We start from the raw sequence: 113,466 nt of genomic DNA on the forward strand, positions 1-113,466 counted from the left end.
CGGACGGCGGCGCGCCCACGCCCAGGCTCAGCGGGGTGCCGCCGGCGGTGAGGAACCTGATCCGCTCGGTCAGGGTGTGGAACAGCTCCTCGAGGGCCTTGCGGTCCTGGGCGACCACGTCGAAGGAGACGAAGGCGGCCGCAGCGGGTTGCGGGGTGAGGATGCCGGCCTGGTGTTCGCCGTGGAACGGCACGGCCGCGTTCACCCCGCCCGCGTCGGCCGCCTCGGACCGGCCCGCGCCGATCAGGGTGAGGGCACCGCCGGCCAGTGCGGCCGAGGTCGCGCCGACTCCCAGCGCCGCGCCGAGGAAGCTGCGGCGCGCCGGTCCGGCCGGACAGCCCGTGGCCGCAGGCTCCTGCGGGGGCTGTGCAGCGGCCACGGACTGGTGGGGGAAGGGGCAGGAGCCGGTGGTCACGTTTTTCTCGTTCTGGGTAGTCATCAGGCGGACTTCCGGATCTCAAGAAGGTCGGGGATCGGGGCGAGGTCTTCGAGGAGCTGGCCGGTGGCGCCGTTGAGCCGCATCCGGGTCCGGGGGTCGAGCTGCTGCACGGGAGTCCAGCTGCCGTCCGCCCGGTGAGTAGCCGTCAGCAGGTCACTGAGGTGCTTGAGACCGGCGTTCACGGTGGTCAGCGTCCGGGGGCTGCGCTGCTCGATCAGCGGCGCCAGGACGCTCAGGAGTTCCTGGGTTCCGGCCAGGTTGGCCTGGGTGGTGGCCAGGTTGGTGCCGCTGCCCTGGTCGGTGTCGCCGGTGAGCTCGAACTGGAGGGTGTTCTCCAGGATTTCGTGGGTCCGCAGCGGCAGGTCGGCGGCGTCGAACTGCTGGGTCGGGAAGGCCTTGGCGAGCCCGTCCACGTCCGAGGCCAGTTGGTCGGCGACGGGGGTCAGGTCGGCGGCGCTCTGCTGGTGCCACAGGCCGTACTCCAGGCGGTGGAAGCCGCTGAAGTCCTGGTCGGTCACGCCGCCGGGCAGGCCGTCGGCCCGGCCGTTGATCTTCTGGTCGAAGTCCGCGAAGGTGCCGTAGGCGGCGCCCAGCGCGGAGTACTGGAGGTGCGCGGTCAGCCAGTCCGCCCGGGCGGCGTCCAGGTTGCCGTCGTGCAGATCCGCCTGGAGCTTGTGGGTCTGCGTCGACAGGGTGGCCAGACCCGCCTGGACGAACGTCCGGTAGGAGTCCAGCGGCGCCTTCAGGTCGTCCTCCGACACCGGGATGACGGCTTTCGCGTCCCGGGCGCCCGTGACGTGTACGGCGGCCGAGGTGACCGGCGTGCCGTCGGCGGGTACGCACCGCCAGGCGTAGTCGCCCTTGCCGATCGTCGCGGTCAGCGGCCGGGTCGTCCCGGGGGCGAGACCCTCGATCTCACCGTAGACCGCGTTCGTCGTCGGATCGATCAGGTACACCTCGGAGGTCCGGCCACCCGCGTTGTGCAGCTGGAACGTCTGCTGGCCGGGCTGCGGGGTGCTGAAACCCCTCCCGCACCGGTCCTTCGCGTCCGAGACGGTCACGGTCGCGGTGGCGGCCGGCTTTCCCCCGCCGGCCACGATCGCTGTGCAGGCGAGGAGGCCGGGAACGGCGACCAGTGCCACCGGGACCGCCCAGCCGGGTCGGCGCTGCGGCTTGCCGGGGGCGGCCTCCGCCGTGGCGGGGTCCGTGGTGGGTGGGGAGGCCGGGCTCGCGGACCCGCCGCTCCGGCTGATGAGGCTGAACAGCAACCGGCCGGGCCGGGGCATCCCGGGGCGGCGGAGGAAGAACGACATCACCACCGCCAGGTAGCCGAGGTAGCAGACGACCTGCAGCCAGGTCATCTGCGGCGAGAGGTTGAAGACGCCCTGGAGCAGGGTGCCGTACCAGGAACCGGCGTCCCGGCCGGCGCCCAGGTGCACGGCGAGAGCCGAGTTGCCGGGCAGTACGCCGCCCTCCTGCAGGTCGCGCAGCCCGTACGCGAGGACGCCTGCGGCGATGACGACGAGCAGCACGCCGGTGCGGGTGAAGAACGCGGCCAGGTTGATCTTCAGTACCCGGCGGTACAGGGCCCAGCACGCGACGGTCGAGAGCAGCAGGCCCGCTGCCGCGCCCACCGCCGGACCGGCCGTCTGGCCGGCGGCCTGCATGTTGCTCCAGAGGAAGAGCGCGCTCTCCAGGCCCTCGCGGCCGACGGCCAGGAAGGCGGTGGTGATCAGCGCGCCCGCGCTCAGCTCCATGGCGGTGGTGACCTGTGCCCGCAGGTCGCCGGAGAGGCCGCGGGCCGAGCGGCGCATCCAGAAGATCATCACGGTGACGAAGCCGACCGCCACCACGCTCAGCGTCCCGCCGAAGACCTCCTGGGCGGAGGTGGAGAGGTTGGCGGTGGTGAAGGTGAGGACCGCGCCGAAGCTCAGGGCCAGTGCGGCCGCGGCCAGTACGCCGATCCAGACCTGGCGCAGCTTGGCCTGCTGGCCCGAGCGCACCACGGTGGCGACCAGGATGGAGACGACGAGCCCCGCTTCGAGCCCCTCTCTCAGCCCGATCAGGAAACTCGGAAAAGCCGTGCTCCACATGGAAGTCCTCCTGGGTCTGCGCCGGGTGGCCGGCTGGGCTGGTGCGGACCGTCCCGGCTGTTCGGGTCGGGTAGGTCGGGCAGGTCGCGGCCGGGACACGAACACCTGTAGGGGCGCACGGGGAACAGGAGTTCGGCATCCTGCTCCACGACCTTCCTCGCCGGTTCGCCCCGGCACCATCTGGGAGAAAGCCCAGGGGGCCTACGACAGGGGGGAATTCAGAGATTGTCGGTAACCGGCGGGACGGCTGAGATGGAGACCGCACAGCGAGACAGCAGTGCGAATCCTGCGGCGGACAGACATCCGGTCCTGCCGCCCAGCCGTCCCGAACGCGGACTGCCTACCTGTGAGGGGTCAACAAGAGATGACTGTCCAGAGCGAGTTCAAGTACAAGACGTACGTCGAGAACATCCTGGCGCTCCCCTTCGAGAACCTCACCAGCCACGAGCTTCAGCAGGTCTGGTACCTCTCCTGGGTCGCCGCCGTCGAGTTCGGCGAGGCCCTGCGCCTGTCGCAGAAGATGTACCCGGACCACGCCGGCCTGCAGGAGATGATCCTCGGCGAGCTGGACACCACCAACCTGGCGCTGGAGGACTTCCAGGAGCCCAAGGACCACCACGAGTTCCTCTCCCACTTCCTCATCAAGCACGGCGTGATGGAGAAGATGGAGGCCGAGCTCGGCGAGCACGCGGCCACCTACCTGGCGGCCTGCCGCGCGCTGGACCCGCACACCCGTGCCATGACGGTCTTCAGCCGCGAGGAGGAGCTGGCGGGCATCTTCGCCCGGTTCCTGGACTCTGCCGAGGAGAACTGGGAGGCCCCCGGCCTCTACGCGTTCAAGCACTACCTGACCACGCACATCGTCCTGGACTCCAGCGAGGGCGGGCACCACGAGCTCACCAACGACTTCCCGATCGACGACGCCGTCTCGCCGTTCTACGAGGCCCGTTTCGAGAGCTTCCGGCTCGTCCCGTCGCTCGCCGCGAGTGGCGCGTACGACGCTGTCTGAGCTGGTCCCCGCCACCGTGTTCACCCGTCGGCCGATGGTCCGTCCAGCCTTCCCCCGGGGCTGGGACGGGCCGTCGGCCGACTACCCCCACCGTCCCCGAGGACCGCCGTCCTCCGCTTCGCCAGAGGTGTGACACATGTCGACCGTTATCAGGGAACTCGCCATCACCGCCGAGGAGTCCGGCCAGATCCGCACGCACCTGGACGCCATCATGGCGGACGACCGGATGCCCGACCCGAACTACTTCGTGGAGCACTCGCACGTCCTGGCCCAGGAGCTCCCCCGTCGCGTCCGCGAGGCGTTCTACACGTTCGGCCGTTGTGAGGTCACCTCGGCGCTGCACGTCACGGGGAACCCCGTGCTGCGGGACGGGCCCGGCCCGACGCCGGTGACCTACGTCGAGGAGGAACCGGGGTACCGGCTGAACGACGCCCAGATCCTGCACGGTCTCTACGGCAGCCTGCTGGGCGAGCCGGTCGGCTTCACCTCGCAGCGCAAGGGCAGCATCTTCAACACGATCACCCCGATGCCCTCGCTGTCCGGCGTGGCCAACTCCAGCTCCGGGTCCATGTTCGACTTCGGCTTCCACATCGAGGATGCCTTCCACCCGACCCGCGCGGAGTTCATCGGCCTCGCCTGCATGCGCAACGACGAGCGTGCCGCGACCACCATCTCGAACGTCGACGGTGTCGAGCTGACCGAGGAGGAGCTGGACGCCCTCTTCGAGCCGCAGTTCGTCATCGGGCACAACCCGATCCACTCGACCTCCGGGGTGATCTCGGAGGAGAAGCTGAGCGTCTTCTTCGGTCCGCGCGAGCGCCCGTACGTCCGGATCAACTTCGCGACCCTCAAGGTCGAGGACTACGACGGGGTGCCCCGGCGGGCGCTGGAGAAGGTGCGGCAGCACTTCGAGGACAACCGGGCCCAACTCGTGCTGCAGGCTGGGGACTTCGTCTACATCGACAACTTCCGTTGCGCGCACGCCCGGGACGCCTTCGACCCGCTGCCGCCGGGCAAGGCCCGCTGGCTCTCCCGGGTGGTCTTCGCCACCGACCTGCGCAAATCCCGTGAACTGCGGGGTAGCACCGTCACCCGCGCCATCGCGGCCTGAGCCGATGACCACCAGCTACCTGCAGTCCCCACCGGGGCGCGGCGTGGCCATCCCGCGCAGCCGTCCCGTCGTGATCTACGACTCGGGTGTCGGCGGCCTCACCGTGGCCCGGCATCTGGTCCAACTGATGCCCTCGGAAGACCTGTTGTTCGTCGCCGACAACGGGTGGTTCCCGTACGGGGACAAGAACGATCTGGCGCTGAGAGCCCGGATCTACGGGGTTCTGCACGCGATCACCGAGTCCGCCAACCCCCGCGCGATCGTCATCGCCTGCAACACGGCCTCCACGGCGGTGGCGTCGAGCCTCGACGACCTCGGCGCGGGGGTGCCGATCTTCCCCGTCATTCCGCCCGTCGAGCAGACGGCCCAGGCCGTCCGGGGCGGCACGGTCGCTCTGCTCGGCACCCCCAGCACGACCCGCCGCTCGCTGGTGCGGCGGCTGATCGAGCAGCAACAGGGGGTCGCCAACTTCGAGTTGATCGGCTCCATGGAGCTGGTCCACCTGGCGGAGAAGAAGCTGGCGGGCCAGCAGGTGTCGGCAGACGAGGTCACCGAGGCGCTCGACGCGGTCGTCCCGGCCTCGGTACGGGCCGGGGTGGACGGGGTGATCCTCGCCTGCACGCACTTCCCGTGGCTGCTGGAGGAGCTCCAGCCGGCCTTCCCGAACGCGCGGGTGTGGAGCGACCCGGCCCGGGACGTCGCGCGGAAGGTCATGTCGCAGGTGCCGGCGCGGGTCCGATCCCCGCGCGAAGACGTGACGCGGGTGCTGAATCTGACGAGCAGTCACAATCGGGACGAGCTCGGGCCGGTCTTCGCCCGCCACGGATTCTGGGCCGGTCCGTCGCTCGCCTTCGGCTCGAACGTCTACGCCACGTCCCTGCAAACCGGATGAGAAGAGGTCGGTCATGACCGCCGCCGCCACGAAACGCATCTTCGTCTGCAACAACAAACGTGTCACCCCGACCTCCTGCGGCCTCCGGCTGGACGCCTCGGGCGCGGCCGACCAGCTGACGGAACTCCTCGCGGAGCGGGCGGACACCGGTACCGAGTACCAGGTGATCAAGAGCAAGTGCCTGGGACGCTGCCAACTCGGGCCCGTGCTGGGGGTCTTCCCGGACAACGCCTGGTACACGTACGAGGACCGCGAGGACCTCGGCGAGATCGTGTCGGAGCACCTGGAGAACGGGCGTCCTGTCGAACGACTGGCCATCAGAAGGAACACCAGAAGCGCTGCGTGACAAGCCGTACGGCGGGCCTGCGGGCCAGCCGTACGGCAAGCGCATGACCGGCCGCACGACCAGGGCCGCCCGACCCGGCCGCCTGACCAACTGACGTCCCCCTCAAGGATGCGAGGCCGTAACGTGTCTGCGACACCCACGAGACCGCTGTCGGTCGCCGTGCTCGTCAAACAGGTCCCCCGCCCGGACGAGCTCCGGCTGGGTTCCGACAACCGTCTGTCGCGCTCCGGCGTCCAGCACGAGATGAACCCGTACTGCCGCCGGGCGGTGGCTGCCGGGGTCGCCGCGGCGGAGGCGAGCGGTGGCACCAGCACCGTCCTCACGCTGGGACCTCCGGCGGCCGAGGACTGCCTGCGCGAGGCGGTGGCCTGGGGCGCCGACCGTGGCGTCCTGATCACCGACCCGGTCTTCGCCGGCAGTGACACGCTCGCCACCGCACGGGCGTTGGCGGCGGCGCTGGACAGACTGGGCCCGTTCGACCTCGTCCTGTGCGGACGGAACTCGGTCGACGCGGACACCGCGCAGATGCCGGCCCAGCTCGCCGAACTGCTGGACTGGCCGATGGCCGGTGGCGTGCGCGAGCTGAGCTTCGAGGCGGACGCCGTCCGGGTCAGCTGTGAGCACGACGACGGCCGACTGGACGCCCGGGTGACCCTGCCCGCCGTGCTCACCTGCGCGGAGCGGCTCATCGACCCGGCGAAGGTCGGCGCCGAGGGCCGGGCCGCAGTCCCGGCGGACCGCATCCTCCGGCTCGCCGCAGCCGACCTGGGCCCCGGCCCCTGGGGCGAGCAGGCCAGCCCCACCACGGTGGGGGAGACCCGGCAGGTCGAGGCCGAGCGCTGGGGTCTGCGCTACGGCGGGGACGAGGACGAAGTCCGGCGGGCGGTCGCCCTGTTGGCCTGCCACGACGTCTTCGAACCGGCGCCCGCCGAGACGGCTGGTCCGGCCCGGTCCGGCGGTCACGGCACGGCCCCGAGCGGCCCGATCGTGGTGCTGGCCGAACCAGGCAGGCTCACCGCCACCCGGGACCTGCTGGGCGAGGCTGCCCGGCTGGCCGGCGGGCGCGGCGGAGTCGTCGTACTCAGCACCGAACCGCTGGACACCGCCGAGGCGGGCCGATGGGGCGCGGACCTGGTGGTACCGGTCTGCGGCGCCGAGGCGGAGGAGGACGTCGCCACCGCGCTCACCAACTGGTGCCTGGAGAACTCCCCCTGGGCGGTACTCGCCCCATCGACCATGTGGGGACGGGAGGTTGCCGCACGGGCCGCCGCCCGGCTGGGAGCCGGCCTGGCCGGGGACGCCATCGAACTGGAAGCCGACGAACGCGGGTTGGTCTGTTGGAAGCCGGCCTTCAGCGGCGCGCTGGTCGCCGCCGTGCGGTTCCGCTCGGCGGTCCAGCTGGCGACGGTCCGTGGCGGTGTGCTGCGGACGGCGCCCCCCAGAGACGCGGTGGCGCAGCTGGCCCCCGAGGTGACGGTGTCGCCGCGCGGGCGGGTCGTGATCGCGCTGCGTACGCGTGACGACGACGTGGACGCGCTGGCCGGGGCACAGACCGTGGTCGCCGTGGGCGCGGGTGTGGCCCCGGAGGACTATCCGCTGCTGCGCCCGCTGCTCGACCTGCTGGGAGCCGAGCTGGCCGCCACCCGCAAGGTGACGGACCGGGGTTGGCAGCCGAGAGCCCGTCAGATCGGCATCACCGGCCGCAGTGTGGCGCCGAGATTATTCATCGCCATCGGCACCAGCGGCCGCTTCAACCACCTGGCCGGCGCCCGTGGCGCGGACGTGATCCTGGCCGTCAACAACGATCCGGGCGCGCCGGTCTTCGAGGCGGCGGACGTCGGCCTGGTCGCCGACTGGCGGCAGGCCGTGCCCTGGCTGGTCCGCGCGGTGGCCGCACTGCGGCAGCCGGTGGCCGAGCCTGCGGCGGCCGTGGCGGCCGCCTGAACGACGCCGGTCGCGCCCCGACCGGTCACCCGGTGTCCGCCGGGCCTTGCACCGCCCGGAGACCCGAGGTCTCCGGGCGGTGCTCGTTGTACCCGGGCGAGCACTGCGCGTGAATCTCCTACTGCGCGTGCGCGTTCACGGCGTCCGGCCCGAGTGGCGGCCCCTAGCGTGGGAACGCGCTCTAAAGCCGTCCGTGCACGGTCGGGGCGCATACCCTTCTATCCGTCCAGTGGCCCCCGGCCGCTGTCACTTGGAGAGTTTTCAGATGACCTCGAAGTACTCCCGCGGCGTGCTCCTGTGCGTCATCGCGGCAGCGTCCTGGGGTGGCATGTTCCCCGTCATGACGGGGGCGCTCAAGCACATCGACCCGTTCACCTTCACCTGCATCCGGTACACCATCGCCGGGCTCTGCTTCCTGCCGCTGCTGCTCGCGCTGGAGGGCCGGGCCAGTCTGCGACTGGGCGGCGAACGGCTGTGGCTGGCCTGGTTCCTGGGCACCTCCGGGTTCGCGGGCTTCCAGTTCCTGGTCTTCCTGGGGCAGAAGCTGGTCGGGAAGGACGGCGCGCTGATCGCGTCGATCATGATGGTCCTGCAGCCACTGCTGGGCTTCCTGGCGAACTGGGTGGTCCGTAAGGTCGCGCCGCCCAAGGGTGCGCTGGTCTTCATCGCGATGTCGCTGGTCGGCGTCCTGTTCGTGATCACCAATGGTCACCTGAGCATCCTGATCCAGCGGCCGCAGCAGTACGGGGCCGACGGCCTGATCATCCTCGGCGCGCTCTGCTGGGTGATCTACACCATGGGTGGCTCGTTCTTCCCGCACTGGTCCCCGGTGAAGTACACCACCGTCACCACCGGCCTCGGCCTCACCAGCGCGTACGCCATCACCGCGATCCTGCTGGGCACCGGCCTGATCGCGGTCCCGACCGGGGACTCGCTCGTCGCCGTCATCCCGCACCTGGCCTACATGGGCCTGGCGGCCGGCTTCTGCGGCGTCCTGTTCTGGAACCTCGGGAACAAGGCCATCGGCCCGCTGAACGGCGTGCTCTTCATGGACGTCGTCCCGATCACCGCGTTCACCATCACGGCGTTCGGCGGCCACAAGCCGGGCGGGATGCAGATCGTCGGTGCCCTGATCAGCGCCACCGCCCTGGTCCTGAACAACATGTACCTGCGCCGTCGGCAGAGTTCGCTGACCGGCCCGGCGGCGGCCAAGCCGGCCGCGAGCCCGGCCGCCACAGTGTCGGCCAAGGCCGAAGCGGTGAGCCGATGACGAGCCGCCGCACGTCCATCCTGTCCCGGCCGGCCCACGGCTCCGGCCGGCCGGCCCATGGGGGCGCGCACAGATGACCGTCACCGTCTCGGCCGAGCCGTCCCGCATGACGAACCAGGAACCGGTCGTCGACATCCGAGAGTCGCTGGCGGTCTGCCGGCCGACGCTGGACTTCCTCGACGACCAGGACTGGACGGCACAGATCGGCGCCATCCAGGAGCTGTTCGCAGTATCGGCCGAGAAGGTCGGCGTCCGGCACTTCTCGTACCAGATCATCCGATGCCCCGTGATGGCCGTGGCCAGGCCGATCTCCCCGGTCATCACGACCTTTCCCGAGTCCTGGCAGCGCAGATACGCCGAGGAGGGGTACGCGGAGAACGACCCGGTGCTGGCCGAATGCCTGGTCGGCCCGGTGCCGTTCAGCTGGTCGCGGCTGAGCAGGTCGCCGGGGTTGGGCCAACGCCAGCGGCAGTTCCTCAAGGAGGCGCAGGCCGCCGGTCTCGGCCAGGGCATGACCATACCGATCCATGCGCAGGGCGAGGTGGCGGCCCTCAACCTGGTGCCCGACGAGCACCGGGTCAGCCTGATGCACAGCAACACCTATCTGCTGTACCTAATGGCGCACTACCTCCACCTGAAGGCGCGCCGTCCGCTGGTGGAGGTGGCGCTGGCCACCTCGGCCCGGCGGCGGTCGCTGCTCTCGCCCCGGGAGACCGAGGCCCTGGAGTGGACGGCCCGGGGGAAGACCACCAGGGAGATCTCCAGCGGGCTCGGTATCTCGGAGAAGGGGGTCGAGTTCCACCTGGAGGGCGCGAAGCGCAAGCTCCAGGCTTCCAACCGTACGCACGCGGTCGCCAAGGCCCTGGTCCTGCGACTGCTGTTCGCCGCCCCGTGAGCCCGGGGCCAGGCTCCGGGCCCGGCAGGAGAGGAAGGTCCGCATGCGGCATCCCACACTGCTCACACTGGCGCTCGCCGCCAGACGGAAGCCACTGCTCTCAGCGCAGCAGACCGAGGCCCTGGAGTGGTACGCCAGGGGCCGTAGCACATCGGAGACCGCCACCGCCATGGGTGTCCCGCAGCAGGACGTGACAGCCCTGCTGAACGGTGCCGCCCGCAGGTTGCAGGCGGCCGGCAGCGCCCAGGCCGTCGCGAAGGCGCTGGCACTGGAGCTGCTCTTCCGGGGCCGCTGATTGCGGCCCGCCCCGCTCTCCTGCGGGGCGGGCCGTACCCCTGCCGGCGGACGTTCGCAGAGCCCCCTGCCGGCGGACGTTCCTACAGGCCCAGGGACTTGGCGATGATGGTCCGCATGACCTCGCTGGTGCCGCCGTAGATCCGGAAGACCCGGTTGTCGGTGTAGAGGCGGGCGATCGGGTACTCCAGGATGTAGCCGTAACCGCCGTGCAGCTGAAGGCACTTGTCGATCACGACGGACGCGGATTCGGTGCAGAACAGCTTGACCGCCGCCGCGTCCGCCACCGTCAGCCCGCCGTGCTGGTAGAGCTCCAACGCCCGGTCCACCATGGACTGCTGAGCCACCACCTGGGTCTCGCAGTCGGCCAGCGTGAACTTGGTGTTCTGGAACTCGGCCACCGCCTGGCCGAAGACCTTGCGGTCCTTCACGTACTGCAGTGCGAACCGCACGGCGGCCGCCGCCGACGCGTACGCGCCCACCGCGATCGCCAGGCGCTCCTGCACCAGGTTGTGGGTGAGGTACGAGAAGCCCTTGCCCTCCTCGCCGAGCAGGTCCGCGACCGGTACCCGTACGTCGGTGAAGGAGAGTTCGGCCGTGTCGGAGGTGCGCAGGCCGATCTTCTGCAGCTTGCGGCCCACGGCGTAGCCCTCGGACTTCGTGTCCACGCAGAGGATCGACAACCCGGCCCGCCGGTCGGCCGGGTCGTACGGCGCGGTGCGGCAGATCACGAGCACCAGGTCGGCCAGCACGCCGCCGGTGATGAAGGTCTTCGCGCCGTTGAGGACGTAGTGGGTGCCGTCCTCGGAGAGTCTGGCGGTGGTGGTGATGCCCGCGAGGTCGGAGCCGGCACCGGGTTCGGTCATCGCGATCGCGGTCATGATGTCGCCCGAGACGAAGCCGGGCAGCCAGCGCTGCTTCTGCTCCGCGTCGGCGTACTCCAGGATGTACGGCAGGACCAGGCCGGTGTGCACGCCGGAGGAGCCGAAGGTGACGCCCGCGCGGGCGCACTCCTCGGCCACCACCGCCTGGTACTTGAAGCCGCTCTCGCCCGCGCCGCCGTACTCCTCGGGCACCTCGATGCCGTAGACGCCGAGCTCGCCGAGCTTCCGGTAGAAGTCGCGCGGCGGGTGGCCCTCGGTCTCCCAGGACTCGTAGACCGGGACGACCTCCCTGGCGATGAAGGCCCGGATGGTCTCCCGGAAGCTCTCGTGGTCCTCGTTGAACACGGTGCGGCGCACGGTGGCGCTCCCTTCGTGGTGCCCGGAACTTCGCGGTTCCCGTTGCTGCGGTTCCCGTTGATCGCCCGACAAGTTAATCGCCGGTAGCCTGCACTGTCCAGCATCCGAACCGGTCCTTTCTCCGGATGACCCAGTCTTGCGGCTTCCGCTAAGTGAATCCTTGCTACCCTGGCCGGGCTGATGGCCGGACCGCTGGTGGCATGGGGGTGGATGGTGTCGACCGAGCGGGGTACGGCGCGACGGCCGCCCGGGCGCAAGGCGCAGCTGCTCGGCGCGGCGGGTGAACTGTTCCACCGGCGCGGCTACCACCAGGTCTCGATGGCGGAGGTCGCCGCCGAGGTGGGGATCACCGCTCCGGCGCTCTACCGGCACTTCCGGGGGAAACCCGAACTCCTGCGCCGAGTGGTCGACCTGGAGCTGTCCGCGTTGCACGAGGCGGTCCTGGCCGGCGCGGACGGGCCGGCCGCGCTCTGCGCGGCACTCGCCGCCGCCGCTGTCGACCACCGCACCCTCGGCACACTCTGGCAGCGCGACGCCCGGCTGCTGCCCGCCGCTCAGCGCGCCGAACTGCGGCGGGCACTGCGCGCCGACGTCCAGCGGATGGCCCGGGTGGTGGGCGCGACCCGGCCCGAACTCGCCTACGGTGAAGCCGAATTCCTCAGCTGGTCGGTCCTGTCGGTGTACGGGAGTCTCTCCCACCACACCTTCGCCCCGCCTCGGCGGCGCTTCGAGCGACTGCTGCGACAGCTCGGCACCGACGTCCTGGCGCTCCCGTCGGCCGACCTCCCAGCCGACCTCGCAGCCGGTCTCCCGGCTGACCTCCCGGCCGACGGGCGGGATCTCCGGGGCGGCGACCCGACGACCGTCCAACTCGCGGCGGGGGCAACGGAGTCGCGTCGCGAGGAGCTGCTGACGGCAGCCGTCCGGCTGTTCCACGAGCGCGGTTTCGACAACGTGAGCACCGATCAGCTCGGCGCGGCCGTCGGGATCGCCGGACCCAGCGTGTACAAGCACTTCGACTCCAAGTCGGAGCTGCTCGCTGCCGCTCTCGTACGCAGCCGCGAGCGGCTGTGGCACGAGGTCGAGGGCGCGATCAGGGCCGGAACCACCCCCGCCGGGGCCCTGTCCGCCGGGCTGCGCGCCTACGTCGGCTTCGCCGGGCACAACGTCCACTACCTGGGCGCGATGCTCAGCGAGACCGACCGGCTGGCCGAGCCCGACCGCAAGGCGGCCCTCGACTTCCGCCGGGACTTCCTGCGGACCTGGGTCGGCCTGCTCCAGCAGCTCCGCCCCGAGTACGAGAACGCGGAGGCCCGGATCCGTGTGCACGCGATGTTCGCACTGGTCAACGACGGCGTGCGGAGCCGCCCGGGCGGGGCCGGGCCCGAGCTCACCGAGTGCCTGATCGCACTCGGCCGGGCAGTGCTCGGGACGGCGGACACCACGGACGCCGGAACGCCCCGAGGGGCGAGCCACAGCGGCTCGCCCCTCGGCTGACTGTTACGACTGCCTACGACCGCCTACGACTGTCGGTCCGGCGGCCGGCTGGTCCGGCCTAGTACAGGACGAAGGGGTAGTAGACCTTGTGCGAGAGGTTGCCGTTGCCCTGGACGGTGCCGACGCCACCGGAGTTGCCGGCGACCCCCACGTTGTTGTTCTGGTTGCTGCTCCCGGAGCCGGTGGCCGTCTGCTGGGTGCCGTTGGCGTTGCCGTGCACGCTGCCGACGATGTTGCCGGAGCCGGTGTTGCTGACCACGCTGCTGTTGGAGAGATGGTCGGAGCCCGCGCCGTTGTCGGCCTGGGCGGTACCGACGCCGGCCAGGAGGAAGGCTCCGAGAGCGGCGATGGCGGCGACTGCGCGAATACGGGACACGGTGGTCTCCTGCTTGCTCGGTACGAAAGTAGCGCGAGCGGGGTGGCCGCCCCGCGTTGCGCCGTTGGCTGGCGTCGCATCGCAAGCATTCCCCAGTCGGCCCATTGACTTCAATAGTTGGCGGCAGCGTTAGCCCGAAGGTGTCGCACGGAGGGGATAACCCCTCAACGACCGGCCCGGCCCGAAGATGCGTGAGAAGGCTGAAATCCCCCCGAATGGCGGCTATTTCTCCCACCTGCGTGGGCGCGGCGAGAGTCGGGCCGTCGTCAATCCCAGGTTGACCGGCCCTGCGGGGCGATATTCCTCCGACAAGCAGACAATCTCTTGGGCATTGCTTTGCTATTTCATTGCCAATCCTCGAATGTCACAAGTCTTGAACGTCAGGAGTCCCAGTCCCGTGACCAGTCCCGCCACCAGCTCCTCGCTCGGCCCTGGACCGTCCTGAACCGTCCTGAACGGTCCGGTACGAGTGGTCCGAACCGGACAGTCCGGTCCGCTCACCTGCGCAGTCCGGTACGTACATGTGCGTTCAAGCTTTCGATCAGGCAAGGTGGGGCAGGAGAGTACAGCGGTGGCCGGAAGCCACCAGGGGTGGCGAGGAGTGGTAGTGCCGAAGCGGGGCCGGGGCCGGCCGGGCAGCGCGAAGAGTGTCAGCCGCGCCCGGAAGGCCAGGGGTGGCGGGCCCGTCCGTCCCGGGCCCAAGCCGGTGGAGCCGCGCGACGCGCCGCCGACCGAGGGTCTGCTCGGCCCCGACACGCCACCGGTCGAACAGAGCACCGCCGTCCCGCTGGCCCTGCCGCCGGCCGAGACCGAGGGGCTGCTCCGGCCCGCAGAAGCCGAGACGACGGCGGAAACCCCCGTCGGGGCCGCCGCCAAGCCGTACGTCAGCGTCGCCGAGGACACCCTCAGCCCCGAGGACTGGCGCGCCGTCGGCTACAGCCTGCCCGTCGGGCTCGGCGTGCCCAACCTCAACCCGGGCGCCCCCGGCGCCGCTCCCTGGCCGGACCGGATGCGCACCCTGCTGCGCACCCCGATGGCCGAGCGCCCCGCGTACGAGCGGACCCAGCGCGAGCAGAAGCCGGACGCGGCGCTCCGGAGCGTCCCCCGCATCCTGGACCTGACGCTCCGGATCGGCGAACTGCTGCTGGCCAGCGGCGAGGCGGCCGAGGACGTCGAGGCCGCCATGCTGGGCATCGCCCACGCGTACGGGCTGGACCACTGCGAGCCGCAGGTCACCTTCACCCTGATCGGGATCTCCTACCAGCCCTCGCTGGTGGACCCGCCGGTCACCGCCGACCGGGTGGTGCGCCGCCGGACCTCCGACTACACCCGGCTGGCCGCCGTCTACCGGCTGGTCACCGACATCACCGCCGAGAAGCTCTCGGTCAACGACGCCTACCGCCGGCTCGCCGAGATCCGCCGCAACCGGCATCCGTACCCGACCTGGCTGCTGGCCCTGGCGACCGGGCTGCTGGCCGGCGCCGCCTCCTTCCTGGTCGGGGGCGAGGTCGACGCCAAGGCCTGGTTGGTCTTCGTGAACGCCTTCGTCGCCGCCATCCTCGGCGACCGGCTGGCCGCGCTGGTCGCCCGCCGGGGGCTGCCGGAGTTCTACCAGTTCGTGATCGCCGCGATGCCGGCCGCCACCTCCGGCGTGATCCTTTCGAACTTCCCCGACGCGGGCCTGCGCGGCTCGGTCGTCATCACCGGTGGGCTGTTCGCGCTGCTTCCCGGGCGGGCGATGGTCGCCGCCGTGCAGGACGGTCTCACCGGCTTCTACATCACCGCCGCCGCCCGGCTGCTGGAGGTGCTGTACCTGGTCGCGGGCATCGTGATCGGCGTGATGCTGGTGCTGTACGCCGGGCTGAACACCCACGCCAGGTTCAATCCGGGCGAGAGCCTGGCCGGGGTCGACAGCCACCCGCTGATCCGGCTGACCGCCGCGATGGTGCTGACCCTGGCGTTCGCGATGCTGCTGCAGACCGACCGCCGCAACCTGCTCTTCGTCACCCTCAACAGCTGTGCCGGCTGGGCCACGTACGGGGTGCTCACCCGCAACGCCGGGTACTCCCCGATCATCGCGACCGGTGTGGCGGCCGGGCTGGTCGGCCTGTTCGGGCAGCTGATGGCCCGTTACCGCTCCGCCTCCTCGCTGCCCTACGTCACGGCGGCCCTCGGTCCGCTGATGCCCGGTTCGGCGATCTACCTCGGCATGCTCGCCTTCACCCAGAACCAGCCCGACGTCGGCCTGGCCTCGGTCGGCCGGGCCGCCGCCCTCGCCCTCGCACTGGCGGTCGGGGTGAACCTCGGAGGGGAGATCGCGCGCCTCTTCATGAAACTCCCCGGCCGGACCACCGGGATCAGGGCACCGGGGCTGGGGACGCTGGGGGCGGACCAGCGCCTCGCCCCGTACCTGCTCGCGCCGCGCCGCGCCGCCAAACGCACCCGGGGGTTCTGAGCGGCGTTAGGCCGGTCGTCCCAGCCGATCCTCCCGGCCGGGCGGGACCCCGGAGCGACCCCGGAGCACGAGGGAACGAAGGTACGACGACCCATGATCAGTACGCTGCTCGACGGCTACCGCACGCACATCATCGCCGCGCACAAGCAGCCGCTCTTCCTGCTGTTGGTCGGGTTCATCCTCTCCTTCCTCCTCATCCGCTTCAGCGTGCGGATGATCCGCGCGAAGGTCCGCTGGTGGCCCGGCAACATCACCCCCGGCGGCCTGCACATCCACCACATGGTGTTCGGGCTCGGCTTCCTGCTGCTCGGCGGTATCGGGGTCTTCGCGACCAACGGCGGGCACCCCTGGATCGACTGGTTCGGGTTCAGCTTCGGCATCGGCTGCGGGCTGGTGCTGGACGAGTTCGCGCTGATCCTGCACCTGGACGACGTCTACTGGAGCGAGCAGGGCCGCAAGTCGGTGGACGCGGTGATCTTCGGGATCCTCTTCACCGCGCTGCTGCTCACCGGGTACGTGCCGCTCGGGGTCGTCCCCGGGCAGACTTCACCGGAGGGGTCCGGCCGCTGGGGGCTGGTCGCGGTGATCTCGGTCAACGCGCTGGCCTCGATCGTCGCCCTGTTCAAGGGCAAGGTCTGGACGGGACTGCTCGGCATCATGATCCCCGGCCTCTCCTGGATCGGTGCGGTCCGGCTGGCCCGGCCCAGCAGCCCCTGGGCGCGCTGGCGGTACGCGAGCAGGCCACGCCGCCGGGGGCGTGCGCTCCGGCGTGAGCGCCTGCTGCACCGGCGTGCGGACCGGGCCCGCACCTGGCTGTTCGACCTGATCGCCGGCGCACCCGACAAGGTGCCCGCCCATCACACCGCCACCCACCGCGTAGCCGAGCGGGTGGCCGCCCGGGCCAGTGCCCACCTGGACGCCCACGAGGCCAGGGCGCTCGCCCGCCGCTCCGCCCGGCTCGCCGACCGCCGCGCCGCCTCGGCCGCTCGTGCCTCGACCCCCGTCACCGGTCCGGGCGCCTCCGCCCCCGACCCCGGGCGCCAGGGCCAGGCCCAGCAGCGCCGCCGTACCGTACGGGCCGGCCGGAACCGAACCTACGCGGTACGTCCGTCCGGGACGGCAGGTACGTCCGGCCCAGGCAGCCCTGCCGTCACCGCCCGGCCCGCGACGGTGATCCGCCCCGAGTCGCACCCGGCGTACCGTCACCCACGCATCCCCCGCCCGCACGTACCGCCCAAGCGCTGAGCCCCGCGCCGCCGCTGCTGCCCGCCGCTGCCTGTTGGCGGGCTTGCCGACGGGCCTGACGGTGAGTCGGCAGGGCCGTTCGGGTCGGTGGATCCGACATCTCACCCGGCCGGAGGCACAGGGATGGCGCTGACAGGCCGTCGCGTTTGAGAATATTACGACGAGTGACTGATTTGTCACCTGATGGGATATTTTGACTGGTCATCAGACGTTGGCGAGAGGGAAGAACCGTGGCACGCAGACTCCTGCCGACACTCGTGCTGGCTCTCACCGGTGTGCTCGGGCTGCTCCCTGCAGCCGTGGCCGCCCCGCCCCGAGCCGCCCCACCTGCCGCACCCGCAGCCCTCGACGGGCTCGCCGCCCCCGCCGACGATCCGTACCCGTCGGCCGAGGACATCGCCCGCGCCCAGGCGGAGGCCGACGCCCGTGCCACCGACACCGCTGCCATCGAGGCCCGGCTCTCCGCCGCCCAGAGCGAGCTGGAGCAGTCCGGACGCGTCGCCGAGCAGGCGGTGGAGGCCTACAACGGAGCACAGACCCGGCTGGCCAAAGCCCGGGTCGAAGCCGACGCCTCGACCCGGCGGGCGCAGGCCGCCGAGGCCGCCCGCGCCGACGCGGCGGGGCGAGCGGCCGAACTCGTCGCCGAGACCTACCGGCAGGGCGCGAGCGCCGAACTCTCCGCGATCAACGCGCTGCTCGGCGCCGACGGCCCCCGGGCCCTCACCGAACGGGCCGCCGCCGTCAGCATGGCGGGAGCCCGGACCAAGGACATCCTGGACGCGGCGACCGCCACCTCAGCGGAGGCGTCCCGGGCCTCGGCCGCCGCACGGACCGCCGCGCAGGACGCCCGACGTGCCGCCGAAGCGGTGCTGGCGGCCAAGGAACGGGCCCAGGCCCGGCTGGCAACCCAGCAGAGCGAGGTCGCCGACATCGGCCGCCGCCGCGAACGGCTGCTCGCCGCGCTCGCCACGGCCCGCAACACCACCGTCGAACTGGAGCGCAAGCGCCGCGAGGCCCAGGAGGCGATCGCCGCCCGGGCGGCCGAGGAGGCGGCCCGAGCCGCTGCGGCAGCCGCCCAGGTCTCCGCCGCCACCCCCGGCGCCGACGGCTCGTCGGCGGACGGCGCCGGGTCGGCCAGGGGAGTGGACGCCGCACTGGACTTCGCCCGCTCCAAGATCGGCCTGCCCTACATCTGGGGCGGCGAGGGCCCGACGGGCTACGACTGCTCAGGGCTGACCATGATGGCCTGGCGCACGGCCGGCCGATCGCTCACCCACTTCGCCGCCGACCAGTACGCCGAGTCGACCCCCGTCTCGTACCGCTCGCTCCGCCCCGGTGACCTGGTGTTCTGGACCCACACCGGCCGCGCCGCCGACATCTACCACGTCGCCATCTACCTCGGTGACGACCAGATGATCGAGGCCCCCCGCCCGGGCACGGCCATCAAACAGGCCAGCCTCTGGATCATGGGCCGCCCCGACTTCTACGCCCGCCCGAAGCCTGACCGGGACGCGTAGGTTTCCAGTGTTCAGGGGCACTGCGCCAACTCGGGCTCGGGTTCGGGCCCGCGCTCGGATCCGGTACGCCAGCCGATCAGCGCCGCTACGGCTTCGCCGTCCTGCCTATGGTCGGGAGGATGAAGTCCTGGATCAGGCTCTTGGCGTCCCGCACGATGGGCCGGAAGACCCGGTAGCGGGACAGGTTGATCACCCGGGCGGCCATCGGCGTCGAACGGGTGACGAACTCGCGGGTCCGCTCGGTGTCCGGCGTGCGGTCGAAGACCCAGTAGAGCACCACGACCATGAGGTGCAGCCAGAGCAACTCGGGGAGCAGATCGGCGAGTTCCGCGTCCAGTTTGGGTGCGAGGTCCGAGCCGTTCAGCACCTCGTGGAACAGCTCGACGGCCGTCGCCCGGGCGGGGTGGGACTCGTTGGAGAACGGGCTGAGCGAACTCGTCGGGTCGGCGGCCGTGCGGAAGAACTGTGACGCGAAGCCGTGGTATTCGGCCGCGCAGTCCACCCAGGAGTCGAGGGCGATTCCGAGACGTTCCGCGAAGTCCTTTTTGCCCGCCATCCGACTTCTGGCATCGGCCGCATGCGCATGGGTCATCTGGTCGTAGAATCCTTGGATCAGGAATTCTTTCGACGCAAAATAATAATATGCGTTACCAACCGAGACTCCGGCCTCGGCGGCGATGGCGCGCATCGTGGTCTTGTCGTAGCCACGTTCCTTGAACAGGCGCATGGCCGTCTCAAGGATGAGCGCACGGGTCTGCTCGCTCTTGTCGGTCTTGGGGAGTGCCCGACCGCCGGGGAGCTCGGAGGCCCTGGCGGGCTCAGTTGCGTCGTCCACGCTGGCGAGCCTACCCGGGGGTGTGCGCCCTCCGGCAAGAATCTGAGCAGGGGGCCTCTGACCAGCCGATATCGTTGTACCGGATGTCCCCTGCGCACCCGGTCCAATATTTCGAACGTGTTCAAAACCCCCTGCGGGACGACTCTACGACTCAGGGCGGAACGGGTTCAAGTCGATATCGTGGGAGGCTCGTCACATGACCCGACAGATCGTCATCAGAACGGGTGCGGCAGCCGACGCGGAGACCGTCGCCGCTCTGTACGCCGAGAGCCGGCAGGCGGCGTACGCGGGCATCCTCCCGCCCGAGGTGCTCGGTGACGGCCTGGCGGAGGTGAGCGGCGAGATCTGGGCGATCCGGCTCACCGCCGACTACGGCGAGCCCGCCGACACCCCGGTCCTGCTGATCGCCGAGGCCGGCGGCGAACTGTACGGCTTCGCCTATCTCGTCCCCGAGCCGGACGGCCGGGTGCTGTTGGACAATCTGCACGTCCGCCCCGGCCACACCGGCGCGGGCCTCGGGCGCCGGCTGCTCCGGGAGGCCCTCGCCCTGGCCCGGAACCGGGAATCCGCGCTGTACCTGGAGGTGTTGGCGGGCAACACCCGGGCCGTCGCCTTCTACGAGCGCGAGGGTGGCGTCCGCACGGACGAGCGCGACTGCGAATTCGCGGCCGGCTTCACCCTCCCCGAGTACGAGTACACCTGGCTCCCGGACGCAGCGGCCTGACGAAGGCGCGGGTCAGGCTGGGCCGGTGGCCCGTGGTGCGCGAAGCAGGCGAAAGCCCGCCAGCGTGATCAGCAGGGCCAGCGCGGCCGCCCCGGCGGGCAGCCAGTAGCCGGTGCCCGGGGTGGCGTGCTGTGCCACGGCGCCGCCCAGGGCGGAGCCCGCCGAGATCCCGACCAGCAGGCCGGAGATCACGACCGCCATACCCTCGTTCAACTTCCCTGCGGGCAGCAGCTCCTGGATCAGCGTCAGCCCGGCCACCATGGTCGGCGCGGTCCCCGAGCCGGCGATCAGGATCGCCACCGCCAGTGCACCCAGCCCCGCGCCGGACACCCCGGCGGCCAGTGGGAGCAGCAGCAGCCCCGCCATCGCGGCCATCCCGGCCACCAGGCGGCCGGCGGGCGTGCGCTTGGGCCGGACCAGCCCGAAGGCCAGCCCGGACAGGCACGAACCTGCCGCCATCAGTGCCAACAGGCCGCCCGCCAACGGCCGTTGTCCGAGCGAGTCGGCGTACGCGATGGTGGTGACCTCCATCGACCCGAAGACCGCGCCGGTCGCCACGAAGGCCGGCACCAGCACCCGCAACCCGCTCGACCGCAGTGCGCCGCCACCGCCGGGGGCCGGCGGCTGCACCGGCGGTTCGGTGCGGCGCTGGGCCGCGAAGGCGAGGCCGCCCGTGCAGGAGAGCAGTACGGCGACCGTCAGCCCGGCTTCGGGGAAGAGCGAGGTGCAGAGCAGCATCGCCAGTACCGGCCCGGCCATGAAGCACAGTTCGTCCAACGCCTGCTCGAAGGAGTTCGCCAGCCGCCGTGCCTCGGGGTCGTCCCGGTACAGGTACGCCCAGCGGGCTCGCGCCATCCCGCCCAGGTTGGGCAGCACGGAGGAGGCGGCAAAGCAGACGAACAGCGTCCAGGCCGGGGCGTCGTAGCGGGCGCAGAGCGGCAGTGCCGCGAACGGGACGGCTGCCACCAGCACACTCGGTACGGCCACTCTGGACTGGCCGTACCGGTCGACCAGCCGTCCCAGCAGCGGCATTCCGAGCGCGCCGGTGATCACCCCGGTGGCCGTCACCGCCCCCGCCAGGGCGTACGAGTCCCGGCGGGTGGCGATCATCACGACGGTGCTCACCCCCACCATCGAGAACGAGAGCCGGCCGAGCAGCCCGGCCAGGGTGAAGGCGATCGCGCCGGGGGCGGCGAAGATCCGGCGGTACGAGGCGAACACGGGTGCTCCCGAGAGGTGATCAACGGATGCCCTCAGCCTCCTGGGGGCGGCCCGGGTCGGTCCAACACCTGTTTGGATCGATTGACGCAGCTGCGTTGAAAATCGGCTGACGACACCCCTGACCTGCGTTAATCTGCCCGGATGCCCCATGATCTGCATCCCCGCCTGCTGCGCGGCTTCGTGGCGACGGCCGAGACCCTGCACTTCGGCCGGGCCGCCGGGAACCTGCACGTGGCGCAGCAGGCGCTGAGCCGCGACATCCGGACGCTGGAGCGGGTGCTCGGCCGGACACTCTTCGCCCGCACCACCCGCAGTGTGGAACTGACCCCGGCCGGTGAGCGGTTGCTGCCGATGGCGCACCAACTGCTCGCGCTGCAGGACGAGATCCTGGCGGGCGGCGACAGCAGGGCGCTGCTGGTCGATCTGAACAGCGCGGTCACGGGCGACGACCTGACGGCCGACCGGTTGCTCGCCGCCGCCCGGGCGGCCGTGCCGGATGGTGAGCTGCTGGCCCGGTTCCACGGCGGACTCGCCGCAGCGGCAAAGGAGTTGCTCGTCCACCGGCTGGACGTCTCGTTCGGCCGGTACGCCGGTCTCCCGACTCAACTGCGGGCCCGGCTGGCCCACTCGCCGGTCAGGCTGGAGCGGATGGCCGTCCTGCTGCCGCTCACCCATCCGCTCGCCGCCCGGCCCGAGGTGCCGCTCGCAGCGCTGGCCGGGCATCCCGTGGACATCTGCGCGGGCAATCCGGCGACCACCGAGTGGGCCGACCTCGGCCGTCAACTCCTCGGAGCACACGGCCTGGTGGCGGCCACGCCGTACAGTCCGCCGGTCGGGGCGGACGAGCTGGCGCACTACATCGACCGACACGGCGAGGCGATGCTCACCACCACCGGCGGGCCCGAGATACCGGGAACGGTGACCCGTCCGCTGGTCGAACCGGTGCCGCTCAGCCTGGTGGGGTTGGTCCACCGACCGGAGATGAGGCACCCGGGCCTGGACGCTTTGCGCGCGGCGGCGGCGGACCTCGGCTCCCGGGAGGGCTGGCTGCGGCGCCCGCCCGGGAGTTGGCTCCCGCGCGAGGACGCGGAGCTGCTGCGGAGCTGACCTGTGGGGACACTTCGGTGCGGACGCGCGTGCGCCCCCGCCGTCGTCGATCGGCAGGGGCAGCGCGCGAGCAGCTGGTGCGTGTGGGGCGGAGGTTCGGGTCAGGCGGCCTTCACGGCGGAGATGTCGAAGCTGAGCTTGACCTTCTCGCCGATCAGCACGCCACCGGTCTCGAGCGCGGCGTTGTAGGTCAGACCCCAGGTGGTGCGGTCGATCGTCGTGGTGCCCTCGAAGCCGACCCGCTCGTTGCCGTACAGGTCGGTCGCGCTGCCGGTGAAGTCGAGATCCAGCACGACCGGGTGGGTGGCGTCCTTGATGGTCAGGTCGCCCGTCATCCGGTACGAGTCGCCGTCCACCTGCTCGGCGGAGGTGCTGCGGAAGGTGATCTCCGGGTACGTCTCGGCAGCCAGGAAGTCGCTGTTGCGCAGGTGCTCGTCGCGCTGGGCCTGGTTGGTGTTGACGCTGCCGACCTTGATGACCAGCTCGGCGGAGGAGTCGGCCGGGTTGGTGCCGTCCAGGTGCAGCTTGCCCTCGTACTCGGTGAACTCGCCGCGGACGTTGGTCACCATGGCGTGGCGGACGGCGAACCCGACCCGGCTGTGGGTGGCGTCGATCCCGTAGTCACCCGTAAGGTGCCCCAGGTCCGGGCCGGCGGGGGACGCGGTGTCGACAGCGGCTGCGGCGGCGTTGTTGCGGTTGAAAATGCCCATGGCTCCTCCTGGGGTAGTGAAGCCTTTGTCCAGGCTTCAACTTCTTGGTTCGAGCCTAGGGCATCTTCGTTCAATGTTCAACCATATCTAGGACTGGATTCCCGCCTCGGCTTCCGCCTTGATGTCGGCGATCAACTCGAAGGCCGTCCGGCCGTCCAGCGTCTCCCGGATGATGTCCGCGTGTCCGGCGTGCCGGGCCACCTCGGCGATCAGATGCGTCAGGATCCACCGCGCGGTGCGCCGGCTGTTCGGCGGGAACCAGGGCTGGTCCGGCAGCGCGGCGTCGACCTCCAGGTCGGGCAGGCCGCGGATGATCTCCTCGGTCTCGGCCGCGATCACCTCGTACGCCTTGAGCCAGCCGGCCAGGGACTCGCCCTCCAGGAGGCGGTGCTCGTCCGCCCAACTGGTCCCGGCCGGCCAGCCGAGCGGGCGGCCCATCAGGGTGCCGACGATCCAGAAGTGCTCGCACCGCGCCACATGCTTGACCAGACCGCTCAGCGAGAGGGCGCTGGCGCTGGGCTTCGACGCGGCCTCCTCCTCCGTCAGGCCGTGGGCCGCACGGCGGATGGCACCGCGCTGGGCGTCCAGGAAGGCCAGCAGGGCGTCGCGCTCGTCGGTCTCGGGGCGTACCAGGGTCACCATGTCGGGCACCTCTCTCATCGGGCGGCGTGCTTCCGCTTCGGTACGACCGACGCTATCCGCCAATCAGGCCAGATCCGGTCCTAATTCGGCCCCATTTGCCGGTCGGTCTAAGGTGAATCGAGTCCGCACGCGTTCCGAGAGGCTCCCGATGTATGCCCTGCACGCCCTCTGGCAAGCGGACGGCCGGCTGGCCCTGTGGGCCGAGGACGCGCAGGCGTTCGGCGCGCCGCGCGAACGCGCCGTCCGCGCCGCGCGGGAGGCCGGCCGCCCGGCGGCCGCCCATCCGTACGCCTGCCCGGCGGGCGTCGTCGCGCGGCTGCTGGCCGGGATCGGGCCCGGGCTCGGCTGGCTCGCCGAACAGGCCCCGGAGCGATGGACCACGCTGCTCCTCCCCAGCTTCGACAGCGCACCGACGCCCTCCCCGCAGCTGCCCGTCGGCGCGGTCAACCCAGGTGTGGGGCAGGCCCTTTGGCGGGTGCCCGTACTGCTCTTCGCGCCGGCAGAGGCGGCCCAACTGCTCGGCGAACTCTTCGACCCGCACTGGTCCGCCGCCGCAGTCGAACTCCCGGGCGGCAGCCCGGCCGAGATCGCGTACGGCGCCTCGCTGCGATGGCTCACCGCCGTCCACGACCTCGCCTGGCGACTGGTCGGACGGGGACGAGTCCTGCCCGCGCTGCGCGAGCAGGACGGCGAGCCGTACGCCCGCTGGCAACCCGCCCTGGACGGGCCCGCCCGCCGGGAGGCCGCCGCCCTCGTGGCCGGCTGCCCACCGGCCGCCCGCGCCGAGCACCGCCCCGGCTCGGAGGTCCGCACCGCCGCCGAGCTGGTCGCCGAACTGCTGGACGTACTCGTCGACCGCGAGACCCGCAGCGCCCTCGACGGCGAACCACCCGCACTCGCTGCCGTCACCCCCGCCGACACCTGGTACGCCGCACTCCTGGCCCCCGACGGCCACCTGCCGTCCCTACCGGCGCCGACCCTCGCCGAACTGCGGGAACAGCTCGCCGCCTGGTACGCGGGGGCAGCCGACCCCGACGGCCGACTCCGGCTCTGCTTCCGGCTCTCCGAACCGCTCGGCCCGGCCGACGACGACCCCGAGGGCACTCCCTCCGACGACGCCTGGCGGCTCGACTTCCTCATCCAGGCCGTCGATCAGCCCTCCCTCCTCCTCACCGCCGCAGACCTGTGGGACGGCGGACCAGCGCTCGCCGCGCTCAGCCGCAAAACCGAGGACCCGATCGAGGTCTACCTGGGCGAGCTGACCCGTGCCGCGCTCCGCCGTCCCGAACTCGCACCGGCCCTCCGCAACTCCCGCCCCACCGGGCTGGACCTGGACCGCGCCGGAGCCTTCGCCTTCCTCCAACAGGCGGCCCCGGTACTCGCCGACGCGGGATTCGGCGTGCTGCTCCCCGCCTGGTGGCAGCGCCGTCCGCGCCTCGGCCTGCTGCTCAGTACCACCCGCCCCCCCGCACCCGGCTCGGTCGAGCGGTCGGCCCAGGTGGACCGGGACGCGATCGTCGCCTTCCGCTGGCAGGCCGCACTGGGCGATCTCACCCTCACCCAGCAGGAGTTGACCGATCTCGGGGCCGCCCAGCAGGGGCTGGTACGGCTGCGTGGCCGATGGGTCGAGGTGGACGCCGCGCAGATCTCGGCGGCACTCGCCTTCCTCCGCCGCCAGGGCACCGGGACCATGCCGACGGCGGACGTGCTGCGCCTCGCCCTCGCCCCGGACGCCAAGGTCGCCGGGCTGCCGGTGACGGGTGTCCGGGCGGCCGGTCCGCTCGGTGACCTGCTCGCGGGGCGGACCGCCGAACGGACCCCGCCGCCGGACCTGCCGCCCGGCTTCGGGAGCACTCTGCGCCCTTACCAGGAAAGGGGGTTGGCCTGGCTGCACGCCCTCACCCGGCTCGGCCTGGGCGCCGTGCTGGCCGATGACATGGGCCTCGGCAAGACGGTCCAGACGCTCGCGCTGCTGGCCGCCGAGCACGCGGCTGAACACGCGGCTGAACACGCGGCTGAACACGCGGCCGAAGCCACGGCCGAGCGCGCCGCCGAGCGCACTGCCGGCCAGGCCGGCGGCGCCGGCGGCGGTATCGGGCCGACGCTGCTGGTCTGCCCGATGTCGCTGGTCGGCAACTGGCAGCGGGAGGCGGCGAAGTTCGCGCCGATGCTTCGCGTGCACGTCCACCACGGCGCGGACCGGCAGAGCATTCCGGACAGCGGTGTGGACCTGCTGATCACGACCTACGGGCTGGTGCAGCGTGATGTCGCCGAGCTGCGGCGGATCCCCTGGCGGCGGATCGTCGCCGACGAGGCCCAGTTCATCAAGAACACCGCCACCGCCCAGTCCCGGGCGATCCGTTCGCTCCCTGCGGCCCACCGGCTGGCCCTCACCGGTACTCCGGTCGAGAACCGGCTCTCCGAGCTGCACGCGATCCTGGACTTCACCAACCCCGGGCTGTTCGGCACGGCGGAGTCGTTCAAGGAGCGCTACGCGATCCCGGTCGAGCAGAGCGGCAACCAGGCCGTCGCCGCACAACTCCAGTGCCTCACCGGGCCGTTCGTCCTGCGCAGGCTGAAGACCGACCCGGCGATCGCCGCCGAGCTGCCCGCCAAGCAGGAGATCACGGTCTGGTGCAACCTCACCGCCGAGCAGGCCGGCCTCTACCAGGCGGTGGTGGCCGACCTGTTGCACCGCGTCCAGGGCATCCGTGGCGTCGAACGCAAGGGCACGGTGCTGGCCGCCATCGGCAAACTCAAACAGGCCTGCAACCATCCGGCCCAACTGCTCCACGACGGTTCCAAGTTGGCCGAGCGCTCGGGCAAGGTCGCCCGGCTGGAGGAGATCCTGGCAGAGGCGCTCGCGGAGGGGGACCGGACCCTGGTCTTCACCCAGTACGCGGAGTTCGGCAAGCTCCTCCAGCCGCATCTGGCCGAGCGGCTCGGTGAGGAGGTGCTCTACCTGCACGGGGGAGTGTCCAAGCGCCGCCGCGAGGAGCTGGTGGCCCGTTTCCAACGACCGGACGGCCCCCGGGTCTTCCTGCTCTCGCTCAAGGCGGGCGGCACCGGGCTCAACCTCACGGCCGCCAACCAGGTGATCCACCTAGACCGTTGGTGGAATCCGGCGGTCGAGGACCAGGCCACCGACCGGGCCTTCCGGATCGGCCAGCGCCGGGACGTCCAGGTACGGCGGTTCGTCTGCGTCGGCACCGTAGAGGAGCGGATCGCGGAGCTGATCGAGTCCAAGCGGGCCCTCGCGCAGGCCGTCGTCGGAGCGGGCGAGCAGTGGCTCACCGAACTCTCCACCGAGGGCCTGCGCGAACTGGTGGCACTCTCCGCCGACGCGGTCGGCGAGGAGCAGAGCCAGGGCCCTTACTCGCACCCGTACCTGGACGAAGGGGCACTCGATGACTGACCACGCGCCGACCGACCGGTTCGACCGGTTCGACCGGTCCGACCGGTCCAGGCCCGACGATGCGCTGCCGTCCGGCCGCTTGAATGCCTTCTGGGACGGTGATTTCACACTCGGCCCCGCTTCGAACGGCCCTGCTTCGGACAGTCCCGCGCCCGGCGGCTCGGCGATCGCCAGCCTCGGCGGCTCGGGGATCAGGGTCGGCGGGCGCGACCTCGCCACGTTGCTCGCACCCGTCTACCGGAGGCTGACCGGCGAGCCCACCGACTGACGTGAACGGGAATGGCCATCCGCCGTGTTTCAGTCGCACATGCCGTGGCCTGCCGGTGCTAGCTGGATGCTTGCATTTGCAAGCACGTCGATGCAGACTGTCGGCATGGCCTCACTGAACGTCGGCTCGCTCGGCGAGTACATCCGGGATCAGCGGCGGAATGCGCAGTTCTCGCTGCGGCAACTCGCGGAGGCCGCAGGTGTGTCCAATCCGTACCTGAGCCAGATCGAGCGTGGGCTGCGCAAGCCGAGTGCGGAGATCCTGCAGCAGATCGCGAAGGCGCTGCGGATCTCGGCGGAGACGCTGTACATCCAGGCCGGGATTCTTGAGGAACGGCGCGGGGAGGGGCTCGAACTGCGGGCTGCGATCCTGGCTGACCCGCTGATCAACGAGCAGCAGAAGCAGGCCCTGCTCGCGGTCTACGACGCCTTCCTCAAAGAGAACTTCAGGGAGCACGCCTCGGAGCACGCCTCGGAGCGGGCCACCGAGAAGGCCACCGGAGAGGCCACCGAGAACCTCAGGGACGCCGGCGCCGCCGCCGACGTCGACTGAACACCTGGCCGCCGCCTGTCCGGCGCGCGGCCGACGAGACTTTCGGCCGGCCCCTCGCGGGGGCTGCCGACGCAAAGGGAGGACCGGTCATGCCGATCACCGACGAGATCAAGAAGACCCTCAGCGACCCGACCCCGCTGTACGCCCTCGCAGGTGCCGGCGACCTCGCGTTCGAGAAGCTGCGCGAGGTCCCGGGCAAGGTCGAGGCGCTCGCCGTCGACCGCAAGGGGACCCAGGAGAAGGCCACGGCCGGCCTGCAGCAGGCACAGGCCCGCCTGGTCGAGGCGCAGGCGAAGGTGACGGAGACCGTCACCACGCTGCCGACCGACTTCAAGGCGCTGCAGGAGAAGGCGCAGGGCTTCGCGCTCCAGCAGGTGGGCCGGGCCGCAGAGTTCGCGGTCAAGGCGAAGGAGGTCTACGACGAGCTGGCCGTGCGCGGCAAGGCCGTCGTGGACAAGGGTCAGCAGGCCGGCGAGGTGTCTGGGCAGGAGCCGGTACCGGTGACCGAGGTCGTCGAGGTGGCGGAGATCGTTGATGTTCCGGAGGCCCCGGAGGTCACTGCGGTCGTCGTCGATGCCGAGGAGGTGACCGAGGAGTCCGGCGAGGCGGACGCCGACACCCGGTCGGCGCAGCCGAAGCGGACCCCTCGGGCCCGGAGGGCAAGCAGCGAGAAGTGACCCGGGCACGTCCCGACCGGCCGGTGCGTTGTCCAGTTCGGTGACGGTCGGCCGTGCCACGATGGCCGCGGTGTTGCCGAGGTCACAGTAAGGAGAACGCAGTGGTGCAGATCCTGCTCTTCGATGTCGTGAGCCCGCTCTGGTGGTTGGCCATGGCGATGGTGGGGTTCAAGCTGGTCGCCTTCGGGGACGCACTGACGCGCCGGGAGGATGCCTACCGGGCGGCGGACAAGAAGACCAAGCCGTTCTGGTTGATCATCCTGGGTCTTGCGCTGGGGATCGACCTTCTCCTCGGGCCGAGCGTCTTCGGGCCACTCGCCCTGGTCGGCCTGGTGGCCGCGATCGTCTACATGGTCGATGTCCGGCCCGCTCTCAAGCAGGTGACCGGCGGCCGTAAGGGCGGCGACAGCAAGCGGAACATGGGCCCGTACGGCCCGTGGTGACGACCGCGTGGTGACAGGCGTGTAGTGACGACCACGGCGAACGACGGTGGATCCGGCCGGAGCGGCACCCCTGGCGGGGGAGCCGCTCCGGCCGGATCGGTGTCTTCCCAGCGCTTCGTCCCGACCTGGGGCGGACGCCCAGGTCGTGGCCCGGAGCGTCACCCCATGATGAGCGGAGCGGGGTTGCGCTCCAGCAGCAGCACGGCGACGTCGTCCGTCAGCGCACCGCCGTTCAGCTCCTCCACCTCGGCGATGGCGCTGTCCACCAGCCGGCCCCTGGTCAGGCCGGCCGCCTGATGGTCGCCGATCAGTTCGACCAGCCCGTCCTGCCCGAGGCGGCGGGATCCGGCTCCGACTCGGCCCTCGACCAGGCCGTCCGTGTAGAGCAGCAGGCTCCAACCCGGTTGGAGCTCCAACTGTTGCGCGGGCCAGATCGCCTGTCCGTCGTCGCACGGCAGCAGGCCCAGTGCCGGGCCCGCCTGCTCGAACGGGAGCAGCGCCGGCCTGCCGTCCGCCCGGAGCAGCAGGGGAGCGGGATGCCCCGCCAGATAGAGCTGGGCGTGCTCCACCGGACGGCCGTCGACGACGGCGGTGACCCCCCTTCGCCCCGAAGCCAGGCCTTTGGCCACCGGCGGCTCGGCTTCGGCGCCCGGGGAGAGCACCAGCATGCAGAGAGTCGCGAAGATCTCGTCGCTGCGCCGCTCGTGCTCCAGGACATGCTGCAGTGTGGTGAGCAGCGCCTCGCCTGTGAGCCCGGCGAAGACCAGTGTCCGCCACGCTATCCGCAGCGCGACCCCGAGCGCGGCCTCGTCCGGCCCGTGCCCGCAGACGTCCCCGATGACCACGTGGACGGCACCGTCGTCCGTCCGTACCGCGTCGTAGAAGTCGCCGCCCAGCAGGGCTCGCCGACGCCCGGGGCGGTAGCGGCGGGTGAACGCGAGCCCGGCGCCGTCGAGCAGGGGAGTGGGGAGCAGATGGCGCTGGAGCCGCGCGTTCTCCTGGCCGCGCAGCTCCGCCTCGACCAGGCGCCGCTGTGATTCGTCGGCCCGCTTCCGCTCGATCGCGTACCTGAGGGCGCGGGCCAGCAGGGGGCCGTCCGTCTCGTGCTTGACCAGGAAGTCCTGGGCGCCCGCGCCGACAGCAGCAGCCCCGAGTTCGGCGCCGGAGGCGTCCGTGAGCACCACGACCGCAGTGTGCGGGGCACGGCGGAGCAGTTCCCGGAGCCCCTCCAGCCCGTCGGAGTCGTCGGACGGGTGCGGCAGATCCGCCGGTGCCGCGAGGTCGAGAAGCACGCAGCTGAAGTCGGTGCCGCGCGGTCGGCCGCGCCGGGCTGCGGACGGTGTGGGGGAGAGCCTGGACGTGGCCTGCTCGATGCCCTGCGCCCAGTGCAGCTCGATCGGAGCCCCGCTGTCGGTGACCAGCCGCTCGATCAGGGCGGCGTCCGAGGCGTCGTCCTCGATGACCAGGAGCCGGAACGGAGCCTCGGGGGTGGGGGTGGAGCGGGCGGAGGCTGTCGTCCGGGGGCGCGGTATGGGGCGTGACTCGCCGTCGGTGGCGTGGGCCGTCCGGTTGCGCCCGTCGGCCCGGCGCGTCGTACGCCCGCCGGAGGAGCCGGAGGGCAGCGTGGGCTGGCCGGGGACACCGGTGAGGCCGGGGAGGCGCTCGACCGGGCGGTCCGCGGGGTGGCCGTTGACGTGCGCGGTGACATGTGCGGTGACGTGGTCGGTCGCGTACTCGGCGAGGTGGCCGGCACGCTGGTCCGTGGCGCGTCTGGCAGGGTACTCGGCGGGGCCGGCGGTGTGTCCGGCCGGCCTTGCGGCCACGGAGCCCTCCCCCAGCCTCCGGCCGGGGGGACCCCCGTGGGACACGGCACCTGGTGCCCGCCCGTCTCCCGTTGCGGGCATTGGTCGTTCCTCCCTTTCCCCGACTGGGCAACGGTTGGGGTCCGCCCGTGGTGCCCGCCTGGCACCGTGTGTCGGGGATCTTCTCGCGACCATAACGTTATCTCCGGGGAATCCTCAGACTGACCGCCGGTGATGTGGCTATTGCCACGCTGTCGGCGGGTCGGTGGACATGATGGGCGCCCTTCAGGCCCCTGACGACAAGAGGGTTGGTGCGGTGACACAGATCACGGTGGTCGAGGGTGACATCACGGAACAGCAGGTGGACGTGGTGGTGAACGCAGCCAACTCCTCTCTGCTGGGCGGTGGTGGAGTTGACGGTGCCATCCACCGGAAGGGCGGCCCCGAGATCCTGGCGGAGTGCCGGCAGCTGCGCGCCTCGCACTACGGCAAGGGCCTGCAGACCGGCCGGGCTGTCGCGACCACGGCCGGGCGCCTCCCGGCCCGATGGGTGGTGCACACGGTGGGGCCGGTCCACCTGACGGAGGAGTACGAGCAGCGGGCCGAGCTGCTGGCCTCCTGTTATCGCGAATCGCTGCGGGTGGCGGTGGAGTTGGGGGCACGGACGGTGGCCTTCCCGGCGATCTCGACCGGGGTGTACGGCTGGCCGTCGGAGGACGCGGCGCGGATCGCCCTCACAGCCGTGGCCGAGGCAGTGGCTGGTGCGGAACCTGCTACGGAGACAGTTGCAGGGAGAGGAGCGGAGACAACAGGCGGAGCGGGGGCGGCAGGGCTGGAAGAGATCCGGTTCGTGCTGTTCGGTACAGCTGCGTACGAGACGTTCGAGCGGGTGCGGCGCGCGTTGGAGCAGCGGAGCTGACGGTGACTCAGGAGGCGTCTGACGGCTCGTGCGACCGCCTCCATGGTGGCGTGACGAGCCGTCAACGCGCCAGTCCTATTCGATAGCTCGTTCGAGTGAATCTCCCCTTGGCCCCGCCCCGCTCTCCCGCCTACGGCGCAAGCGCACCCCACGGCACCGTTACCTCGCCCTGCCGCCAACGCCCTTGGGCGTCGAGCAGCGGCCAGTTCCGGGCCAGCGCCGTGCAGGCGGCCACCCAGCGCTGCCGGGCTCCGAACGCGCCGTAGGGTGCCGCAGCGGCCCAAGCCCGGTCGAAGTCGCTGAGGAACGCGTGCACCGGACGCCCCGGCACGTTGTGGTGGATGAGCGCCTTCGGCAGCCGTTCCGCCAGGTCGGAGGGTTGCCCGAGGCCGCCGAGCCGGGCTGCGAAGGTCACCGTCCGGGGGCCTTCGGGGCCGAGCGCCACCCAGACGTGCCGACGTCCGATCTCGTCGCACGTCCCCTCGACGAGCAGCCCACCGGGTGCCAGCCGAGCGCAGAGGCGTTCCCAGACGGAGGCGACCGCCGACTCCTCGTACTGGCGCAGCACGTTCGCGGCCCGGATCAGCAGCGGTGCCGCGCCGTCCAGCGGTACCTCGAAGCCGCCGCGCCGGAAGGTCAGCAGCGGCGGATCGGCGTAGGGGACGGCCGCAGTGACCCGCGCGGGTTCGATCTCGATGCCCACCACCCGTACGTCCGCCCGGACGGCGCGAAGCCGGGCCGACAGCTCGACCGCCGTCCACGGTGCGGCGCCGTACCCGAGGTCCACCGCGATCGGCGCCTGCGCCGTCCCGCGAAGGGCGGGGCCGAGGGTGTGCGCGATCCAGCGGTCCATCCGGCGCAGTCGGTTGGTGTTGGTGGTGCCACGAGTCACGGTCCCGACCGGGCGGGCGGAACGCCCACGGGCAGGGACGGGATCGAACGAGGCGGCCATGCCCCGCAGCCTACGTGGCCCACCGGCCCTCATCTCATGCGCTGAGACGGGAATACCGGCCGTCGACCCTGTGGTTGGCACACTGGACGGATGCCCTGCCGCCCCCGGAGGCAGTCGGCAGGATCGGCAGTGCCCGGCAAGAGCAGGCATCACCCACAGCAACAACAGCAGTGACGACCGGCGCCGCGACCACCAGCGCGGCTACCAGATGCGGCTACTGAGCGCGGTTACCGGCGACGAGGCAGCAGCCGGGGAGCAAGAGGAGGCTTCAGCCAGGTGACGCAGCACACCGCACGGACGGTTCGCCGTGCCCAGACGACGCCTCCGCCCAGCCGGGGCAGGTTGCAGGCGTTGGTCGGCAGCCGGGCCCGTCGGCCGCGCCGGATAGCGATGCTGAGCGTCCACACCTCCCCGCTGCACCAGCCGGGGACGGGTGACGCCGGTGGCATGAACGTCTACATCGTGGAGCTCGCCAAGCGTCTCGCCGACCTGAACATCGAGGTCGAGGTCTTCACCCGGGCGTCCAGCTCGGACGACGCCCCCACCGTGGAGCTCGCTCCCGGGGTGCTGGTCCGCCATGTCACGGCCGGTCCGTACGAGGGTCTGATCAAGGAGGACCTGCCCGCCCAGCTCTGCGCCTTCACGCACGGTGTGCTGCGGGCCGAGGCCGGTCACCGCCCGGGGTACTACGACCTGGTCCACTCGCACTACTGGCTCTCCGGGCAGGTCGGCTGGCTGGCCGCCGAGCGCTGGGGCGTGCCGCTGGTCCACACCATGCACACCATGGCGAAGGTCAAGAACGCCTCACTGGCGGCCGGGGACAGTCCCGAGCCCGCCGCCCGGGTGATCGGCGAGACGCAGGTGGTCGAGGCCGCCGACCGGTTGATCGCCAACACCGCCGAAGAGGCCGGCGCGCTCTCGCACCACTACGCCGCCCGCCCGGACCAGCTCGCGGTCGTCCACCCGGGGGTCAACCTGGAGGTCTTCCGCCCGGAGGCCGAGAGTGGTCCGGACCGGCCCGGGCCCGACCGGCTCGCGGCCCAGCGGGCGGCCCGGACCGGGCTCGGCCTGCCGCAGGACGCGGCCGTACTGCTCTTCGCCGGCCGGATCCAGCCGCTCAAGGCGCCCGACGTGCTGCTCAGGGCCGTCGCCGTGCTGCTGGAGCGGGAGCCCGGCCTGCGCGAGCGGCTGGTCGTGCCGGTGGTCGGGGGTCCGTCCGGCACCGGGCTCGCGAAGCCGGAGAGCCTGCACAAGCTCGCCGCGCAGCTGGGCATCTCGGACGTGGTGCGGTTCCACCCGCCGGTCGGGCAGGCGCAGCTCGCCGAGTGGTACCGGGCCGCGACCGCGCTGGTGATGCCCTCGTACAACGAGTCGTTCGGACTGGTGGCGCTGGAGGCGCAGGCCTGCGGCACGCCGGTGGTGGCGGCGGCGGTCGGCGGTCTCCCGGTGGCCGTCCGGGACGGTGTCACGGGCACCCTGGTCCGGGGCCACGACCCGGCCGACTGGGCGGACGCCCTGCATCCGTACGCCACCCGGCCCGAGCTGGTGAACCGGCAGGGCGCGGCGGCGGCCCGCCATGCGTCGGCGTTCGGCTGGGGAGCGTCGGCGGCGGCCACCGCCGACGTCTACGCGGGGGCCCTGCACCGCCCCGCCGGGCTGCTCGGCAGCGCGCGCCGCCGGCTCGCCTGATCCCGGTGCGGCACCCGTCGGGCTGCGAGGCCGCAGTACCGCCGAGTAACGTCTCCCTCATGGCAACTCGTACGAAGGACGACGCCCTCGGCCTGCTGCGCGCCGCGCTCGACGAGGCAGGGGTGGCCTGGGAACCGGCGGTGACCGACCCGTACACCCTGGTCGCGGCGCTGCCGGGGACGCGGAAGCTCTCCACCACCTGTGCGCTGCGGGTCGGCGACCACACCCTCTCGCTGAACGCCTTCGTGGTCCGCCGCCCGGACGAGAACCACGAGGCGGTCTACCGCTGGCTGCTGGAGCGCAACACCCGGCTGTTCGGTGTCGCGTACGCGGTCGACGCGCTCGGCGACATCTACCTGTCCGGACGCCTGCCGCTGGCGGCGCTGACCCCGGAGACCGTCGACCGCCTGCTCGGCGCGGTGCTGGAGAGCGCGGACGAGCCGTTCAACACGCTGCTCGAACTCGGCTTCGCCTCCGCGATCCGCCGCGAGTGGGCCTGGCGCACCAAGCGCGGCGAGTCCACCCGCAACCTCGAAGCCTTCGCGCACCTGGCCGGGCCCGAGGCACCGGCAGGCCGGGCCGACGAGGGCTAGGACGCCACCACCGCTGCCTTGACCAGGTCTCGGACCCCGCCGTCCACCGTTTGCCGGTCGGTCTAAGCTGGGCGCCATGGCTGACACGACCTACCGACTGATCCTGCTCCGCCACGGCGAGAGCCAGTGGAACCAGAAGAACCTCTTCACCGGCTGGGTCGACGTCGACCTCAACGAGAAGGGCGAGAAGGAGGCCGCACGCGGCGGCGAGCTGCTCGCCGCCGAGGGTTACTTCCCGGACGTGCTGCACACGTCCCTGCTGCGCCGGGCGATCCGCACCTCCCAGATCGCCCTGGACAAGGCCGACCGGCACTGGATTCCGGTCAGCCGCAGCTGGCGGCTGAACGAGCGCCACTACGGCGCCCTGCAGGGCAAGGACAAGGCCCAGACCCTGGCCGAGTTCGGCGAGGAGCAGTTCCAGCTCTGGCGTCGCTCGTACGACACCCCGCCGCCGGTGCTGGCCGACGACAACGAGTACTCGCAGGCCGGCGACGCCCGCTACGCGGACATCCCGAGCGAGCTGCGTCCGCGCACCGAGTGCCTCAAGGACGTCGTCGACCGGATGCTGCCGTACTGGTACGACTCGATCGTGCCGGATCTCGCCGCCGGCAAGACCGTGCTGGTCACCGCGCACGGCAACAGCCTGCGCGCGCTGGTCAAGCACCTGGACGGCATCTCCGACGAGGACATCGCCGGCCTGAACATCCCCACCGGCATCCCGCTCGTCTACGAGCTGGACGCCGACTTCAAGCCGCTCGTCAAGGGCGGCCGCTACCTGGACGCGGACGCCGCCGCGGCTGCCATCGAGGCCGTGAAGAACCAGGGCAAGAAGTAAGCCCTTAAACGATCAGGCCCCCGACCAGCGTGAATGGCGCTGATCGGGGGCCGTCGTGGTTCTCGGGCCGTCTGTGGGCCGTCAGGGGGTTCCTGGGCCGTCAGTGGCCGCCGCAGCAGCTTCCGGTGGTGCCGCCACACTGGCACGGCGCGCCCGACTGGCAGCCGCAGCCGCAGCCGGGGCCGCAGCCGCAGCCGGCGGCCAGGATGGGCAGGTGTGCCGGTGCGGGTGCCTCGATGACGCTGGGCGGTGGGGTGGTCGGGGTTGCCTTCATCGCGCGGGCCCTCCTCTGTCCAGGCACACGTCGATGTGCCTGCTCAACGAGTGAAGCCCGCTGGTGACGAGGCGTCAACGGGCGCGCGGGTGTGGGTATCCGCCGCCCCCGTGCGCCCCCTGCCGACTGCTCCGCTCCGCTGCCTGAGCGCTGTGGACCACTGCTGCTGACCATTGCGGCGGACTACTCCTCGGCGGACGCCTCGCTGGAGGCCAGGAAGTCGTTCACGTGCTCGCCCGTCACCAGGAAGACCACTCGCTTGGCCACCGACACCGCGTGGTCGGCGAAGCGCTCGTAGTACCGGCCGACCAGGGTCACGTCGACGGCGGTCTCGATGCCGTGCTGCCAGCGGTCGTCCAGCAGGTGCGAGAAGAGCTCGCGGTGCAGCGCGTCGATCGCGTCGTCGTCCCGCTCCAGCTCCAGAGCGGCGTCCACGTTCTTGGTGGCGATCACCAGGCCGGCCTTGGCGACCAGGCGCTGGGCGAGCTGGCCCATCTCCAGGACGATCGGGTGCAGGTCAGCCGGCACCGCCGTCTCGGGGAACCGCAGCCGGGCCACCTTGGCGACGTGCCGGGCCAGGTCGCCGCAGCGCTCCAGGTCGGCGCTCATCCGCAGGCTCGTGACCACTATCCGCAGGTCGGTGGCGACAGGCTGCTGGCGGGCCAGCAGGTCGATCGCCCGGTTCTCCAGCTCGTGGTGCAGGGCGTTGACCTTGTCGTCGGCGGCGATCACGCTCTCCGCCAGTTCCAGGTCGGCGTCCAGCAGCGCGGTGGTCGCCCGGCCCATGGCCGATCCGACCAGTCGCGCCATCTCGACCAGTCCGTCGCTGATCGAGTCGAGTTCCTCGTGGTACGCGTCGCGCATGCTGTTCTCTCTTCTCCTCAGTAGCTGTGTCGGTGGCGGTGCCGACCGGCTGATCCATACTCTCCGCACGGGAACTCCCGCGTGTCCGAGCCCGGACGGCCGCTGCTGGTGGCGCGAATCGTAGCCGCGCCACTGCCCACACGGGCTGCGCAATCCACAGTGGGCTGTCCGGGCGACCACGCACGACCCCTGTGGTGAACCAGTAGAAACCTGAAGGTGAATTCTCGGCAACGTGCGGCCGATCCCTTGATCGCACCCTGGCGGCAAGCGGCCACGATGCGCTTACGCTGGCCACATGGACGTGAATGTGGCCGCCGCCGCTGCCTGCGCCATAGCCGGGCTCGGCGTCGGTCTCACGGCCGCCATCGCTTTCCGTTGGAGTGAACGCGAGCAGGCCAGGGGCATCAACGGCGGAAAGACCGGCAAGAATCCGAAGAACAGCAGCGGCGCCAAGGGCAGCGCCGGCGCCATCGCCATGCAGGAGCCACCGCTCCCGCCCGGTGTGGACACGGTGCTCTCGGTGCTGCGTTCCTGCGCGATCGTCCTCGGCGAGGCCGACGAGGTGGTGAAGGCCAGCTCCGCCGCGTACGCGATGGGCCTGGTCAGGGGTGGTGCGATGGCGGTCGAGCAGATGCTCTCGCTGGCCCGCGCCACCCGCCGCGACGGCGAGATCCGCCAGGTCGAGCTGGAGGTGCCCCGCCCGGGCGCCGCCCGTGCCGCCGAGCCGCTCGCGGTCTCGGTGCGCGTCGCCCCGCTCGGCTCCCGGCTGGTCCTGGTCCTGGTCGAGGACCTCACCGAGCGCCGCCGGATCGAGGCCGTCCGCCGCGACTTCGTCGCCAACGTCAGCCATGAGCTCAAGACCCCGGTCGGTGCGCTCTCGCTGCTCTCCGAGGCGGTCGCCGACGCCTCCGACGACCCGGAGGCCGTCCAGCGGTTCGCCGGGCGGATGCAGATCGAGGCGACCAGGCTGGCCAGCCTGGTGCAGGAGATCATCGACCTCTCCCGGGTCCAGGACGACCAGCTGCTGATGGACCCGGAGCCCGTCCCGGTCGACGAGCTGATCGCCGAGGCGATCGACCGCTGCCGGCAGCCGGCCGCCGCCAAGCAGATCCACATCGCGTCCGGCGGCATCGGCGGCCTCTACCTGCACGGCAACCGTGGCCAGCTGGCCGCCGCGCTGGGCAATCTGGTCGAAAACGCCGTAAACTACAGCCCGCCGCGCACCCGGGTCGCCATCGCCACCCGCCGGATCTCCAGCGCCGCCGCCCTCGGCGAGGCCGACGGCGAACTGATCGAGATCTCGGTGACGGACCAGGGCATCGGCATCTCGGAGCGGGACCGCGAGCGCATCTTCGAGCGGTTCTACCGCGTCGACCCGGCTCGCTCCCGCGCCACGGGGGGAACTGGTCTGGGCCTCTCGATCGTCAAGCACGTGGCTGCCTCGCACGGCGGCACCGTGTCGGTCTGGAGCGTCGAGGGCCAGGGCTCCACCTTCACCGTACGGCTCCCCGCCGGGCAGGCCCCGGCACCGGAGCGGTCAGAGTTTCCCCGCTCAACCCCGACATCACAGACACCCCGAACCGCTACCCACCCCCTTCCTGCCCCGGAGGCCCGCACGTGACCCGAGTACTGGTGGTCGAGGACGAGGAGTCGTTCAGCGACGCTCTCTCGTACATGCTCCGCAAGGAGGGATTCGAGGTGGCCATTGCCGCCACCGGACCCGACGCGCTCGAGCAGTTCGAACGTAACGGCGCTGACCTGGTACTGCTCGACCTGATGCTTCCCGGCCTGCCGGGCACCGAGGTCTGCCGCCAGCTGCGAGTCCGCTCCAACGTCCCGGTCATCATGGTGACGGCCAAGGACAGTGAGATCGACAAGGTGGTCGGCCTGGAGATAGGGGCCGACGACTACGTCACCAAGCCCTACTCCACCCGCGAGCTGGTCGCCCGGATCCGCGCGGTGCTGCGCCGCCGTGGCGAGGACGGCAACGGCGGTGCGGACGGCGGCGGCCCCGGCGCGCTGGAGGCCGGCCCGGTCCGGATGGACGTCGACCGGCACGTGGTGACGGTGGACGGCGCCAAGGTCGACCTGCCGCTAAAGGAATTCGACCTGCTGGAGATGCTGCTGCGCAACGCCGGCCGCGTCCTCACCCGGATGCAGCTGATCGACCGGGTCTGGGGCGCCGACTACGTCGGTGACACCAAGACCCTGGACGTCCACGTGAAGCGCCTGCGGGCGAAGATCGAGCCCGACCCGGGTGCGCCCAGGTACCTCGTCACCGTGCGTGGCCTCGGCTACAAGTTCGAGCCGTAAACCGGTGGGCTGAAACAGCGGCACCACACGACGGAGGACCCCGCCAGGAAGGAACTGGCGGGGTCCTCCGTCATTGCGTCGTGCTCCGGAGTGGGCGCGGCGCTCAGCGCGAGAGGGTCAGTGCGAGGCGCCGGGGCTCGGGCTGGTCGCCGCGCCGGTGGCGGGTGCACCGGGCGTGGCGGGAGCCGAAGCGGGGGCGGAGGCGGAGGCGGGGGCCGACGCCGCACCGGTCGCCGGGGCGGAGACCGCCCCGGACGGCGAGGCCGACGCGACGGGGGCCGCCGGGCCGTAGGCCGCGTACGGGCCCTTGGCCGGGGTCACCAGGGCCTGGCTGGTCACCTTCCCGGCGCTGGCGAAGGAGAAGGTGGTCGCGGCGAAGCCGCCGACGGTCAGGGCCGCCGAGCTGAGGTGCGCGGAGGGCTGGTCCGTGCCGCCGATCAGCACGGAGCCGCCCGCCGGGATCACGATCTCGGAGAGCACGGCACCCTTGGCGTCCTTGAAGGTCGCGGTGGCGCTGTCGCCCACGGTGACGCTCTGCAGGGTCTCGGCGGAGGTGCTCGTGTTGCTGATGTTGACCGAGACGTTCGCGGGGCCGGTCTGCTGCGCGAGCGAGTCGGCCGGGGTCACGACCACGATGTTGTTGAGCTTCAGGGTGGTCCCGATGGAGGTGGAGGCGTTGTCCGGCTTCACCTGGAGTGTGTCGGGGGCGTTCCCGGCCGCGCAGGCGGACAGCGGAACGATCGCGGCGAGGACGAGGGCGGCGATGGCGCCGCGTCGAAGGCTGCGGCTCACGGCGGCGGCTTCTCCTTGGATCACATGTCGGGTAGTCACGGCTCAGGTTACCGACCGCTCTTATCCGGTTCTCACGGGGTGGGTCCGTGTCGCGTACCCAGTGTTCCCGGGGCGTCCCTGGGGGGTGCCCCGGCCGACGGTGGCCAGGAGCACGATCCGGGGCAGGGGCCGAGCCGGGCGGGGGCCGGACCGGAGCGGATCTCCGGCTCGATCCGAAGTGGCGCCCGAGCCGAGCCCGAGCCGAGCCCGGCTCGATCCGGAGCTGAACCGGAGTCGAGCCCGGGCTGAACCGCAGTAGCGGCCGACTTGATCCGGCGCAAGATCGAATCACGATCGGGCCACGACGGGTCATAAGCAAAAAACTCAAGATCAAATCATGGTTTCGCCGGTGTTGCCACAGGTTTCGTCAGGTGCCTGTACCGCCTCCCACCTGCGGGAAGCCTTCGTCGAACACCGGTCGCAGCACGTGATGGGGGTGATTGTCAAGCCCCGAGACCCGCCCTGACCTGCGAAAACGCCCTTCGGGTGCGCCGAAAAGCGTGTTATTCTGGAAAGCCACGGAAGGGGTCCTGTCACATGACGTTCAAGGTTGGCGACACGGTGGTCTACCCCCATCACGGGGCCGCGCTGATCGAGGCCATCGAAATTCGCCAGATCAAAGGTGTGGACAAGACCTACCTGGTGCTGAAGGTGCAGCAGGGAGACTTGACGCTGCGCGTGCCCGCTGAGAACGCAGAGTTCGTCGGCGTGCGTGACGTAGTCGGCCAGGAGGGTCTGGACCGGGTCTTCGAGGTGCTGCGTGCACCGTACACCGAAGAGCCGACCAACTGGTCCCGCCGTTACAAGGCGAACCTCGAGAAGCTCGCTTCGGGTGACGTTATCAAGGTCGCCGAGGTTGTGCGCGATCTCTGGCGCCGCGAGCGCGAGCGCGGGCTGTCGGCCGGCGAGAAGCGGATGCTCGCAAAGGCTCGGCAGATCCTGGTCAGCGAGCTCGCGCTGGCCGAGAACACCAACGAGGACAAGGCGGAGACGCTGCTCGACGAGGTTCTGGCCTCCTAGGTCCTGGTCTCGACGATCGGTCCCGCATGCCACAGTGCATGTCAGGTACCACAGAACATGTCAAGGCGCCCGGTGTCGGTGCGCCACCACGGTCACGCAAGTGGCCTGGTGGCGGCTCGTCACTTCGGGCGCTTCGGCATGTCCGCGTCCGGTACGTCCGCAGCTGTACGTCCGCATTGTGCGCACCCGACACGTCCGTACCCGACATCTCCGTGCCCGATGCGTCCGCGTCCGGTATGTCCGTGCGAGCCGGCCGGTGGGAGGATCATGTCCTCCGGCCCGCCCGCAGGGCTTTGCTGAAGTCCACGGGCTTGCGCTTGGAAGGGGCCCGTGCTGTGCACCGTCGTGCACGCCATGGCCATACCCACTTCGCCGAAGGAGCGAAACCTGAACGCCACAGCAGCAGTCGCAGCAGCCGTCGTACCCGCCGCCGGTCGGGGTGAGCGGCTGGGGCCCGGCGCCCCGAAAGCCCTGCGCGAACTCGGCGGGGTGCCCCTGCTGGTGCACGCCGTACGGGCGCTCGCGCGCAGCCGGGCGGTCGGCCTGGTGGTGGTCGCCGCTCCGCCGGAGGGTGTGGCGGAGGTGGTCGCGCTGCTCGACAGCCACGGGCTCGACGGCAAGGACATCCGGGTGGTGGCGGGCGGGGCGACCCGGCAGGAGTCGGTCCGCCTGGGGCTGGCGGCGATCCCGGCCGGGGTGGAGATCGTCCTGGTGCACGACGCGGCCCGGCCGCTCGTCCCGGTGGACGTGGTGGACGCCGTCGTGGCGGCCGTCCGCGCTGGTGCCGAGGCCGTGGTGCCGGCCGTACCGCTCGCCGACACCGTGAAGCGGGTCGTTCCGCAGGCTGCGGGCCGGCCGGAGCCGGTGGTGGAGACGCCGGACCGGGCGACGCTGCGGGCCGTGCAGACCCCGCAGGGCTTCCGCCGTGCCGTGCTCTGCGAGGTGCACGAGAAGGCGCTGGCCGAGGAGACGCTCGCGGAGGCCGAGGGCGGGCTGCCGCCGGTCACCGACGACGCGGGCCTGGTGGAGCGCTTCGGCGGCCAGGTGGTCGTGGTGCCCGGCCACGAAGAGGCGTTCAAGGTGACCCGTCCCCTCGACCTCGTGCTCGCCGAGGCCGTACTCGCCCGACGGAGGGCTTCCGATGGCTTCTGACACACCGACCCACGTATCGCTGCGCGTCCCGGGCAGGGTGCCCCCGCCCGCGCTGATCCCGAGGATCGGCATCGGCACCGACGTGCACGCCTTCGAGGCCGGGCGCCCGCTCTGGGTGGCCGGCCTGCACTGGCCGGACTCGGAGTTCGGCCTGGCCGGGCACTCGGACGCCGATGTGGTGGCGCACGCGGCCTGCGACGCGCTGTTCTCGGCGGCGGGGGTCGGTGACCTGGGCGCCCACTTCGGGACGGGCCGGCCCGAGTGGTCCGGCGCGTCCGGGGTGACGCTGCTGGCCGAGGCGGCCCGAATCGTCCGGGAGGCGGGTTTCGAGATCGGAAACGTCTCCGTTCAGGTGATCGGCGTGCGGCCCAAGGTCGGCAAGCGCCGCGCCGAGGCGCAGGCGGTGCTCTCCGCCGCCGTCGGCGCACCGGTCTCGGTCTCCGGCACCACCACCGACGGCCTGGGCCTGACCGGCCGGGCGGAGGGCCTGGCCGCGCTCGCCACCGCCCTGGTGTACGAGGCCTCGTAGGGCCGGCCGGACCTCAGGGCTCCAGATTCCGCAGGTCCTCGGGTTCGCGCGGTCAGGCGTCCGCCGAGGCCCGGTTGGGCCATCCGGGGCGATCGGTCTACCGTCACCGCCGCAGAATTGGTTAGCGTGGAAAGTGATCTGACGAACACTCGGTTGACCGCCCGAACGAGAAGAGGCTCCACGCATGGCCGCACAGCTCTCCGACGCGGCGAAGGCGCTGCTCGACGCGAAGACCTTCGCCGTGGTCACCACCCTGCAGCCGGACGGCAGTCCGCAGTCGTCGGTGGTCTGGGTGGCGCGCGACGGTGACGACGTGCTGTTCTGCACGGTCGAGGGCCGCCGGAAGCACCTCAACATGGTCAAGGACCCGCGCGTGAGCGTGCTGGTCAACCCGCCGGACAACCCGTACAGCTACTTCGAGGTACGCGGTGAGGTCGCCATGACCACGGAGGGCGGCCGCGAGTTGATCAACGCGCTCTCGCAGAAGTACCGGGGCGAGGAGGTGTACGGGTTCGACGGCCCGGACGACGTCCGGGTGGTCGTCCGGCTCACCCCGCGCAAGGTGGTCGGCAGCATCTGAGCAGCGCCCGGAGCGCTGCGGTGGCCCCGCACCGGAAGGCGGAAAGCGCCAAAGGTGGCGGGGCACCCCCCTGTGCCCACTACGCTTGACGCTGTGAGCCTTCGCCTGTACGACACCAGCACCCGCCAGGTACGCGAGTTCGTCCCGCTTGTACCGGGTTGTGTCTCGATGTACCTGTGTGGCGCTACCGTCCAGGCGGCACCGCACATCGGGCACATCCGGTCCAACCTCAACTTCGACGTGATGAGCCGGTGGTTCGGCTACCGCGGCTACCAGGTCACCTTCGTGCGCAATGTCACGGACATCGACGACAAGGTGATCCAGAAGGAACGCGAGCTCGGCACCCCGTGGTGGCAGATCGCGTACGCCAACGAGCGTGCCTTCAACGACGGCTACGCGGCGCTCGGCTGCCGCCCGCCGTCGGCGGAGCCGCGCGCGACCGGACACATCCCCGAGATGATCGAGATGATGCGCACGCTCATCGAGACGGGGCACGCGTACGAGTCCGAGGGCAACGTCTACTTCGCCGTCACCACCTACCCCGAGTACCTGGCGCTCTCCAACCAGGAGCTGGAGAACCTCCGGCAGCCGGAGAGTACGGGCGAGACCGGCAAGCGTGACCCGCGTGACTTCGCGATGTGGAAGCGCTCGAAGGAGGGTGAGCCCAGCTGGGAGACCCCCTGGGGGCGCGGGCGTCCGGGCTGGCACCTGGAGTGCTCGGCGATGGCGCACAAGTACCTGGGCAGCGCCTTCGACATCCACGGCGGCGGGCTGGACCTGATCTTCCCGCACCACGAGAACGAGATCGCGCAGTCCAGGGCCTTCGGGGACGATTTCGCGAACTTCTGGGTGCACAACGCCTGGGTCACCATGAGCGGCGAGAAGATGAGCAAGTCGCTCGGCAACTCGGTGCTGATCTCCGAGATGCTGCAGCGCTGGCGTCCGATCGTGCTCCGCTACTACCTCGCCGGGCCGCACTACCGCTCGATGATCGAGTACAGCGAGGAGTCGATCCGCGAGGCCGAGACCGGGTTCGCCCGGATCGAGGGCTTCATCCAGCGGGTCGTGGAGCGCTGCGGCCCGGTGGACGCGGCGCCCGAGGTGCCGCTCGCCTTCGCCGAGGCGATGGACGACGACCTGGGCGTGCCGCAGGCGCTGGCCGTCGTGCACACCGCCGTCCGGCAGGGCAACAGCGCGCTGACGGCGGACGACAAGGAGAACGCGGTAGCGCGTCTGGCCGAGGTCCGTGCGATGCTCGGAGTGCTGGGTATCGACCCGCTCGACGAACACTGGGCCGGTACCGCCCGTGGCGAGGACCTCCACGGGGTGGTCGACTCGCTCGTCGGGTTGGTCCTGGAGCAGCGCCAGGCGGCTCGGGCCCGCAAGGACTTCGCCACCGCGGATGCCATCCGCGACCAGCTCGGCCTGGCCGGGCTGGCGATCGAGGACACCCCGTCCGGCCCGCGCTGGACGATCGACAATCAGTAACCCCTCTTAGTTGTTGGGGTGAGGGTGGGCCGTACCGGACCGGTGCGGCCCACCCGCATGACGCAGCATGCCGGGCCGACTTGCGGCCGGGCGTGACGGACAGACAGGAAGTACAGCCATGGCCGGCAACAGCGCACGCAGGAACCGTCGCAACCCCGGATCGAAGAAGGGCGCGACTGTCGGGACCGGCGGCCACAGCCGGAAGGCGATCCAGGGCAAGGGCCCGACCCCGCCCGCCTCCGCCCGCAAGGGGCACATCAAGCAGCGGCAGGCCAACGCCGCCGTCAAGCGCGAGATGGACGCGAAGTCGCGCGCCGGCATGCGCCGCAGCGGCGCGGGCGGCCGTGGCGGCCGTGGCGGCGCCGGTGCCGCCGAGCTGGTGTTCGGCCGTAACTCGGTGGTCGAGGCGATCCGTGGCGGCGTGCCCGCCACCGCGCTCTACGTGCTGCAGTTCATCGACACCGACGACCGCGTGCGCGAGGCCCTCCAGGCGGCCAACGAGCGCGGTATCCCGCTGATGGAGGCCCCGCGCGTCCAGCTGGACAACATGACCGGCCAGATGAACCACCAGGGCCTGGTGCTCCAGGTCCCGCCGTACGAGTACGCGCACCCGGACGACCTGCTGGTGGACGCCGCCGACAACGGTGAGGATGCGCTCGTCATCGCCCTGGACGGGGTCACCGACTCCCGTAACCTCGGCGCCGTGGTCCGCTCCGCCGCCGCCTTCGGCGCGCACGGCGTGGTCATCCCCGAGCGTCGCGCGGCCGGTATGACCGCCGGCGCCTGGAAGACCTCCTCCGGTGCCGCCGCCCGTCTCCCCGTCGCCCGGGCCACCAACCTCACCCGCGCGCTGGAGGCGTTCAAGAAGGCCGGTCTGACCGTGGTCGGCCTGGCCGCCGACGGCGAGGCCGAGATCGGTGACCTGGAGGCGCTGGCCGGACCGGTCGTGGTCGTCGCGGGCTCCGAGGGCAAGGGCCTCTCCCGGCTCGTCGCGGAGACCTGTGACATCCGGGTGCGGATCCCGATGCCGGGCGCGACGGAGTCGCTGAACGCCGGCGTCGCGGCGGGCATCGTGCTGTACGAGGCCGCCCGCCTGCGCGCCAAGATCGGCTGACCGGTCGATCGGCCGGGTCTGTCGGTCGGGCCCGTCGGTTGTCGGGTCTGTCGGTTGGCGGGCCCGTCGGCTTCGGTGGGTAAGTCGTCAGGAGTAGGGGTGAACCGATCGGGCCTGGTCAGGTCCGGTCGGTTTACTCATGATCACTTCAATGCCCACCAAGAATCCACCCGGGAGAGTGTCCTAACCGGCCGTCACCCGGTTAGACGGGTGTGGACACCAGAACACCTCGGCGCCCCGGGCAGGGCGGCACGGCGGGGATAGACGACGACCCCGGCCTCAACACGGTCAAGGTGCCGTCCGACCCGGCCAAGCTCAGCAGTACCCAGGCCAGCTTCCGGATCAGACTCGCCACCCCGGTGGCTCCGCTGATCGGTGCCCCGGCCGGTGCCGCCTTCGGCGACCCGTACGGCATGCAGAGCTTCGCCGCCCGGCCGCTGCTCACCCCGCAACTCGTGGTGGACAGCGCACAGCTCCCCGCGCTGGTCGGCGTGGGCGCGCTCGCCGGAGCGCCGCCGCTCGGAGCCCCTCCGCGCCGCAAGGGCCGGCTCACCACCGTGACCTGGACCGGACAGGCCGCGCCGGGCGACCTGGCGGCCACCCAGCTGCTCGAAGCCGTGCGCCTCAACACCGTGCCGGCCCCGGCGGGCGCGCCCGGCACGGGTGCCGCCGCTCTTGCGGCGGAGGACACCCAGCAGCTGCCGACGTACGGCCAGGCCGTGCCCAGGCAGTCCTCCGGGCCGCCGGAGACCGGCCGTCCCGCCGCCGAGGGCTGGACGCCCAAGGGCGAGCTGCCCGAGGTTTCGGCCACGGCGGCCGGCGATTCCAAGCACGCCTGGTACCCGGGCCGGAAGGTCGACCTGGGCCTGGTGCTGTTGCCGCTGCGCGTCGTCCTCGGCGCGCTCTCGGTATACGCCGGGTTCAGCAAGCTCTGCGACCCGGTGTACTTCGACGGCGGTGACCGGGGCTCGATGATGCGCTGGCTCGGCTCGCTGCACCCCTGGCGCGTCGCGCAGCCGCTGCTCGACTTCGCCATGGCGCACCCGGTCGGTGCCGGGCTCGGCGTCGCCTTCACCCAGGTCGTGGTCGGCGTGCTGTCGATCCTCGGACTCTGGCAGCGGATGGCGGCGGCGGCGGTGATGGCGCTCTCCGCCGCGCTGCTCTTCACCGTCAGCTGGCGGACGGTCCCGGTCTACGACACGCCCGACCTGATCTTCCTGGCGGCGTGGAGCCCGCTGCTGATCGCCGGCGCGCCGTTCGGCTCGCTGGACGGACGGATCGCCCTGGAGGCCTGGCGCAGGTACGGCTCCGGCGCGCCCGCCGCCGTCCGCCGCCGGGTGCTGCGGCGGGGCACGGTGGTCACCACCGTGGTGGTCGGACTGACCATGCTGCTCGGCTCGATGCTGGGCGCGGCGGTCCGCACGGGAAGCCTCACGCACAGCGGACCGGCCAAGTCGCCCAGCGACTACGGCTCCCCGATGTGGCCCGCCAACGGTGCCTCGCCTGCACCGGCCCCCACCCCCACACCGTCGCCCAGCGCCTCGCCCTCCCCGGTGCCTTCACCGACCGCCCCCTCGGCGTCGGCGTCGTCCGGCAAGAGCGCCAAGCCGCACTCGTCCAAGTCGGACCGGAGTACGGCCGGCGCCTCCTCGTCGTCGGGAGGAGACCCCAGCACCGGTTCCAGCACTCACAGCGGCAGCAGCGGCTCCGGCAGCTCCACGACCCCGAAGCAGCCGAGTTCGACCGGCGGCAGCCCCGGCCTGATCGGCGGAGTACTCGGCAGCGCCCCGCTGCTGGGCCTGCCGACTCCCGCCCTGGGCATGGACAGTGAAGGCGGCCGGGTGTCGGGCGCCGGCACCGCAGCCACGATCTGACGAATCGTCACTTCGGGGTGGTGGGTCGACAGGAGGCCCCCTCGTGAGCATGTGAGCTCACGAGGGGGCCTCCTGCTTGCTGCGTGGCTTCGCTGTCCGCTGTCCGCTACGGGCCTTACGGTCTTACGGGCCTTACGCGACGGTGGCCCGGCCGGCGCCGGAAGCCAGCTCCTTGGCGGCCTCGCTGAGGTCCTTCGCGGTGTCGATGGCCCGCCAGTAGCAGCCCTGCGGCAGTTGATAGCCCGCCAGCTGCCTGTTCCGGGCGAGCTGCGGGAAGGTGGTGCGCTCGTGGTCGCCGACGTCGGGCAGCAGCGCGCGGAAGTCCGGACCGAAGACGTACAGGCCCGCGTTGATCAGGAAGGGGGAGGGCGGGGACTCGATGAAGTCGAGCACGTTGCCGAACTGGTCGGTCTCCACCGCGCCCCAGGGGATCCGGGGCCGGGCCAGCGCGAGGGTTGCCACGGCGTCGCGCTCGTGGTGGAAGGCGGCCATGTCGCGGAGGCTGAAGCGGGTCCAGATGTCGCCGTTGGTGGCGTACCAGGGCTCGGCCGGGCGGGGGAGGGCCTGCGAGGCGTACTTCAGGCCGCCGCCACGGCCCAGCGGCTCGGTCTCCACGACCGTGCGCACGTTGAGCGGCAGGTCGGCCTTGTCGAGCCACTCCTGCAGCACCTCGGCCAGATGGCCGCAGGAGATCACCACATCGGTGACGCCCTCTTCGGCGAGCCAGGCCAGCTGGTGCCCGACGATCGGGGTCCCGGTGCCCGGGATCTCGACCAGTGGTTTCGGCCGGTCATCGGTGTACGGGCGCAACCGGGAGCCCTGCCCGCCGGCCAGGATCACTGCCTGGGTGACGGCGGGGGCGCTTACGCCGGGGCTGGGGGCGTGGTGCGTGGAGTCGTCGGTCATAGCGAGAACAATAGGGTCCGCGTGTCGCGGACCCGGGCCGATTGCCCGCTCCGTCTCCGCCGTGACCCGGGGTGCGCCGGGGTGGGCCGGACAGGGCCGGGCACCGCCCGGCGGTGCCCGCCCGAGGAGGGTTCGGTGGCCGACCGTCAGCCCACCACGCCTGCCGCGAACGAGCCGTCGCAGACCGGACGGGCGAAGGAGCGGGCCCGCTGCGCGTCGCCCTGGTACTTGCGGACGGCGGCGCGGCCGAGGTCGGCGGCCAGCGAGCTGCAGTACGGGGTGAGCGCGGGCTGCTCCCGCATGGTGCGCTCCAGCAGGTCGAGCGCGGTGCCCGGGTTGTGGTCGCGCAGCTCGTCCATCAGGTCCACGCGCAGCGCGTCCTGGGGGGCGAGGCCCTGGGTGTTGGGGGTCGTGTTGGTACGGCCGATGGTCCCGTCGCCGCTCGCCGCCGCGACCACCTGCTGGTCGAGGCTGGTCGGTGGGGCCCAGGGAACGCGGGTGACAGCGAGGGTGCCGGTGGTCACCAGGATCACGGGCAGGGTGAGAGCAAGGGTTTGGCCGATGCGGCGTACAAGCTGGTTCACGCTCAGGAGCGTAGCGCTGGGTGGGGATTGAAACGCACTCCGTTACACCAACGAGTGACGCGTGTCCGGATTCGTCCCGTCGGCAGGTTGACGCCACGAGTGCGGCTACGGCTGCGGGGGTGCGGATGGGCCCCACCGGACACGTCCGGTGGGGCCCGTTTCCCGTTGCCCGTTTCCTATGTCAGGCGTCAGGCGTCAGGCGCTGAGGCGGGCGCCCGTGGTGGTCGAGAAGACGTGGGCCTCGCCGCCGACCGGGACTACGTGGATGACCTCGCCCCGCTGCGGGATCTGACGGCCGTGCACGCGCACGACGATGTCCTTGTCCTCGCCGCCGATCTTGGTGGTGCCGTAGACGAAGCCGTCCGCGCCGAGCTCCTCGACCACGTTGACCGTGACGGCGACGCCCTCGATGCCACCGGCCGGAACGATCTCGAAGTGCTCCGGGCGGATGCCGACGGTCACCGACTTGTCGGAACCGGCCCCGGCCAGCTGCTCGCGGTCGATGTTGATGACCGAACCGCCGAACTTCACCCCGCCGTCGACCAGCGGGACCTCGACCAGGTTCATGGCGGGGGAGCCGATGAAGCCGGCCACGAAGAGGTTGGCCGGACGGTCGTACATGTTGCGCGGACTGTCCACCTGCTGCAGCAGACCGTCCTTGAGGACCGCCACCCGGTCGCCCATGGTCATCGCCTCGACCTGGTCGTGGGTGACGTAGACGGTGGTGATGCCCAGGCGGCGCTGCAGGCCCGCGATCTGGGTGCGGGTGGAGACGCGGAGCTTGGCGTCGAGGTTGGAGAGCGGCTCGTCCATCAGGAAGACCTGGGGCTCACGGACGATCGCACGGCCCATCGCGACCCGCTGACGCTGACCACCGGAGAGCGCCTTCGGCTTGCGGTCCAGGTACTCGGTGAGGTCGAGGATCTTCGCGGCCTCCTCGACCTTGGTGCGGATCTCGGCCTTGTTGACGCCCGCGATCTTGAGCGCGAAGCCCATGTTGTCCGCGACGGTCATGTGCGGGTAGAGCGCGTAGTTCTGGAACACCATCGCGATGTCCCGGTCCTTCGGCGGCAGGTGGGTGACATCGCGGTCGCCGATCCGGATGGCGCCACCGTTGACGTCCTCCAGGCCGGCCAGCATGCGGAGGCTGGTCGACTTGCCGCAGCCCGAGGGGCCGACCAGGACGAGGAACTCGCCGTCCTCGACGTGCAATTCAAGGGCGTCGACGGCGGGCTTGGTGCCGCCCGGGTAGAGGCGGGTCGCCTTGTCGAACGTGACAGAAGCCATGGCTCTGCTCTCCTTCACCGGCAGGAACGTGCCGGACGATCCGAGTAAAGGTTGGGTTGTGGTCTCGCAGTCGGCCCACCCGAGCAGTGGTCTGAACCACCTGGCGAACCAACTCCCGGCGACGCTACCCGCCGTACTACCCGCTCGCCAGCCCCTGACCGGCCGAATTCGGCATCGGTCCGGTCACAACCCGGACAGTCCACCCAAAGCGACCCGCCCCCGCGCCTTCGCCGATATCTGCCGACACCACCCCACCCCGGCCCGGTAGACTGCCCCTCGGTGCCGCCGTGGTTCGCCGCGGACGGCTACCGTGCCTCCTTAGCTCAGTTGGCCAGAGCACCGCTCTTGTAAAGCGGGGGTCGTCGGTTCGAACCCGACAGGGGGCTCAGCGTACGGAGCGCCGAGAGACGTGCTGAGGGCCAGTTCAGCGGGGTGATCCCGGGGAACTGGCCCTTCGTCGTTGTTCGAGCGGAGCGGGTGGCTACTCCGGCTGTGCCACTGGCGTGTCAGAAGCCGCCGGGGAATCCTCCTTTCCGAGCGCCTTGCGGACCGCTTCGCCCATCCGGTCGGCGATGGCCCGGTCCCGCTGGCTGGTCATGTGCTGGTAGATCAGCGCGGCCCGGGTGGTGCTGTGGCCCATCCTGGTCGTCAGCTCGCGGGTGCTGGCCCCGTTCTGCGAGGCGAGGGTGTTGCCGGTGTGCCGGAGATCGTGGAAGTGCACGTCCGCAGCGATCCCGGCGGCGACCTTGGCCGCTGTCCAGTCGTCCCGGAAGTTGCTCCGCCGGAGCTTGCCGCGACGCGGGCCGATGAAGAAGTTCCCGTCCGGGCCCTGGCCGACGTGCCGTTCCAGGTGGTGCGTCAGGTCGGGCACGATCTCGACGGGAAAGGCCACGGGGCGGAAGCCGGCGCGACTCTTGGGTGCCTTGTCCAGGAGCTTGCCGCTGTTCAGCTCGGCCTGATTGCGGCGGACCCGGAGGAGGCGGGCCTCCAGGTCGACATCGTCGGGGTACCGGTGGTGGGGCAGACCGGCTTGTTGTTCTGGTCGACGACGGTGAGGTTCTGCAGGCTGATCTGGCCGTGCGCGGCGGCGACCTTGGCCACCACGGCGGCGGGCAGGGTCGGGGTCTCGCCGGAGAGGCCGCGGTCCTCGAGGCGACTGGTCGCCGTCACCCTGGCCGGACTGCGCCCCAGCGCCGTAATCGTCGACGCTCCTCGCGCGGCGCACCGGGGCGGACACGGGAATCATCCCGGTCACGGACCACGCCGCTTCGGTCGGCTCGGCGACCGTGTTTCGTCGGCTGCCGTCGTACCAGTGCAGCCCGGGCTCCGGCGACGAGGGACTCACGGCCGCCGCCGATCCGATCGCCAGCGGCCGGGTGGCGCGAGAGGTGGCGGCAGGTCAGCGGGCGGTGAGGTCAGCGTCCTCGGTGGTGTCGCTGATGCCGAGCCGGAGGTGTTCGACGTGGTAGACGGCCTGGTCGAGGAGTTCGGCGACGTGGTGGTCGTACAGCGCGTAGACGATGGAGCGCCCGTGTCGCTCGCCGACGACCAGGCCGAGGTTGCGCAGCAGCCGCAGCTGGTGGGAGCAGGCGGACTGCTCCATGCCGACGGCGTTGGCCAGGTCGGTGGCCGCCAGCGGGCCCTCGCGCAGCCTGGCAAGGATCAGCAGCCGGGACGGGGTGGCCAGCGCCTGCAGGGTCGCGGCGACCTTGGACGCGTTGGACGCGTCCAGCTGTGTGCGCGGGACGGTGCTCTCGGCTGCGGTGACGACTCCATGGCCCATGGCGTCCATCCTACAAGAGATGAATGAAGAGCTGTTCATATGTTCCTGTATGGTGTGGGGGTGCCCCCGGCCGGAGGCTGGGGGAGAGTTGCCCCGCCCTGCCTGCGCGAAGGAACACCACAGCCATGTCCACGACCCTCACCGAGCGCCCGGCCCCCGCCGCGGCCCCGCGCGAGAGCCTCGCTCCCAAGCGTCGCACGCGCGTGTTCGCGCTGGCCGAGGCCCGCTGGGCCGCCGCCGCCACCGTCGCCTTCCTGATCGCCCTGCCGCTCCAGCTGACCGGCGCCCCGGTCTGGGCGTGGGTGCCGCTGTACGCGATCGCCTACGTCACCGGCGGCTGGGAGCCCGGCTGGGCGGGCTTGCAGGCGCTGCGCGAGAAGACGCTCGACGTGGACCTGCTGATGATCGTCGCGGCGATCGGCGCGGCCTCGATCGGGCAGGTGATGGACGGCGCGCTGCTGATCGTCATCTTCGCCACCTCGGGTGCGCTGGAGGCGCTGGCCACCGCCCGCACCCAGGACTCGGTGCGCGGCCTGCTCGACCTCGCCCCCACCACCGCCACTCGCCTGCTGGACGGCGGCGGCGAGGAGACGGTGGCCACCGAGGAGCTGGTGGTCGGCGACACCATCCTGATCCGCCCCGGCGAGCGCGTTGGTGCCGACGGCCGCGTGCTGGACGGCGTCGGCGACGTCGACCAGGCCACCATCACCGGCGAGCCGCTGCCCGTCGCCAAGCAGACCGGCGACGAGGTCTTCGCCGGCACCCTCAACGGCACCGGCGCCCTGCGCGTCAGGGTCGAGCGCGACGCCTCCGACTCGGTGATCGCCCGGATCGTCAAGATGGTCGAGGAGGCATCCGAGACCAAGGCCCCCACGCAGCTGTTCATCGAGAAGGTCGAGCAGCGGTACTCGCTCGGCATGGTTTTCGCCACTCTCGCCGTCTTCCTGATCCCGCTGGCGTTCGGCGCCGCCGTGACCGGCTCGCTGCTGCGGGCGATGACCTTCATGATCGTCGCCTCCCCGTGCGCCGTCGTGCTGGCCACCATGCCGCCGCTGCTCTCCGCGATCGCCAACGCCGGACGCCACGGCGTGCTGGTGAAGTCCGCCGTCGTCATGGAGCGGCTGGGTCAGGTCGACGCCGTCGCGCTCGACAAGACCGGCACCCTGACCGAAGGCACCCCCCGTGTCACCGACATCCGCCCCCTGGCCGGCTCCGGCCTGTCCGAGGAGGAGTTGCTGACGCTGGCGGCCTCCACCGAACACCCCAGCGAGCACCCGCTGGCCCGCGCGGTGGTCGACGCCGCCCGCCAGCTCGGCCTCGACCTGCCCGTCGCCGAGGACTTCACCTCCGCCCCCGGCGTCGGCGTGACCGCCACCGTCGCAGGTGACGCCATCGCCGTCGGCGCCCCCGCCCGCCTGATCAACGGCCGCGAGGACGCCCTGTCCGTCAAGGCAGCGGCCGTCGCCGAGGAACTGGAGAACGGCGGCCGGACCGCCGTGCTGGTCGAGCGCGACGGCACCCCGGTCGGCGTTCTGGGCATCGCCGACCGCCTGCGTCCGGACGCCGCCGCCACCGTCGCCGCGCTCGTGACCTTGACCGGCAGCACCCCGATGCTGGTGACCGGCGACAACCCGCGCGCCGCCGCCCGTCTCGCCGCCGAGGTCGGCATCACCGACGTCCGCGCCGGACTGCTGCCCCAGGACAAGGTGGCGGCCGTCCAGGAGCAGGAGAAGGCCGGCCGCAAGGTCCTGGTGATCGGCGACGGTGTCAACGACGCCCCCGCGCTCGCCGCCGCCCACACCGGCATCGCGATGGGCCGGGCCGGCTCCGACCTCGCGCTGGAGACCGCCGACGCGGTCATCGTCCGCGACGAGCTCGCCACCGTCCCTACGGTGGTGGCGCTCTCCCGCCGGGCCCGCCAGTTCGTGGTGCAGAACCTGGTGATCGCCTCGGTGTTCATCTCCGGCCTGGTCATCTGGGACCTGGCCGGCCACCTGCCGCTGCCGCTCGGCGTCCTCGGGCACGAGGGCTCGACCGTCATCGTCGGCCTCAACGGCCTGCGGCTGCTGCGCGAGAGCGCGTGGAAGCGGGCCGGCGCAGAAGGCGCGAAGTGAGCAAGCAGAGCCGACGGGCTGCCTCCACCACCAAGGTGGGGGCGGCCCCCTGCACGGTCACGGTCTGCCGCGGCTGCTGCTGCGGCACCCCCAAGGTCCCCGGCCTCGACCACGCCGCCCAACTCACCGACCTGCGGCAGTCCCTGGCCGCCGTGGCCACCGTGCGACCGGTCGGCTGCCTGGACGTCTGCGAGCAGGCCAACGTCATCGTCGTCCAGCCCTCGGCCGAGGGACGCAAGGCCGGCGGCCGACCGGTCTGGCTCGGCCTGGTCAATGACCCCGACGCGGCAGCTGACATCACCGCCTGGGTCAAGGCCGGGGGCCCCGGCCTCGCCGACCCGCCCGACATCCTCGACCTCTACACGTTCTCCCCGTCCCGGCGCATCCGCCAGGAACTCGAACACTGACCGGCCGCCACCGCCCAGGCGGGCCGCTCCGCCCGGCGCTCAGCCGCCGGGCGGGGAGGAAGGGAGGGCGGTCCGCATGAGGGTGCTGCCTCGCCCGCTCACCGGCCCTCCTTCAATGAAGCGGGCTCACTCGCTCGGGGGATTGACGTCGCCACGGCTGGGCGGGGCTGTCCGGGAAATCGCTGCTGAGACACGCCGTACCCGGAAACGTCACACGCCGGCTGACCCTGAGGTGAGAGCACGCAGCCCCGCGCGCACCTCCGCGACGAACTCGGCGGGAGCCTCGTAGGCAGCGAAGTGACCACCCCGTGCAGGCGTGCCGTAGTAGTGCAGATCGGTATAGCGGGTCCGCGCCCAGCGCTCGGACAGCGCGACGTTGTCGGCGGGAAAGCGAGAGTACGCGGACGGCGCGGGCACCTCGTCGAAGCTGCCCACGCTCGACGCGAGCGAGTGCCAGTACAGGCGGGCCGAGGAGGCCGCCGCGGCACACGTCCAGTAGACCATCACATTGTCGAGCAGCTCGTCCTTCGTGAAGGAGTTCTCCGGGTCATCGCCGCAGTCCGACCAGGTCTTGAACTTCTCGACGATCCATGCGAGTTGGCCGGTCGGCGAATCGGTCAGGCCGTATCCGAGCGTCTGTGGCTTGGTTCCCTGCTCGATCGCGTACCCGCCCTCGGCCTGGCTGGAATGCTCGAGTCTCGCGAGGTATCGCTGCTCCTGCTCGGTCGGCCCGCCGAGCTCCATGAGCTTCGCCGGGTCGGCGAGCGCCCAGTTCAGGTGGATCCCGATCAGCTTCGCGGGATCGGCCAGCCGCCCGATCGCCGAACTGACAAGCGCTCCCCAGTCGCCGCCCTGTGCTGCCCAGCGCTCGTAGCCGAGCCGGTCCATCAGCTCGATCCACGCCTGCGCGATCTTCTCGACGTTCCAGCCGGTCATGGCCGGCTTGCCGCTCCACCCGTGGCCCGGGAGCGAGGGGATCACGAGCTCGAGCGCGTCGGACGCCTTCCCGCCGTGACCGACCGGATCCACGAGCGGGTCGATCACCTTGACGAACTCCAGCACCGACCCCGGCCAGCCGTGCGTCATGATGCACGGTGTCGCCTCCTCAACCGGTGAGCGGACACGCAGGAAGTGGATGTCGACCCCGTCGATCGTCGTCGTGAACTGCTCGTAGCGGTTCAGCTGATCGGCGACGCGCTGCATCCGGTAGGACCGCGCCCAGTACCCGGCAAGCTCCTGTACGTACGCCAGTGGGATCCCCATGGACCAGTCGTCGACGGGCTCGCTCTCCGGCCATCGCGTCCGCGCCAGCCGCTCGCGGAGGTCGTCGATCACCGCGTCGCTGATCTCGACGCGGAACGGACGGATCTCGGTCATGTCGCTGCCTGCCGTTCGCTGTTGTGATGGGACGTCAAGCACGTCGTCTTTCGGATAGTTCGCTGGGTTCGCTTACTTCGGCGGTCAGACCTCTGCCGTGCGTGCTGCGATGCCCTGGCCCTGGTAGATCTCGTCGTAGTAGTGGATCACCAGGGGCCGGGTGAGCATGGCCTCGAAGGTGGCGGTGAAGCCGCGTGCGGTGCGCCAGGCGAGGTAGTCGGTGTAGTTGTGTGCCTCGGTCCACTGGGTCAGGCCGGTGACGTGGTCGGCGTCGTTCAGGTCGCGCAGGATGCGGATCTCTTCGCAGCCTTCGTGCTCGAGGCTTTCTCCGAGGATGTCCAGCAGTAGCTGCGCGACGTCGTTGCCGTGGCCGGGCTGCGCGAAGAGCTCAGTGGTGACCAGTGCGCTCATGGCATTTGCCTTTCTCGGAAGGTGTGGCCGCCGACCGGTCACCCGGGGCGGGGGTCGCCAGGGCCGGGTCGGCGAGATCGGCGAGGTCGGTGCCGGAGCGGGACGCCCTTCGGACCCGGACGCTCAGTACGGGGAGGGCTGGTTGAAGATGACGGTGAGGCTGGTGATCCTGCCGTCGCGGACGGCGAAGTAGCTGGTCATGACCAGTTCCTCGGGCAGGTTGGTCTTGTCGTAGTCGCCGTCGTACTTGGCGCGCACGATGATGTCGCCGTGGTGGTCGATGACCTGGCGGACCTCCATGGTGACGTGGTCGCCGACGAACTCCTTGTCCATGAACCTGCGGATCGCGTCGGCGCCCCGGATTTCGCGCCGGTTGTCGTTGACGTAGGCGTCGGGCGCGAAGGTCGCCACGATCCGTTCGGTGTCGAACGCGTTGACTGCGGCGATGTGCTCGGCCACGACGGCGGGGAGGTCGGTTGTCACGCTGGACATGGCGGGGATCCTCTCTATCGGCCGGAAGGCTGTCGTGCTCAGCGGCTGACCAGCCTGAACCGGTCTGAACCGGTCTGCCACGGCCCATGTTCACCGCTCCCGCAACGTGAGGGTCAAGGCCGGGACACCGCGTTGACCCTCACACAACTGGAGGGTTGAGAATGAGCAGATGAGCAACGCGCTGACGATCGGCGACTTCTCCAAGGCGACGCACCTGAGCATCCGAACGCTCCGGCACTACCACCAAATCGGACTGCTGGAGCCGACCGACGTCGACCCGGACACCGGTTACCGCCGTTACGCGACCGAGCAGATCCCGGCAGCTCAGGTGATCCGCCGGTTCCGGGCCCTGGACATGCCGCTGGACGACATCCAGGCCGTACTGTCCGCGCCTGACCTGCGGACCCGTGACCACCTCATCGCGGCCCACCTCGCCCGGATGGAGGCCGGCCTGGCCCGGACCCAGCAGGCCGTGGCGTCACTGCGCGACCTGCTCGAGCACGGGACCGCACCGGCGGCGATCGGGCACCGCAGCGTGCAGGCTACGCCCGCCGCAGTGATCAGCGAGGACGTCGGCGTCGCCGACGTCCTGCTGTGGTACCAGGGTGCGCTGGGAGAACTGCGTGCCACGCTGGCCGCCCAGCACATCCGAGCCGACGGCCCGCCGGGCGGAATGTTCGCCGACGAGCTGTTCGCCGACGAGTACGGCCGGGCGACCGTCTTCATTCCTTGCCATGGGCGGATCCGACCCATGGGCCGCGTCACACCGACGACCGTGCCCGCCGCAGAGCTGGCCACCATCGTCCATGAGGGTCCGCACGACGAAATCGACCGCGCGTACGGGACCCTGGCCGCCCACGTCGCCGAGCACGAACTGGCTGTCGACGGGCCACTGCGCGAGTACTACCTGGTCGGCCCTGGCGACACCGCCGAGGAGGGAGCCTGGCGGACCGAGATCGGCTGGCCCATCTTCGCCACCGGGACCACCGGCTAGGGCCCCGGAGCTGCTATGCCGGCTGTCGGCCGAGCAGGCGACCCTTGGCCGTCGCTCGGGTCACCCGTACCGGGGCCGGGTGGACCTCCCGATCCACTGAGAGTGGTTTTCGCGGCTCGGATGCCCTGCGTGTCGCATCGTTGCAGGTCAGAAGCTTGCATGGGGAAAACGTGTCAAGTGGGGGTCGTCGGTTCGAACCCGACAGGGGGCTCAGGCGGAGACGTCACCCTCAGCCCGTCCACCGCCGACTCGGCAGCGGGCCGCACGAGGGCTCATGGCCAAGCCCGGGCCGCGCCGCCCATGTGAGCCCCCGCTCCCGAACAGCAATGCTCAGCGCCGCTCGACGCTGCAGTCTGGCCCATGGCCGCCGCTGCGGCCGGCGCCGCCATGGTCGCAGCGGCAGGTGGCACTTACGCCGTACGCGCGCTCCGCCGACGTAGGCCGGCCGAACCGCTAGCCGAGCCGGCGATCGAACCGGCAGCCGAGCCGACGACCGAGCGGGTTGACGGGTGCGGGTCCGAGCCGCAGCGTTCCAGCCCGCCCGCCGCGATCGTCCCGACCCGGAAACCTCGCGGCCTCGATCTTCCCCTCGCAGCGGCAACTCGTCGGTCGGGGCTGGTGAGCGGTCGGGGCCGGTGAGCAGCCGGCCCCGGCGGCTGGTTCAGATGCCGAGGCGCAGGGCCCGGGCTGCGGCGTGGTCGAGCAGCCGGTGGATGTCGGCCTGGCGGGTGGCCGGGGCGTCGTTGTACTCGTCGGGCGAGCTGACCGGGCGTCCGGTGGCGTGCAGGACCTCCATCACCTGCGTCCGGGCCCGGCGCGCGCCGTCCGGAGTGCCGTAGCCGTGGGCGAGGACGGCGGCCTGGGCGCCGAGCAGGCAGACTCGGCCGGCGCTGTCCCACATCGCGCCCTGCACCCAGCCGTGGCAGGCGATGTACCGCGAGGCCAACCGCAGGTGTGTGGCGACACTGACCTGTGCGGGCCGTGCCGCCCGCCGGACCAGACGGTCGAGGAGCGTCGGCCGGGGCAGCGGGTAACCGGCGTTCCACGGTTGGGCGGTGCTGCCGAGCGGGCAGATGTACGGAGCGGTCGGGTGGGCGGGTGCCAGGGTCGGGGCGAGGGGCGGGAGCTGGGGCGGGAGAGTGGCGAGGTACGCCTCGATCTCGGTGGCCAGGCCGGACCCGTCGGGGATCAGTAACAGCCGGTCGGTGGGTGGGGTGCTGATCGGCATGTGGACTCCTTGACCGGGGTCTGTTATGCGGGTGTTTGTCCCAGTTTGTTACTCCCTCGTTGATAACTCGAACGCTGCCAGGTGCCGGGTAACCGGCCACCGGGGATGCGCGTGTCGGGTGGCGGTCGCGGCCCGTCACGGGCGGACGGGAACCGTGCGGCGCGGGTGGGCGGTGGGCCGTCCGGGGTCGTACGGTGGACCGGGGGCCGACTGCAGGAGGCCGCGATGCCTGGTTCTGTCACGATCAGCCACACCGACGCGTTGGTGATGCTCAGCCATGCCGACGCGGAGCGGTTGACGACGATGATGCGGGAGATCTCGCACCTGCTGGACACGCGGGGCCCCGACCGGTTGACTGACGCGCAGGTCAGCGCGCTGTGCGAGGGCAAGGTGCAGCACCGGGACGAGCTCACGCAGTGGGCGAGCGAACTCTCCGAGTACCTCAAGGCGCACCTCTGAGCCCTGCTGCTCCGATTAGCCTCACCGCCCTCGGGTCCTCGAGGACCCGAGGACTGCACCCAGGGGTCGGGTAGCGTGCCGGGCATGTCGATCTCCTGGGTCACCGTCGGGACCCCGCTGCCCAGCGGGCCGGTCCGCGTTGCGGTCACGGATCTCGGTGTCGCAGCGGTCTCGTTCGCCGGTGAGACGGTGACGGGGGTGCCGGGCCGGGTCGGCTTGCCGGACTGTGCGGACGAGGCGAGAGCGCAGACCGTCGTCGCCCGCCTGGCGGACTACTTCCAGGGTCGGAGCAGGGCCCCCGGCCTGCCGGTCGACTGGCGGTTCACGTCGGGGCCGCACCGGGTGGTGCTGCAGACGCTGCTGGCCGAAGTCCCGTACGGCGCGACCATCACCTACGGCGAACTCGCCAGGCGCAGCGGCGTGTTCGACGAGCTGACCGAGGTCGGAGGGGTTGCCGCGCGCGCGGTCGGTCAGATGATGGGCGCCAACCCGCTCGCGCTGCTGGTCCCTTGTCACCGGGTGGTCGCGGCGGACGGGCTCGGGGGGTTCGGTGGCGGCCCGCTCGGGATCGAGACCAAGCGCTGGCTGCTCACGTTGGAGGGCGTGCTCCCGGCGACCCTCGACTGGAACGGACCTGACCCGGCCGTCCTCCCCTGAGCCTGGGCCTGAGCCTGGGCCTGTACTCCGTGGCGGCGCGGATGGTGTTCGAGTGTTTGGGGAAGCCGAGAGGACGCCCCACCGTCGGGACATGCGGAAAGCCGGAAATAGTCGATCAAATTATCGAAAAATAATCGACCAGATGAGCGTCTCGTGCTAATTGTTCAACGGTATTGACCACTCGAACGAGTGATTGCAAGTTGGCTCGGACGGCCCAAGAATGATGAACGCAATGTGATGTACCACGCGATGCACCACGCGCCACGCACCATGCGCTCATGGGGAGGGCTCTTTCATGTCTACCGAAGCCAGCACCGGGATTCCCGCACAGGGCGGGCCGCAGGAGGTTCGGCAGCAGTCGAGCCTCAGTACGGCAGGCGCGAGGAATCTCGCGACGACCACCAAGTCCGAACCGCAAATGCAGGACATCAGCTCGCGCTGGCTGCTCCGGATGCTCCCCTGGGAGCAGGTCTCCGGTGGTACGTACCGCGTCAACCGGCGTCTGACGTACGCGGTCGGCCGGGGCCGGGTGAGCTTCGTGAAGACCGGCGCGGAGGTGCGGATCGTGCCGCCGTCGCTGCGTGAGCTGCCGGTGCTGAGCGGCTTCGAGGACGACAGGTTGCTCGGGGAGCTCGCGGGCCGGTTCGCCCAGCGCGAGTTCGCGGCGGGGGAGCTTCTCGTCGAGGCCGGGCATCCGGTGGACGAGATCTTCCTGATCGCCCACGGCAAGGTGAGCCAGGTCGGTATCGGCAAGTACGGCGAGACCACGGTGCTCGGTGTGCTCGCCGACGGCGACCACCTGGGGGACGAGGCCCTGTCGCAGGCCGACGCGCTCTGGGCGCACTCCGTCAAGGCGGCCACCGCAGGTACCGTGCTGGCGCTCCCCCTGGCCTCCTTCCAGGAGTTGGTCGACCGCTCCGCCGCACTTCGGGACCAGGTGCTGGCCTACCTCTCGACCGTCGGGCAGCCGCAGAACAAGCGCGGTGAGGCCTCGATCGACCTGTCGGCCGGCCACCAGGGCGAGCACGAGCTGCCCAGCACCTTCGTCGACTACGAACTCGCGCCGCGCGAGTACGAGCTGAGCGTCGCGCAGACGGTGCTGCAGGTGCACAGCCGGGTCGCCGACCTCTACAACCAGCCGATGAACCAGATCGAGCAGCAGCTCCGGCTGACGATCGAGGCACTCCGCGAGCGCCAGGAGCACGAGCTCGTCAACAATCCGGACTTCGGCCTGCTCACCAACGCCGAGTACGAGCAGCGCATCCAGACCCACTCCGGCCCGCCCACCCCGGACGACATGGACGACTTGCTGAGCCGCCGCCGGGGCACCAAGTTCTTCCTGGCCCACCCCAAGGCGATCGCCGCCTTCGGACGGGAGTGCAACCGGCGCGGGCTCTACCCGGACACGGTCGAGGTGCACGGCCAGCACCTCCCGGCCTGGCGCGGGGTGCCGATCTTCTCCTGCAACAAGATCCCGATCGTGGACGGTCACACCAGCTCGATCCTCGCGCTGCGTACGGGTGCGGACAATCAGGGCGTCGTCGGCCTGCACCAGACCGGTATCCCGGACGAGTACCAGCCGGGCCTCTCGGTCCGTTTCATGGGTATCAACGAAAAGGCGATCATTTCCTACCTGGTCAGCGCCTACTACTCCGCTGCCATTCTCGTTCCTGATGCGATCGGCGTGCTGGAAAACGTCGATATCGCCCGCTCGCGCGGCTGAGCAGGCGGATTGAGCAGCGCAATTCAAGCGATGCAACCGCAACTCGGCGACGCGGCTGCGAAACAGCCGTGGGCACGGGCACGGGCAGCGGTCCGAGAGAATCTGGGGGAGAGACGTACATGGGGATCTTCGCGCTTGAGCGTGATCAACAGGAGGGCCAGGAGGCCGCTTCGGTGCTGGCCCGCGCCAGGGCGGTGATCGATCCGGCCCTGCGGGAGGCGGTTGGCACCCTGCCCGAGTCGATGCGGCACATGTCGGGCTACCACTTCGGCTGGTGGGAGGCGGACGGTACACCGTCCGACGCCGGTGCGGGCAAGGCGATCCGCCCGGCGCTGGTACTCGCCGCGACGAGGGCCGTCGGCGGCCGGCCGGCCGACGCGGTGCGGGCGGCCACCGCAGTCGAGTTGGTGCACAACTTCACTCTGCTGCACGACGATGTCATCGACCGGGACGAGACCCGCCGTCACCGTCCCACCGTCTGGCGGGTGTTCGGCACCACCGAGGCCATTCTGGTGGGCGACGCCATGCACTCGCTGGCCGTGCGCACCCTCGCCGAGGACACCCACCGGGCCTCCCAGGCAGCAGTCCGCCGCCTCACGGACTGCGTGGTCGAGCTCTGCGCCGGGCAGCAGAGCGACTGCGCCTTCGAGCAGCGCAGTGACGTTTCGCTGGCCGAGTGCCTGGCCATGGCGGATGCCAAGACCGGCGCGCTGCTGGGCTGCGCCTGTGCACTGGGCGCGTTGTACGCCGGCGGCGACGAGCGCATGGCGAACGCCATGGAGGCGTTCGGGCGGGAGATCGGTCTCGCCTTCCAGCTGATCGACGACCTGATCGGCATCTGGGGTGACCCGGCGGTGACCGGTAAGCCGGTCGGCGCGGATCTCGCGGCGCGCAAGAAGTCTCTGCCGGTGGTCTTCGCCCTGGAGTCCGGCACGCCCGGTGGCGCGCTGCTCGCCGAGCTCTACGCCACCGAACGCCCGCTGACGCCGGACGAGCTGCTGACCGCTGCGGCAGCAGTGGACTCGGCCGGTGGACGGGCCTGGGCACAGAGCGAATCCTGCGAACGAATGGCGGCGGCCATCAGCCATCTCGCCGACGCCGTGCCCGATCCGGCGGACGCCGACGAGCTGCTCGCCCTGGCCGAGCTGGTCACCCGCCGGACTCGTTGATGTAGGTGGTGGGCGCCGGGTGCTGGAGGCTCCCCTTCGCACCCGGCACCGACCTCAGCCCGCTGCCTTGGCCAGCAGGGAGCGTTCCTTCTCGGGGTCGATCCCGAGGGGTGTGCGGCCCTGTAGGTACGGCTGCGCGGCAGGCCCCCGCTCCTGCAACCAGGCCCAGGTGTCGCGGACCGTTTCGGAGAGCGGTCGGCAGCGGAGCCCGGCGGCTCGGGCACGGGAGCTGTCCGCGAGCCAGATCGCGTCCCAGTCGGGCCGGTCGGGTGCCCAGATCGGGAGTTCGGTCCAGGGCTCCACGCCTGCGGAGAGCAGGACTTCCTCGTCCGTCCAGACGGGTTCGGCAGCGGCTCCGGTGGCCTGGACGCAGGCGTCGAGCAGCTCGCCGAAGGTGGTACTGCCGGGCGGGGCCGTGGTGATGAACCGGCCCGTCCGGCCCTGCTCGAGCAGATCCAGGCCGAAGGCGGCGAAGTCCCGGGCGTCGATCAGCTGCATGGCACGGCTCGGGGCGCCGGGAGCGAGCACCTTCCCGCCCCGGGCGATCCGCTCCAGCCACCAGGGCAACCGGCCGATGTTCTCGTGCGGGCCGATGAGCAGCCCGCAGTTGAGGATCAGCGACCGGTCGGCGCCGAACGACTCCAGCAGGGCGCGTTCGCACCCGGCCTTGAGGTGGTTGCCCGGCGGCTGGTCGGGCGGGGTGTCGGCTGGGCACGGGTGAGTGGTGGAGTTCTCGTCCAGCGGCAGCTTTCCCCAGTCCGCGAAGGCGTGGATGGAGGAGACGAGGGTGTAGTGGTCGGTGTGCGGCCGCAGCAGCCGGGCAGCGAGCCCGACCGCGTACGGCTGCTGGCCGGCGGTGTCCACCACCGCGTCCCAGCGTCGGTCGGCGATCAACCGGTCCAGGCCGGCGGGGAGGTTCCGGTCGCCCCTGACGGCCTCGACGCCCGGCTGGTCGGCGCCGGACAGTCCGCGGTTGAAGGTGGTGACGTGGTGGCCTCGGCGCAGCGCCTCCGAGACGTAGGCGCGCCCGAGAAAGGCCGAGCCGCCGAGTATCAGGATGTTCATGGCGGAAGCCTCACCCCGATCCGCAGTGCCCGCAGCATCGTTCACTCCAAGCTGAGTGGTCGTAGGTCCGGAGCCTCCGAGGTGCTGACCCGGCGGTCTGCGCTTAGCATCCAGTTCAGGGTGTTGTGCCTGATATATCGGACGACGGCCGGTCAGCTGACGGGCTGTCGTCCGACTGGTGTCCTGGGTCCGGTGCTTCTGCGGCTCGAAGCCGGACCGGGCAGTGACACCCGACAGACGTGACACCCGACAGCAGTGACACCGGACAGCAGTGACACCGGAAGGCGAAGCCGGAGGGCAGCGACAGTTGGAAAGAACCTGGATGACCGATGCCGCCTCGGCCGCCCTGGAGCCACTCGCCGCCGACGCCTCCTGCAGCACCGGGCACCGGCCGCACCGGCGTAGGCGGCGAACTGGCTGCCCACGCCGGTGCGGGAGTTCCGCCCGATGATCCGGATGTACCAGCTGAGGGCCCAGGTGCTGGACGGCTCCTACCGGCTGCCGAGGATCCGGCCCAGGTGACGCGCCGGGCGTTCGGGCCGTTCCGGTCGTCCGTCCGGCCGCGCCGGCTGAGAGGGCTGGAGGGGCTGGGGCGGCTGGGGCGGTGCGGCGGTGGGTGACGCGGTCGGCCGGATGCTGGCATCGGCCGTGGGTATCGCTCTCGGTCCGCTGCCGTTGGCCGGTGTGATCATGCTGCTGGCCGGGCCGAGGGGCCGGGTGGGTGGCGCGGCCTTCGTGCTGGGGTGGGTCGTGGCGCTGTCGGCGGTCTGCTCGGTGGTCGTACTCGTGGGTTCGGGCCTCGACACCGCCGGGCCGCACCCCCCTTGGTCGTACTGGCTCGAGCTGGCCCTGGGCGGGGCGCTGCTCGTGCTCGGGGCAGTGCTGTGGAGGGCCCGGCCGCGCGAGGGGCAGGTGCACCGCCCGCCGACGTGGATGCGGTCCGTCGACCTTCTCACCCCGGCGAAGGCGGCGGGGTTGGCGGCGACGCTGGTACTGGCCGACCCGAAAAACCTCGCCCTGGCGGTCGGCGGCGGGATCTCCGTCGCCATCGCTTCGGCCGACGGGCGGGCCAAGACGGTGGCGGTGGTGCTGATGGTGCTGGTGGGATCTCTGGGCACGCTGGTCCCGCTCGCCGTCCACCTCCTCGGCCTCTTCGACGGTACGAGGTCGGCCAAGGTGCTCGGCGAGTGGAAGGCGTGGGCGTCCGTCCATAGTTCGGCGATCACGCTGGTGGTGCTGATCGTTCTGGGCACCGAGTACGTGGGTGCCGCGATCTCCGGTCTGACCGTCTGATCCGTCTGATCCGTCCGACGATCGGATCGGCCGGCCGTCGGATGGCTGCGGGCCCGGCCGGTTGACGGCTCGGTGGCTACGGCGTCGAGTGGGTGGACGGCGCTGAGGCGGAGGCGGACGGCGGGGCAGAGGCGGGAACGGACGGCGACGGCGACGGGGGCGAGGACGGCAGCTGGGACGGGGGCGAGGACGGCGGCTGGGACGGGCCGGTGCTCGGGGGCGGGCCCGAGGGCGATGGCGAGGTGGGCCGCCCGGTCGGCTGCTGCGGGCCGCCCTCCAGGGTGACCACCGCCTCGGACGGCGGGAGGGCGATCCGGGCGGTCCAGTGGGTCTGCGGAGCGCGGCTCTCGTCGACCGTGACCGTCACGGTGATCCGTTGGCCGGGTTCCAGGGAGCCGGAGTCCCGGCTGAGGCGGAGCCAGGCCGCGTCCAGTACGGCGTGCCACTGGATCGTGGTGCCGCCGGAATTGGTCAGGGTGAGGATCGTCCGGCCCGCGTAGTCGTTGGCTTCGACGGTCAGCTGTCCCGCTGCGGGGGCGGGGACGGGGACGGGGACGGGCGCAGCGCCGGGGTCGGCGGGGGCGGCGCCCGGGTTCGGGTCGGCGGGCTGGGAAAGTACCGGGAGATTGTCGAAGGCGGGGGGCCTGCCCCGGGACGGCACGGACACCGCGACCCCTTCAACCATCGGCAGCAACGTTTCTGCACCCGCCGCACCGGCCAGCTGCAACCCGCCGCTCGCCGGTCGCCCGGAAGCACTCGAGGACGCCGCGCCGTCCCGGGTGGGGGACGCCGCGTCGACCCGGACGGAGGAGACGGCCTCGGCCGGGTCGCCGCCGCGATGGGCAGCCCAGAGAGCCACCACCGGCGCGGTCAGCACGGCGGCGAGCACGCCTGTGGTCACCACCCGCTGACGCACCGCCAGCCCGCGTGCGGCCAAGCCGCGTCCCGGGCCGGACGCCCGGTGGCGGGGGAAGCCGCGCTGGTCGAAGCGGAGGTCGAGCAGTGCGGTCGCGTCGTCGGTCCGGAGCGCCCGCCGCCCGGCCGCCGCGCCGCTCAGGAACGCCGCCCCGGCCGTATCGTGCGCGGACCTGTCGGGTGTCGCCCCGATCCGGACCGCCAAGGGCGCCGGCAACATCGGCAGCCCGGACAGGTTGGCCAGCCCCGCCCGACCTGTCCCGCCTTCCCCCGGCAGACCAGGCCCGTCCGCGACCCGCTCGGCGGTGCCCCGGCAGGTCGGGCAGTCCACCACGTGCTGCACCAGCTCCCGGCGGAGCGCGGGACCGAGCACCCAGTCGCGCCAGCTCTCCGCGCCGACCCCGCCCAGCTGCGCCAGCACCGGGCAGCTGCCGACGCCGAGCACCAGCAGCGCGGCCCTGGTCCGGCCGACCTCGGCGCCCGCCGCCGAGAGCAGCGCCTCCGTCTCGGCGCCCGACAGCCCCAGCACGGCGGCGATCTCGTCGGGCCGCAGCCGGTGACGGACCGCCAGCTCCAGGGCCTCGCGCTGCTCGGGCGCGGTGCCCGCCGCCTCCGGCCAGGCGAGCGAGGCCAGCTCACGCCGCCGCTCGGCGGCCTGCTCGGCGTCCGGAGTGGCGCCCGCGGCACCCCCGGCGCCCTGGCCGAGCCGTCGCAGGCAGCAGTGCCGGGCCAGTGAGTAGAGCCAGGCCCGCAGCAGTTCGGGACCGGCCAGCCGGGCACTGTGCCGCTGTACGAGATCCCGTACCTCGCGGACGGCGGCGATCGCCGCGTCGTGCTCGCAGAGCACGGAGAGGCAGTACGTGAAGAGCCCGTCGACGTGGTGGTCGTAGCCCTGGAGCGTGGGGGAAGCCTGGGGGGCCAGTCTGGTTGTCACGCACCAGACGGTAGAGAGCGAGCGGGCCCGGCCCGGGGCATTCCCTGCTGTTGTACTTCTTTCGGGTAACAACACCGTCATCGCCGCACGCTGCCCCGCAGCATCACCCTCGCCCCCGTTCCGTCCGGCGCGGTCACGCGTTGTCGTACCCACCGGCTACGGTGGGCCGCATGGCAGCCCGTACGAAGACCACCGCCAAGCCGCGCCCGGCCTACCGATGCACCGAGTGCGGGAACCAGCTCCCCAAATGGGTCGGCCGCTGCCCGGAGTGCAACGCCTGGGGCACCGTCGAGGAGTACGGCGCGGTGCCGATCCGGACGACGGCCGCCGGGCCGGTCAGCTCGCCCGCGAAGCCGATCGGGCAGGTGGACGGCCAGGTCGCGACGGCGCGTACCACGGGCGTGCCCGAGCTGGACCGGGTGCTCGGCGGGGGCATCGTCCCCGGGGCGGTGGTGCTGCTGGCGGGCGAGCCCGGTGTCGGCAAGTCCACCCTGCTGCTGGACGTGGCGGCCAAGGCGGCGAGCGACCGGCACCGGACGTTGTACGTCACCGGTGAGGAGTCGGCCGGGCAGGTCCGGCTGCGCGCCGACCGGATCAACGCCCTCTCCGACCACCTCTACCTGGCCGCCGAGTCGGACCTCGGCGCCGTGCTCGGCCATATCGACCAGGTCAACCCGGGTCTGCTGGTCCTGGACTCCGTGCAGACCATCGCCTCCGCCGAGCTGGACGGCGCGCCCGGCGGCCCGGCCCAGGTCCGCGAGGTGGCCGGGGCGCTGATCCGGGTCTCCAAGGAGCGGGGCATGGCCACTCTGCTGGTCGGCCATGTGACGAAGGACGGCTCGATCGCGGGCCCGCGGCTGCTGGAGCACCTGGTCGACGTCGTCCTGAGCTTCGAGGGCGACCGGCACGCCCGGCTGCGCATCATCCGGGGCATCAAGAACCGGTACGGAGCGACCGACGAGGTCGGTTGCTTCGAGCTGCACGACGAGGGCATCACCGGTCTCGCCGACCCGTCCGGGCTCTTCCTGACGCGGCGTGACAAGCCGGTTCCCGGTACATGCCTGACGGTCACTCTGGAGGGCAAGCGGCCGCTGGTCGCGGAGGTCCAGGCGCTGATGGTCGACTCGCAGATCCCCTCGCCGCGCCGGACGACCTCCGGTCTCGAATCGCCCCGGATCGCGATGATCCTCGCCGTGGTCGAGCGGCACGGCGGCGTCAAGCTGGGCAAACAGGACATCTACACGGCAACGGTCGGCGGCGTGAAGCTCACCGAGCCCTCCGCCGACCTGGCCATCGCGCTTGCCGTGGCGAGCTCCTCCTCCGACACCCCGCTGCCCAGCAACCTGGTGGCGATCGGCGAGGTCGGCCTCGCCGGTGAGGTCCGCCGGGTGACGGGCGTGCAGCGCCGCCTGGCGGAGGCCCACCGGCTGGGCTTCACGCACGCCCTGGTCCCGCCGGACCCGGGGAAGGTCCCCAGCGGCATGAAGGTGGTGGAGGTCGCGGACATCGGCGAGGCGCTGCAGGCGATCCCGGGCCGCCGCCGGGCTCCGGCGAAGCCGCGTACGGAGGCTCGCGAGCCCGCCCGCGCGGGGGTCGGTTCACAGGCGCGTACGGGGGCCCGTCCGGAGCCCAAGTCGGTTGCCGCGCAGTCCGTTCCGGCCTTCCCGGAGGCGCTCATGGAGGGTTGGGATCCGATCGATTCCGACGAACTGGGCTGACCCAGACCTTGTTATTGCCGCACGCAGTTAGACTTTGCCCTGTCTAATTGGCATGAAGTGCAGTAATTAGCGACAGGCCGTCGGGCGCCACGCCACACGGTCCGGGTCGACCGGAGGAGTCACGTGGCAGCCAGCGACCGGGCGGACAAGTCCCCCCGCGAGGAGGCCCTGCTGCGGGCCTCCCTCAGTGCCATCGCCCCCGGGACGGGGCTCCGCGACGGTCTGGAGCGGGTGCTACGGGCCAACACGGGCGGCCTGATCGTGCTGGGCTTCGACAAGACCGTCGAGTCCGTGTGCACGGGCGGCTTCGTGCTGGACGTCGAGTTCACCGCCACCAGGCTGCGCGAACTGTGCAAGCTGGACGGCGCGGTGGTGCTCGACAAGGACATCACCAAGATCGTCCGGGCCGGGGTGCACCTGATGCCCGACTCGACCATCCCCACCGACGAGACCGGCACCCGCCACCGCACCGCCGAGCGGGTCAACCGCCAGACCGGCTACCCGGTAGTGGCTGTCTCGCACTCGATGCGGCTGATCGCGATGTACGTCAACGGCACCCGCCGGGTCCTGGAGGACTCGACCACCGTGCTCTCCCGCGCCAACCAGGCGCTGGCCACCCTGGAGCGGTACAAGCTGCGCCTGGACGAGGTGGCCGGCACGCTCTCCGCCCTGGAGATCGAGGACCTGGTCACCGTGCGGGACGTCACCGCCGTCGCCCAGCGGCTGGAGATGGTCCGGCTGATCGCGACCGAGATCGCCGGGTACGTCCTGGAGCTCGGCACGGACGGCCGACTGCTCTCGCTCCAGCTGGACGAGCTGATCCAGGGGGTCGAGCCCGAGCGCGAGCTCGTCGCCCGCGACTACTTTCCCGAGCGGGCCGCCAAGCGCGGCCGCACGGTGCCCGAGGTGCTCGCCGACCTCGAGGCGCTCACCCACGCGGAGCTGCTGGACCTGCAGACCGTCGCCAAGGCGCTCGGCTACTCCGGCACCCCGGAGTCGCTGGACTCGGCCGTCTCGCCGCGTGGCTACCGGCTACTGGCCAAGATCCCGCGTCTGCCCAACACCGTCATCGAGCGGCTGGTCGAGCACTTCGGCGGGCTGCAGAAGTTGCTCGCGGCGAGCATCGACGACCTCCAGACCGTCGAGGGCGTCGGCGAGACCCGGGCCCGTTCGGTGCGCGAGGGGCTGTCCCGGCTCGCAGAATCGTCCATTCTCGAGCGCTACGTCTGACCGGTCCTGCCGCCTGTGCCGTGAGCACCGCCTTGGTGGGCGGAGGCTACTCGGCGGGCCGGTGGGGCGGCCCGCCGAGCTGCTGTTGCCAGCCTGACGGCTTGGCAGGTGAGCGACAAGATACCTTTCTCGTCGTCATGCCCAGGACACCTGGCGGACATCCGGCCGAGGCGGGAGCCACCGGCGAACCGGGGCAGAACCGAACAGAGCGGACGCCGTCGGCCGTCCGGTGTGACGATCAGTTCGAGGTGTTCACGGTGGCGTGACAGCCGGATCCACCGACCGAGACAGGCCCGGCCCGCCGGATGACCGGAAAAAACTGGTTGCGGGGCGGGCCGCCGTGATGCGGGGAGTGGTCAGCCCTCCAGGCGTACCGACGTGCGGGCCGTGACCTGGCCACCGGCCGGGCCGTTCAGGTAGGCCTGCACCAGGTAGTTCCCGGCCGGGGCGGTCGAACCGTCCGCCGAGGCGCACTGGGGCTTGCTGCGGCTGCGGTCCCAGGTGAACGTCTCGGTCAGGCCGGTGCCCGCCGGGAGCTGCACCCAGGTGTCCTGATGGTCCGTCGGACAGTCGCCCGAGGACCAGATCCGCTCGTTGGCGGTCGAGGTGACGACGATGGTCGAGGCCGCACGGCCCAGGTCCACCCGGCAGTTGGAGCCGGAGGCGTTGCGCACGGTCAGCGCGAGCCGGGGCTTGTCCTTGAGCTCGTACGAGTTCTGCGAGCCGGCCAGCTCCAAGGTGACCTGCGAGGCGGTGCAGACCGGGAGGGCCATCACCTCGGCGGTGTTCACCGGAGGCTGCCCCGTCGACCCGCCGCCGGCTCCACCGGACGATCCCACCGACCCGCCGCTCGCTCCGCCGCCCGTCGAGCCGGAGGTGGCGTCGCCCCCGCCGGTCGTACCGCCGCCGGTCAGGCTGACCTCGCCGCCGCTGCTGCCCGAGACGCCGCCCGAGCCGCTGGGGGCCGCAGCGCCGCCCGAACCGCCCGTCCCACCGGGACGGCTGTTGATCGCGGGACCGCTCGGCGTCGCACCCGGGGTGATCGACTGAGCCGGTAGCGGCAGCGCGGTCTTGTCCGTGGACTTCCCGCCACCGCCCTGACCGGACGTCAGCCAGAGCAGCACGGCGAGAACGGCGACCAGAGCACCGAGCACGACGACTCGCCGCCGCCAGTAGATCGAGGCCGGCAGCGGTCCCACGGGTTGACGCAGAGAGGGCACGCGCAAACTCTACGAGACTGTGTGCACCCGTTGACGCATCAACACCGCTATGGCGTCGCTTCCTTCACATGATCCGCCATTTGGTCCGGATGGGGGAGCCGGACGGCGGCGGCCTCGTTCGTCGGCGATCATCATGGCACGGCGCCCGAGGACGGTCCGGGACGCTCGGTAAATCGGCTCTCGGCCGACAGCGGAACGCAGGCCCGGGGGCATGAACCCGGGAGCGCGGACCTGGGCGCGCGGACGTGGGAGGATCGAAGCGCCATGGTTGCCATCTCCTCAGCCCCAGACCAGTCGCGCCGCTCGACCCCGGCCCCGCTGCTGCACTCGACCGTCCTCGGCTGGTACGAGGCCAACGCCCGTGACCTGCCCTGGCGTACCGCCGAGGCTTCGCCGTGGGCGGTCATGGTGAGCGAGTTCATGCTCCAGCAGACCCCGGTCAAGCGGGTGCTCCCCGCGTACGCCGCCTGGCTCGAACGCTGGCCCACACCCGCCGACCTGGCCGCCGACGCGCCGGGAGAGGCGGTCCGGATGTGGGGTCGGCTCGGCTACCCGCGCCGCGCCCTGCGCCTGCACGCCGCCGCGGTGGCGATCACCGAGCAGCACGACGGCCAGGTGCCGGAGGACCACGCCGCGCTGCTGGCACTGCCCGGCGTGGGGGAGTACACCGCCGCCGCAGTCGCCTCGTTCGCCTACCGGCAGCGCCATGTGGTGCTGGACACCAATGTCCGCCGGGTGTTCGCCCGGGCCGTGACGGGCGTCGAGTTCCCGGCCCAGGCGACCACGGCGGCCGAGCGCAGGGCCGCGACCGAGCTGCTGCCCGCCGCCGCCGAGACCGCCGCGACCTGGGCGGTCGGGGTGATGGAACTGGGCGCACTGGTCTGCACCGCGCGCAATCCGAGCTGCGCCGAGTGCCCGCTGATCCGGCACTGTGCCTGGCAGGCGGCCGGCCGGCCGCCGTACGAGGGCCCCGCGCGGCGCGGGCAGTCGTACGAGGGGACGGACCGTCAGGTGCGCGGCAAGCTGCTGGCCGTCCTGCGGGAGGCGCACGGGGAGGTGCCGCAGGCGCGCCTGGACGCCGTCTGGCCCGAACCGGTGCAGCGGGCGCGGGCGCTGGACGGGCTGGTCACGGACGGCCTGGTCGAGCCGGTCGCCCCTGGTGTGTACCGCCTGCCGGTCTGATCCCGCCTTCGGACGGCGTTCCTGCGGACGGCGTGTCTGCGTACAGCGCTCCTTCGGACGGCGCTCCTGCGGACAGCGCTCCTGCGGACGACGTGAAAGCGCCCACCCCGGGGGACCAGGGTGGGCGCTGTCTCGGGGGTGTTGCGGACCGTCAGATGGCCTCGAGCTGGGGCTCGGCCGCCTGCTGGCCGGGGCCACCGCGCAGCGGGATCTCGCGCAGGAAGACGGCGGCGGCGACGGAGACCAGGCTGATCACCGCACCCCACAGGAACACGGTGTGGATGCCGTTGGAGACGGCGTGGTGGTAGGCGTCCTGTACGGGGGCGGCCAGCTTCTTCAGCTGTGCGGGGCCCAGCTGGCCGGTGCCGCCGGACATCGGGACACCGGACGCCTTCATGGTGTCGGTGACACGGTTGTTGAAGAGCGCGCCGAACAGGGCGACGCCGAACGAGCCGCCGATGGTGCGGAACAGGGTGGCGGTGGAGCTGGCCACGCCCATGTCCTTGAGCTCCACGCTGTTCTGGGCGACCAGCATGGTGATCTGCATCAGGAACCCCATGCCCGCGCCGAGCACGATCATGAAGCAGGCGGCGGTGAAGCTGCTGCTGCTCGTCCCGAGGGTGGAGAGCAGCAGGCAGCCGCCGGCCATCACGGTGGTGCCGATCATCGGGAAGATCCGGTACTTGCCGGTCTTGGAGACGACCTGGCCGACCACCAGCGAGACCACCAGCATGCCGAACATCATCGGCATCAGCAGCAGGCCGGAGTTGGTCGCCGAGGCGCCCTGGACGGTCTGCTGGTAGAGCGGCAGGAAGGTGACGGCGCCGAACATCGAGAAGCCGACGATGAAGCCGATCAGCGAGACCATGGAGAAGTTGCGGTTCTTGAAGAGCGTGAGCGGGAGCATCGGCTCCTCGACCCGCTGCTCGACGTAGCAGAAGCCGATCAGCGATGCTGCGGCGAGCGCGGCCAGGCCGAGGATCTCCTTCGAGCTCCAGGCGTACTGCTGGCCGCCCCAGGTGGTGATCAGGACCAGCGAGGTGATGCCGACGGTGAGCAGGATCGCGCCGAGGTAGTCGATCTTGGCGGTGGAGCGGACCTTCGGGAGCTTCAGCGTGACGATGATGACCGCGAGGGCGATCAGACCGAACGGCAGGTTGATGTAGAAGATCCAGTGCCAGCTGAAGTGGTCGGTGATGAAGCCGCCGGCCAGCGGGCCGCCGACCGTGGCCAGCGCCATCACGGCGGCGAACATGCCCTGGTACTTGGCACGGTCACGCGGTGCCACCAGGGCACCCATGATCGACATGACGCCGACCATCAGACCGCCGGCGCCGAGGCCCTGCAGGGCGCGGAAGCCGATCAGCTCGTTCATCGACTGGGAGAGGCCGGACAGTGCCGAGCCCACCAGGAATATGACGATCGAGGTGAGGAAGGTGCCCTTGCGGCCGTAGAGGTCACCGAGCTTGCCCCAGATCGGGGTCGAGGCGGCGGTGGCCAGGGTGTAGGCCGTCACCACCCAGGAGAGGTGTTCGGCGCCGTGGAGGTCGCCGACGATGGTCGGCATCGCGGTTCCGACGATCAGGTTGTCGAGCATGGCCAGCAGCATGGCGACCACCAACCCGATCATCACCAGGCGGATCTCGCGCGGCGATCTCGGCGTGGGATCGGTCGGCCCCTCGGCTCCGGCGGGAGGGGTGTCCGCCGGAGTCTCGACCTGCTGTTGTGACATGGTGCGTCTCCCGGTGAGCGTGGTGCCGGTTGCCGGGCCTCTCGGCTCACTTACTTGACGACCGGCTAGTGAATCGTCCGGTGGCACGGTAAGTTGTCCATAAGGCGGGCGTCAAGCCAGTTTCGGTCGCAGTCTCGCGGGCAGGGAGAATGCACCCCGGGCGGACACTTGCAACTCGGCGTTTCCGTCACCCCGTCAACGCAGTCATGAGGCAGGCCAGCAAGCCATGAGTACGACGCAGAGCCCCCGCAGTGACACCCGGGCACGCATCATCGACGTGGCGCTCGAACTCTTTGCCGGCCAGGGGTACGAGAAGACCTCGCTGCGGGAGATCGCCGACCGGCTGGGGGTGACCAAAGCCGCGCTGTACTACCACTTCAAGACCAAGGACGACATCGTCCTCGGCATCGTCGAGAGCATGGCCGCGCCGATCGACGACGCCATCGCGTGGGGGGAGGGGAAGGAGTGGTCGCCCGAGCTGCGGGACGAGCTGGTCCGCCGGTTCGCGGCGGGAATGGCCGAGCGGGTGCCGCTGCTGCGCTTCTTCCACGACAACCAGCCGGCGCTGCGCGACTCGCCGGCCGGGCTGGAGTTCAAGGCACGGATGCTGGCGATGATCGGGCTGGTGCACGGACCCGACGCGAACTTTCAGGACCGGCTGCGGGCCACCATGTCGCTGTTCGCGATCAACTCTGCCTTCTTCCTGCTCAAGTACGACAACCGGTGCGCGCCTGAGGAGGAGGCGGCTCGCGGAGCGGCTCGGGTGGCGGCACGGGGGACGACGGAGGGCGGCGGCGACGGGGTCGGGGCCGGGGTGGACGCCACCACGTTGTCGGAGGCGATGGATGCGGCCCTGGAGGTCGCCTTGGAGATCGCCGGGCGAATCGAGTCGCCGTCGGAGCGATGACAGATTTCAAAATCTGTCATCTGTAATCTGTCATCACCTCTCCGGCGACGCCCACCGCCCGACATCCAACGCCCGACGCTAGAAGTCGGTCGCACCGTGCTCCGTCAGATAGCCGATCGGATCCACGACCGCTCCGTAATGGTTGCTGGTCCGGATCTCGAAGTGCAGATGCGGCCCTGTGGAGTTCCCGGTGCTTCCTGACTGGCCGATCTCCTGGCCGGCGGCCACCCTGTCCCCGGCGCTCACGGAGATGAACGACATGTGCGCGTACTCCGCGTAGTGGTCGTCCGGCAGTCGCAGTACGACCTCCTTGCCGTACGCGCCCGCGTACCCGGCCGAGACCACGGTGGCGTCGCCCACGGCATGCAGCGGCGTGCCGAGGTCCACCGCGAAGTCGACTCCCGTGTGGTATCCCGCCGCGTACTCGGCGTTGGCGACGCCGTACGGGTTGGTGATCGGCGCGCCCGGCGCCGGGGCGTACCAGGCCGGCGGCTCGGGCGCCGGGGCGGGTTCTGCGGCCGGGGCGGGTTCGCGTGTGGGTGGCGGGGCAGCGGCAGAGGTCGGCGCCGTGCTGGGCGTCAGGTTGCCCGCCACCGCTACGGCGTCCTGCGAGGACACCGAACTCGGCGGCTGGTACGCGATCGGTGCCCCGATCTGCACCAGGCCCACCGCCCAGAGCTTCGACGGCTTGGCGGACCTCCCCGCAGCTCCCGACGCCCCTGGCGCCCCGGAGCCGGCCGCCTCCGCCCTTGCCCCGGCAGCTGCTGCCGCTGCGGCTTCGGCTTCCGCCGAGGCGGGGTTGGCGGTGAAGGCCGAGCTGCCCGGCGTGGTCGGCCGGACGGTCTGTGCGGCGGCCGATCCCGGAATCAGCAGTGCGCCGAAGGCCAGCGTCATCGCTCCGCTCCAGGCCACCACCGAGTGTCGTTCCCGGAGCCAGACGGCCGCCGGTCGGAGCGGGGCGGGGGTGCGGGAGGGGGTCGCCACGGTGAGCCGGTGGCGTGCGGCGTGCGGGGAAGGCATCTAGTGACAGCACCTCGTGGTCGGGGACAGCGCGGGGCCGAGCCGCTGGGGCTCGCCGGGCTGGTAGGACCAAGCAGATGTAATACGGTCATAACGACCCGCCCCAAATCACGCACCTACTACGGCGTGTAGTGTCCGCGCCCGCCAACTTCAAGCCGTTGGCCTAACGATCGGTCGGGCGGATCACCGTCAGTTCGTCCAATCGGGTGGCGCGCCGCCCGCCGCACTTGCCACCGCACCTTGATGCCCTGCTACCGCACCTACTACCGCCCCTAGTACCAACGCCGCGCCCTGTGACAATCACCACCGGAGAGCGTCGTCGGCCGGACCCGGCGGCTTGGAACGGCGCGCGCCTACCCTGGTGGTCGGGAGGTCAATCGTGGCCCGGACCACAGCCCCGCCACCGCCGTTCTGCAGGCGGGCTGTCCAGTCGCAGCACCGCGTGCCAGGCTGAGCCCGCGCCCCAGCAGCAGTACCGCGTCCTGCCTGACACCACCTGCTTGAGAAACCCCTTCCCGACCGGAGGAACTCCTCATGACGGCCCCGCAGACGACAACCGCGCAGACGACAACCCCGCAGTCGGCAACCCCAGGCACAGCCACCCCACAACCGACGACCCCGCAGCTCAAGCCCGGTACCTCCTGGTCCGAGACGTACGCCCGGTGCGTCCGGGAGGCCCCCGAAGCCTTCGCCTCCGACCGCCTGCTCAACCTCGTGCGCGGTGAATGGCGAGCCGTCGGTGCCCCCGGCGACCACACCACGCCGCTCGACGGCACCCCGATCCCGGGCCCGCCCCGGATTGGCATGCCGGAGGCGCAGAGCGCCGTCACCTTCGCCATCGAGCAGCACAAGGCCTGGGGAAGGGTGCCGCTGGACGAGCGGAAGGCGCGGGTCGCTGCGGCGGTGGAGGGCCTCGCGGCGCAGCGCGACCTGCTGGCCCTGCTGCTGGTCTGGGAGATCGGGAAGCCGTGGCGACTGGCCTGCGCCGACGTCGACCGGGCCCTGGACGGCGTCCGCTGGTACCTGGACAACATCGAACGCCAGCTGGACGGCCGTGTGCCGCTCCCCGGACCGGTCTCGAACATCGCCAGCTGGAACTACCCGATGAGCGTGCAGGTGCACGCGGAGCTGGTCCAGTTGCTGGCCGGGAACGCGGTGGTCGCCAAGACTCCGTCGCAGGGTGGTTTCCACTGCCTCACGCTGGCGCACGCCGTCATGCTCCGCGCCGGACTGCCCGTCACCCTGCTCTCCGGGGAGGGCAGCAAGATCGCCGATGCGCTGATCCGGGCGGACGGCCTCGGGGCGCTGGCCTTCGTCGGCGGCCGGGCGAACGGACGGAAGGCCGCCACCTCGCTCGCCGATCTGAACCGTCGGCACTTCCTGGAGCAGGAGGGCCTCAACACCTGGGGCGTCTGGCGCTACAGCGACTGGCCCGGGCTCGCCGCGCACCTGCGCAAGGGTTTCGAGTACGCCAAGCAGCGCTGCACCGCCTACCCGCGCTACGTCGTTCAGCGTTCGCTCTTCCCGGCCTTCCTGGAGACGTACCTCGGCGTGCTCGGCAGCCTGCGATTCGGCCACCCGCTGGCCGTCGCCGCCCCAGGCGACGCGCTGCCCGAACTCGACTTCGGCCCGGTCATCCACGCCGCCAAGGCCACCGAACTCCGGGCCCACTTCGACAGCGCGGTGGCCGCCCGGGCCGTCCCGCTGCACGTGGGCGACCTCGACAGCGGTACGTTCCTGCCCGGTCAGTCCCGTGCCGCCTACCTGGCTCCGGCCGCCGTGCTCAACCCGCCCGCGAGCTGGGCGCTGCACCACTCGGAGCCGTTCGGGCCGCTCGACTCCATCGTCCTGGTGGACACCGAGTCCGAGCTGCTGGCCGCGATGAACGCCGGCAACGGATCGCTGGTGGCCTCCCTTGCCACCGACGACCAGGAGTTCGCGGCCCGGGTGGCCCCGGATCTGCTCGCCTTCAAGGTCGGCATCAACAAGCCTCGCAGCCGGGGGGACCGCGAGGAGGTGTTCGGCGGGCTGGGCGCGTCCTGGAAGGGCGCCTTCGTCGGCGGCGATCTGCTCGTCCGTGCGGTCAGCTACGGCGCCGACGGCCCGGACGAGAAGCTCTACGGCAACTTCCCGTCCTACTCGCTGTACCCGGTCCGCTGAGACCTCGGCCGACCGGGATCCGGCTCGCTGAGCCGTTCTGCTGAGCGTCCTACCGGCTGAGGTCCGGCCGGTTTACTCACTTGCGCGTCGCCGGGCCTGAGGGATCATCGACGGATGGCCGACACATTCAGCGACTCCCCCTCCGACGCGATCCCCACCGCCTCCCACGCAGCCCGCACCGACGAGGCCCCGTTCACGGACCCGAGGCAGCGCCGGTTCGCCGCGCTGCGCGGGTGTGACCGGCTGCTCTCCGGCGTCCGCCCGCAGAACCTGCGCGAGCGGCTGGCCAGCCTGACCACGGACGCCGAGTCGGCGTACGACCTGGACGAGCGCCCCGACATGTACGGGGACGGCGTGGTGCGGGCGCTGGAGAAGCGGGTCGCCGAGCTGCTGGGCAAGCCCGACGCCGCCTTCTTCCCGACCGGGACGATGGCTCAGCAGGTGGCGCTGCGGTACTGGTCGAGCGAGCACCGCACGGTGGCGATGCACCCGCTGGCCCATCCCGAGCGGCACGAGCAGCGCGCGTACTCCCGGCTGACCGGCCTGCAGTCCGTCTGGCCGACGACTGCGCCGAGACTGCCCACCGCCGAGGAGGTCCGGGGCGTCGTCGACGACTACGACGTCCTGATGCTCGAACTCCCACTGCGCGACGCCGGGTTCGTCCTGCCGACCTGGGACGAACTGACCGGGACGGTCGCCGCCGCGAACGACGCCGGTGCCGTCGTCCACCTGGACGGCGCCCGGCTCTGGGAGTCGGTCCACCACCTCGGCCACTCCCTCCCCGAGATCGCCGGGCTGGCGGACTCGGTCTACGTCTCCTTCTACAAGACGCTCGGCGGCATCAGCGGCGCGGCCGTGGCCGGCGACGAGCACTTCGTCCGCGAGGCCAAGCTCTGGCGGCACCGGTACGGCGGGCAGCTCTGGCAGCAGTGGCCCGCCGCCCTCACCGCCCTCGCCGGGCTGAACCGTGAACTGCCGCGCCTGGAGGAGTACGTACGGCACGCCAAGGTGGTCGCGGAGACCCTCGCCGCCGTCCCGGGCGCCCGGATCAACCCCGAGCCCCCGCACACGCACCAGTTCCAGCTCTGGCTCCCCTACCCGGCCGATGCCCTGAACGAGGCCGGGCTGCGCCTCGCCGAGGAGCAGCAGACCGCCCTCTTCGGCTGGTGGGACGAGCCCGGCCTGCCCGGCCTCTCGTACACCGAAGTGACGGTCGCCGCCGCCGCGTTGGAGTGGACGCCGAAGGAGATCGCCGACGCGATGACGTCCTTCCTCGCTCTCCTCCAGGAGCGTGCCGACGTTCTCGGGTAGGACCTGTTCGCGCCGCAGGTGGTGCAGGTGTCCCGCCGGCGATGGTGGCCCCGGCGATTCCCGCCAGAGCCACCTCAAACCCGAACAGGCGTGAAAAAGCCCCTGCCCCCGGCGGTGTCGCCGGGGGCAGGGGCTGGTCGTGCGTGGAGCGGGTGCTACTTCGTCAGGTCCGGGCCGGTCGAGGCGACGGCGGCGGGGGTGTCCGCCACCGGCGACTTCTCCTCGCCACGGAAGGTGAAGACGGCTTCCTTGCCCTCGCCCTCCACGCCGACGACCACGATGTGGCCGGACCGCAGCTCGCCGAAGAGGATCTTCTCGGAGAGGTGGTCCTCGATCTCGCGCTGGATCGTACGACGCAGCGGACGGGCGCCGAGCAGCGGGTCGTAACCGCGCTTGGCGAGCAGCTTCTTGGCCTCGATGCTGAGCTCAAGGCCCATGTCGCGGTCCTTGAGGCGGCCGTCCACCTTGTCGATCATCAGGTCGACGATCTGGATGATGTCTTCCTCGGACAGCTGGTGGAAGACCACGATGTCGTCGACACGGTTCAGGAACTCGGGGCGGAAGTGCTGCTTGAGCTCCTCGCTGACCTTCGCCTTCATCCGCTCGTACCCGGTGGCGGCGTCACCCGTGGCCGCGAAGCCCAGGTTGAAGCCCTTGGAGATGTCCCGGGTGCCGAGGTTGGTCGTCATGATGATGACGGTGTTCTTGAAGTCGACCACGCGGCCCTGGGAGTCGGTCAGGCGACCGTCCTCCAGGATCTGCAGCAGCGAGTTGAAGATGTCCGGGTGGGCCTTCTCGACCTCGTCGAAGAGGACGACCGAGAACGGCTTGCGGCGCACCTTCTCGGTGAGCTGGCCACCCTCCTCGTACCCGACGTAGCCGGGGGGCGAGCCGAAGAGCCGCGAGACGGTGTGCTTCTCGCTGAACTCCGACATGTCGAGGGAGATCAGGGCGTCCTCGTCACCGAACAGGAACTGCGCGAGGGTCTTGGAGAGCTCGGTCTTACCGACACCGGACGGGCCGGCGAAGATGAACGAGCCGCCGGGACGCTTCGGGTCCTTCAGACCTGCACGCGTACGCCGGATGGCCTTCGAGAGCGCCTTGATGGCGTCCGTCTGGCCGATGACGCGCTTGTGCAGCTCGTCCTCCATGCGCAGGAGCCGGCTGGACTCCTCCTCGGTGAGCTTGAAGACCGGGATGCCGGTGGCCGTCGCCAGCACCTCGGCGATCAGCTCCTCGTCCACCTCGGCGACGACATCCATGTCGCCGGCCTTCCACTCCTTCTCCCGCTTGCCCTTGGCCTGCAGGAGCTGCTTCTCGTCGTCGCGCAGGGACGCGGCCTTCTCGAAGTCCTGCGCGTCGATCGCGCTCTCCTTCTCGCGGCGCACGTCGGCGATCTTCTCGTCGAACTCGCGGAGGTCCGGCGGCGCGGTCATCCGGCGGATGCGCATCCGGGAGCCGGCCTCGTCGATCAGGTCGATCGCCTTGTCCGGCAGGAAGCGGTCCGAGATGTACCGGTCGGCCAGGGTGGCCGCGGCGACCAGGGCGGCGTCCGTGATGGACACCCGGTGGTGCGCCTCGTAGCGGTCCCGCAGGCCCTTGAGGATCTCGATGGTGTGCGGCAGCGACGGCTCCGCGACCTGGATCGGCTGGAAGCGGCGCTCCAGCGCGGCGTCCTTCTCCAGGTGCTTGCGGTACTCGTCCAGCGTGGTCGCACCGATGGTCTGCAGCTCACCACGGGCCAGCATCGGCTTCAGGATGCTCGCCGCGTCGATCGCGCCCTCGGCGGCGCCCGCGCCGACCAGGGTGTGCAGCTCGTCGATGAACAGGATGATGTCGCCTCGGGTGCGGATCTCCTTGAGCACCTTCTTCAGGCGCTCCTCGAAGTCACCCCGGTAGCGGGAACCGGCGACCAGGGCGCCCAGGTCGAGGGTGTAGAGCTGCTTGTCCTTCAGCGTCTCCGGGACCTCGCCCTTGACGATCGCCTGGGCCAGGCCCTCGACGACCGCCGTCTTGCCGACGCCGGGCTCACCGATCAGCACCGGGTTGTTCTTGGTGCGGCGGGACAGCACCTGCATGACCCGCTCGATCTCCTTCTCGCGCCCGATCACCGGGTCGAGCTTGGCCTCGCGGGCGGCCTGGGTCAGGTTGCGGCCGAACTGGTCGAGGACCAGCGAGGTCGACGGGGTGCCCTCGGCAGGGCCGCCGGCGGTCGCCGACTCCTTGCCGCCACCCTGGTAACCGGAGAGCAGCTGGATGACCTGCTGGCGCACCCGGTTGAGGTCGGCGCCCAGCTTCACCAGGACCTGGGCGGCGACGCCCTCGCCCTCGCGGATCAGGCCGAGCAGGATGTGCTCGGTGCCGATGTAGTTGTGGCCCAGCTGAAGGGCTTCGCGGAGCGAGAGCTCCAGGACCTTCTTCGCCCGCGGGGTGAAGGGGATGTGGCCGGACGGGGCCTGCTGGCCCTGACCGATGATCTCCTCGACCTGCTGACGAACAGCCTCGAGCGAAATCCCGAGGCTCTCCAGGGCCTTAGCGGCGACACCTTCACCCTCGTGGATCAGACCCAGGAGGATGTGCTCGGTGCCGATGTAGTTGTGGTTGAGCATCCGGGCTTCTTCCTGAGCCAGGACGACAACCCGCCGCGCGCGGTCGGTGAACCTCTCGAACATCGTTTATCGCTCCTCAGAGCGGTCGGGCAGTTCGGGGACTGTCCCCGCCCTGTCCTTCCGCATGCTAGTCCCGCTCAGCGGCGCGGCTCAGGATCACTCCCACTCGCGTGGGAGAAACTGCTGCGCGACCAGCCGACACCTTTCCCAACCTGATGCTGGGAGACGGTGTTCCCACAGCTGGGCCCGATGCACCCGATACCGCTACGCCATCGGCGAACAACGGCCCGCCGAGGATCGGGCAACTGGTCCCGCAGATCTGCTTTGGGCAGTGTCCACGACCCTGCCCACCTGCATTCATACCCGGTATCACGGCGAGTTTCGCGTACTTTCCGCAGTGGCCGTGTTCGCCTGGCGAGAAGTCCGCCGGCGGACCGCCCGCCGGAGGCACCCCGTTGACGGTGGGTCAGCGGAGTCCGTGGCCTGCCCACCCGGCCCGTCCGCCGCAGGTGGGCGAGGTGGGCCCGGGTGCGGCCGAACAGGTGGAGCCGCGTTACCGCTCCGTTCCTACAGCGTTGCACAGCCCATGACCGTCGCGCCGACCCCGCCACCGGACCTCCGTCCGGACGCGTCGGCGGCCGGGCTGGGAGTCGATGGCGGCGGCTCTCCGGGGGCCGTCCTGCTGAGCTCCGACCGGGTGGAGGTGCCCCGCCCGGCCGGGTTGGCCGCGCTCGGTCGGCTGGACCGGCTCGGCCGACCGTACGGCCCGGTGGTCGGCTACGGCGCGGTGACGGCGTTCCTGCTCGCCCCCGGGGCCGCCGAGACCGTGCCGGACCTGCTGCGGTGGCTCGGCTGGGGAGCCGAGCTGCCGCTCGGCCTGACCGCCAGGCCCGCAGTGGCCGGTACGGCCGGCCAGGTGCCACGGGCGCGGGGCGCGGAGGACGAACCCCCGCGCCCCGAATGGCGTGTCGCCGCTGCCTCGGCGGTCTGGCTGCGGCAGCGGGAGACCGGCCCTGGTCTGGACCTGCGCTCACCCGATCTGCTGCGGCTGCTCGACTGCCTCGCGGACGCCTGCGCCCGCGACCTCATGGGCCTGGCGCCGGCCTCCTGAGCGCGCCGCCCGGCCCGGTCGGACCTGGCGCGACGCGGCCCCGTACGAATCCGAGGTGCCGGCCGAATCGGCCGACTCAGCCGGATCCGGTGAAGCGGACCAGGTGAACCCGGACCGCACTCGGACGGGATACGGACCGCACGCGGACCGGATAACGACCGAACTCCGACAGAACACGGACAGAACGCCGACAGAATCCGCGCTAATGCCGGATTCAGGCGACGTTGGCCCGCTCGTACGCCTCGCGCACGGTGCTCGGGACGCGGCCCCGGTCGTTGACCTCCAGGCCGTTCTCCTTGGCCCAGGAACGGATCTTCGCGGTGTCCGCCGCGCCGGCTGCGGTACGGCCCGCGCTGCGGCCGGCGTTGCTCCGGCGCGCGCTGGTGAGCCGACCGCTCTGCTTGCGACCCTTGTCGACGTACGGAGTCAGCAGGTTGCGCAGCTTCTCCGCGTTCGCGCTCGTCAGGTCGATCTCGTAGGCAACGCCGTCGAGAGCGAACGTCACCGTCTCGTCCGCCGAACCGCCGTCGAGATCGTCTTCAAGAATGACCTGCACCCTCTGTGCCACGGGCTTCCCTTTCCGCCTAAACGACCCAATGCCTTGAGGAAAGGAAAGCGTCTTTTTCCGGAAAACACAAACCCTTGGCCACTCGGGGCCCGGACAAGGCAGGTTCGGCAGTGCCGGTTCAGAGGTGGAGCAGCATGCGCGAGTTGCCCAACGTGTTGGGCTTCACCCGCTCCAGGTCCAGGAACTCGGCGACACCTTCATCGTACGACCGCAGAAGTTCCTCATAGACATCCGTAGCGATCGCCGCCGGATCTGTCGTACCATCGTCGGTTTCGTGGAGCTCTCCGATCTCGACGAAACCGTGTTTCGCGAAGAACGAAACCTCGAACGTCAAGCAGAAAATCCGACGTACGCCCAGCCAGCGTGCGGTCTGCAGCAGCTTCTCCAGGACGAGATGGCCGAGGCCGAGGCCCTGGCAGGACGGGTCGACCGCGAGGGTGCGTACCTCGGCCAGGTCCTCCCACATCACGTGCAGGGCGCCGCAGGCGACCACCAGCCCGTTGTCGTCGCGTTCGGCGACCCAGAACTCCTGTACGGATTCGAACAACGTCACGGTGGGCTTGTCGAGCAGAATGCCGTTGCGCGAGTAGCCGTCGATGAGCCGCCGCACCGCGCGCACGTCCGTGGTCCGCGCCCGGCGGATGGTGACCTCCATGGGCGGGACGTTATCGCGTCGGCGGGCCCCGGGTCTCCTCGGTATCAGGATCCGGGTCGGCAGTATCAGGGGCGGGGCCATCGGGATCGGGTCCATCGGGATCCGGGCCGACATCTCCGACGACACGTAGTGCGTCGCGTAGTGCCTCGCGCTGCTCGGGGGACATCATGCCGAAGAAGTGCACCAGGGCCGCCGCCGGATTGTCACTCGTCCCCCAGGCGTCGTTCATCAGCGCGGCGGTGTATGCCTCGCGGGAGGAGACGGCTTCATATCGATACGCACGGCCGACCTGGTCGCGGCGTAGCCAGCCCTTTCTGAAGAGCTTGTCCAGCACCGTCATCACGGTGGTGTAGGCGATATCGCGTTCCGACTGCAGATCGAGCAGAACCTCGCGAACGGTGACCGGCCGGTTCCACTGCCAGACCCTGGTCATGACGTCGTTCTCAAGTTCTCCGAGTTGCCGCACCATAGTCCGGCCAGGATAGGGAATGTTTCGGACAAAATTTGCTAATGGGGATCAAACCGGCGCGCCGCCACCCCCGGAGAGGGGTGACGGCGCGCCAGGAGTGCGGGTGCTATTCGGCGGTGGCGGAGGACCGGGCCATCGCCTCGGCGGCGGCGTCCTCCTTGCCCTTCTGGGCACCACCCTGGCTGCGGATGATGGCCCGCACCAGGAATCCGAAGCCGATCGCCATCACCAGCGGGGGCACGATCGCGCTGACGTATGCCATCAGGTCACTCCTTCTCGTCGGTGGTGGCGCTGTCGGTGGTGGTGTTGTCCGGGGTGGTGCTCTCGGCGGTGCGCTTCTGCTCCGGCTTCACGATCGGGAAGAGGACCGTCTCGCGGATGTTCTTACCGGTCAGCAGCATGATCAGCCGGTCCACGCCGAGGCCGAGGCCGCCGGTGGGCGGCATCGCGTACTCGAGGGCCCGCAGGAAGTCCTCGTCCACCTGCATCGCCTCGACGTCGCCGCCGGCCGCCAGCAGCGACTGGGCGGTCAGCCGGGACCGCTGCTCGACCGGGTCGACCAGCTCGGAGTAGGCCGTGCCGATCTCCGTACCGAAGATCATCAGGTCCCACTTCTCGGCCACCCCGGGGTTGGTCCGGTGCTGGCGGGTCAGCGGGGAGACCTCGGTCGGGTAGTCCTTGATGAAGGTCGGCCGGATCGCGTTCTCCTCCAGGAGGCGCTCGACCATCTCCAGCACGATCTGCCCGTGGCCCCACTTCGGCTCGTACGGCACGCCGGCCTCGTCGGCGAGCTTGCGCAGCTCCTCGACCGAGGTCTCCGGGGTGATCTCGGTGCCGAGGCGCTCGGAGATCCCGCCGTAGACGGTGACCTCCTCCCACGGCTCGGCGAGGTCGATCTCGTGCTCGACGCCGTGCGGGTCGAGGCCCCGGATGACGGTGGTGCCCAGCGCGTCCCGCGCCGCGTTGACGATCGTCGCGCGGATCAGCTCGGCCTGGGTGTCGTAGTCGCCGTACGCCTCGTACGACTCCAGCGAGGTGAACTCCGGGTTGTGGGTCGAGTCCGCGCCCTCGTTGCGGAAGTTGCGGTTGATCTCGAAGACCTTCTCCGCGCCGCCGACCACCAGCCGCTTGAGGTACAGCTCGGGGGCGATCCGCATGAACAGGTCGATGCCGTACGCGTTGATGTGGGTCTTGAACGGGCGGGCGTTGGCGCCGCCGTGCACGGGCTGCAGCATCGGGGTCTCGACCTCGATGTAGCCGCGCTCCTCGTAGGTGCGGCGGATCGAGCGGACCACCTTGCTGCGCAGGTACATCATCTCCCGCGCCTCGGGGTTCACGATCAGGTCGACGTACCGCTGGCGGACCCGGGCCTCCGGGTCGGTCAGGCCCTTGTGCTTGTCCGGCAGCGGGCGCAGGCACTTGGCGGTGAGCTCCCAGCGGTCCACCATGACGCTCAGCTCGCCGCGCCGGGAGGTGATCACCTCGCCCTCGACGCCGACCTGGTCGCCGAGGTCGATGTCGGCCTTCCAGGCCGCGAGCCGCTCGTCGCCCAGCTTGTCCAGGGAGAACATCACCTGGAGGTCACCTGAGCCGTCCCGCAGGGTGGCGAAGCACAGCTTGCCGCCGGTACGGGCCAGCACGACGCGGCCGGTCACGCCGACCCGCTCGCCGGTCGCGACGTCCGGCTCCAGGTCGGGGTGCTTGGCGCGCAGGTCGGCGATGGTGGTGGTACGGGGGAAACCGACCGGGTACGGGTCGACGCCGGCCGCCCGGAGCCGGTCCAGCTTCTCGCGCCGGACGCGCATCTGCTCGGGAAGGTCGTCGGTCGCGGGGGCGCTGCTGCTCTGATCGCTCACCCCCCCAGGGTAGCCACCGCCCGGGGGTGCAACGCCACGGGTATACGGGGTCACCAGAAGGGGCGACCCTTCTGGTGACCCCGGGCACGTACCTGCCGGCCGGAGCCTCATACCGGTGTGTACCGGTTACTTGTGTGTCCCGGCCCGGCGGCGGGTCGCGACGAGGACCAGGCCCGCGCCGATCGCGACCGCCGCCGAACCGGCGACGATCATCGTCCCGGTGCCGGAGTTGCCGGTGGAGGCGAGGCGGCCGTCGGTGTTGGTCATGGAGACGGCTGCGGGCGGGAAGCTCCCGGCGACGACCACGGCGGGGTCGGTGCCCGTGGAGGTCGGAGTGGGCCGGCCGGTCGGGGCCGACGTCGGACGCGTGCTCGGCGTCGACGTGGGGGGCGTCGAGCCGCCGCCGAGGCGGACGAGGGTCGCCGAGGCCACGTCATTGGCGGGGTTGTGGTCCCACGGCATGATCGCGGACGTGGAGCTGTTGTCGACCTCGCTCGCGTAGTTCTGCAGGGTGACCGGGACGGTCACCCGGTCGACGCCGGTCGCCAGTTTCAGGTGCAGGCTGTAGGTCTGCTGGTAGCCGACCGGCATCCAGGCCGGCGAACCACAGAAGTACCGGGTTGCCGGGGAGACGGTCCGGTTGTGCCAGGAGGTGGTGGACCCGCAGACGTTGCCGGGGAGGTCGCTCACCGTGACACCCTGCGGCAGCACCACGTGGACCCGTGGCGACAGGTCGCCGGCGGAGGGGTCGTTGTAGGACGCTGGGCCGGAGTTCCGGATGCCGATCGTGAGAGTGCCCTCGTCGGCGCCGGGGCCGGGAGTCCACTGGGAGGTGGCCGAGAGGTCCGCCGTGAAGTCGGCGGTGACCTTCTGCCCGCTCGAGTAGTCGCTGCCCTGGCGGGGGGCCGCGAGCAGGGCCGGGTCGGTGGCCTTGGCCGCGCCGAGCGCCGGGGCGGTGCCGCGCACCAGGTGCTCGTTCTTGCGCCACCCGGGGACGGGGGAGTTGGCGTCGTTCTCGTCACCGAACAGCTGGAAGGTGGCGGCCTCGAAGGACGCGGTGGCCGCGACCCCGAGCTTGAGGGTGTCCAGCCGGAAGACCTCGCCCGGGCCTACGGCCGCGTCCACCGTGCAGACCGCGAGCGTGACCGGGGGCCGGGTGTTGTTGCTGTTCCCGGCCGACTGCTGGGCGGGCTTGTCGGCGAACTCGCAGTTGGACGGCCGCTGCCCGGCCGTCAGCCCGGCCGTCAGGTTCGCCGTGAGCACGACCTCCGACGTCGGCTGGTTGCCCAGGTTGGCGAATTCGACGACCTCGTCCAGCGGGCTCCCCGGCTTCACCTTGGATTGCTCGGCGAGAGCCTTGAGCTTGAGGTCGGGCCCGCCGACGGCGACCTTGACGTCCGCGCTCGCCGTAGCGGCGTTCGAGCTCTTCACGGTGACGTGCAGTGTGCCGACGGCTCCGAGCCGGACGTTCTGCACCGCCCGGAGCGTGGGCTGACGGCTCAGGCCGACGCCATTGAAGGCCACGTCGTCCTGGTCGCAGGTGAAGACCGGGCCGGCCGCCGCGCAGCCCGGAACGGCGAGCTGTGCGAGGCCCGCGAGACCGGTCGCGTCGTAGGTCACCTTGACGCCGTGCGCGGTGCCGTTGCCGACGCGGCCGAGCGAGAAGGAGTAGCCGAAGAACTCGTTGACGGCCCGTACGTCCGACGAGACGTGGACCGAGCCGGGACTCTGGAGGGTGAGCTTGAGGTCGTCGGCCTGTGCGGGGGCGGCAAGACCCGTCCCGACCGCTGCGACGAGGCATGCCGAGCTGACGCTGAGTGTGCGGCTGAAGCGTATGGATCCCACGGAAGTCCTTTGAAGATATTGGGTTTTCTTCAGGGACTCTAAGGCTCCGTCAGCTGTTGGGGCCTGGAATTGATCGGCTACAAATCGGGCAGTTCGGGGCGCGCTGCCCGGCCGGGCAGCGAAGCGTTACTGAAGTGTCATCAGGCCTGCTTCGGGGACGATCGGGAAGTCGACATACCGACAGGAAATCCCGCCGGGACAGGCCGATGGGGAGGCCGGGGCGGCCTCCCCTCGCCGGGAGGTCAGCCGGTGCCGGTGGCGAGCTCGACCCCCTCGGGGGCGGGCTGCGGCTTGGGGCGGCGGCCGAAGAGCTCGGCGGGGGTGGGCATGCGGTGCGGCTGGGGGTGCGGCTGGGGGTGGGACTGCGGGCGGTTGGTGGGGGTCGGGGCCTTGGGGGTGGTGGTGCCGGCGGAGTTGCTCATCGGGATCCGTCCTCCAACTGGGGTAGGGGTGCTGCCGGGTGTGACCGAGGGGAAGGGTTCGGAGGCCGGGCTCGGCACGGCGGTGAGGTGGCGCTGCCCGGTGCTCAGGGCCAGCCGCTCGCGGACGTCCGCCTCGGCGAGCGCGTGGCAGCGTCCGGCCAGGCGGGAACGGCGGGAGCGCTCGCCGCTGCCGCAGGGCAGCCGGGCCAGCGTCCGGAGTGCGGCGAGGTCCTCGGGGGAGGGCAGGTAGCCGTCGGCGACGGCCTCTTCCAGGCGTTCCAGGTAGCCGGCGGCGCTGCCGGGCAGGGCCTCCCGGTAGCGGGCCAGGTCGGCGAGGAGGAAGGCGCGCAGCCGGCCGCCTTCGTGCACCGCCTCGTCGACGGCCTCGGCCAGGCGCAGCGACTCCTGGACGTCCTCGGTCCAGAGCTCGCCGGCGGGCGCGGGAAACGACGCGTGGACGGGGTGCAGGGCTTGGGCGAGGGCACGGCGCAGCACGCGGACTTCATCGGCGCTGAAGGCCATGCCGCCGCGCGATCCGTGTGGCGTAGGCATGGCTCGACAGTACGTGGGGTACGTCCGATTTATGACGATTGGCGGCGCGTTTGTACCGATTGGCCGATCGTGCGTTGATCCGATCGGATCGGAACCTTCGCACTCGGGAACCCACCGGGGCGCGGGGAGCTGTGGGAGCAGGGCTCTACGGAGGTGCACGGTTGCGCGCGCACGCAGTTGATTGAACAGAGCCCCGCGCCCCTGATTGGGCCGGCCCGATCTCAGGGGGTCGGCTTGTTGCGTTCGTAGACGAGGCGGAGGCCGATCAGGGTGAGCCAGGGCTCGTGGACGTCGATGACGGCGGCCTCGCCGAGGACGAGGGGGGCCAGGCCGCCGGTGGCGATCACCTGGACGTCGTCGGGGTCCTTGGAGAGTTCCTTGGCCATCCGGGTGACCAGGCCGTCGACCTGGCCGGCGAAGCCGTAGAGGATGCCGGACTGCATGCCCTCGACGGTGTTCTTGCCGATCACGTTGCGCGGGCGGGCCAGTTCGATCTTGCGGAGCTGGGCGCCCCGGACGCCGAGGGCCTCGACCGAGATCTCGATGCCGGGGGCGATCGCGCCGCCGACGTAGTCGCCGCGCTCGTTGATCGCGTCGAAGGTGGTTGCGGTGCCGAAGTCGACCACGATGCACGGGCCGCCGTAGAGGTGGTTGGCCGCCAGCGCGTTGACGATCCGATCGGCGCCGACCTCCTTGGGGTTGTCCATCAGGACGTGCACCCCGGTCTTCACCCCCGGCTCCACGATCACCGCAGGGACGTCGCCGTAGTAACGACGCGTCACCTCGCGGAGCTCGTGGAGCACGGCGGGTACGGAGGAGCAGATCGCCAGCCCCGCGACCTGGTCCTCGGCGGAGACGATGGGGTGAGAGCCCATCAGCCCCTGCATCAGCACCGCCAGTTCGTCGGCCGTGCGGCGCGGATCGGTGGAGATCCGCCAGTGCTCGACGATCTCCTCGCCGTCGAACAGGCCGAGCGTGGTCTGGGTGTTGCCGACGTCGATGGTGAGGAGCATGGGCTGCTTTCTGCAGAGGTTGGGGATCAGGCGCGCAGGTCCAGGCCGATGTCCAGGATCGGCGAGGAGTGCGTCAGAGCCCCGACGGCGAGGTAGTCGACACCAGTCTCGGCGACCTCGCGGGCGGTGGCCAGGGTCAGACCGCCGGAAGCTTCCAGCTTGGCCCTGCCCGCCACCAGCTCGACGGCCTCCTTCAGCTGGGCGACCGTGAAGTTGTCGAGCAGGATCAGGTCCGCACCGGCCTCCAGGACGGGCGCGATCTGCTCGACGGTGTCGACCTCGACCTCGACCGGCAGCTCCGGGTACGCGGCCCGGACGGCGCGGAACGCCTCCGCGACGCCGCCCGCCGCGATCACGTGGTTGTCCTTCACCAGCGCCGCGTCCGAGAGCGACATCCGGTGGTTGGCGCCGCCGCCCGCGCGGACCGCGAACTTCTCCAGGGCGCGCAGGCCCGGCGTGGTCTTGCGGGTGTCGCGGACCACCGCGCCGGTACCCTCCAGGGCGTCCGCCCAGGCGCGGGTGGCGGTGGCGATGCCGGAGAGGCGGCAGAGCAGGTTGAGCGCGCTGCGCTCGGCGGTCAGCAGGTCGCGGGTGCGGCTGCGGACCGAGAGCAGGACCTGGCCGGCCTCGACCCGGTCGCCGTCCTCGACGTGCCGCTCGACCTCGAACTCCTCCTCGCAGACCAGCGAGACCACGGCCTCGGCGATCCGCAGACCGGCCACCACGCCCGCCTCGCGGGCGGTGAAGTCGGCGGTGGCGACGGCGTCGGCCGGCACGGTGGCGACCGAGGTGACGTCCTCGCCGCCGGCCAGGTCCTCGGCCAGCGCCAGGGTGGCGATGTCCTCGACCTCGACCGGGTCGAGCCCGGCCTCCTCCAGCATCTCGGCCAGCGCCGGGTCGAGCCCGGTCTCGTACGCCTCGGCGTCCCCGCAGGCGCAGCCGTCGCCGCAGCCCTGGTCGGCCATCGGGAGGTCCTCGTGCGCGTGGGTGCTCATGGTTTTACTGCTCCTCAGGGGTACTGACGGGGGTGCCGGTGGCGACGGCGAGGGTGGTGATCAGGTGGCGCTGCCAGTGTGCGTCGTCCCGCTCGGGGAAGTCCTCGCGCCAGTGGCAGCCCCGGGTCTCCTGCCGCTGGGCGGCGGCGGTGACCAGGGCGGTGGCGACCAGGTGGAGGTTGGCGGCCTCCCAGGTCTCGACCCGGGGGTCGGCGGGCTTCTCCTCGGCGGCGTGGGTGTGCGCCTCCTCGGCGAGCCCGGCCAGCCCGGCGGCGGTGGCGGCCATGCTGTCGGCGGAGCGCAGCACGCCCGCGCCCTTCGACATCAGCCGCTGGATCTCGGCCCGGGCCTCGGGCGCGGGCAGCGGCACGCTGCGGGCCGCGCGGGCTCCCGCGACGTCCACCGAGCGCTCCGGGAGGTCACCCGAGAGGTGCCGGTCGGTCAGGTCCGCCGCGATCTGCTCGGCGAAGACCAGGCCCTCCAGCAGCGAGTTGGAGGCGAGCCGGTTGGCGCCGTGCACGCCGGTGCAGGCGACCTCGCCGCAGGCGTACAGGCCCGGGACGGTGGTGCGGCCGCGCAGGTCGGTACGGACGCCGCCGGAGGCGTAGTGCGCGGCGGGGGCGACGGGGATCAGCTCGGTGACCGGGTCGATGCCGTGCGCGCGGCAGGAGGCCAGGATGGTGGGGAAGCGCTCGGCCCACATCTCGGCACCGAAGTGCCGCCCGTCCAGGTACATGTGCTCGGTGCCCTTGAGCTGCATCCGCCGGTTGATCGCCTTGGCGACGATGTCGCGCGGCGCCAGCTCGGCGAGTTCGTGCTGCCCGAGCATGAAGCGGGTCTCGTCGGCGTCCACCAGGTAGGCGCCCTCGCCCCGGACCGCCTCGGAGACCAGCGGCTGCTGGCCCTCGGCGTCCGGGCCGAGCCAGAGCACGGTGGGGTGGAACTGGACGAACTCCAGGTCGGTGACCTCGGCCCCGGCGCGCAGCGCGAGCGCGACGCCGTCGCCGGTGGAGACCGCCGGGTTGGTGGTCGCGGAGAAGACCTGGCCCATGCCGCCGGTGGCCAGCACCACGGCCCGGGCCCGGATCGCGCCGACTCCGTCACGTTGACCCTCGCCCATCACGTGCAGGGTGAGCCCGGCGGCGTGACCGTCGGCGTCGGTGAGCAGGTCGAGCACGAGCGCGTGCTCGATCAGTTCGAGGCCCGGGTCGTCACGGACGGCCGAGACCAGGGCGCGGGATATCTCCGCGCCGGTGGCGTCGCCGCCCGCGTGCACGATCCGGCGGCGGTGGTGGCCGCCCTCGCGGGTCAGCAGGACCTCGCCGTCGGCGTCCTTGTCGAAGGCCGCGCCGGTGGCGATCAGATGCCGGACGGCGTCCGGACCCTCGGTGACCAGGATCCGGACGGCCTCCTCGTCGCAGAGCCCGGCGCCCGCGACCAGGGTGTCGTCCAGGTGCTGGGCGGGGGTGTCCCCGTCGCCCAGGGCGGCGGCGATGCCGCCCTGGGCCCAGCGGGTGGAGCCGTCGTCCAGCATCGCCTTGGTGACCACCATGGCCCGCAGGCCGGCCTTGCGGACGTTGAGCGCGACGGTGAGCCCGGCGACGCCGGAGCCGACCACGACGACGTCCGTGGTCGTGGTCCAGCCAGGGGCCGGGGCGGTCAGGCGATGTGAGACGGACATGGCTTTTTCAGTGGCTCCTTCAGCGCGCGGCGGTGGTCGGTGCCGCGATGGTGCCGTCACCGTACGCCTGATCGCCCCGGACCAGCCCGCTGCCCTGCTGGGCCTCGGCGGCGTCCGAGCCGTAGCCGGTGATCCGGTTCCGCTCGTCGACGAACACGACCTTGGGGAGGTAGCCCTTGGCCTCGGCGGTCTCCATCTGCCCGTAGGCGATCAGGATCACCAGGTCACCCGGGTGGACCAGCCGGGCGGCGGCGCCGTTGATGCCGATCACGCCGGAGCCGCGCGGTCCGGCGATGGTGTACGTCTCCAGGCGGGCGCCGTTGTTGATGTCGACTATGTGGACCAGCTCGCCGGGGAGCAGGTCGGCGGCGTCGAGCAGGTCCTCGTCCACCGTCACCGAGCCGACGTAGTGCAGGTCGGCCTGGGTGACGGTGGCACGGTGGATCTTGGACTTGAGCATGGTGCGGAGCATGGGGTCACGCCTCCAGATATGAGTGCATGCCAGTACTTCGGCGGGCTTTTCTACTACTGCTCTACTGGCCGGTCCACTACCGGACGATCATGTGGACGTTGTCGATCAGGCGGGTCGACCCCACCTTCGCGGCCACGGCCAGCACAGCCTCGCCCTGGAAGTCGTCGGGGGCTTCGACGAAGTCCTCCGGGTCGATCAGGGCGAGGTAGTCGAGGGTGATGCCGTCGGCGCCGTCGAGCACGGCCGAGGCCGCCTCGCGGACGGCCTTCGGGCCCTGGGCGGCGGCGTCGCGGCCGGCCAGCAGGGCCTTGGAGAGGACCAGCGCCTGGGTGCGCTCCTGCTCCGAGAGGAAGCGGTTACGGGAGGAGAGCGCGAGCCCGTCCTCCTCGCGGATGGTCGGGACGCCGATCACCTCGACGTCGAAGTCCAGGTCGGCCACCATCCGGCGGACGATCGCCAGCTGCTGGGCGTCCTTCTCGCCGAAGAAGGCGAAGTCCGGGTCGGTGATGTGCAGCAGCTTGGCGACCACCATCAGCATGCCGTCGAAGTGCCCGGGGCGGGTGGCGCCCTCGAACCGCTCGCCCATCGGCCCGGCGGCGATCCGCACCTGCGGGGTGCCGTTCGGGTAGACCTCCTCGGGCAGCGGGGCGAACACCACGTCCGCGCCGTTCTCCTCGGCGAGGCGGACGTCGGCGGCCAGCGTGCGCGGGTAGCGGTCCAGGTCCTCGCCCTCGCCGAACTGCAGCGGGTTCACGAACACCGTCACGGCCACCCGGCCGTCGGCCCCGACCTGCTTGCGGGCGGCGCGGATCAGCGCGGCGTGACCCTCGTGCAGCGCGCCCATCGTCATCACGACGGCGTTGTCCACCGGCTGCTCGTCCGGCCAGAAGGCGGGCTCGAAGTCGGCGATGGTGTGGGTGAGGACCGCCTTGCGGACCTTCGGGGCCTTGCTGGGCTGCTTGCCGCGTGACATCAGTTGATCTCCTCGTTGAGTACGTCCAGCAGCGCCGCCGCCGACTCTTCCGGTAGCGATCCGATCCGGACCGCGCGCTGCGCGGTGGCCCGGGCCATCGCGCGGTAGGCCTGCCCGATGTCCGGGGACACCGTACTGAGCTGCTCGAGGTGCCGGTGCACCGTCCCCGTGTCACCCCGGGCGACCGGGCCGGTGAGGGCGGCGTCGCCGGAGCGCAGGCTGTTGTCCAGGGCGGCGCCGAGCAGCGGGCCGAGCAGCCGTCCGGGCTCGGCGACACCCGCCGTGCGGAGCAGCTCCAGCGCCTGCGCGACCAGGGTGACCAGGTGGTTCGCCCCGTGCGCCAGCGCCGTGTGGTAGAGCGGGCGGACCTCCTCGGGCACCCACTCCGGCTCACCGCCCATCTCGACCACCAGCGCCTCGGCGACCGGCCGCAGCTCGTCCGGTGCCGTCACGCCGAACGGGCAGCCGGCCAGTCGGGCCAGGTCGACGGAGGTGCCGGTGAAGGTCATCGCGGGGTGCAGTGCGAGCGGCAGCGCGCCCAGGCGCGTCGCGGGCTCCAGCACGGCGACGCCCTGCGCGCCCGAGGTGTGTACGAGTATCTGCCCCGGACGGACGGCCCCGGTCGCGGCCAGCCCGGCGACCAGCTCGGCGAGCGCGTCGTCGGGGACGGTCAGCAGCACCAGGTCGGCGGCGGCCAGCACCTGCGGCGGGCTGACCAGGCGGACACCCGGGAGCAGCGCCTCGGCGCGCCGCCGCGAGGTGCTGGAGACCCCGGAGGCCGCCACCACCCGGTGGCCCGCCAGCTGCAGCGCGGCGCCCAGCGCGGGGCCCACCCGCCCGGTGCCGACGACGCCGACGGCCAGCCGGGCCGGCCGGTTGCCGGGGTCGGACAGGTCGCCGAAATCCGGTGCGCCGAAGTCCGCGTGGTCGGAGAAGTCTGCGTGGTCGGACGTGCTCACGGCTCGGCTCTCGTCCTTCGCTATCCGTTCCGGTCCTCTGCGGGTACCAGACGTACCGGCCCATTCTACGGCCGACGTGACCCCCCTCCGGCTGTCTGCCGGGTCACTCGCCGGGCCGCCCGGATCATGATCTCTGCGAAAGCTTCACCGTCGGCGGGTCACTTCTCCACTTCCGGGCCGGTACGTTTCTGCAGTCCGGGGGGTCCGGCGTCCCCGAGGGAGACCATGCGCAAGCGCCTCGGCAGTCCCACGATCCGCACCAGGATCACCGCTCTCGTCCTCATCCCGATCGTGGCCCTGGTCGCTCTCTGGGCCTTCGCCATGGTCTCGATGACCGGCAATCTGCGGTCGCTGATCCGGCTGCAGGGGGTCTACCAGTACTTCGGCACCCCGGTGGACACGGCGGTGGGGCAGATCCAGATCGAGCGCCGGGTGGCCGCCGAGTACCTCGGCTCCGGCGGAGGCCAGGACGCGCTGGCCGAGCTCAGCACGCAGCAGCACGCCACCGACGAAGCCGTCCGGGCGATGCGTACGGCCGCGACCGACCCCGGCCGGCAGGGCGACCTCTCGGGTGAGCAGCGCGACCGGCTCGCGCAGATGGTCAAGGCCACCGACGGGCTGGCGGCCGTGCGCCGAGGCGTGATCACCCGGCAGATCCCGTGGGACCAGGCCGTCGACGACTACACGGCGATCATCGAGCCCGCGTTCGAGGTCCAGTCCGCGCTGACCGCCCTGCAGGCCGGGCAGCTCGCCCGCGAGGCGCAGGTGGTGATCGAGCTGGTGCGGGTGCGCGAGTTCGTCTCGCGCGAGGACGCCCTCGGGTCCGGTGCCCGGGCCGCCGGGTCCTTCACCGCCGCGCAGTTCCGGGCCTTCGCCGCGACCGTGGAGGACCGCAGGGTCTTCCAGCGGACGTACGTGCCCGCGCTGCCCGCCGACTCGCGCTCAGCCTTCGACGCCTTCGGCCTGGACGCCCGGTACACCGCGCTGACCGCCGCCGAGGACTCGGTGCTGGACGGCGGCGCGGCCGACGGCGGCTGGAGCCTCACCCGGGACGCCTGGCGCCGGACCATCGACCCGGTCGTCCCCCGCTACACGGAACTCTGCAGCCAGGCCGCCCTGAACGCCGCCGCCCGGGGCCGCGCCTTTGCGATGAACGAGCTGACCAAGGCCGCGCTGGCCGGTGGCGTCGGGCTCGTCGCGGTGGTCCTCTCGATCTGGTACTCGGTGCGCACCGGACGCCGGATCACCCAGCGGCTGCTCCGGCTGCGGGATTCGGCCGGCCTGCTGGCGACCCACCAACTGCCGAGCGTGATCCGGCGGTTGAGTGCCGGTGAGACCGTCGACGTGGAGGCCGAGGCGCCGCCGCTGACCTTCGGCACGGACGAGATCGGCGACGTCGGCCGGGCGCTCAACGACGCCCGCCGGGCGGCGGTCGAGGCGGCCGTGGAACAGGCCAGGCTCCGGCGCGGGATCTCGGGGGTCTTCCTCAACATCGCCCGCCGCAGCCAGGCGCTGATCCACCGCCAGCTCAAGCTGCTGGACGCGATGGAGCGGCGCGTCACCGACCCCGACGAGCTGGCCGACCTGTTCCGGGTCGACCACCTGACCACCCGGATGCGGCGGCACGCGGAGGGCCTGATCATCCTCTCCGGAGCCGCGCCCGGCCGGCGGTGGCGCAAGCCCGTGCCGCTGGTCGAGGTGGTCGGCTCGGCGATCGGCGGGGTCGCCGAGTACGAACGGGTCGTCGTCCCGCCGATGCCGGACGTCGCGGTCGTCGGCGAGGCCGTGGCCGACCTGGTCCACCTGGTGGCGGAGCTGGTGGAGAACGCGACCGTCTTCTCCCCGCCGCAGACCAAGGTCGGCATGCGCCTCGGTCAGGTGGCCAACGGGTATGTCCTGGAGATCGACGACCGGGGTCTCGGTATGGACCCGGACGAACTGGCCGCCGCCAACCTCGCGCTGGCCGAGCCACGGGAGTTCGACCCCACCCGGACCGAACGGCTCGGGCTCTTCGTGGTCGCCCGGCTGGCCCGGCGGCACGGGATCGGGGTGACACTCTGCCGCTCCCCGTACGGCGGGACGACGGCCGTCGTCCTGCTGCCCGCCGCCCTCCTGGCGACGGTCGAGCCGGCACCTGCGGTCGAGCCGGCACCCGCGGTCGAGCCGGCACCCGCGTTGGCCGTGGTGCCGGCGCCCACGGTCCTGCCGATGCGTAGGCTTCAGGCGGCGCCGGAGCCCGTCCCGGCCGAGCCGCCGACCGCGCCGAGTGGTCTGCCCACCAGGGTGCGGCAGGCCGGTCTCGCCCCGCAGCTGCGGGCGGAGCCGGCCCCGGAGAGCCCGGCCGAGGAGCTGTCGCCCGAGCAGGTGGGCGCGATCTTCGGCGCCTTCCAGCGGGGCCTGGACCGTGGCCGTGGCAAGGTGGCGGCGGACGATCGGCAGGACGAGGGCGATCGGCACGACGAGGAAGAAGGCGGGCGATGACGGCAGTGGACGTGACCGAGGAGGAGCCGACCGGCGGACTCCACTGGCTGCTCGACGACCTGGTCGACCGTACCGAGCACCTGCGGCAGGCGGTGCTGCTCTCCTCCGACGGGCTCGCCACCGCAGCCTCCGCCGGACTCGGCAGCGCGGACATCGACCACCTGGCCGCGCTCTGCTCCGGCTTCCACAGCCTCGCCAAGGGCGTCGGCCGCCAGTTCGACGCGGGTGGCGTCCGGCAGACCATGGTGATGCTGGACGACGCCTTCCTCTTCGTCACCCCGGCCGGGGAGGGCAGCTGCCTCGCCGTGCTGGGCGGTGTCCAGGCCGACGTCGGGCAGGTCGCCTACGAGATGGCGCTGCTGGTCAAGCGGATGGGACGGCGGCTGTCGACACCCGTGAGAGCCGAGGCCGAGGTCGCCGGTCGATCATGAGCCGGACCGAGGACCAGGAGCAGCACTGGTACGACGACGAGGCCGGCCCGATGGTCCGGCCGTTCACCGTGACCCGGGGGCGCACCCGTCCGGCCGCCGGGCAGGTCTTCGACCTGCTGGCCGAGGTGCGGGCCGTACCGGGCGCCGAGCCGGCCGGCCCGCTCGACCACGCCCGCAGCTCACTGCTCGACCAGGTGCGGCGCGGCCCGCGCCCGCTGGCCGAGCTCGCCGCCGACGCCGACCTGCCGGTCGGCGCGCTCCGGGTGCTGCTCGGTGACCTGGCGGACGACGGCCTCGTCCAGGTCGCCCCGCCGGACACCCGGGCGGGACGGCCGGACGTCGGGCTGCTGCACGAAGTGATCCAGGGTTTGCGGCGGCTCTGAGGCGCCGGCCAAAGCAGGAACAGGGACGCGAGGAGCTGAGCGAGATCGGAGGGCGACGGCCTGTGCCCTACCGATTTCGCGCAGTTCCCCGCGCCCCTTATGTGCTTGCCCGGCTACCCGAGGGCTGACGGATCGTCAGGAAACGGTGACGTCGTCGAAGTAGGTGTAGGTCGGGTACACCTCGAAGTTGTCGTCCACGTTGGTCAGGGTGAGCGTGTAGGCGTGACCGGCGGTGAGGGAGCCGGTGGCCGTCTGCCAACCCGCGCCGCTGGTGCAGGTCCTAGGGAGGACGGTGGTGGTGGCGCCGGTGGTGTTGTCCTTCAGGGTGGCCGTCGCCCAGTCGGCCGCGACGTTGGCGTCGCAGGTCACGTCGTAGGCGAAGGACAGCTTGGTGGAGCCCTTCGGTGCGGTGAAGGTCTGGCTGAGCGACGAGGTGGCGCTCGGGCTGGTCGAGCCGACCTGGGCGCCGTACTTGCCGCCGTGCTTGGCCGCCGCGTTGACGGCGGTGGAGCCGGTGGACTTCCAGCCGGTCAGGTTGCCGGTCTCGAAGCCGCCGTTGGTGATCCCGCCGGAGGGCGGCGGAGTGGTGCTGCCGAGCAGGGCGGTGGTGAGGGTGTCGGCGATGGGGGAGCCCCAGCCGGTGACCTGGTCGTAGCCGGCCTTGGTGGCGAAGTCCTGGTTGGCGCCGGTGGTGACGTCGTGGAAGGCGGTCCGGTACGCGGCGCTGTTCGCGAGCCGGTACACCTTCGGGTTCACCTCGCCCAGGTTGGCCTGGTGGGCGGCCTTGGCCTTCTGGTTGAAGAGCGCGGCGTAGCCGGACCAGAGCGGGGCGGCGGCGCTGGTGCCACCGAAGACCATCCAGGTCGGGGCCTTCTTCGGGTCCTGGCTGTAGATCGCGAAGCCGGACTTCGGGTCGGCGTCGGAGGAGATGTCCGGGACGGTACGCATGGTGCCGGTGACGCCCGTGCCCGTCTGCCACTTCGGCTTGGCGAACTGGGTGGAGACACCGCCGCCCGAGGTGCTCCAGGCGCTCTCGGAGGCGTAGCCGTTGGCGGCGGAGACCTTCAGGTTGGTGCCGCCGACGCCCGTCACGTACGGGTCCGAGGCGGGGTAGTCCACGGCCTTGACCTTGGCGCCGCTGGTGGACTGGGTGCAGTCGCGCGAGCCGTCGTCGCCCGAGGCGGAGAAGACGCTGATGCCCTGGGCGGCCGCCTGCTTGAGGTTGTTGCTCACCGCCGTCATCGTCGCGGCGGTGGTGTCCGGCTCGCAGGAGCCCCACGAGATCGAGATGACGGACGCCTTGTTGTCCGCCACGATCTTGGCGGCCATGTCGATCTCGCCGGCATCGGTGTTGGGGGCCTCGTAGACCAGCTGCTTCGCCTTGGGGGCCACGCCGCGCACGATCTCGCTGTCCAGCTCGACCTCGCCCTGGCCGTCGGTGGGCGCCGCGTCGTAGTTCGCGCCGTCCACGGAGACGGTGCTGACGGCCGGGCCCGACAGGCCGAACTGCTTGTCGTACGTGGTGAGGTTTGACGACTTGTAACCGTCGAACTCCCAGAGCGCCACCGTGCTGCCGGCGCCGTCCGCGCCGGTCTTGTCGAACCGGTACGCGCCGTCGTACTGGGCCGGGCCCAAGCCGCGCGGAGCGGCCTGCGGAGCGGCGTTGTCCGGCTTGACGATCCTGCTGTGCCGGACGGTGTGGTCGTTCAGACCCGAGAGCCCCTCCACCAGGTCCGCGATCGCGAGCGGCAGCGAGGCTGCGGCGTCGTTGGCGAAGAAGGTGCGGTTCTGCTTCGGGTCGACGTACGTGCTCTCGTGGGTGCCGAAGGCCTTGGCGATCTGGTCCGCGGTGCCGTGGGCGTCGATCACCTGGCCGTTGTCGCTGACGCCGGTGACGGTCAGGCCCTGGCTGCGCAGGAAGGCCTTGACCTTCTCCACGTCCGCCTGGGCCGGCGCGTAGCGGGCCTTGAACTGAGCGGGCGTCAGGTACTTGCCGTACTGGTCCGAAGCCGGGTCGCTCACTGCGGCGAGGAACCGGTCGAGCTCGGCGGTGTTGCGCAGCTTGAGGCCGACGGCCACCGGTATCTGCTGCTGCGCCGGGACGTCACCCTGCTTCTGGGAGGCGGCGACGGCGGGGGTCACAGTGCTGGGCAGGGTCACTCGCGCCGAGGACGCGTTGGATATCGAAGCCGCCTGCGCGGTGGCACCCAGCGAAGTCAGGGCCAGGGGCAGGACGGTCAGGGCTGCGGCTACGGCGAGCGAGCGGGGTCGCACGGGCTCCTCCTCAAGCCGGCGCGGGGGGCCGGCGGGGGCGAAGCGTTACCGGATCGGGAACGCTGGGCTAGAAGGTGTCACGGATTCCGCCCGCTGTGACCCCGCCGACCTGCGGGGATACCCCCTCCTGACGGGGGATGAGTCCCCGGCCGGCGCCCTGCTATGGCTGCTGACTCACCGGCCGGCGGAGCCGAGCGGCACGGAGAGCAGGACGTCGAAGCCACCGTCCGAACGCGGGGCCGCCGTCAGCGTCCCGCCGAGCAGGGTGGCACGCTCCCGGAGGCCGACGATGCCGTGGTTGCCGCCGGGAAGCACCAGCTGCGGGGCCTCGACGTTCGGTGTCCCGTTGCGTACGGAGACCTGGAGGGCGTCCTCGCCGACCTGCACGGTCACGGAGGTGAGCGCCCCCGGGGCGTGCTTGCGCACGTTGGTCAGCGCCTCCTGCACGGTCCGGTACGCGGCGCGCTCGACCGGCTCCGGGAGAGTCCGGCCGTCCGCTCCGTCGATCCGCAGACTCACGTCCACCTCGGACGTGGCCACCAGCCCGGGCAGGTCGGCGAGCCTGGGCTGGGGCGCCAACTCGGTCGGCCCCGCGCCGGCGGCCCGCAGCACCAGGATCATGCTGCGCAGCTCCTCCAGGGTGGCGACGGCGAGCCCGCGCACGGTACCGGCGACCTTCCTGACGTCCGGGTCCTTCGTGGTGACCTCGAGGGCTCCGGCCTGGACGGCGATCAGCCCGGCCTGGTGGGAGACCACGTCGTGCATCTCCCGGGCGATCCGGGCACGTTCCTTGGCGACGATGGCCTGCTCGTGCAGGGCCCGCTCCTGGTCGCGGGAGGCGGCGAGCTGGTCGCGGGAGGCGGCGAGCTCGGCCACCCGTTCCGAGAGGTCCCTCCTGGTCTTGGTGAGCAGGCCGAGCCAGGCGGGGCCGGTGCCCAGCAGCACGGCGTAGATCAGCCACTGGAGGATGTCGCTCGCCGTCGCCTTGGCGAACAGCGAGATCGGCCAGGGGATGAAGTCCCCGACCACCACGAGCAGCACGGCGACCGTCTTCTGCCAGACCGGCCGGGTGGTGCGGGCGACGGTGTAGACGGCCACCATGGCCGCGATCAGCGCCCGGCCGGCGAACAGGCCGGGGAGGGTGAGCAGCAGCACCGTACGCGGCAGGCGCCGCCGCAGCGGCAGGGCGGCAGCGGCGGCCAGCGACACCCAGAACGTCCAGTCGCGTGGCGGCGGGAAGTTGAGCACGGCGTCCAGCCCGGCCAGCAGCATCAGGGCGACGTCGACCGCCCGTGCGTGCAGGCGGGACTGCGGCCGCCAGAGGAGCCGGACGAACTTCACGTGCTGGGCGGCGGACGGCTGCTTCGGTCTCTGCACGGGCTGGGTCTGCACAGTCGGGGCCCTCGGGGGTTCGCTGAAGAAGCTTCGCGGGACGGTACCGCAGTCCGATTCGCCCGAGAAGACCGATTCTGTAGCCGGCCGGGCACTGCCGGTCAGAATCGGTCTCCGAACCCGTCCTACTCCCCGGCGCCCGCCCGGACCAGCCCGGCCTCGTAGGCGAGGACGACGGCCTGCACGCGGTCCCGGAGGCCCAGCTTGGCGAGGATCCGGCCGACGTGGGTCTTCACGGTGGCCTCGGAGAGGACCAGCTTGGCGGCGATCTCGCTGTTGGACAGCCCCTGGGCGACCAGCAGGAAGACCTCGCGTTCCCGGTCCGTCAGGGGGCTGAGGACGGTCGGGCCGGGGGTGGACCGGTTGGTGGGGATGACCTCGGCGAAGCGGTCGATCATGCGGCGGGTGGTGGTCGGGGCGACCACCGCGTCGCCCGCGTGGACCGAGCGGATCGCGGCGACCAGCTCGGGCGGCGGGACGTCCTTGAGCAGGAAGCCGCTGGCCCCGGCCTTGAGCGCGGCGAAGGCGTACTCGTCCAGGTCGAAGGTGGTCAGGATCAGCACGTGCGGGGCGTCCGGCCGGGGAGTGCCGTCCTCGGCGAGGCAGATCCGGCGGGTGGCCTGGACGCCGTCCAGCCGGGGCATCCGGACGTCCATCAGGATCACGTCCACCTCGGTCTGCTCCAGCACCGCCAACGCCTGCTGGCCGTCGCCCGCCTCGGCGGCGATCTCGATGTCGCCCTGCGACTGCAGGACCATCCGGAAGCCCGTACGGAGCAGTTCCTGATCGTCGACGAGCATCACCCGGATGGTCACTGAGGCTTCTTTCGCTTGGTCGGCGGGCGGTCCGGATGGGTCGGACCGTCCGTCACTTGGCTGTCTTGAGGGGCATGACCGCGCGGATCCGGAAGCCGCCGCCGGGCCTCGGCCCGACGTCGAGGCTGCCGCTGACCATGCCGACCCGCTCGCGCATGCCGATCAGACCATGCCCGAGTCCGTCGGTTCCACCGGTGCTGAGCTGCTCGTCCGTGGTGCCACGGCCGTCGTCCTCGATCAGGACCTCCAGCTCGCGGTCCCGGAAGTCCACCGCGACGTTGGCGCGGACGTCGGGGCCGCCGTGCTTGCGGACGTTGGTCAGTGCCTCCTGGACGATCCGGTACACCGTCAGCTCCACGCCGCGCGGCAGCTCCCGGGCCTCCCCGGAGGAGCTGAAGGCCACCGGCAGGCCCGCCGTGCGGACCTGCTCCAGCAGCTCGGGCAGCTCCTCGACGCCGGGCTGCGGCATGTACTCCTCGGCGGAGTCGGCCGTCCGCAGGACGCCGAGCAGCCGGCGCATCTCGACCAGCGCCTGCCGGCCGGTGCTGGCGATGGTGGACAGCGCCTCCTTGGCCTGCTGCGGCGAGTTGTCCAGCACGTACGCGGCGCCGTCGGCCTGGACGATCATCACCGAGACGTTGTGCGCGACCACGTCGTGCAGCTCGCGGGCGATCCGGGCCCGCTCGGCGGCGACCGCCACCTTGGCCTGGGCGTCCCGCTCGCGCTCCAGCCGGGCGGCGCGGTCCTCCAGCTCCATCAGGTAGGCCCGGCGGACCCGGGTGAGCCGCCCCCACGCCCAGCACAGGACGAACGGGGTGGACATCAGGACGGAGAAGAACACCGCCCGCAGCCAGCCGTGGTCGGGGCTGGAGCCCGTCGTGCCGATGAACCGCCAGACCGTCAGCGGGCCGGCCACCAGCCCGGCGCCGAGCGCCAGCCGGGAGACCCAGGAGGAGCCGAACGCGGCGCCGGTGTACGCGAACACCAGGTACCCGATGGCCGGTGACTGCGGCACGAGGTCCAGCGCCAGCTGCGCCGTCCCGAGCCCGACGGCGACGGCGGTGGTGAGATCCGTGTTGCGCCGGCGGAAGATCATCAGCACCGTCATGACCACGGCGACGGCCCAGTCGAGGCCGAGCTTGAACCCGTGCTCGTTGGGGTCGGAGATGACGGTGAAGAAGAGAATCAGCAGCGCCCAGGCGGAGTCGACCACCATGGGGTGACGGCGGAGCCACGCGTTGAGTCGATGCACGTCTCAAGCCTAGGCAGGCCCGGAAGCCGTTCAGGTCCACCGGGAGGGCGATCCGCTCTACTCCGCAGGGTGGAGACCGACCCGCCCCCGGTAACGTCCATCACATGAGTTGGAAGCGGTGGCGGCCCGCCATGGAACAGGCCCTCTACGCCGAGGACGGCGGCTTCTACCGCAGGTCGGAGGGCCCGGCCGGGCACTTCCGGACCTCCGTACACGCCTCACCGCTCTACTCGGGGGCGGTCGCCCGGCTGCTCGGGGACGTGGACGAGGCCCTCGGGCACCCGGCCGAACTCGCGCTGGTCGACCTCGGCGCCGGGCGTGGCGAGCTGCTGGCCGGGGTGCTGGCCGCCGTCGGACCGGAGCTGGCCGACCGGCTGCGCCCGTACGCGGTCGAACTGGCGGACCGGCCGGGCGGGCTGTCCGACCGGGTGGTCTGGACCGACCGGGTGCCCGAAGGGGTCGCGGGCCTGCTGTTCGCCAACGAGTGGCTGGACAACGTGCCGCTGGACGTCGCGGAGGTGGACGAGGACGGGGTGCTCCGCTACCTCGAGGTGGCCGAGGACGGCGAGGAGCGGCCGGGCGGGCCGGTGACCGGGGCCGACGCCCAGTGGGCCGCCCGCTGGTGGCCGGCCGACGAGCCCGGCGCGCGGGTCGAGCTGGGCGCCCCCCGGGACGCCGCGTGGGCGGCGGCGGTCGGCGGTCTCGAACGCGGGCTCGCGGTGGCGGTGGACTACGCGCACCTCCGGGCGGACCGGCCGCTGTTCGGCTCGTTGACCGGCTTCCGGGCCGGGCGCGAGGTGCGGCCCGTACCCGATGGGACCTGCGACGTGACCGCGCACGTGGCCTTCGACTCGGTGGCGGCGCCGCTCGCTCTCCACAGCCTGTGGACAACCCAGCGCGAAGCCCTGCGCGCGCTCGGCGTGAGAGGCGCACGCCCGGCGCTCGCGCTGGCCTCCAGCGACCCGGTGGCCTACCTGCGGGCGCTCGGCGCCGCCGGTGAGGCCGCCGAGCTGACCGAGCCGTCCGGGCTGGGCGGCTTCGGGTGGCTGGCACAGACCGTCCGGATGCCGGTACCGCAGGCCCTGCGGGGGCTGCCGGGATGGCAGACTCTGACCCCATGAGGGAGACCACGGTCGGCATCGGCGCGGGTGCAGAGAACTTCCAGGGCGAGCTGGGCACCACCGACATGGTGCTCAACATCGGCCCGCAACACCCGTCCACCCACGGCGTGCTGCGCCTGAAACTGGTGCTGGACGGTGAGCGGATCGTCGCCGCCGAGCCGGTCATCGGCTACATGCACCGGGGCGCGGAGAAACTCTTCGAGGCCCGGGACTACCGGCAGATCATCATGCTGGCGAACCGGCACGACTGGCTCTCGGCCTTCGCCAACGAGCTGGGCGTCGTGCTCGCCGTCGAGCGGATGCTCGGCATGGAGGTCCCCGAGCGCGCGGTCTGGATCCGGACCATGCTCGCCGAGCTGAACCGGGTGCTCAACCACCTGATGTTCCTCGGCTCGTACCCCCTGGAACTCGGCGGGATCACCCCGGTCTTCCACGCCTTTCACGGCCGCGAGGAACTCCAGCACGTCCTGGAGGAGGCCTCCGGCGGCCGGATGCACTACATGTTCAACCGGGTCGGCGGCCTCAAGGAGGACGTCCCGGCCGGCTGGCTCGGCCGGGTCCGGGCCGCCGTCGCCACCGTGCGGTCGCAGCTGCCGGTCTTCGAGGACCTCGTCCTCGGCAACGAGATCTTCCGGGGCCGGACGGCGGGCGTCGGCGTACTCACCCGCGAGCAGGTGCACGCGTACGGCGTCAGCGGCCCGATCGCCCGCGCCAGCGGCGTCGACTTCGACCTGCGGCGCGACGAGCCCTACCTCGCGTACGGCGAGCTGCAGGACGTCCTCACCGTGGTGACCCGCGAGGAGGGCGACTGCCTGGCCCGCTTCGAGTGCCTGATCGAGCAGACCGCCAACTCCCTCGACCTCGCCGACGCCTGCCTCGACCGGCTCGCCGGCCTCCCGCAGGGGCCGGTCAACCTGCGGCTGCCGAAGGTGCTCAAGGCCCCCGAGGGCACCACGTACGCGTGGACCGAGAACCCGCTCGGCATCAACGGCTACTACCTGGTCTCGCGCGGCGAGAAGACGCCCTGGCGGCTCAAGCTGCGGTCCGCGTCCTACAACAACATCCAGGCCCTCACCGAGCTGCTGCCCGGGACGCTGGTCGCGGACATGGTGGCGATCCTGGGGTCGATGTTCTTCGTCGTCGGCGACATCGACAAGTAACGGGGTACCGGACGGCCAGGGGCGCGGGAACAGTTCCCCGCGCCCCTGCTGTGGTTACCGGCTGTGGTTCACCGCTCAGACGGCGGGGTCGGCCGGGTGCGGAGCGAGGCTCCGGTCCGCGCCGGAGGCGATCCGCTGCTCGCAGAGGCCGGCCAGGACGGCGTAGCCCTCCGCGCCCATCAGCTCGGTGAGCTCGGGGCGGTAGCTGACGTAGACCGGGTCGGGGCCGTTGTGGGCCTCCGGGCTGCCGGTGCACCACCAGTGCAGGTCGTGGCCGCCGGGGCCCCAGCCTCGGCGGTCGTACTCGCCGATGGTGACCTGGAGGTAGCGGGTGTCGTCCGGGCGGTCGATCCAGTCGTACGTGCGGCGGACCGGGAGCTGCCAGCAGACGTCCGGCTTGGTCTCCAGCGGCTCCTTGCCCTCCGCGAGGGCCAGGGTGTGCAGGGCGCAGCCCTCGCCGCCCGGGAAGCCGGGGCGGTTGAGGAAGATGCACGCGCCGTCGACCCGGCGGGTCTGGCGGTCGCCGTCCTCGTCGAACATCGTGATGCCGCCGTCGACCTTGATCCGGCCCTTGGCGTCGGTGCCGTGCTCGAACAGCTGCCAGTTCTCGGGCGTGAGGCGGGCCGCGTGCCCGGCCACCCGCTGCTCGTCGTCCTCGTCCGAGTAGTGCGCGCCCAGCGTGCAGCAGCCGTCCGACTCGCCCCGGCCGGGGCGGATGCCGTGGCAGCCCTTGCCGAAGATGCAGCTCCACCGGGAGGTCAGCCAGGTCAGGTCGCAGCGGAAGACCTGCTCCTCGTCGGCCGGGTCGGCGAACTCCACCCAGGCGCGGGCGAAGTCGAGCGGGACCTCGTACCTCGTGGGCATCGCGAGGTCGACGGTCGTGCCGCTGCTCTTGGGGGCCTTGGGGGTCTTGGAGCCCTTGTCACCCTTGGGGGTTTTGGGGCTCTTGGTCTTCTTGGGGTTCTCTGCTGCCACCTGGCAAGGGTATGGCCTCCGGACTCCATAGAGCGTCCGCCAGTAGGGGGCCCCGGCGGGGCAGGTCGTGAAGTTGGGGTGAGAAACCCACACAGGCCCTGCGGGGGCACCGGAAGCGGGGCCTAGGATGGCGGCCGCCGGGCGCGTACCGCGTGACCGGTGGCCGTACGAGACGGGGGAGGGTGCTCAATGGCTGCGAGTACTGGCGGCGAGTTCCTGCTCAAGCCGTGGGAAGTACACGGCGAGGGGCGGGAGTTCGAGAGCATCTCGAACGGCTTCGCGCGGGCCGCGCTGGCGCTGGAACAGGGGCTGGGCGGGCTCGGGACCCCCTGGGGGAAGGACGACCCGGGCGCCGGGTTCGGCACCGCGTACGGTGAGGCGCAGCCGGAGCTGCTGGCCGGATTGCACGCGCTGGCGGACAAGTTGGCGGGGATCGGGACCGGTCTGCACATGATGGCCGACCAGACGAGCGGTACCGAGAGCGACGTGGCGGCGAGCTTCTCGGCGGGCGGAACCGGCGGAGGCCCGGCGACGGTCTGAACGAACGAGGGGGCTTCATCGGTCCGTACCGCAGCGGCGGCGCGGCGTAGTGCGTTCGACCTGTGTGCGTTCGACCCGTGCGCGTTCAACCTGAGTGCGCTCGACCTGAGTGCGTTTGATCTGTGCGTTCGTTCCGTAGAACCCGAAGGGGGGACCACGTGTCCCGGAAGTTGCCCGAGGAACTGGTCCCGGTGCTGGCGAAGCTCGGTCACCACTGGCCCGAGGCGGACGAGGACGGCTTGCGCCAGGCAGCCGGCCTCTGGCGCGACTTCGGCGGTGAGGCCGAGATGCTCGGCCAGCGCGGCGGGGCCTCCGCGCAGCGCGTGACCGGGGAGAACTCCGGCGGTTCGGTGGACGCCTTCGCTGACCACTGGCGGGCGTTCTCCGGCGGCGGCCAGGGTTATCTCGACGACGCGCAGACGGCGGCCGAGGTGGTCGCCAAGGCTTTCGACGCCGCTGCCACCGCCACCGAGCACTGCAAGGCCGGGATCGTCTCGGTCTGCACCGAGGTGGCCGAGGAGCTCAAGGCGGCCCAGGCCGTCGAGGACAAGGCCAAGAGCGCGCTGGGCGGGGGCATCCTCGGCAGTGTCGCCAAGGTGGTCACCACGGCCGTGGTCGGCGGCGGCGAGCTGGTGGCGGTCGAGGCGGCGAAGCTGCGCGTCGGCGCGCTGCTGGACGAGCTCGGGCACGAGATGGAGCAGGGGCTGAAGACGGCGCTCAAGGAGCCTGCGGTCACCACCCTCGAGCGGCTGGCGCCGGGCGGCGCCGGCTCCGGGAAGTCCGCCCGCTCCGACCTGCGGACCCTGAGCGGGTCCGGCGGCGACGGGCAGCTGACCGGAGCGCTGGGCGGCGGGGTGGCGGGTGGAGCCGCCGTGGCGGGGGTGCGGATGCTCTCCGCCAAGCTCGGCCCGGACGGGCGCGTCATGACGGACGCCTCGGGCAACCCGGTGCTGGTCGACCAGAACGGCAAGACCGTGCCCGGCGTCGAGGGCGTCACCGTGGAGCGGGACGCGCACGGGCGGCCGATCGTCGGCCCGGACGGCGCGGTCTCGGTGGTCGGCGCGGACGGCATGCCCGTGGTCGGCCTGGCGGTCGGCGCGAACGGCAAGCCGCTCACCGACGCGACCGGCCAGCCGCTGCTGGTCGGCGCCGACGGCACGGTCGCCGGCAGCGGGCTGACGCTGGCCTTCGACCAGAACGGCAAGCCGCTCACCGACGCCCACGGCCGCCCGGAGCTGCTCGGCCCGGACGGACAGCCGGTGCCGCAGCCGGACCAACCCGGCCTGAAGTACGGCCCGGACGGCAAGCCGCTGACCAGCCTCACCACCCTCAACTCGGTCGATCTCGGCACGGTTGATCCCAACGCGACCGACCCCAACGCGCCCGGCCTCACCAACCCGCTCGGTCTCAAGTCGGGTACCGGAGGGCTGCTGGGCAGCGGCGGCCCGCCGGCGGGCGGCGGACCCACGTTCGCCACCACGACGACTACGCCCGGGAGCGGCGGCTACGCCGGTCCGGGCACGTCCTCGCCGGTGTCCGTCGCACCGGTTCGCGACTACACCCCGTACGCTCCGCCGGAGCACGGTGGTGGTGGCGGTGGCGGTTGGTACCGGCAGCAGCAGCCCGTCCAGACCTACGAGCCGCCGTCGGGCGGCTACGACAGCACCCCGGTCAGCGACCCGGGCCCGGTGCAGCTCGGGCCGGTCTCGCTGCACACCGACTCCGTCGCGGTCGCGCCGCAGCCGACCGCGCCGCTCACCGGTGACCCGGTCGGTTGGGGCGGCTCCGGCGACGGTGGCGGCGGTGGTGCCGGAGTCGGCGGCGGTCCGCAGCGGGTCGACTCGCCGATAACCGGCGTGTCGATCGGGGCCGGTCCGGTTTCGGGCGGCCCGGTCGCGGCCGGGCCGGTGGCGGGTGGCGTCCTCGGCGGTGTGCCGGGCGGCGGGCCGGTGGCCGGGAGCGGCCCGGTGGGTGGCCCGGTGGGTGGTCCGATGGGTGGTCCGGCTGGCGGCGTGCCCGTCGGGCCGGTGGCTCCCAGCGCTGCGGGTGGTCCGGTCGGCGGGCAGCCCGGTTACGCCGGTGCGCCCGGCGCACCGGGCGTGGCAGGGCAGATCGGTGTGGTCGGCGGGACCGGCGGCGGCCTCCCCGGCGGCGGCCTCCCCGGCGGCGGCCTCCCCGGCGGCGGCCTCCCTGTCCAGGACGGCCGGCAGTCGGCCGCCTCGCGCGCGGCCGGTGCGGGTGTGGGCGGCGGTGCGGTGCCGTACCGGATGTTCGCCGAGACCGGTACCGGCTTCCAGGGCCGTCCGGACGTCTTCGGTTACGCCGAGGGCCAGGCGCCCGCCGCGTGGGCCGCGCCGATCCAGCCCGGGCAGGTCGCGGCCGCGTACCTGGTCGCCAAGTCGTACGGGCAGCCGGGTGTCGGGCCGGCGGTCGAGCGACCGCTGGTCCGAACCGTCGCGGACAGCCGTCCGTATGGTCACTCCGGCGGGCTGGGCCCGGTCGACCCGGCCCACCAGGCCGAGTTGGAGAGCCGGCTGCCCCGCCGGGAGGACCTCGGCTTCGTCCCGCACCCCGATCCGCGCCTGGGCGACTGGCCCGAGGCGCTGAACGGCGGCGGCCCGCGCGAGCCCGGACGGTCCAACAACTGCGTCGACCTCGCGCTCTCCGGCCTGGACACCTTCGCCGGACGCCCCGTCTGCTCGGCCCCCCGGCTGCCGGACGGCCCAGCCGGCGAGCGCGGCGGACGGGACCGGGTGGAACGTGAACTGGGCACCCACTTCCGTGACTTGGGAGCCGGGGAGGGCGCGCTCGCGCTCCTCGCGCAGGTGCTGCTGCACTCCGGCCCCGGCGCGCAGGCGGTGCTGCTCACGCTGGACGAGTACGGCCGTTCGCACACCTGGAACGCCATCGTGCACGGCACGGAGGTGACCTTCCTGGACTACCAGGCGGGTAGGCGCTCCAGTGCCCCGCTGCACAGCGCGGACCACGGCCTCTGGGCCATCGCGGTGGACGCCAGGTCCCGCCCGCTGGACCTGACGGACCTGCAACTCGTGGTCCCCATAACCGTTCCGGCCTCGGTTCCGGCTCCGACTCCGGTCCCGGTGGAGCCGGAGCCCGTCCCCGCGCCGGTCGACCCGGTACCGGTGGAGGCTCCGGCGCCGCCGCGATCCCGCCTCACCATCCACCGGGCCCCAGCGTCCGACAGCACCAGGAGCAAGCGCCGATGACCACCCGCGACCAGGCCGTCGACGTCGCCCACCGCTGGATCAACGGCGATCTGCCGAAGGAGAGTTCGCGCGCCGTCCGGTCGCACGAGTTCGACCTCGGCTGGGTGCTCTGGCCCGAGCCCGTCCCCGTCCAGGTGGACCCGCTGACCGGCGGGCGGCGCGCGCCGGAGGAGATCGGCGCGGCCTGCGCGGTGGTGGACCGGGCGACCGGCGAGCTGACCGTCTGGCCGTCGTTCCCCGTCCCCGACGTGATCCAGCTCTACCGGGACAAGCTCGGCGCGGGTACCTACGACCCGGCGCTGCCGCCCGCCACCGGCCCGGGCCTGCGGGCGGAACTGACCTACCGCGACGGGCTCGGCGAGCCGCAGTCCCTCGTCGTCCGCTCGGCCACCGGCCGTCCGCACCCCGTGCTGCGGGCCTGGCGGCAGCTCCAGCAGCAGGGTGTCCGGGCGGAGGACCTGCTGACCGTCCACACCGACCTGCGGCTCGGCATGCTGCCGGGCGGCTACGCGATGGAGACGGTCAGCACCGAGGTCCCGGCGACCCGGATCAGCCACGAGATCCTCTACGGGCCGCGCTTCGACCAGCGCGCGGCGGCGGTGCGCGCCCTCAGCGCGCTCCAATCCGCCGCCCCGGCCGTCACCGACGGCGGGCCGGCCGCGCCCCGACCCAACCGCGTCCCCTTCCCGGTCGCGGTGCCGCCTGCGCAGCCCGAGGCCGAGCAGGCGCTCGCCGCGCGGCTGGCGGCGCAGTTCGGCCCGGAGGGCGTAGGCCGCTTCGAGGCCGCCGACGCACACGCCGCCGACCTGCCCGAGGCGGTGGCCCGGCCGCTGCTCCAGGTCGGCCTGCCCGTCCGGGTCGAGGGCTACTTCGCCCTGTACCGCCCGGTCTCCGACGGTGTCCTGGACGG

At 71.6% G+C, this 113,466-nt stretch carries 101 protein-coding genes and 1 tRNA gene (1 of these 102 only partly in view); 56 read left to right on the plus strand and 46 right to left on the minus strand.

Annotated elements, in window-relative coordinates:
- Both P3T29_RS11365 and efeU read right to left on the minus strand, forming a co-directional pair.
- Positions 1-439, minus strand: a 439-nt coding sequence (locus P3T29_RS11365) for a Dyp-type peroxidase domain-containing protein (protein WP_280716229.1), incomplete at its 3' end; no start/stop codon positions are given.
- On the minus strand, positions 439-2,532 hold the full coding sequence (gene efeU / locus P3T29_RS11370) for an iron uptake transporter permease EfeU (RefSeq protein ID WP_280716230.1): 2,094 nt from the start codon (positions 2,530-2,532) through the stop codon (positions 439-441). The genes efeU and P3T29_RS11365, both read right to left, overlap by 1 nt.
- Before the next feature lie 364 nt (positions 2,533-2,896).
- Between efeU and P3T29_RS11375 the strand changes: the two genes are divergently transcribed.
- From P3T29_RS11375 to P3T29_RS11410, 8 genes are all read left to right on the plus strand, one after another.
- Positions 2,897-3,541: a hypothetical protein gene (locus P3T29_RS11375; RefSeq protein WP_280716231.1), complete on the plus strand. Its 645-nt coding sequence runs from the start codon at positions 2,897-2,899 to the stop codon at positions 3,539-3,541.
- A gap of 136 nt (positions 3,542-3,677) precedes the next feature.
- Positions 3,678-4,652 carry a TauD/TfdA family dioxygenase gene (locus P3T29_RS11380; RefSeq protein WP_280716232.1) on the plus strand — a complete coding sequence of 325 codons (975 nt, stop codon included), beginning with the start codon at positions 3,678-3,680 and terminating at the stop codon, positions 4,650-4,652.
- A gap of 4 nt (positions 4,653-4,656) precedes the next feature.
- On the plus strand, positions 4,657-5,544 hold the full coding sequence (locus tag P3T29_RS11385; RefSeq protein WP_280716233.1) for an aspartate/glutamate racemase family protein: 888 nt from the start codon (positions 4,657-4,659) through the stop codon (positions 5,542-5,544).
- A 13-nt stretch (positions 5,545-5,557) separates the two neighbouring features.
- A complete protein-coding gene (locus tag P3T29_RS11390) occupies positions 5,558-5,890 on the plus strand; it encodes a hypothetical protein (RefSeq protein WP_280716234.1) in 333 nt (110 codons plus the stop codon).
- A gap of 123 nt (positions 5,891-6,013) precedes the next feature.
- Positions 6,014-7,834, plus strand: coding sequence for an FAD-binding protein (locus P3T29_RS11395; RefSeq protein ID WP_280716235.1), 1,821 nt, complete (start codon positions 6,014-6,016; stop codon positions 7,832-7,834).
- A 265-nt stretch (positions 7,835-8,099) separates the two neighbouring features.
- Complete coding sequence (locus P3T29_RS11400) at positions 8,100-9,104, plus strand: DMT family transporter (protein ID WP_280716236.1); 1,005 nt, start codon at positions 8,100-8,102, stop codon at positions 9,102-9,104.
- A 73-nt stretch (positions 9,105-9,177) separates the two neighbouring features.
- Positions 9,178-9,999: a LuxR family transcriptional regulator gene (locus P3T29_RS11405; protein ID WP_280716237.1), complete on the plus strand. Its 822-nt coding sequence runs from the start codon at positions 9,178-9,180 to the stop codon at positions 9,997-9,999.
- A 43-nt stretch (positions 10,000-10,042) separates the two neighbouring features.
- Positions 10,043-10,294, plus strand: coding sequence for a hypothetical protein (locus tag P3T29_RS11410; RefSeq protein ID WP_280716238.1), 252 nt, complete (start codon positions 10,043-10,045; stop codon positions 10,292-10,294).
- An 82-nt stretch (positions 10,295-10,376) separates the two neighbouring features.
- Here P3T29_RS11410 and P3T29_RS11415 read toward each other — a convergent pair whose 3' ends face one another.
- Positions 10,377-11,534 (minus strand): acyl-CoA dehydrogenase family protein, encoded by a 1,158-nt coding sequence (locus P3T29_RS11415; RefSeq protein ID WP_280716239.1) that lies wholly within the window; start codon positions 11,532-11,534, stop codon positions 10,377-10,379.
- Positions 11,535-11,714: 180 nt separating this feature from the next.
- Here P3T29_RS11415 and P3T29_RS11420 point away from each other — a divergent pair, with 180 nt between their 5' ends.
- The gene (locus tag P3T29_RS11420) at positions 11,715-13,031 is read left to right on the plus strand and encodes a helix-turn-helix domain-containing protein (protein ID WP_280716240.1); all 1,317 of its coding nucleotides are present in this window, start codon (positions 11,715-11,717) and stop codon (positions 13,029-13,031) included.
- A 58-nt stretch (positions 13,032-13,089) separates the two neighbouring features.
- On the opposite strand, the gene P3T29_RS11425 is transcribed toward P3T29_RS11420, so the two are convergent.
- Positions 13,090-13,407, minus strand: coding sequence for a hypothetical protein (locus P3T29_RS11425; protein WP_280716241.1), 318 nt, complete (start codon positions 13,405-13,407; stop codon positions 13,090-13,092).
- Between the two features lie 607 nt (positions 13,408-14,014).
- Between P3T29_RS11425 and P3T29_RS11430 the strand changes: the two genes are divergently transcribed.
- The 3 genes from P3T29_RS11430 (at position 14,015) to P3T29_RS11440 (ending at position 18,624) form a co-directional block, all read left to right on the plus strand.
- Positions 14,015-15,862 carry a threonine/serine exporter family protein gene (locus tag P3T29_RS11430; protein WP_280716242.1) on the plus strand — a complete coding sequence of 616 codons (1,848 nt, stop codon included), beginning with the start codon at positions 14,015-14,017 and terminating at the stop codon, positions 15,860-15,862.
- A 93-nt stretch (positions 15,863-15,955) separates the two neighbouring features.
- Positions 15,956-17,107 carry a hypothetical protein gene (locus tag P3T29_RS11435; protein ID WP_280716243.1) on the plus strand — a complete coding sequence of 384 codons (1,152 nt, stop codon included), beginning with the start codon at positions 15,956-15,958 and terminating at the stop codon, positions 17,105-17,107.
- 230 nt (positions 17,108-17,337) lie between these two features.
- Entirely contained in the window at positions 17,338-18,624 is a 1,287-nt protein-coding gene (locus P3T29_RS11440; RefSeq protein WP_280716244.1) for a C40 family peptidase, read from the plus strand.
- 85 nt (positions 18,625-18,709) lie between these two features.
- Here P3T29_RS11440 and P3T29_RS11445 read toward each other — a convergent pair whose 3' ends face one another.
- Positions 18,710-19,459, minus strand: coding sequence for a TetR family transcriptional regulator (locus P3T29_RS11445; RefSeq protein WP_280716245.1), 750 nt, complete (start codon positions 19,457-19,459; stop codon positions 18,710-18,712).
- A gap of 196 nt (positions 19,460-19,655) precedes the next feature.
- On the opposite strand from P3T29_RS11445, the gene P3T29_RS11450 reads away from it, so the two are divergent.
- Positions 19,656-20,183, plus strand: a complete 528-nt coding sequence (locus P3T29_RS11450) for a GNAT family N-acetyltransferase (protein WP_280716246.1) — start codon at positions 19,656-19,658, stop codon at positions 20,181-20,183.
- Positions 20,184-20,195: 12 nt separating this feature from the next.
- Here the strand turns inward: P3T29_RS11450 and P3T29_RS11455 are convergent, their stop codons facing one another.
- Positions 20,196-21,404 (minus strand): MFS transporter, encoded by a 1,209-nt coding sequence (locus tag P3T29_RS11455; protein ID WP_280716247.1) that lies wholly within the window; start codon positions 21,402-21,404, stop codon positions 20,196-20,198.
- Between the two features lie 141 nt (positions 21,405-21,545).
- On the opposite strand from P3T29_RS11455, the gene P3T29_RS11460 reads away from it, so the two are divergent.
- A complete protein-coding gene (locus P3T29_RS11460; protein WP_280716248.1) occupies positions 21,546-22,511 on the plus strand; it encodes a LysR family transcriptional regulator in 966 nt (321 codons plus the stop codon).
- A 101-nt stretch (positions 22,512-22,612) separates the two neighbouring features.
- On the opposite strand, the gene P3T29_RS11465 is transcribed toward P3T29_RS11460, so the two are convergent.
- Both P3T29_RS11465 and P3T29_RS11470 read right to left on the minus strand, forming a co-directional pair.
- Positions 22,613-23,221 carry a YceI family protein gene (locus P3T29_RS11465; RefSeq protein WP_280716249.1) on the minus strand — a complete coding sequence of 203 codons (609 nt, stop codon included), beginning with the start codon at positions 23,219-23,221 and terminating at the stop codon, positions 22,613-22,615.
- A gap of 87 nt (positions 23,222-23,308) precedes the next feature.
- Complete coding sequence (locus P3T29_RS11470; protein ID WP_280716250.1) at positions 23,309-23,863, minus strand: DinB family protein; 555 nt, start codon at positions 23,861-23,863, stop codon at positions 23,309-23,311.
- A gap of 148 nt (positions 23,864-24,011) precedes the next feature.
- Between P3T29_RS11470 and P3T29_RS11475 the strand changes: the two genes are divergently transcribed.
- The 5 genes from P3T29_RS11475 to P3T29_RS11495 all read left to right on the plus strand — a co-directional run bounded on the left by P3T29_RS11475 (position 24,012) and on the right by P3T29_RS11495 (position 29,218).
- Positions 24,012-27,278 (plus strand): DEAD/DEAH box helicase, encoded by a 3,267-nt coding sequence (locus tag P3T29_RS11475; protein WP_280716251.1) that lies wholly within the window; start codon positions 24,012-24,014, stop codon positions 27,276-27,278.
- On the plus strand, positions 27,271-27,546 hold the full coding sequence (locus tag P3T29_RS11480; protein WP_280716252.1) for a hypothetical protein: 276 nt from the start codon (positions 27,271-27,273) through the stop codon (positions 27,544-27,546). The genes P3T29_RS11475 and P3T29_RS11480 overlap by 8 nt, the downstream gene beginning before the upstream one ends.
- Positions 27,547-27,651: 105 nt before the next feature.
- A complete protein-coding gene (locus tag P3T29_RS11485) occupies positions 27,652-28,098 on the plus strand; it encodes a helix-turn-helix transcriptional regulator (RefSeq protein WP_280716253.1) in 447 nt (148 codons plus the stop codon).
- An 89-nt stretch (positions 28,099-28,187) separates the two neighbouring features.
- On the plus strand, positions 28,188-28,775 hold the full coding sequence (locus tag P3T29_RS11490; protein WP_280716254.1) for a hypothetical protein: 588 nt from the start codon (positions 28,188-28,190) through the stop codon (positions 28,773-28,775).
- A gap of 101 nt (positions 28,776-28,876) precedes the next feature.
- Complete coding sequence (locus P3T29_RS11495) at positions 28,877-29,218, plus strand: DUF2516 family protein (protein WP_280716255.1); 342 nt, start codon at positions 28,877-28,879, stop codon at positions 29,216-29,218.
- A 158-nt stretch (positions 29,219-29,376) separates the two neighbouring features.
- On the opposite strand, the gene P3T29_RS11500 is transcribed toward P3T29_RS11495, so the two are convergent.
- Positions 29,377-31,041 (minus strand): SpoIIE family protein phosphatase, encoded by a 1,665-nt coding sequence (locus P3T29_RS11500; RefSeq protein WP_280716256.1) that lies wholly within the window; start codon positions 31,039-31,041, stop codon positions 29,377-29,379.
- 295 nt (positions 31,042-31,336) lie between these two features.
- Here P3T29_RS11500 and P3T29_RS11505 point away from each other — a divergent pair, with 295 nt between their 5' ends.
- Positions 31,337-31,939 carry an O-acetyl-ADP-ribose deacetylase gene (locus P3T29_RS11505; RefSeq protein WP_280716257.1) on the plus strand — a complete coding sequence of 201 codons (603 nt, stop codon included), beginning with the start codon at positions 31,337-31,339 and terminating at the stop codon, positions 31,937-31,939.
- Between the two features lie 130 nt (positions 31,940-32,069).
- On the opposite strand, the gene P3T29_RS11510 is transcribed toward P3T29_RS11505, so the two are convergent.
- Entirely contained in the window at positions 32,070-32,891 is an 822-nt protein-coding gene (locus P3T29_RS11510; RefSeq protein ID WP_280716258.1) for a class I SAM-dependent methyltransferase, read from the minus strand.
- Positions 32,892-33,233: 342 nt separating this feature from the next.
- Here P3T29_RS11510 and mshA point away from each other — a divergent pair, with 342 nt between their 5' ends.
- From mshA to P3T29_RS11525, 3 genes are all read left to right on the plus strand, one after another.
- The gene (gene mshA, locus P3T29_RS11515) at positions 33,234-34,580 is read left to right on the plus strand and encodes a D-inositol-3-phosphate glycosyltransferase (protein ID WP_280716364.1); all 1,347 of its coding nucleotides are present in this window, start codon (positions 33,234-33,236) and stop codon (positions 34,578-34,580) included.
- Between the two features lie 59 nt (positions 34,581-34,639).
- The gene (locus tag P3T29_RS11520) at positions 34,640-35,173 is read left to right on the plus strand and encodes a YbjN domain-containing protein (protein WP_280716259.1); all 534 of its coding nucleotides are present in this window, start codon (positions 34,640-34,642) and stop codon (positions 35,171-35,173) included.
- 76 nt (positions 35,174-35,249) lie between these two features.
- Complete coding sequence (locus P3T29_RS11525; RefSeq protein ID WP_280716260.1) at positions 35,250-36,008, plus strand: phosphoglyceromutase; 759 nt, start codon at positions 35,250-35,252, stop codon at positions 36,006-36,008.
- A gap of 457 nt (positions 36,009-36,465) precedes the next feature.
- Here the strand turns inward: P3T29_RS11525 and phoU are convergent, their stop codons facing one another.
- Positions 36,466-37,146: a phosphate signaling complex protein PhoU gene (gene phoU, locus P3T29_RS11530; RefSeq protein WP_280716261.1), complete on the minus strand. Its 681-nt coding sequence runs from the start codon at positions 37,144-37,146 to the stop codon at positions 36,466-36,468.
- Positions 37,147-37,441: 295 nt separating this feature from the next.
- Between phoU and P3T29_RS11535 the strand changes: the two genes are divergently transcribed.
- Positions 37,442-38,767: an ATP-binding protein gene (locus tag P3T29_RS11535; RefSeq protein WP_280716262.1), complete on the plus strand. Its 1,326-nt coding sequence runs from the start codon at positions 37,442-37,444 to the stop codon at positions 38,765-38,767.
- A complete protein-coding gene (locus P3T29_RS11540; protein WP_184917961.1) occupies positions 38,764-39,459 on the plus strand; it encodes a response regulator transcription factor in 696 nt (231 codons plus the stop codon). Before P3T29_RS11535 ends, P3T29_RS11540 begins: the two co-directional genes overlap by 4 nt.
- Before the next feature lie 117 nt (positions 39,460-39,576).
- Here P3T29_RS11540 and P3T29_RS11545 read toward each other — a convergent pair whose 3' ends face one another.
- Entirely contained in the window at positions 39,577-40,251 is a 675-nt protein-coding gene (locus P3T29_RS11545; RefSeq protein ID WP_280716263.1) for a DUF461 domain-containing protein, read from the minus strand.
- Between the two features lie 576 nt (positions 40,252-40,827).
- Between P3T29_RS11545 and P3T29_RS11550 the strand changes: the two genes are divergently transcribed.
- From P3T29_RS11550 to P3T29_RS11580, 7 genes are all read left to right on the plus strand, one after another.
- The gene (locus tag P3T29_RS11550) at positions 40,828-41,310 is read left to right on the plus strand and encodes a CarD family transcriptional regulator (protein WP_030244332.1); all 483 of its coding nucleotides are present in this window, start codon (positions 40,828-40,830) and stop codon (positions 41,308-41,310) included.
- Between the two features lie 354 nt (positions 41,311-41,664).
- The gene (ispD, locus tag P3T29_RS11555) at positions 41,665-42,462 is read left to right on the plus strand and encodes a 2-C-methyl-D-erythritol 4-phosphate cytidylyltransferase (RefSeq protein ID WP_280716264.1); all 798 of its coding nucleotides are present in this window, start codon (positions 41,665-41,667) and stop codon (positions 42,460-42,462) included.
- Positions 42,452-42,991: a 2-C-methyl-D-erythritol 2,4-cyclodiphosphate synthase gene (gene ispF, locus P3T29_RS11560; RefSeq protein ID WP_280716265.1), complete on the plus strand. Its 540-nt coding sequence runs from the start codon at positions 42,452-42,454 to the stop codon at positions 42,989-42,991. Before ispD ends, ispF begins: the two co-directional genes overlap by 11 nt.
- 184 nt (positions 42,992-43,175) lie before the next feature.
- The gene (locus P3T29_RS11565) at positions 43,176-43,571 is read left to right on the plus strand and encodes a PPOX class F420-dependent oxidoreductase (RefSeq protein WP_280716266.1); all 396 of its coding nucleotides are present in this window, start codon (positions 43,176-43,178) and stop codon (positions 43,569-43,571) included.
- A 93-nt stretch (positions 43,572-43,664) separates the two neighbouring features.
- Positions 43,665-45,059, plus strand: a complete 1,395-nt coding sequence (cysS, locus tag P3T29_RS11570) for a cysteine--tRNA ligase (protein WP_280716267.1) — start codon at positions 43,665-43,667, stop codon at positions 45,057-45,059.
- Between the two features lie 118 nt (positions 45,060-45,177).
- Positions 45,178-46,173, plus strand: coding sequence for a 23S rRNA (guanosine(2251)-2'-O)-methyltransferase RlmB (gene rlmB / locus P3T29_RS11575; protein WP_280716268.1), 996 nt, complete (start codon positions 45,178-45,180; stop codon positions 46,171-46,173).
- Between the two features lie 212 nt (positions 46,174-46,385).
- Positions 46,386-48,047: a DoxX family membrane protein gene (locus P3T29_RS11580; protein WP_280716269.1), complete on the plus strand. Its 1,662-nt coding sequence runs from the start codon at positions 46,386-46,388 to the stop codon at positions 48,045-48,047.
- Between the two features lie 132 nt (positions 48,048-48,179).
- On the opposite strand, the gene P3T29_RS11585 is transcribed toward P3T29_RS11580, so the two are convergent.
- The 3 genes from P3T29_RS11585 to ugpC all read right to left on the minus strand — a co-directional run bounded on the left by P3T29_RS11585 (position 48,180) and on the right by ugpC (position 50,824).
- Positions 48,180-48,953 (minus strand): nucleotidyltransferase family protein, encoded by a 774-nt coding sequence (locus P3T29_RS11585; protein WP_280716270.1) that lies wholly within the window; start codon positions 48,951-48,953, stop codon positions 48,180-48,182.
- Between the two features lie 146 nt (positions 48,954-49,099).
- On the minus strand, positions 49,100-49,537 hold the full coding sequence (locus tag P3T29_RS11590) for a hypothetical protein (RefSeq protein ID WP_280716271.1): 438 nt from the start codon (positions 49,535-49,537) through the stop codon (positions 49,100-49,102).
- A 195-nt stretch (positions 49,538-49,732) separates the two neighbouring features.
- Positions 49,733-50,824: a sn-glycerol-3-phosphate ABC transporter ATP-binding protein UgpC gene (ugpC, locus tag P3T29_RS11595; RefSeq protein ID WP_280716272.1), complete on the minus strand. Its 1,092-nt coding sequence runs from the start codon at positions 50,822-50,824 to the stop codon at positions 49,733-49,735.
- Positions 50,825-51,136: 312 nt separating this feature from the next.
- On the opposite strand from ugpC, the gene P3T29_RS11600 reads away from it, so the two are divergent.
- Positions 51,137-51,210 (plus strand) — tRNA-Thr (locus P3T29_RS11600).
- Positions 51,211-51,305: 95 nt separating this feature from the next.
- On the opposite strand, the gene P3T29_RS11605 is transcribed toward P3T29_RS11600, so the two are convergent.
- From P3T29_RS11605 to P3T29_RS11615, 3 genes are all read right to left on the minus strand, one after another.
- Positions 51,306-51,848 (minus strand): tyrosine-type recombinase/integrase, encoded by a 543-nt coding sequence (locus P3T29_RS11605; RefSeq protein WP_348532817.1) that lies wholly within the window; start codon positions 51,846-51,848, stop codon positions 51,306-51,308.
- Positions 51,770-51,994, minus strand: coding sequence for a hypothetical protein (locus P3T29_RS11610; RefSeq protein ID WP_280716374.1), 225 nt, complete (start codon positions 51,992-51,994; stop codon positions 51,770-51,772). Before P3T29_RS11610 ends, P3T29_RS11605 begins: the two co-directional genes overlap by 79 nt.
- 229 nt (positions 51,995-52,223) lie before the next feature.
- The gene (locus P3T29_RS11615) at positions 52,224-52,607 is read right to left on the minus strand and encodes a metalloregulator ArsR/SmtB family transcription factor (protein ID WP_280716273.1); all 384 of its coding nucleotides are present in this window, start codon (positions 52,605-52,607) and stop codon (positions 52,224-52,226) included.
- A gap of 125 nt (positions 52,608-52,732) precedes the next feature.
- Here P3T29_RS11615 and P3T29_RS11620 point away from each other — a divergent pair, with 125 nt between their 5' ends.
- Complete coding sequence (locus P3T29_RS11620) at positions 52,733-54,721, plus strand: heavy metal translocating P-type ATPase (protein ID WP_280716274.1); 1,989 nt, start codon at positions 52,733-52,735, stop codon at positions 54,719-54,721.
- Entirely contained in the window at positions 54,718-55,128 is a 411-nt protein-coding gene (locus P3T29_RS11625) for a (2Fe-2S) ferredoxin domain-containing protein (protein WP_280716275.1), read from the plus strand. The genes P3T29_RS11620 and P3T29_RS11625 overlap by 4 nt, the downstream gene beginning before the upstream one ends.
- 210 nt (positions 55,129-55,338) lie before the next feature.
- On the opposite strand, the gene P3T29_RS11630 is transcribed toward P3T29_RS11625, so the two are convergent.
- The 3 genes from P3T29_RS11630 to P3T29_RS11640 form a co-directional block, all read right to left on the minus strand.
- Positions 55,339-56,505, minus strand: coding sequence for an epoxide hydrolase (locus P3T29_RS11630; protein ID WP_280716276.1), 1,167 nt, complete (start codon positions 56,503-56,505; stop codon positions 55,339-55,341).
- A gap of 84 nt (positions 56,506-56,589) precedes the next feature.
- On the minus strand, positions 56,590-56,916 hold the full coding sequence (locus P3T29_RS11635; protein WP_280716277.1) for an antibiotic biosynthesis monooxygenase: 327 nt from the start codon (positions 56,914-56,916) through the stop codon (positions 56,590-56,592).
- Positions 56,917-57,039: 123 nt separating this feature from the next.
- The gene (locus tag P3T29_RS11640; RefSeq protein WP_280716278.1) at positions 57,040-57,408 is read right to left on the minus strand and encodes a nuclear transport factor 2 family protein; all 369 of its coding nucleotides are present in this window, start codon (positions 57,406-57,408) and stop codon (positions 57,040-57,042) included.
- 169 nt (positions 57,409-57,577) lie between these two features.
- Here P3T29_RS11640 and P3T29_RS11645 point away from each other — a divergent pair, with 169 nt between their 5' ends.
- Positions 57,578-58,402, plus strand: coding sequence for a MerR family transcriptional regulator (locus P3T29_RS11645; RefSeq protein WP_280716279.1), 825 nt, complete (start codon positions 57,578-57,580; stop codon positions 58,400-58,402).
- Between the two features lie 661 nt (positions 58,403-59,063).
- On the opposite strand, the gene P3T29_RS11650 is transcribed toward P3T29_RS11645, so the two are convergent.
- The gene (locus P3T29_RS11650) at positions 59,064-59,630 is read right to left on the minus strand and encodes a hypothetical protein (protein WP_280716280.1); all 567 of its coding nucleotides are present in this window, start codon (positions 59,628-59,630) and stop codon (positions 59,064-59,066) included.
- A 225-nt stretch (positions 59,631-59,855) separates the two neighbouring features.
- Between P3T29_RS11650 and P3T29_RS11655 the strand changes: the two genes are divergently transcribed.
- From P3T29_RS11655 to P3T29_RS11670, 4 genes are all read left to right on the plus strand, one after another.
- On the plus strand, positions 59,856-60,089 hold the full coding sequence (locus P3T29_RS11655; RefSeq protein WP_280716281.1) for a hypothetical protein: 234 nt from the start codon (positions 59,856-59,858) through the stop codon (positions 60,087-60,089).
- An 84-nt stretch (positions 60,090-60,173) separates the two neighbouring features.
- The gene (locus tag P3T29_RS11660) at positions 60,174-60,746 is read left to right on the plus strand and encodes a methylated-DNA--[protein]-cysteine S-methyltransferase (RefSeq protein WP_280716282.1); all 573 of its coding nucleotides are present in this window, start codon (positions 60,174-60,176) and stop codon (positions 60,744-60,746) included.
- A 295-nt stretch (positions 60,747-61,041) separates the two neighbouring features.
- Positions 61,042-62,469 (plus strand): family 2B encapsulin nanocompartment shell protein, encoded by a 1,428-nt coding sequence (locus P3T29_RS11665; protein ID WP_280716283.1) that lies wholly within the window; start codon positions 61,042-61,044, stop codon positions 62,467-62,469.
- Positions 62,470-62,588: 119 nt separating this feature from the next.
- The gene (locus P3T29_RS11670) at positions 62,589-63,638 is read left to right on the plus strand and encodes a family 2 encapsulin nanocompartment cargo protein polyprenyl transferase (protein WP_280716284.1); all 1,050 of its coding nucleotides are present in this window, start codon (positions 62,589-62,591) and stop codon (positions 63,636-63,638) included.
- 54 nt (positions 63,639-63,692) lie between these two features.
- On the opposite strand, the gene P3T29_RS11675 is transcribed toward P3T29_RS11670, so the two are convergent.
- A complete protein-coding gene (locus tag P3T29_RS11675; RefSeq protein WP_280716285.1) occupies positions 63,693-64,703 on the minus strand; it encodes an NAD-dependent epimerase/dehydratase family protein in 1,011 nt (336 codons plus the stop codon).
- 648 nt (positions 64,704-65,351) lie between these two features.
- Between P3T29_RS11675 and P3T29_RS11680 the strand changes: the two genes are divergently transcribed.
- Positions 65,352-65,996, plus strand: coding sequence for a GAP family protein (locus P3T29_RS11680; protein ID WP_280716286.1), 645 nt, complete (start codon positions 65,352-65,354; stop codon positions 65,994-65,996).
- 76 nt (positions 65,997-66,072) lie between these two features.
- On the opposite strand, the gene P3T29_RS11685 is transcribed toward P3T29_RS11680, so the two are convergent.
- The gene (locus P3T29_RS11685; RefSeq protein ID WP_280716287.1) at positions 66,073-67,845 is read right to left on the minus strand and encodes a sigma-70 family RNA polymerase sigma factor; all 1,773 of its coding nucleotides are present in this window, start codon (positions 67,843-67,845) and stop codon (positions 66,073-66,075) included.
- Between the two features lie 170 nt (positions 67,846-68,015).
- On the opposite strand from P3T29_RS11685, the gene radA reads away from it, so the two are divergent.
- Positions 68,016-69,563 carry a DNA repair protein RadA gene (gene radA / locus P3T29_RS11690; RefSeq protein ID WP_280716288.1) on the plus strand — a complete coding sequence of 516 codons (1,548 nt, stop codon included), beginning with the start codon at positions 68,016-68,018 and terminating at the stop codon, positions 69,561-69,563.
- 171 nt (positions 69,564-69,734) lie between these two features.
- Entirely contained in the window at positions 69,735-70,793 is a 1,059-nt protein-coding gene (disA, locus tag P3T29_RS11695) for a DNA integrity scanning diadenylate cyclase DisA (RefSeq protein WP_280716366.1), read from the plus strand.
- 356 nt (positions 70,794-71,149) lie between these two features.
- Here the strand turns inward: disA and P3T29_RS11700 are convergent, their stop codons facing one another.
- A complete protein-coding gene (locus tag P3T29_RS11700; protein WP_280716289.1) occupies positions 71,150-72,013 on the minus strand; it encodes a hypothetical protein in 864 nt (287 codons plus the stop codon).
- 264 nt (positions 72,014-72,277) lie between these two features.
- Between P3T29_RS11700 and P3T29_RS11705 the strand changes: the two genes are divergently transcribed.
- Entirely contained in the window at positions 72,278-73,195 is a 918-nt protein-coding gene (locus tag P3T29_RS11705; protein WP_280716290.1) for an A/G-specific adenine glycosylase, read from the plus strand.
- A gap of 151 nt (positions 73,196-73,346) precedes the next feature.
- Here P3T29_RS11705 and P3T29_RS11710 read toward each other — a convergent pair whose 3' ends face one another.
- Complete coding sequence (locus tag P3T29_RS11710; protein ID WP_280716367.1) at positions 73,347-74,825, minus strand: MDR family MFS transporter; 1,479 nt, start codon at positions 74,823-74,825, stop codon at positions 73,347-73,349.
- A 328-nt stretch (positions 74,826-75,153) separates the two neighbouring features.
- Between P3T29_RS11710 and P3T29_RS11715 the strand changes: the two genes are divergently transcribed.
- Positions 75,154-75,834: a TetR/AcrR family transcriptional regulator gene (locus tag P3T29_RS11715; RefSeq protein WP_280716291.1), complete on the plus strand. Its 681-nt coding sequence runs from the start codon at positions 75,154-75,156 to the stop codon at positions 75,832-75,834.
- A gap of 78 nt (positions 75,835-75,912) precedes the next feature.
- Here P3T29_RS11715 and P3T29_RS11720 read toward each other — a convergent pair whose 3' ends face one another.
- Complete coding sequence (locus tag P3T29_RS11720; protein WP_280716292.1) at positions 75,913-76,854, minus strand: M23 family metallopeptidase; 942 nt, start codon at positions 76,852-76,854, stop codon at positions 75,913-75,915.
- Positions 76,855-77,388: 534 nt separating this feature from the next.
- Here P3T29_RS11720 and P3T29_RS11725 point away from each other — a divergent pair.
- Positions 77,389-79,014, plus strand: a complete 1,626-nt coding sequence (locus P3T29_RS11725) for an aldehyde dehydrogenase family protein (RefSeq protein ID WP_280716293.1) — start codon at positions 77,389-77,391, stop codon at positions 79,012-79,014.
- Between the two features lie 114 nt (positions 79,015-79,128).
- Positions 79,129-80,325 (plus strand): beta-eliminating lyase-related protein, encoded by a 1,197-nt coding sequence (locus P3T29_RS11730; protein WP_280716294.1) that lies wholly within the window; start codon positions 79,129-79,131, stop codon positions 80,323-80,325.
- A 155-nt stretch (positions 80,326-80,480) separates the two neighbouring features.
- Here the strand turns inward: P3T29_RS11730 and P3T29_RS11735 are convergent, their stop codons facing one another.
- On the minus strand, positions 80,481-82,997 hold the full coding sequence (locus P3T29_RS11735; RefSeq protein ID WP_280716295.1) for an ATP-dependent Clp protease ATP-binding subunit: 2,517 nt from the start codon (positions 82,995-82,997) through the stop codon (positions 80,481-80,483).
- Between the two features lie 523 nt (positions 82,998-83,520).
- Between P3T29_RS11735 and P3T29_RS11740 the strand changes: the two genes are divergently transcribed.
- Positions 83,521-84,045, plus strand: coding sequence for a hypothetical protein (locus P3T29_RS11740; RefSeq protein WP_280716296.1), 525 nt, complete (start codon positions 83,521-83,523; stop codon positions 84,043-84,045).
- Between the two features lie 214 nt (positions 84,046-84,259).
- Here the strand turns inward: P3T29_RS11740 and P3T29_RS11745 are convergent, their stop codons facing one another.
- The 13 genes from P3T29_RS11745 to P3T29_RS11805 all read right to left on the minus strand — a co-directional run bounded on the left by P3T29_RS11745 (position 84,260) and on the right by P3T29_RS11805 (position 96,439).
- Complete coding sequence (locus tag P3T29_RS11745) at positions 84,260-84,613, minus strand: Lsr2 family protein (protein ID WP_280716297.1); 354 nt, start codon at positions 84,611-84,613, stop codon at positions 84,260-84,262.
- A gap of 118 nt (positions 84,614-84,731) precedes the next feature.
- Positions 84,732-85,268 (minus strand): amino-acid N-acetyltransferase, encoded by a 537-nt coding sequence (locus P3T29_RS11750; protein WP_280716298.1) that lies wholly within the window; start codon positions 85,266-85,268, stop codon positions 84,732-84,734.
- Between the two features lie 10 nt (positions 85,269-85,278).
- Positions 85,279-85,737, minus strand: coding sequence for a BlaI/MecI/CopY family transcriptional regulator (locus P3T29_RS11755; protein WP_280716299.1), 459 nt, complete (start codon positions 85,735-85,737; stop codon positions 85,279-85,281).
- Between the two features lie 106 nt (positions 85,738-85,843).
- A complete protein-coding gene (locus tag P3T29_RS11760; protein WP_280716300.1) occupies positions 85,844-85,999 on the minus strand; it encodes a hypothetical protein in 156 nt (51 codons plus the stop codon).
- A gap of 4 nt (positions 86,000-86,003) precedes the next feature.
- Entirely contained in the window at positions 86,004-87,593 is a 1,590-nt protein-coding gene (gene lysX, locus P3T29_RS11765) for a bifunctional lysylphosphatidylglycerol synthetase/lysine--tRNA ligase LysX (RefSeq protein ID WP_280716301.1), read from the minus strand.
- Positions 87,594-87,719: 126 nt separating this feature from the next.
- On the minus strand, positions 87,720-89,438 hold the full coding sequence (locus P3T29_RS11770; protein WP_280716302.1) for a hypothetical protein: 1,719 nt from the start codon (positions 89,436-89,438) through the stop codon (positions 87,720-87,722).
- A gap of 242 nt (positions 89,439-89,680) precedes the next feature.
- Positions 89,681-90,412: a hypothetical protein gene (locus P3T29_RS11775; protein WP_280716303.1), complete on the minus strand. Its 732-nt coding sequence runs from the start codon at positions 90,410-90,412 to the stop codon at positions 89,681-89,683.
- Positions 90,413-90,633: 221 nt separating this feature from the next.
- Positions 90,634-91,425 carry a type III pantothenate kinase gene (locus P3T29_RS11780; RefSeq protein WP_280716304.1) on the minus strand — a complete coding sequence of 264 codons (792 nt, stop codon included), beginning with the start codon at positions 91,423-91,425 and terminating at the stop codon, positions 90,634-90,636.
- Between the two features lie 26 nt (positions 91,426-91,451).
- Positions 91,452-92,420, minus strand: coding sequence for a carboxylating nicotinate-nucleotide diphosphorylase (nadC, locus tag P3T29_RS11785; protein WP_280716305.1), 969 nt, complete (start codon positions 92,418-92,420; stop codon positions 91,452-91,454).
- 4 nt (positions 92,421-92,424) lie between these two features.
- Complete coding sequence (locus tag P3T29_RS11790; protein ID WP_280716306.1) at positions 92,425-94,101, minus strand: L-aspartate oxidase; 1,677 nt, start codon at positions 94,099-94,101, stop codon at positions 92,425-92,427.
- A gap of 19 nt (positions 94,102-94,120) precedes the next feature.
- Positions 94,121-94,573, minus strand: a complete 453-nt coding sequence (gene panD, locus P3T29_RS11795) for an aspartate 1-decarboxylase (RefSeq protein WP_280716307.1) — start codon at positions 94,571-94,573, stop codon at positions 94,121-94,123.
- Between the two features lie 76 nt (positions 94,574-94,649).
- Positions 94,650-95,546 carry a pantoate--beta-alanine ligase gene (gene panC / locus P3T29_RS11800; protein WP_280716308.1) on the minus strand — a complete coding sequence of 299 codons (897 nt, stop codon included), beginning with the start codon at positions 95,544-95,546 and terminating at the stop codon, positions 94,650-94,652.
- Positions 95,546-96,439 (minus strand): DUF2520 domain-containing protein, encoded by an 894-nt coding sequence (locus P3T29_RS11805; protein WP_280716368.1) that lies wholly within the window; start codon positions 96,437-96,439, stop codon positions 95,546-95,548. The genes panC and P3T29_RS11805 overlap by 1 nt, the downstream gene beginning before the upstream one ends.
- A 291-nt stretch (positions 96,440-96,730) precedes the next feature.
- On the opposite strand from P3T29_RS11805, the gene P3T29_RS11810 reads away from it, so the two are divergent.
- Genes P3T29_RS11810 through P3T29_RS11820 form a run of 3 tightly spaced genes read left to right on the plus strand, consistent with a single transcriptional unit; the run spans position 96,731 to position 99,800 of the window.
- The gene (locus P3T29_RS11810) at positions 96,731-98,986 is read left to right on the plus strand and encodes a nitrate- and nitrite sensing domain-containing protein (RefSeq protein WP_280716309.1); all 2,256 of its coding nucleotides are present in this window, start codon (positions 96,731-96,733) and stop codon (positions 98,984-98,986) included.
- Positions 98,983-99,417: a roadblock/LC7 domain-containing protein gene (locus tag P3T29_RS11815; RefSeq protein ID WP_280716310.1), complete on the plus strand. Its 435-nt coding sequence runs from the start codon at positions 98,983-98,985 to the stop codon at positions 99,415-99,417. The genes P3T29_RS11810 and P3T29_RS11815 overlap by 4 nt, the downstream gene beginning before the upstream one ends.
- On the plus strand, positions 99,414-99,800 hold the full coding sequence (locus tag P3T29_RS11820; RefSeq protein ID WP_280716311.1) for a DUF742 domain-containing protein: 387 nt from the start codon (positions 99,414-99,416) through the stop codon (positions 99,798-99,800). Before P3T29_RS11815 ends, P3T29_RS11820 begins: the two co-directional genes overlap by 4 nt.
- A 135-nt stretch (positions 99,801-99,935) precedes the next feature.
- Here P3T29_RS11820 and P3T29_RS11825 read toward each other — a convergent pair whose 3' ends face one another.
- From P3T29_RS11825 to P3T29_RS11840, 4 genes are all read right to left on the minus strand, one after another.
- Entirely contained in the window at positions 99,936-102,074 is a 2,139-nt protein-coding gene (locus tag P3T29_RS11825) for a protease pro-enzyme activation domain-containing protein (protein ID WP_280716312.1), read from the minus strand.
- Positions 102,075-102,248: 174 nt separating this feature from the next.
- Entirely contained in the window at positions 102,249-103,451 is a 1,203-nt protein-coding gene (locus tag P3T29_RS11830) for a histidine kinase (protein WP_280716313.1), read from the minus strand.
- A 140-nt stretch (positions 103,452-103,591) separates the two neighbouring features.
- A complete protein-coding gene (locus P3T29_RS11835; RefSeq protein ID WP_280716314.1) occupies positions 103,592-104,281 on the minus strand; it encodes a response regulator transcription factor in 690 nt (229 codons plus the stop codon).
- 52 nt (positions 104,282-104,333) lie between these two features.
- Entirely contained in the window at positions 104,334-105,533 is a 1,200-nt protein-coding gene (locus P3T29_RS11840) for a sensor histidine kinase (protein ID WP_280716315.1), read from the minus strand.
- 104 nt (positions 105,534-105,637) lie between these two features.
- On the opposite strand from P3T29_RS11840, the gene P3T29_RS11845 reads away from it, so the two are divergent.
- Entirely contained in the window at positions 105,638-106,654 is a 1,017-nt protein-coding gene (locus P3T29_RS11845) for an SAM-dependent methyltransferase (RefSeq protein ID WP_280716316.1), read from the plus strand.
- Complete coding sequence (locus P3T29_RS11850) at positions 106,651-107,814, plus strand: NADH-quinone oxidoreductase subunit D (RefSeq protein ID WP_280716317.1); 1,164 nt, start codon at positions 106,651-106,653, stop codon at positions 107,812-107,814. Before P3T29_RS11845 ends, P3T29_RS11850 begins: the two co-directional genes overlap by 4 nt.
- A 75-nt stretch (positions 107,815-107,889) precedes the next feature.
- Here the strand turns inward: P3T29_RS11850 and P3T29_RS11855 are convergent, their stop codons facing one another.
- On the minus strand, positions 107,890-108,678 hold the full coding sequence (locus P3T29_RS11855) for a hypothetical protein (protein WP_280716369.1): 789 nt from the start codon (positions 108,676-108,678) through the stop codon (positions 107,890-107,892).
- A gap of 300 nt (positions 108,679-108,978) precedes the next feature.
- Here P3T29_RS11855 and P3T29_RS11860 point away from each other — a divergent pair, with 300 nt between their 5' ends.
- The 3 genes from P3T29_RS11860 to P3T29_RS11870 all read left to right on the plus strand — a co-directional run.
- Positions 108,979-109,329 (plus strand): hypothetical protein, encoded by a 351-nt coding sequence (locus P3T29_RS11860; protein WP_280716318.1) that lies wholly within the window; start codon positions 108,979-108,981, stop codon positions 109,327-109,329.
- 158 nt (positions 109,330-109,487) lie between these two features.
- Complete coding sequence (locus P3T29_RS11865; protein WP_280716319.1) at positions 109,488-112,556, plus strand: toxin glutamine deamidase domain-containing protein; 3,069 nt, start codon at positions 109,488-109,490, stop codon at positions 112,554-112,556.
- Positions 112,553-113,466 carry the 5' portion of an SUKH-4 family immunity protein gene (locus P3T29_RS11870; protein WP_280716320.1) on the plus strand. Its footprint extends 406 nt past the window's final position, so the window shows 914 of its 1,320 coding nt (coding positions 1-914); its start codon is at positions 112,553-112,555; the stop codon falls past the right edge of the window. Before P3T29_RS11865 ends, P3T29_RS11870 begins: the two co-directional genes overlap by 4 nt.

Origin of the sequence: Kitasatospora sp. MAP5-34 (genome assembly GCF_029894335.1) — a bacterium.
Taxonomy (GTDB): domain Bacteria; phylum Actinomycetota; class Actinomycetes; order Streptomycetales; family Streptomycetaceae; genus Kitasatospora.

Excerpts from the sequence above, each read along its gene's own strand:
- efeU (WP_280716230.1), bottom strand. The coding sequence starts at position 2,532 with ATGTGGAGCACGGCTTTTCCGAGTTTCCTGATCGGGCTGAGAGAGGGG.
- P3T29_RS11375 (WP_280716231.1), top strand. The coding sequence starts at position 2,897 with ATGACTGTCCAGAGCGAGTTCAAGTACAAGACGTACGTCGAGAACATC.
- P3T29_RS11380 (WP_280716232.1), top strand. The coding sequence starts at position 3,678 with ATGTCGACCGTTATCAGGGAACTCGCCATCACCGCCGAGGAGTCCGGC.
- P3T29_RS11385 (WP_280716233.1), top strand. The coding sequence starts at position 4,657 with ATGACCACCAGCTACCTGCAGTCCCCACCGGGGCGCGGCGTGGCCATC.
- P3T29_RS11390 (WP_280716234.1), top strand. The coding sequence starts at position 5,558 with ATGACCGCCGCCGCCACGAAACGCATCTTCGTCTGCAACAACAAACGT.
- P3T29_RS11400 (WP_280716236.1), top strand. The coding sequence starts at position 8,100 with ATGACCTCGAAGTACTCCCGCGGCGTGCTCCTGTGCGTCATCGCGGCA.
- P3T29_RS11405 (WP_280716237.1), top strand. The coding sequence starts at position 9,178 with ATGACCGTCACCGTCTCGGCCGAGCCGTCCCGCATGACGAACCAGGAA.
- P3T29_RS11410 (WP_280716238.1), top strand. The coding sequence starts at position 10,043 with ATGCGGCATCCCACACTGCTCACACTGGCGCTCGCCGCCAGACGGAAG.
- P3T29_RS11420 (WP_280716240.1), top strand. The coding sequence starts at position 11,715 with ATGGCCGGACCGCTGGTGGCATGGGGGTGGATGGTGTCGACCGAGCGG.
- P3T29_RS11435 (WP_280716243.1), top strand. The coding sequence starts at position 15,956 with ATGATCAGTACGCTGCTCGACGGCTACCGCACGCACATCATCGCCGCG.
- P3T29_RS11450 (WP_280716246.1), top strand. The coding sequence starts at position 19,656 with ATGACCCGACAGATCGTCATCAGAACGGGTGCGGCAGCCGACGCGGAG.
- P3T29_RS11460 (WP_280716248.1), top strand. The coding sequence starts at position 21,546 with ATGCCCCATGATCTGCATCCCCGCCTGCTGCGCGGCTTCGTGGCGACG.
- P3T29_RS11465 (WP_280716249.1), bottom strand. The coding sequence starts at position 23,221 with ATGGGCATTTTCAACCGCAACAACGCCGCCGCAGCCGCTGTCGACACC.
- P3T29_RS11470 (WP_280716250.1), bottom strand. The coding sequence starts at position 23,863 with ATGGTGACCCTGGTACGCCCCGAGACCGACGAGCGCGACGCCCTGCTG.
- P3T29_RS11475 (WP_280716251.1), top strand. The coding sequence starts at position 24,012 with ATGTATGCCCTGCACGCCCTCTGGCAAGCGGACGGCCGGCTGGCCCTG.
- P3T29_RS11480 (WP_280716252.1), top strand. The coding sequence starts at position 27,271 with ATGACTGACCACGCGCCGACCGACCGGTTCGACCGGTTCGACCGGTCC.
- P3T29_RS11485 (WP_280716253.1), top strand. The coding sequence starts at position 27,652 with ATGGCCTCACTGAACGTCGGCTCGCTCGGCGAGTACATCCGGGATCAG.
- P3T29_RS11490 (WP_280716254.1), top strand. The coding sequence starts at position 28,188 with ATGCCGATCACCGACGAGATCAAGAAGACCCTCAGCGACCCGACCCCG.
- P3T29_RS11510 (WP_280716258.1), bottom strand. The coding sequence starts at position 32,891 with ATGGCCGCCTCGTTCGATCCCGTCCCTGCCCGTGGGCGTTCCGCCCGC.
- P3T29_RS11520 (WP_280716259.1), top strand. The coding sequence starts at position 34,640 with ATGGCAACTCGTACGAAGGACGACGCCCTCGGCCTGCTGCGCGCCGCG.
- P3T29_RS11525 (WP_280716260.1), top strand. The coding sequence starts at position 35,250 with ATGGCTGACACGACCTACCGACTGATCCTGCTCCGCCACGGCGAGAGC.
- phoU (WP_280716261.1), bottom strand. The coding sequence starts at position 37,146 with ATGCGCGACGCGTACCACGAGGAACTCGACTCGATCAGCGACGGACTG.
- P3T29_RS11535 (WP_280716262.1), top strand. The coding sequence starts at position 37,442 with ATGGACGTGAATGTGGCCGCCGCCGCTGCCTGCGCCATAGCCGGGCTC.
- P3T29_RS11550 (WP_030244332.1), top strand. The coding sequence starts at position 40,828 with ATGACGTTCAAGGTTGGCGACACGGTGGTCTACCCCCATCACGGGGCC.
- ispD (WP_280716264.1), top strand. The coding sequence starts at position 41,665 with ATGGCCATACCCACTTCGCCGAAGGAGCGAAACCTGAACGCCACAGCA.
- ispF (WP_280716265.1), top strand. The coding sequence starts at position 42,452 with ATGGCTTCTGACACACCGACCCACGTATCGCTGCGCGTCCCGGGCAGG.
- P3T29_RS11565 (WP_280716266.1), top strand. The coding sequence starts at position 43,176 with ATGGCCGCACAGCTCTCCGACGCGGCGAAGGCGCTGCTCGACGCGAAG.
- rlmB (WP_280716268.1), top strand. The coding sequence starts at position 45,178 with ATGGCCGGCAACAGCGCACGCAGGAACCGTCGCAACCCCGGATCGAAG.
- P3T29_RS11585 (WP_280716270.1), bottom strand. The coding sequence starts at position 48,953 with ATGACCGACGACTCCACGCACCACGCCCCCAGCCCCGGCGTAAGCGCC.
- ugpC (WP_280716272.1), bottom strand. The coding sequence starts at position 50,824 with ATGGCTTCTGTCACGTTCGACAAGGCGACCCGCCTCTACCCGGGCGGC.
- P3T29_RS11615 (WP_280716273.1), bottom strand. The coding sequence starts at position 52,607 with ATGGGCCATGGAGTCGTCACCGCAGCCGAGAGCACCGTCCCGCGCACA.
- P3T29_RS11620 (WP_280716274.1), top strand. The coding sequence starts at position 52,733 with ATGTCCACGACCCTCACCGAGCGCCCGGCCCCCGCCGCGGCCCCGCGC.
- P3T29_RS11630 (WP_280716276.1), bottom strand. The coding sequence starts at position 56,505 with ATGACCGAGATCCGTCCGTTCCGCGTCGAGATCAGCGACGCGGTGATC.
- P3T29_RS11635 (WP_280716277.1), bottom strand. The coding sequence starts at position 56,916 with ATGAGCGCACTGGTCACCACTGAGCTCTTCGCGCAGCCCGGCCACGGC.
- P3T29_RS11640 (WP_280716278.1), bottom strand. The coding sequence starts at position 57,408 with ATGTCCAGCGTGACAACCGACCTCCCCGCCGTCGTGGCCGAGCACATC.
- P3T29_RS11645 (WP_280716279.1), top strand. The coding sequence starts at position 57,578 with ATGAGCAACGCGCTGACGATCGGCGACTTCTCCAAGGCGACGCACCTG.
- P3T29_RS11650 (WP_280716280.1), bottom strand. The coding sequence starts at position 59,630 with ATGCCGATCAGCACCCCACCCACCGACCGGCTGTTACTGATCCCCGAC.
- P3T29_RS11655 (WP_280716281.1), top strand. The coding sequence starts at position 59,856 with ATGCCTGGTTCTGTCACGATCAGCCACACCGACGCGTTGGTGATGCTC.
- P3T29_RS11660 (WP_280716282.1), top strand. The coding sequence starts at position 60,174 with ATGTCGATCTCCTGGGTCACCGTCGGGACCCCGCTGCCCAGCGGGCCG.
- P3T29_RS11665 (WP_280716283.1), top strand. The coding sequence starts at position 61,042 with ATGTCTACCGAAGCCAGCACCGGGATTCCCGCACAGGGCGGGCCGCAG.
- P3T29_RS11670 (WP_280716284.1), top strand. The coding sequence starts at position 62,589 with ATGGGGATCTTCGCGCTTGAGCGTGATCAACAGGAGGGCCAGGAGGCC.
- P3T29_RS11675 (WP_280716285.1), bottom strand. The coding sequence starts at position 64,703 with ATGAACATCCTGATACTCGGCGGCTCGGCCTTTCTCGGGCGCGCCTAC.
- radA (WP_280716288.1), top strand. The coding sequence starts at position 68,016 with ATGGCAGCCCGTACGAAGACCACCGCCAAGCCGCGCCCGGCCTACCGA.
- P3T29_RS11705 (WP_280716290.1), top strand. The coding sequence starts at position 72,278 with ATGGTTGCCATCTCCTCAGCCCCAGACCAGTCGCGCCGCTCGACCCCG.
- P3T29_RS11710 (WP_280716367.1), bottom strand. The coding sequence starts at position 74,825 with ATGATCGGGTTGGTGGTCGCCATGCTGCTGGCCATGCTCGACAACCTG.
- P3T29_RS11715 (WP_280716291.1), top strand. The coding sequence starts at position 75,154 with ATGAGTACGACGCAGAGCCCCCGCAGTGACACCCGGGCACGCATCATC.
- P3T29_RS11720 (WP_280716292.1), bottom strand. The coding sequence starts at position 76,854 with ATGCCTTCCCCGCACGCCGCACGCCACCGGCTCACCGTGGCGACCCCC.
- P3T29_RS11725 (WP_280716293.1), top strand. The coding sequence starts at position 77,389 with ATGACGGCCCCGCAGACGACAACCGCGCAGACGACAACCCCGCAGTCG.
- P3T29_RS11730 (WP_280716294.1), top strand. The coding sequence starts at position 79,129 with ATGGCCGACACATTCAGCGACTCCCCCTCCGACGCGATCCCCACCGCC.
- P3T29_RS11735 (WP_280716295.1), bottom strand. The coding sequence starts at position 82,997 with ATGTTCGAGAGGTTCACCGACCGCGCGCGGCGGGTTGTCGTCCTGGCT.
- P3T29_RS11740 (WP_280716296.1), top strand. The coding sequence starts at position 83,521 with ATGACCGTCGCGCCGACCCCGCCACCGGACCTCCGTCCGGACGCGTCG.
- P3T29_RS11750 (WP_280716298.1), bottom strand. The coding sequence starts at position 85,268 with ATGGAGGTCACCATCCGCCGGGCGCGGACCACGGACGTGCGCGCGGTG.
- P3T29_RS11755 (WP_280716299.1), bottom strand. The coding sequence starts at position 85,737 with ATGGTGCGGCAACTCGGAGAACTTGAGAACGACGTCATGACCAGGGTC.
- P3T29_RS11760 (WP_280716300.1), bottom strand. The coding sequence starts at position 85,999 with ATGGCATACGTCAGCGCGATCGTGCCCCCGCTGGTGATGGCGATCGGC.
- P3T29_RS11775 (WP_280716303.1), bottom strand. The coding sequence starts at position 90,412 with ATGCCTACGCCACACGGATCGCGCGGCGGCATGGCCTTCAGCGCCGAT.
- P3T29_RS11780 (WP_280716304.1), bottom strand. The coding sequence starts at position 91,425 with ATGCTCCTCACCATCGACGTCGGCAACACCCAGACCACGCTCGGCCTG.
- nadC (WP_280716305.1), bottom strand. The coding sequence starts at position 92,420 with ATGAGCACCCACGCGCACGAGGACCTCCCGATGGCCGACCAGGGCTGC.
- P3T29_RS11790 (WP_280716306.1), bottom strand. The coding sequence starts at position 94,101 with ATGTCCGTCTCACATCGCCTGACCGCCCCGGCCCCTGGCTGGACCACG.
- panD (WP_280716307.1), bottom strand. The coding sequence starts at position 94,573 with ATGCTCCGCACCATGCTCAAGTCCAAGATCCACCGTGCCACCGTCACC.
- panC (WP_280716308.1), bottom strand. The coding sequence starts at position 95,546 with ATGTCACGCGGCAAGCAGCCCAGCAAGGCCCCGAAGGTCCGCAAGGCG.
- P3T29_RS11810 (WP_280716309.1), top strand. The coding sequence starts at position 96,731 with ATGCGCAAGCGCCTCGGCAGTCCCACGATCCGCACCAGGATCACCGCT.
- P3T29_RS11815 (WP_280716310.1), top strand. The coding sequence starts at position 98,983 with ATGACGGCAGTGGACGTGACCGAGGAGGAGCCGACCGGCGGACTCCAC.
- P3T29_RS11820 (WP_280716311.1), top strand. The coding sequence starts at position 99,414 with ATGAGCCGGACCGAGGACCAGGAGCAGCACTGGTACGACGACGAGGCC.
- P3T29_RS11845 (WP_280716316.1), top strand. The coding sequence starts at position 105,638 with ATGAGTTGGAAGCGGTGGCGGCCCGCCATGGAACAGGCCCTCTACGCC.
- P3T29_RS11850 (WP_280716317.1), top strand. The coding sequence starts at position 106,651 with ATGAGGGAGACCACGGTCGGCATCGGCGCGGGTGCAGAGAACTTCCAG.
- P3T29_RS11855 (WP_280716369.1), bottom strand. The coding sequence starts at position 108,678 with ATGCCCACGAGGTACGAGGTCCCGCTCGACTTCGCCCGCGCCTGGGTG.
- P3T29_RS11860 (WP_280716318.1), top strand. The coding sequence starts at position 108,979 with ATGGCTGCGAGTACTGGCGGCGAGTTCCTGCTCAAGCCGTGGGAAGTA.